Consider the following 87,716-nt stretch of genomic DNA (forward strand, 5'->3'; position numbering starts at 1 on the left):
GTGACCAGTCCTACGGCGGTGCGCCACCTTCGGGCACTCGAAGCTGCAGGCTTAGCCCAACGGGTCGGCGCTGGACGGAGCACTGCGTGGGTGGCACGTTCTGACACCTCGCTCGACGACGCGGCAGACGCGACAGGCGCTTTGGACCGGGCACAGCAGATCGGGGCGCGGTAGTTGCAGAGCGGCGATGCTGGCATGCAGAAACACGCTCTGAACAGGCCCGAAGTAAGCGTGGTCTGGTGGTGCTCCGCTCCCGGCTGACCCACCCCGACGCTGCGACAACTGTGCTGCCATTCACCACAGCACCAGCCTCGTCGCGCCGAGGCGCTGATCTGCAACGGCGCCTCGGCAGCCGATTGGCGCCGCGGGCGGCGGCTGCCGAGGATGGATGATGGAAGCCCGTTGAGCCCTTCGGAAGTCCGAACTCCCCAGCTATGTGAGCACGCTGGGCTATGTGAGCACGCTGGGCTACGTGAGCACGCAGGGCTACGTGAGCACGCAGGGCTACGTGAGCACGCAGGGCTAGATATGCACCGTAGCTAGGGTATTGAGCGTAGCTACCGTTACTAGGCGAGCTATGGAAGCTAGCTTATCTACGGAAGCTAGCAAGAGGATCGTTTGTCAGTTGTGGCGTGACGCTGCAGTTACGCAGGCTATTTCTACTTGGGCATGTCTACCGACACGCACTCTAGCTTCCCTCGCTACGCGAGCTAGCCACGGTAGCCTAGCGCCCATAGCTCTGCTAGCAACCGTGAATGTCGCCAGAATGGAGAACTCAACGATGCAGCCGCGAAAGATTGCCATCGCGAATCAGAAAGGGGGAGTCGGAAAGACAGCCACCGTGCTTGGACTTGCATCGGCGGTCAGCGCCAGTGGTGGGCACGTGCTCGTCGTTGACATGGACCCCCAGGGGAACGCGACCACAGGACTCGATATCACGGTCGATGATGACACCGCCACATCGTTTGATCTGATGTCTCACAGTCAAGAGGGACTGCCGGCGACGCGGTGATCGCGACGCCGTGGGAGCGCGTCGACCTGATACCGGCGAGTGTGGCCCTGGCTAACATCGAAGCTGACGGCGCAAATGACCTGATTTTTCGCCTTGATCTGGCATTCGAAGGCGTCGATCTCTCCCCATATTCGGTCGTTCTGTTCGATTGCCCACCAAGCCTCGGGAAGCTCCTATTTGCAGTACTTTGCGCCGCCGACGGGGTAGTGGCAGTTACTGAGCCGACGATCGACAGTGTGCGTGGCGTGGGGAATCTCGAAGAGACCATCCGTAACGTCACCCGACGGCCCAATCCCACGTTGACCTTCGACAAGATAATCCTCAGCCGACGCCGCAACACCGGTGAGCACAATTACCGTGAGCAAGAATTGCGAGAGGTGTATGGCGAGCTGGTCGCGAAGACATCAGTACCTGAGCTTGCCGCTCGCCAGGACGCGCACAGCGCGCACACGCCGATCCACAGCTTCCGGGGTGGTCGGGCCATCGCTCTGCAGTTGGCCTACTCCGACCTCCTCGCAGAACTCGATCTGAGCGAGAAGGTCAAGGAAACAGCATGAACGTCAATCGAGCACCTGCAATCGGCCGGAATCGCCATCCCGGCGAAGACCTTCCGGATCGACCGCAGCCAACAATTCACCCGCGTGGCCGAAGATCAGCCCTCGTCGTTAGCTACAACTGCCGCAGTCGTCGACGAGGTAGCCGAGGCAGGGGAGAAGATGACCGAGCAGCACAATGTTCGTATTCGCCCGAGCGTGAAGGCGCGCGCAATCCGAGGCGTGAGCAAGCTGAGGTATGAGACTGGAGATACGAGCATCAGCTTGCAGTCGATCACGGATAGGGCACTCGATGAGTATCTCAAGAAGCACGGGTGCTAGCTAGTCTAGCTACCGTAGCTAGTACTGCCAGCCTGGCAGAATCCTAGGCGCGCCGATGGCCGAAATCTCCGTGGGCCTTGCGCCGCTGCCGTCCGAATCCGCCGTGCGCCGTGTGAGTTGCGGAGTCGCCGTTGAGATGGAGGAGCGACCTTCGCGTCGTATGGTGAGGGTGGGCCTGGGTCGATTGCCGTCTTCTCAGGTCGGTAGGTGACATTCAATCTGAATAGGGGAGTAGGGACCCATGCGCATCCGAACCACTCGTGGACGTGGCCGATCCGTCGCACTTGCTATGTCAACCGCTGCAATGATTACCGCCGCGGCATCAGCGCTCACCGGCGCCGCATCGGCTCAGCCGACAGAAGCGCCTCGACTATCAGCCTATGGCGACGACATCTGGACCTTCGGCAACCACGCCAACTGTCGCGGCACAATTCATGTGAGCGCGAAAACCGATCCCGCCAACCAGGGCGAGTGTTCGTCTCCTACCGACCAAGCGCCTTTACCGGCGACGGCCCCCAATGGAGCCGCAACCCGGTCTGCACCACACGCGCATTCGCCAACTGGACAATCCCGAACGTCTATCACTGGAGTGCACCTATCAGCGCCGGCCCACGCGGCGGAAAGCCGGTGACCCAGGTGCTGCGAACCGGCGGGGGACTGCGAGCCATCGGCTTCGCAACACCAGCAATTCCGCAAAAGCCCGTGCAGTACACCCTGATTGTTCCCTAGCCCCCGTGACGAGTGCTCAGCCCGAATCAAGGTTTGTCCGTGGCGATTTGCGATGTATCCGCCGGGACCATCGTATTAGTCCAGCCAGAGTCGGTAGATAGGTGGCCGAAACATTGATGTGGCGGGTGGCGTACGAAACTGGCAGCCGCCGAAGCGTCAACGAGCGGCGCTGGCAGATTTGACGCTCATCGTGCGGCCGCCGGGCCGACCGTCGGCCGTCCAGGTCTTTCACCGCAGACGAGGCGGGCGCCGACGAGGAATGCGCCACAGAGACTGGCGCTCAAGTCGAACACCTTCCGTGACAGGGCGATTGTAAACGAAACCTAGGAGGCGGTCAGTGGCGTCGATGCTGAAGCGTTGCGGGATCGGTCTCGGCGCACTCGTTGGCATCGGCGGCGTCTACGCCGCGCCGCCCATCATCTACTCCTGCGCGGTCACCAATGAGAACTGGGGAGACTTCTGGAGAGCCGCCGCAACACCTTACGGCGCCACGACCGCAGGACTCTTCGCACTCTCGGCCGGCGGCCTGGCTTTCTACAACGGACACCAAGAACGCAAAGTAAACCAAGCCGTCGAAGACCGCCGACACGACGCAGATACCATACGCACCCTCAGGGAGCGATACACCGCTGCGGTCGAACAACTCGCTAACGACTCGACAACGATTAGCCAGGCCGGCGTCTACGCCATAGCGGCACTTGCCGACGACTGGCTCCGCATCAATCAGATCGCCGATGCCCAAGTGTGCATCAACCTGCTCTGCGCCTACCTGCGTAGTACGCCTGACGCCAGCACCACCGAACCCCCGCCGGATCAGCCGGTGCGCGACACGATCATGCGCACGATTGCCGCCCACCTCACTGTCCCCGACTCCGACCCGACGAGTCAGGCGGAGCGGAGTCAAAAACTTGGCGAGACCTCGACTACGACTTCACTGGAGCGCACCTGCACGACGTCAACCTAGACAGAGTCGTCTTCCGCGGTGAACGCACGGACTTCGCTGACGTGCACTTTCACGGGCAGCAGGCCTCATTTAGAGAGACTGAATTTCGGTCGAGCAGAACACGTTTCGAACGCGCGGAGTTCCACAGCCGAGTCGCCTCTTTCCAGGAGGCGAAGTTCCACAGCATGCACACAGCATTCTTTGAAACAAATTTCAACGGTGTATCGACCTTCTTCACCAACGCCCAGTTCCATGGTGACGCCATCCATTTCGAGGGTGCGATCTTCATGAACCGAACGGTCACCTCGTTCGCGGGCGCACAGGTGTGGTGTCGAAAGGACATCTCGTTCGATCTCGCAGAGTTTCACTCATCGAGGACTACATTCGACTCGGCGCAGTTCCACACCCCGGTTGCCACATTCGCCGACGTACAGTTCGACAGCCGCCGCACGTCCTTCGAGAATGTTCAGTTTCACGCCGACCAAACTTCGTTCATGCGCGCGGGGTTCGACGGAAAGAACACCTCGTTCCGCGGAGCCCAGTTCCTGGGCACGAGCCTGATCTTCGACGAAGCCAAGTTCCTTGCCGACACGACGTCGTTTATCGAGGCTGCGTTCGGCAGCTCAAGCACCTCCTTCAGAGCCGCCAGCTTCAGTGGGCTTGGAGCGACCTTCCGTCAGGCTAAATTCGCGAGTGACACCACGATCTTCGCATTTGTCAACTTTGAGACGACGCACCTCTGCGAGTTCGACGACCCAGGCGCGTGGAAGAACATGGTGTTCGACTGGGACGAAGATCTGAGCAAAAAGCCCGACCGCGTTGTACCTGCTGAGTGGCCTCCGCGTGTCAGTAGGCCCAATGATGAAGCCGCAACTAGCACCTAGCGTTGTCCCATCTCCTTGTCACCCGCGAGGGTCGCCGGTGACCTCTGCCGATCCAAGTTTGGATTCCAGCCGGGATAACGGAGTTCCCGCCGATGCGCCGGGGCCCGGGGGTGACCGCGATCGCGGTGGCGATGGCGGTCGTTCCTGTTGCCCATGCGGGTCAGCCGGCGCACTCGGCGTAGATGTCGGTATTGGGGGCAAACACACGATGACGGCCGAGGTCCTCCAGGGGCCCTGAGGGCACCCAAGTCAGCCGGACCGGATCAGTCCGGGTCGAGCCGTCGGAACTGGTGGTGGTCATCATTCTGTGGTAACTCGCGCGATGCTAGCGGTCGCTTTCGATCACTTTGTTTAGCCAGAGCAGACTCCCACCAAACGCCGGCGCCGCAGCCAGTAGCGACTCAGGGACTGACCGGCACGCTGCGTAGGTTAGGGCTCCCGCAGCTACCGCAACGATCATGGCGATCATGATCAGTAGCGCAGACCGGGCGGTGAGAATGTACTCAGTTGGTTTCTTCGAACCCGCCGTCATCGCGTGCTCCATTCGTTTGTATGACCAGAGGTTGTAACCTCGTAGGTCGACGACAAGGAGACACCCCACGCTATTTCCCCAGGTAGAGCCTAGAAAATTCTTTTTGAAGAAATCCGTGGGGTGAACGGTCCGGGCGTATATACAAGGTGTCGACTGTGCTTTTCCGGTCGACTCGACGAGCTTGCGAGGAGAGCGAGTGGAAAGGCCCAGCCGAGACCTGGCAAGGGATCGGCGATAGGAACGGTGCCCGAACGGAGGTGAGTGCGGGGTGGCTGGGAGTTCGGGTCCAGACGATGATCTACAACCCGCACATGGGTATAGCGCCAGCTGTGTTTGCGAAGAAGACGACCCTGGCTCCTGTGGGTGGTGTCTTGCTAACCCCGGCGATGCGCTCACGCTCTCGACCGCCGAGCTCGCGGATGGTGAAGCTACGCCGGACCAGCAGGACGAGATCTCGGAGCGAGAAGAGCGACTCCTACGACTTGCCGCGGACCGAGAGACCTTCGAACGTCTCCTCGCCGGAGGTTTCGCGGGCCGAGATTGGGACCGCTACGCCGAAGCATTGGCCGGCTACGGCATGGCGGTCATGAACGCCTGGCTATTCACTGGATACATTTTTGCGTTGACCGCAGCTAAGAATCGGCGCGTGCAACCGACCGACGAGGACCGCGACGCGCTACGCACGACACCCACGTTGCGCGAGGAGATCTCCGACGCAGTTGTGGTGCAAGCACTCATCCTGTTCCGGACGAAAGCGCTTGCTGGCAGTGGCTGGAACCCAGAAGGTGGCGCCTCGATCACCACGTACTTCATGGGCGCCTGTGTGCTGAGTTTCGCCAACGAGTTCAATCGCCACCAGCGCGCCGAGAACCGGTGGAGGAGCATCAATCGGATGGACGCCCTTCCAGACGACGCGGGCTTCATGTGGTCAACAAGCACCAGCGATCCAGCCGGGATAGCAGCGGAGAACGACTTTGTTACGCGGTTGATGGACAGCCTGTCGACCCGCGAAAAGGAAATGTTGAAACTCCACCTCGAAGGCTATGACTTCGCTGAGATCGCCGAGATCACAGGTGATAAATCCGCGAGAAAGGTGGAGGGCGTGCTCTACCGGATGCGCAAGAAACTCAAGGGCAACAATCAACAGCCAGAGGCGGAGGAGGTGACCCGCGATGAGTGAGCAACACGAGGACATAGAAGCCCTGATCGAGCGGTCATCACTAGGTACTGCGGGCGCGCGAGCTCTTCGGAAACGCACCCCGTCAGACGTCACCCGCGAGATTCGTCGACAAGCATCGATCATCGACACAACTGCACACGATGCGCCGTCCTCGCCGCCAAAAGAGACTAGCGGTACAAGTGACGATTCTACGTGGATGGCCGAACTCATCACTACAGCGGTGGCAGCTGTGGACGATAGTGATTCACGCCGATCGGGACCGGTTCAGACGGAGCAGATGTTGGCGCGGCGACAGCCATCTAATCGGTATCCGGTGAGGCTGGCGGGTGTTGAGCTGGACGAGGCGGTTCGCGCTGCAGGGCAGGGCGATCGTGTCGCGCTCACGTCAGTTCTCGAGAGTGTGAAGGGTCCGATCTTGCGCTATTGCCGAGGGCGAATTGGAGTCGGAGAGCGGCATTTGTTCTCCGCCGACCATATCGCGCAGGAGGTGTTGCTGGCGGTGTTGACAGCATTGCCCCGGTATCAGGACCAGGGCAGGCCGTTCATGGCCTTCGTATACGGGATCGCCGCCCACAAGGTCGCTGACGCCAAGCGCATCGCCGGCCGGGTCAGGGTCGAGACCGTAGTCGCGGTTCCCGAGGCGGTGTCGGCCACCGACGGACCCGACCGGATGACTTCCAACTCCGACACCGACCGCATGCTGGCGCTCCTCCGGACATTGCCGGACAAACAGCGGGATGTGCTGTTGCTGCGGCTGGTTGACGGTTTGTCGCTGGAAGAGACGGCCGACGCGGTTGGCGCTACCCCGGGTCAGGTCCGTGCCGCACAGCACCGCGCGTTGGCGACGCTCAAAGAGGAACTCAAAAAGGCGCCGGAGCAATTGTCGACAGTGCGTGAGCGCCGCGAACTGTGATGGCAGGGCACTGAGCTACTCGCTAACGACACGGGGATGATAGTACCCGCGTTTCTGGACACCGCCCGGAGTGAGAGCACGTGACAGACCCAACGGTGCCACACCGACCGCGCACCGGCCAGGGCTGGGAAAAACTCGTGGGTTCAGGCAGCATCCAACCCCTGGACAGGGAGGTTGACTGATGTGGGGATGGCTCGCGCTGATCGTGGTGCCGCTGCTGGTGTGGCAGATCGTCGGCCCGAAAGGGCTGGGGCGGAACGTATCAGTGACTCCCTTCCTGTGGGTCGAGCGCTTCGGCGATGGAGTCCAGTGTGCGCGGGCTGCTGGCCTGCCATGCAGACTTGAGGCGCGAGGCTTCCGACGGGGTGAGCGCCCGACCCAGGAGGCCTCCGAAAATGAGGGACACCGCCACGATCCCGTCCAGGGACACCTCGTCGCCAGTCGGGGGAGTGGCAAGGTATCCGCAGTCAGCCAGCGCAGCATCCAACACGACCCGGTAGGACGTGGCGGTCACCTGGGCAACCGCAACCAGGTTGTCGTGGGTCGGTAGGGCGCGAATCTCCTTGCGCCACAGGTTTAGATTCATTCGGCTCATGCCGATCTTTGTTGCGATCGCCCCATCCGACAGTCCGGAGCGGCGCTTGTAGTCGTCGACGATGCCGGCGAGGGAGTGTCCCATTTGCGGTGTCACAGTCTCACCTTCGCTGCCACTACGACGACTGTCAAGTAACGCTAGCCTAGCGGTGTAAACTGTTACTTTACATAACGTACGTTATCGGCTCTAAAAGGAGACGAGTCGAAACAGATGAGAGAACTCGGCCCTCGGCATCTTGAGTAACTGTGCCGGTCGGGTCAGCGTGCCGGTTGTCGTTGACGCTCAGCGTCTTAGTCCTCGCACGTCACCGTTGGTTTCTCCAAACAGATGAGAGATTCTCGCGTCAGTCTGCAGCCGCCAGAGCCGAGTTGGAGTGCGTAACGGGCCTAAGGTGGGTCTCGTGACAGTCGACGAGTGCGAGTCAGGAGGGCTCTCAGTGAGAACTCTCCTGCGGTCAACAGAAACGGTATGAGGGACGAGTATGACGGTACTTACGTGTGAGGGATGCGAGGAGCCGATCGAAGATGAGAGCTCCCATCTCGACTTCAACGGGGAGGACTGGCACGAGGCCTGTTTCGAGGTCAGCGGGTCCCCGTCGTATTGCTGCGGAGCGATCTACGAATCCGGTGAAGTCGTCTGTGCGAGCTGCGGTGATCCGCTGTAGCGGCTGGAAACATCTGGCATTCGCGAGGACAGCACGGCGGCTAAAGCTCCATTTCGTCCTCAGCCTCGCACCAATGATCGCCATCGTGTCCGGTCTCTAGACGACAAAACAGACCCCCAACTTCCTTCCGTCCGTACGGGAGGTACAGCGGTTTGAGACGAGAGACCGATGGAACTTTCGGACAGGTGGTGCAACGCTCTCGCCGGACGGTGACGGCGAGCAGGCGGTGCGGTGGCAGGAGGTCGCGGCAGCTTTCGGCGCGGTCTACCACCCCGCGATGGAATGGCACGCGATATCGACCGATCTCAACGCCGGCGGGAACATGTGGGGCGAGGCGCGCAGCAAACATCTGGCAAGCTGATGCGGACAACACTGCATTCATCGAGGAGAGCTCGCTCATGGCCACAGTGCGGCGCATCGTTCCGGTCATCGTGGCCGCGGCAGTCCTCGGAGCTGCTGGTTGTTCCTCAGACGACACGGCCGAAACTTCAGATCAGTCAACGTCGATGCACGCGTCAGTCGGGGCGGACGCGACCCCCACCGTCGATGCAGCAAATCCAGGTTCGACCGAGCTGGACGCGGCGGCCGTGTGCGAGAAGATCGTCGAGTTAAAGGTCGGGGCGAATTGCACAGAGTCCGAGCCCACGGGGCTCGGCATCGGCGCCACCGAGAAGTACGAGTTCGAGTTGCCGTCGGTCCCCGGCGAATCCGGCCAGGTCCTCGTGTTCTCGGACAGGGCGATCTACGACAAGACCGTCGACGCTTACGACGAGGCAGCATCGCTCGCTGGCCCGCATCGATACGGATCACCGAACGCCTTGGTATTCGTCCAGATCAATGAGGGCCTCCCGGCGGACGAGGGGCAGAAGGTCGAACAGTTGGTCGCGGGTCTCTAGAGCACAAGTCGCACTCGCGGGTCGCTCCATCTGGTTCGGCGCTATGTGACCCACAGCTGTAGTCGGACGTGTGCTGGCACAGTGAGTCCATGAGCATTACGATCCCGACCGTCCTGCAAACTGACGATCCCACCGCTGCGGCAGCGGTCCTTCGGTGCTATTTCGGTGACCCTTACCCGGGGACCGCATACACTGGCGCCACCTTCGACAATTGGGACTCCACCGGCACCAGAGCCGCGGACGCCAACATCTTCACTGCCGACGACTTCATCGCCATCGGATTCTTATCCGTCAATGCCGGCCCTGCGGCGGCACGAGAGATTCTGCGTGACCAGCGTGACGAGTTCGTCGAATATTTGACCGCTGTCGGAGTGGACCGCGACCTCGCCGACGAACCCGGCCCCATCGACCTCACCTGGCCGGCCTGGCTGCTTGACACCCGGCTCCGATCCGTGCGAGGTATCGGCACCACCATTGCGTCGAAACTGATCGCCCGCAAACGTCCCCGGCTCTACCCCATTTGGGACGAGGTTGTCGTCGACGTCCTCGGTACCCGCGGAGGGCCACACCTCGCCCCTATCCACCAGGCACTGCGCACCGATGCTGATCTTCGCCGGCGCATCCGCGGTGCCCGCACGGAAGCCAGGCTCCCCGACCACATCAGCGAACTCCGTATCCTCGACACCCTTGCCTGGATGCAGGGAGAGTCGAACAGAGGCCGATAGGCGTTCACTGTCCGTTGGAATCGGGTCGCTAGGGCCAATGATCGATCAAGTGAGTAAGTGGCGCTTCGCGTCAGCGAATTCAGCGTCAGACAGTGCCCCGGAAGCGTGGAGTTCGGCCAGCCTCGTCAACTGTGCTGTCAGATCATCAGATGCCGCGGCAGGCGGTGGGGTGCCCCTGTTCTGGCATGCGTCGGCGGCGGCTTTGAGCGCTCTGACGGACGTCAGCAGTGCACCCGATGGGTTTCTGGTTGTGTAGGTTCGAGAACCGGTGTCCACTCCTGTCACCGTCACGTAGAGGACACCGCGGTTGTTTGAAGCGAGCAGCGAGTAGCCGCCAGACGCAAATGTTGCGGCAGCACGGCCGGTCACCGACTTGCGACGCATGGAATCCGCATCATAGGAAAACCCGATCAGCTGGTCTCGGTGACTCGAACTGGATCGACCGGTCGTGAAAGTGCCATCTCGAAAGATGGTCAAATGGTCGCCACGTCCGATGGCACCTTCGGCCAGAATCCGATCGTGACGGCCTGACTGGCGGGCACCTATCCGAGGACTGGGCTGCTGCGGAGCAACCGAGCCCTCGTGGTCAGCCGCCGTTGCTTCGCTTGCGACTGGATTCTTTGCCGACACGGCTGGCTGCTCGACGGGAAGGCCTGCGGCCGCACGCACCTCATCGGCGAACTCGGCTGCGGGATTCCCCGGCTTCTCGATGAAGCCGTTGAAGTCGTTGGCGACCAACTTCTTGTACCCGTCGCGGTCATGGCGAATTATCCGAAACGATCCGCCCCGAGGTTGCTGTGCTTATACTCGACAGCTTCGATGTCGTCAAAAGCGATCACTCGCGGCGAGGCCTTCTTCTTCGCGCCTAGCGTCAATGCACCCGAGTGTTCCATCGTCACTGTGCGCAGCACAGTATCGAGCACAACCGAGCAGTGATGGCCTTCGAATCGCGTGATTGCCATGTCTGCACGCTCCTAATTCAGAAGTGTGTCCCTTTGACCAAACTCCGACCGAGTGTAGTCACACACTAGGTGTCCAATAAAAGTCGGAACTACAACCTGACGCACTTTACTGTCGGATGAAGCCACCTATTGTTACGTCATGAGAGGTGACGAGGCGCGTGTGGTTGAGGGGTTTGTGGGGTGGCTGTCCACGCAGGGGTGGACAGTGCGCACTGAGGTGGACTTCGTCGACGTCGTTGCCGAGAAGGAAGGACACACGCTCTACGCTGAAGCCAAGGGTGCGACCACCGCACCGGGACTGGACGTCAATACGGCCATCGGACAACTAGTGAGCCGAATGCCAACCGAGTTCGATGAGTGTGCGTCGTTTGCGTTGGTCGTGCGTGACGAGCGTCGATCAGTCAATGCGGCCATACGAGCGCCTCAGCGGATTCTTGATCTGCTGAGGATCTCGTTGTACGCCGTGGATGAGAACGGTGGAGTACGACAGCTTGTAGGCCGTCGTACATAGATCGGCTCGCTGGCGCCGGGCGTCACCACTCCCGACGACGTGGTGCGCAACGATAACGGTTACAGCGTGTGTATCGTCCACGCCGGTAGCTACCTCACCGCCCCCCGCAACGCGCTAGGAACCTGGCTTGATGCCATCTGAAGTGGTCTTGACTACAAACATTTCTCGCCTACTGCACTAGCTGTAAGAATGGCGCCCGAGTTCGCGCACCGGACCGTCTGCCTGGGATGCAATGACAGGCTCACACGACAGCGCTCTACGCGCCGCGCTCACGTTTGGTCATTGATCGCTGCATCTGCGGCGTTGCGTTTCACCGAATCAATACCGTTTTGGGCGGCCGACTTTGACTCATATGCCTCACTGGAGGCGATGATCTCGCCGTTCGCCGCCTTCAGCCGAAACCGGAATTTGTCGGCCCTGTCCTTGTACAGTTCAAACTTGCCCGCCACGATATGTGTTCTCCCATCAGCGTCTAATGGAGGTATGGCAGCGAGGATAAGCCCGCTCGTGTGAGCATGTCTGTGAAATGGGTAACTCGCTGAGCGGCATTGCCTATTTCAAGACTGATACCAAGGTTATCCAGTGCGTCTTGGGCGCGTGTATCTGCTCCTAAAGACCTTCAGGGATTGTCGTGTACTTGATTCCGTGTCTCTTGTACAGCTCTTTGATCGAGTCGCTGTCTGCCGGAGATCCGTAGACCGCCGCTCGGATCGCCGGACTCTTTAGGTTGAGTCCGATCAGTTCGCGATCACTCTCGACACCGATCGCGATGATCCGGTCGAAGGCATCGCCATGCTCGTCGGCGTACTGCGCCAGTGCCTTGAGCTTAGGAGCAGCGTCTCCGTAATGTGCGCCGTGCGGGTCGATGATCGACGGCTGCAGGACATCGTCAGCCAGGTGCACGAATACGAAGTCCGGCTGTACTGACTTCCACACGTCACCGGATTTGTGTGCGATCCTCAGCGAGTACTTGCCTGCGGCCGACGGATTGCGGTACCACCCCTCGAGAGAACCACTGGCAAGCTCGTGGGCGATCGTCGCTCGCTCCCAGCGGTTCTTCGTCATCTTCAGGTCCAGCGGGTAGTCGCCGCCGGACGTGGAGAGCACGTGCCGGCGCACCGTTGGGAGTGGTTTGCCGTCTGGGTCCTGAGTACCGACTCGCTCGTCATCCTTGACCTGGATGGCTACGCGCTCAGGTTCGCGACCCATGTCCTCGATGGTTTCGTAGACGCGGGCGCGCACATCGTTCAAAGCCTTGATTTCGGCTGCTTTCGTCGTCAGCCATAGGCGGGTCAGTGAGTCCGCCGCATCCTCGGTCGGGCCCTGGACGTCAGCGTCGATGAAGGCCAACGCCGCCACGCGTGCCCGGACCGAAGTGATGTCAATGTCTGGATCGCCGGCCTCGTACGCCTCGTGAATTGCCGCCTGCATGTTTCGTTGGAGGTACTTGTTCACCACTGAGGTCGTCAGCATCCGACGCAGGTGCCGCAGCGCATCGTCGACCGTCGTTGCGTCAGCGGAACGGACCTCGATCATGTTTGAGGCCTCATTGTCTCCGTGTTTGGCTGTGATGCGTCGAATATCCGCGGTCATGATCTGGTCGGTCTGTTCGTCGACGGCTTCCTGATTTGCCACAGTGACTCCGTCAAGCACTTCGAACATCGCTGCGTGCGCGGCCTTGTCCGCATCGCTCACCAGTTCGTCACGGGACAGCTCGACCGCGGCTTTGAGCATCCGCTTGATCGGCTTGGGCGCCGCGGCGGGCTTTGCATACGACGGGAGTCCGGCGATCAGCTCGACAACCCTGGCATCGACCTCTGGATTGCGAACCAATGTCGCAGGGGCGAACAATACGTTCGGCACCGGGACGTTCGACCCGCCTGCGCGCGGCGGGATGATCCCCATGATCTCCTCGGCTACCGTCTTCGCCGTCGCCTTGTCGAAGTAGGGCAGGTAGCACGCCGCGCTGTTCAGGCGATCGACGCTCGTCGACTGCGCCAGCGGAGTGCGCACCATGCGGCCGAGGAGCTGAGTGACGTAAGTGTCGTCCCTGGCCGGCCGCAATGACACCAGCACTTCGGCGCGGGGACAGTCCCACCCAGTCGAGACCGCGTCCTTGGCGACCAGCACACGAATGCGGTGATCGCTCTCGATATCCTGCGGTGCCACCCTCGGGATCTCATAACCGCCGACCTCGATTATCGCCCGATCGCCGAGAACGTGAGCCACGCAGTCGCCGGCCATGGCGGGCCAGTTCTTCCGGACCGTCTCCAGAACTATGCGAATGAGGTCGTTCTCCTCGGCGAGGCCCTTCTCCGAGTCTTTCTCACCTGCGGTCTTGTTCGGGATCTGCACCACCAGCAGCGGCAGTACCGGCTCAATACCTTCTTGCTCGCAGTAGCTGTCCCACCGCTCGCACACCTCGACAAAGTCGATTGTTGCGTCGCGCACCATTGTCGTCGAGAAGTCGCCGGCCTCGTCGGGGATGTCGAGCGTCAGAGAGTTCTTCAGCAGTCCCGACGCCTGCACATCTTTCGGCTCGATCTCGACGTTGCTGCGCTTGGTGAAGACTGAAGCCTTCTCCATAGCAGAGTCGAAGCGTTGCACTGTCGCCGAGATTCCAAGCACGATCGGGACCGCTCGGTTCACCCCGTTGCCGTTGATGATCTTCTGGACGATCGTTTGGTCGTTGCTCGACGAAGCCTTCATACCCTCATGCGCCTCGTCAAGCACCACGTAAAGCGTCTTGTCCTCGTCGGCAATCGTGTTGTCCAGAATCTCCCAGAATGTGTAGTGGCGTGAGTCAGTGTGCTTGACGAAATCGGCCGTTTTGCTGAGCTTGTCGGGATTGATGAAGTAGATCTTGCCGGTCTTCAGCGAATCGCCGGCGAAGGTCTTGTCCAGCAGTACCAGGTCGCCGGGTGGGATTCTGTCAGCGCACTCGATGAATCGCCCTCTGGTCTGTTCGTTGAGCGAGGGGTCCTTGGAGACCCACAGCACAACTGCGGTCTGATCAGCCTCGACGTCGAACTCATCGCTGCCGTGCAGCAGCGCCTCGATCACCGTTGCGGCGATCACGGTTTTTCCGGACCCGGTCGTCGACGACAGCGCGAACGTCGTCCGTTCATCGCGGCCGCGCCAGTCTTCCCTGGCGTAGCCGAGTCTTGTCAGGATTTTGTCGACGGCATCGACCTGATAGTCCTTTAGCGTGAACTTCATGGCTCAGGCTCTCCCAGTGTTGATTTGGAATGTGCGCAGGTACGACTCGTAAAGCCTGACCGGCTCCACGCCGTCGGGCAGCTGCCCCACGATCGCCTGGTATTGCGGCTCATCGTCAGTGACGATGTAGACCACCCTCAGCCCTTTAGTTCTATCGACCACCGACAGGAACGCACTTGCGGCGTCGACACTGAACAACACCGCGTACTTCTCAGCCACATCAAAAGTGTCGCAGCGTATGTCGATGACCCTGCCCTCGGCGCCAGCCCGCAACCACAGCAGAGGTGAGATCCTCTCGAATGCCAGATCCAGCTCGACTAGCGCGGCGTTCTCGTAGGTCAGTGTGAAGAATTCGACGTTCTCCTCGAACCCGTCGGCCATTGGATACTCGTCGCTGAACGCATAGTCGCCGTCGATCGTGATGCCTTCGGGGGTGCAGCCGGTCACGGCTGCAGTGATCCGAGGCTTGGTGACGCGCTCGCAGATGCCGCGCGAATCCCAGTCGGAGTCGCCGGGACGCAATCCACGCTTCAGCAGTGAGACCTCCTCGTCGTTGACCTCGTTATTGGTGACCAGGATCGACCGGCGGCGACCGTCATCCTCCCTGTTAAGCCTCATCACCGCATGTGCGGTCGTCCCTGAGCCGGCGAAAAAATCGAGGATGAGTGCCTCCGGCTTGTCCTTGACGAAGAACCTCAGCGAATCCTCCACCGCGTATAGGGATTTGGGAAACGGAAACGATCGCCCAGGGATCAGCTTCCGCAGGAGGCTCGACCCGTGGTCGGCGGCAGAGTGAGCTGTCAGATTCCACTGCGTCGTCGGGATGGCACGGTTTCCCTGAGCTGACTCGCTCTCTACGACGACATGGCCGTTCTTTCCGATCTCATAGGCCCCGAACACGCCCTGTGCCAGCTTGGTCTGCTCGCCGGACTTCAAGTATGAGATCGCCGTGCGTTCGCCGTTGAAGCGGCCCGATCGAATGAACCCGTTAGCCAATAGCCTCTTCGCGGTAGCGACATTGGTCTGCCACCGGCCTTCGCTGCCGTCTTTGCGGATGGGCCAGATCGCCACCTCGCTGGGGTCGGCGCACTCGTAATCCTCCCGACGGGCGTCAGGAGGGATTGGCTGGTCGAACCGGAGAAGTTCGCCCGCTTCAGACAGGATGACTGGGTAGAATTTTAGTGGGCTCTCCTGTCGCTGCGCACCAGTGCCGCTGCGTAGAAAGCCATCCCAACGAATCTTGGCCGTCGACGTGGATTTCCCGCCGCGCCATTCAGGCCCAAGGACCAGAGGCGTCGGCTCAGCCCGGCCAAACGAGACGACGAACAGATACTCATCAGAGCGCCTGAATGCACCGTCTCGCTTCTGGCCGGAGGGGTTGATCGCAACACTGACCATCTGGATCCGCGCTTCCGGGAACGTTTGCTCCAGCAACAACCCGAGCCGCAGGTATTCCTTCTCGTCGATGGTAACGATCAGTACGGAGTCCCCAGGGTTCAGCAGCTCCCGTGCGACCCTCAGCCGCCGTTCAATGAAGGCGAGCCACTTTGAGTGCGCATAGGAATCGTTAGGATCGACGTAGTCGTTGTTGTACTTCCAGTCATTTGCCCGGGTGTTGTACGGCGGGTCGATGTAGATGACGTCGACCTTGCCCCGGTTTGTGAACAGTAGAGCCTCGAGCGCATGAAAGTTCTCGCTGTTGATCACCGTCTGAAACGGTTTGTCGCCGCCGCGCCCGATCCGTCCGGTCGACACCAGTCCCGGATAGATTGGATCGCGGAAGTCTGCCACGAACACTAGATCTTCGATCGACCGCGAAGACTCTTCCTTGGTTCGCGGATCGATCAGCTGTGCGACTTTGGCCTTCTTCGGCCCAGTTAGCTTCGTGACAACCCAGACCGCGTCCGACTCGTCGGCCAACTCTCCCCGCACTGGGAGGAACCGGACCTTGTCGCCGACCGAGATCGGTCGCCCGGTCAATGCGACCGACTCAGGGGTGTGCCGCTCGAAGTTCAGTCCGAACTGACGCCGCGACTGCAAGGAGTCAATATGTCGGCGCAGCTCTTTCGCCGTCTCAGGATCGGTGCTCGCCACCCGATCGAGAAGCGCATGGAGTTCGTTGCTCACAGCGGTCAACACTACTTCGCGGGCCGCAACGGTCTGCGAATAAGGATGGTGTTGGGTGCGCGTAGCCCACGCCTTCGTCCCCAGGCAAATAGTTGGTGTTCGACGTGCTCGTCACCTTCAGTCGGGTGCGGGTTCTGCATCGGAGGGGAGTTCTCTGTATCCTGCTCGAATGCTGGGCAGGAAGCGGTCGTGGACCGAGCGCCTCCAGGATTGGGAGCGTTCGTCCGAAGATGCCCAAGAGCGCATGGAGGCGACACGCGAGCGCATCAAGGCGACGCAGGAGCGGCGGAGCATCATCAGTGGTACCTGCACAGGGTGCGACGGCGTTCTGGTCATGGATATGGACCGCAAATGCTGGTCCTGCGGACACAGAGCGGGACTCATTCAATCGGCCAGTGGTGTCCAGACGTTCACCTTGAGCGGCGCGATCAAGGTGTTGACCCGGCACCAAGCTGCAGTAGAGAAGCGCATCAAACAAGATATGGATGAACTGGTCGAGCAGCATCCAAGCGGCGAGATCGAAACAATCTATGCTGCAGCAGGATTACTGCACGGCATGACTTGGCAGCAGGCCGAGCGCTATGTGTGTGGGTGGATGCAAAACACATCGCACTACGAAGATGCCCAACTGACGTCTCCGGGCGCTGACGACGGTATTGACATCGTATGTGACGAGGCGATTGCACAGGTCAAGCATCATCAAACGGCCGTCGGGATCGCCGAGGTGCAGCGCATGCTGGGGATCGCGGCCGCATTGAACAAGCAGGCATTATTCTTCTCCGCTTCGGGGTATACCCCGAAGGCAACCATTTTCGCCGCTAGGTACCGCATCGCGTGCTACACCTACCCCCCGGTACGTGAAGTCAATTAGCCCAGCCCATAGAGATACCTCAATCGTTCAGGCGCTCGGCCAATGAGCCTCGAGACGGCGCAGCCTGCTGTTATGGAGTGGAGTTCGTCCGGTCCCCGGGGGTTTATCCGTGTCTCGGGCATGGCGTGTGTTTGTCGTTAGTATGATTAACACGGCTGGGGCTCTGGTGTGTACCAGACTGGCCACTGTATGCCTGTGCCACAGGCGCCGGTCAGGTCCGCGCCGTTGAAGGTCGCGCCGATCAGGGTCGCATGGGTCAGGTCGGCGTCGGTCAGGTCCGCGAGGGGCAGGATCGCGCCGGTCAGGTCCGCGCCGGTCAGGTCCGCGCCGGTCAGGTCCGCGCCGGCCAGGGTCGCGCCAGCCAGGGTCGCGAGGGCAGGGTCGCGCCGGTCAGGTCCGCATGGCTCAGGTCCGCGCCGGTCAGGTCCGCGCCGGCCAGGGTCGCGCCGGTCAGGTCCGCATGGCTCAGGTCCGCGTCGGACAGGTTCGCGTCGGTCAGGTTCGCGTCGGTCAGGTTCGCACGAGTCATTACAAGTCCTGCCAGATTCATCGTATCCAAACTCAGCTCTGCAAAAGGTCGCTCCTGCAAGGGATCATTGTTAGATCGTTCTCGTACAAATCGCACGTTCTCGAGTCGTTCTGCCCGCGCAGCGGCGGCAGCTGCGATCTCTCGATCGCGATCCGCTCTGGCATCATCAAGTCTTGCACCAGCCCACAAGACCACCCCCGCGATCAGTAGTGCGACCACACCGTCACGCACCCACCGGGGCGGGTCTGGCAACCACTCTTTCGCGTTCGCCCACCGGCTAGGTGCGGTCTGCCACCATGCCTGGATGCGTTGCCAGAGGAGTGTTAGCGGCCCAGGCCGCGAAGGCGGATTAGTCGTCACATCAGGATTCTGCCCGTCCTGGCCCAGAGTGCGCGACACGAATGCCTGGTCGTCGCACGGATGATGCACTTGATGTGCCGCCGCCGCAGTGAAACCCAATTGTCGGTCTGCTCACGACAAGCGCAATCGATTTCGCGGGGGCCATCGTTGGCGGAACGTTTTCTTCAACCGCGATTAGGGCATCGTGCGTGAATCCGCCGGAAGGCGCATCGCCTCCGGCGGCACCCACAACGTGACCGTCGCCCGCGACACCCCATTCACACTTTGGATCGGCAACTCACACAACGCGCGCCACTGCCCATCACACAACTGCAACCACGCCACCAGGCGGGCCGGCATCTCACGCTCCACCCGAACACCGAATGCCCTCACCCGCAACGACACCTGCGACGGCGCGAACCCAACAGGCCGGCCAGCAGTCGGGTCCAGCACCGACATGTCCACCACCACCGCACGCGGCGGCTCACACAACCGCAACGTCCGCCGATCCGGCCACAAATCCCACTCGAACATACGTACGAAGTCTAGTAGAGTCCCCACCGTGGTGGGTACGGGCACGGAGGGAAGGTCCGCGCCCTACCCACCACATCAGCCACGTCACCGGCACCACGGGGTCACGACAACAACGGTTGTGCCACCGACCAAAAGACGAGTACGAAAAACCAGGCCACACCCGCGAGGCAGCCGTAATCCCCCCACCGCTTCGTGCAGATAGCAATCACGGTGAGGGTAATCGCCACCAGAATCGCAACCATCAGCATCAACTGGTAGGTCTGATGCGCCGACTGAGAGAGAGCGGTTATCAACATGCGGCGCAGCCTACGACCCGCGTTTTCGAAACCTCCCAGCTCCGAAACCCAGCAGCACGCACCGTCACCGGTTACCCCGCTCACCTAGGCACAGAAGACCGACGCGCTACCGCGACACCAAGCCCTCCCGCACCTGCACCGCTCCCGCACAATCACCTTTACGTTGGAGTACGTCCGGGGCGGTCGCCTCGGACGTTCGTCCGCGGTTCGGGGCGTGGCTCGACAATCACCTGTTGTCGCTGGTGGCTTGGCGTGGAAGGTCACCCCGGACCGTGACGGGTCGTTTCGGCCGCTGATTGAGATGTGTTCGCGAACTTGTCGCTGTGTAAAGGTGTGCCGGCGAAACCACCCTGACGAGCCAACCGCACACGGAAGGACAGTATGGACGAAAAGATCTGGGTAGGAATCGATGTCGGTCGGCATGCGCATCACGCCGCCGCGGTCGACGAGGCGGGAACAGTGCTGTGGTCTCGGCGGCTTCCCAACGATCAGCATGCTATCGAAGCGCTGGTGGACCGGGTCGCTGGTGTCGAGACGGTGGTGTGGGCGATCGATATGACCGCGCCGGAGTCGGCATTGTTGCGGGGTGTGCTGGCTGCACGGCGGCAGCAGATCCGCTATGTGCCCGGTCGCGTCGTGCACAGTATGACCGGTGCGTTTGCGGGTGAGGGCAAGACCGATGCTCGCGACGCGGTCGTGATCGCTCAGACAGCCCGCCTACGTGGCGATCTCGCGACGATCACCGTGCCCGACGACCTCGCGATCGAACTCGACCTGCTGACCGGACATCGCAACGACCTCGTCGCTGAACGTACGCGAGGCATCAACCGCCTGCGCGGCCTGCTGACCCGCATCTTCCCTGCACTAGAACGGTGTTTCGACTACTCGACACTGACCGGTCTAACGTTCCTCACCCGCTTCGCCACGCCATCTGCGATCGCTGCGGTCTCTGACGACGAGATCTACGACCACCTGCGCAGTCACGGCGTCCGCCGACCCACGATCCCGAAGATGATCGACAAAGCCCGTGCCGCGGCGGCCGCGCAGACCGTCACCCTGCCTGGCGAGGCGACCACAGCCCTACTGGTGCAACACGCGGCTACCTCGTTGGTCATGCTGACCCGTCAGATCGCCGACCTGGATAAGCAGATCACCGAGGTGTTCCGCCGCCACCGTCACGCACGGATTCTCGAATCCGTGCCAGGCATCGGCACCCGAAGCGGCGCTGAGCTCGTCGCGATCACCGGCGGCGACCTCACTTCGTTCGGCTCGCCCGCCAGACTCGCCGCCTACGCCGGTCTTGCTCCGGTACCGCACGACTCCGGTAACCGCCGGGGAGCCTTGCGTAGACCCCAGCGTTACCACAGAGGACTTCGCAAGGTGTTCTACATGGCCGCACTCAACAGCTCGCAACGCGACGGCCCGTCCCGCGAGTTCTACCAGCGCAAACGACGCGAGAAGCGTTCCCACGTCCACGCTCTCATCGCTCTCGCTAGACGTCTGGTTGACGTGGTCTGGGCACTGATCCGCGACGGTAGGGTGTGGTTGCCGCGGCCGACCGTCGAGCGGGTGTCAGTCGATGAGGTGGGCGCGATGGCTGGATGACTGGCGGGGCCGGTCAGATCTCGGCACGTGCGTGCGTACTAGCGGGACACTGGATGCGTGTCGGTTCGGGTACTCGGCCACCAGCTTGCTCTGCCGACAAGTGTGGCGATGGTCGGCACAACGATGGTGCGGACGATGAAGGTGTCGAGCAGCAGGCCGATGCCGATGATGAGTCCGACCTGGGTCATGATCGAGATGGATCCGGCCATGAGTCCGAACATGCTGGCAGCGAAGATGAGGCCGGCCGAGGTGATGACTGATCCGGTGTTGGTGACGGTTCTCAGGACGCCGATGCGGATGTTGTTTTGGGATTCTTCGCGTAGGCGAGAGATAAGAAGCATGTTGTAGTCGGCGCCGACCGCGACGAGGACTATGAAGGCCAGTAGTGGTACGGGCCAGGCGATATCGGTTTTGAGGATGTGTTGAAAGATCAGGACACCGATACCCAGTGCCGCGGTGTAGTTGAGTATGACGGTGCCCAGAAGGTATAGCGGCGCGATGAGTGCTCGGAGTAGGAGTATCAGGATCAGGCCGACGATGGTGAGGGTGGCCAACGCTAGGAGTCGGAAGTCTTCGGTGAGTAGACGTTGCAGATCGGCGTTGATGGCGGGGAACCCGGCTATCGCGATGTTGGAGTCCTGCAGGGTTGTGTTCGGTCTGGCGGCGAGTGCGACATCGGTGATTGTGTCGGCCAGTTGCATGGCCTCGGTGCTGTAGGGGTCGAAGCTGGTTTGTATTGCGTAGCGCACGGTATGGCCGTCGGGCGAGACGAACTGGCGAGCGACGTCGACGAAACGGCGGTCTGCGTTGGCCTGAGGTGGGAGGTAGAAGCCGGTTGCTGAGTTTGTTCCGGCGGTCTCGCGGGCGGAGGTTTGTAGTTGTGTGGCTAGCGCGGCCATCCCGGCGAGTTGTTGAAGGTTGCTGTCGATCAGCGCGGATACACCGGCGGCGAGTTGGCGTGATCCCGCCGCGAGTTGACTGATACCTGTTTGCAGTTGGGTGAGCTTGCCGGGAAGGTCTTGGCTGCTGATGCTTCCCAGCGTGGAGCCCAGTGAGTTGACGGTGGAAGTGAGTTGGTCGGTGACTGTTGAGATCGGTGTATCCAGCTGCGCGAGTTGTGTTGACAGCGTGGCGATCTGGTCGAGGGTCCCGTTGCTCAGTAGGGCGTCGAGATTGCGGGTCTGCGCGCGCAGAGCTGCGCACTGCGGGACTTGGGTGCACCAGGGCGCATTATCGAGGATGGGCAGGATCGAGGTCACTGTTGCCAGGGCTGCAGATGTTTGGCGGGTGAGCGCGGCCAGCTGTGGGGCATTCTGAGAAGCGCGATCGAGCGCTGGTGCAGATGCGGCGAGTTGGCGGAGTATCGGCTGGTACTGCTGAATTTGCTGCCCTGCTGTGCTTGCCTGATCGAGGATGCCGGCCAGGGGGGCCAAGTTGGTGCGTACCTGGGTGTCGAGCTGAGTAAGCCCGTCGGCGAGTTGGAATGCGCCGGTACGGAGCTGTTCGAGGTCACCTCGGCGGTTCTGGCCATCGTCGACCGCACCCGCCAGCCGGTCCCCGATCTGACCGTTCTGCCAGGACAGCTTGGCTTGCTCGAGCTTGTCCCCGGTGGGACGGGTAACACCGATGACTCGAGTCACTCCGGGGATCTGGGATACACGTGAGGCCATTTGCTCAAGATCGGCCAGCCCGCTGGCAGTACGGAGATCGATCGGTGCATCTACAACGAGGAACTCAGTGATAGTGACGTCTTGAGGGAAATGACGGTCGAGCAACGCGTAGCCTTCGTTGCTGTCGGTTGTCGCGGGCTGCCCCTCACGATCGTCGAAGGTGATCTGGATGCCCATCGCGAAGACGCTAAGCACGATTAGCCCGACCAGGGTTAGTGCCAGCAGAGGCACAGGACGCCGCACGACGAGCACGGCGACGCGATTCCAGTACTTTCGGGTCAGATCTCGTCTGGGTGCGCCCCAGCCGAATCGCGCCGCCCACAGCAACACCGGTGGTAGCAGGGTGACCGTGGCGAGGAATCCGATGAGGATGGCGATCGCGCATGCCGGACCCAAGGTGGAGAACACGCTCAGCTGACCAAACACCATCGCCAAAAAGGCCAGCGCCACCGTGGCAGCTGAAGCCAGGATGACCCGTCCGATAGTTGCTGTCGCGTCCACGAGCGCAACCTCAGTGGTAGCGTCCTGGCGTAGCCGTTCGTGATAGCGACTGATGAAAAAGACTGAGTAGTCGACCCCGGCTCCGAGCAGGATGACGGTCATGAACGCGACGGTGAACTGCGATACCGGCATACCGAGTTCGCCGAGTGCGGACAAGACCCCGCGGCCCACGCCGAGGCTGACACCGATCACCAACAACGGCACCAGCGCGGTGAACAGCGATCGGTAAACGATCAACAGAATGATCGCGATAAGCGCCACCGTCGCCACAGTGATCACGACTAAATCGCTTTCAGCACTGACGATCTGGTCACTGAAAGTGGCCGTCGGCCCGGTGACATGGACAGTGGTGTCCGTACCGTCAAACACGCGCTGCGCGGTTTGGCGCACGGTCTCCACAGCATGCGTGGCCGTTGGCCCTCCCAAAGTTCCGGTGACCCCGACAGGCAAGTACCAGGCTTGCCCGTCCTCACTCAAGGCCTGGCCGGCCGTCGTCGGATCGGAGAGCAAATCCCGCACTGACTGCACATCGTCGAAATTTTCGCGCAACTGCAGAACGAGCATGTCGTAGCGTTCCCGCGCCACGTCGGTGAACCCGTTCGGGTTCTCCATGGTCACGAAAACAGTGGTCTTGGCGCCCTTCTCACCGAACGCACCACCCATCTGATCGAGTGCTTGAAACGATGGAACCCCAGCAGGGATCGGATCAACAGACTGCTGCCGCACCACCGTCTCCAGCTGGGGAAACAGTATCGCCAAGACGATACCCACAGCCACCCACGCCCCGATGACGAGGAATCTGTGCGCCAAGGTGAACCGTGCCAACCGCCCCAATGTCGTGCTGTACTCGCTGCGTTCCGCCAACCGGCGCGCCGCCAAGCGCCCACCACTTGGACGTTGGACCACCATACGCAGCACCTCACCCTCGACCCAGCCCGTCTACGAAACCGACGGTATCGTTACGGTACTAGCAGTACCGTAGATGGGGAAGGAGGTCAGGAGGTTTGGTGTCGCCGGTGGGCCATGAGGAAATCGTCGACAAGCTGTTCGAGATCGCCAACGGTCATCGACCGAATGCCCGTGAGCTTGGCAAAGACAAGGGGGCCCGCCAGTTGAGTGACTGCCATGGTCAAATCGAGGTCGCCGAGCTCCGCCGTGGCCACGTCACTCGTCAAAACTCGATCGAATGGTTCTCGATACTGCTCGACGACTCGACGACGCAGTGGCGCGAGCGCGTTCTGATCCCCGTCGGATTGCCCGGATTGCCGGGGCTGCTCGGGAAGCATTGCCAACCATGCCAGCGTCGTCAACTGCAGCGGTGCCTGCTCAATAAGCTCAGCCTGCCGCTGCATCAGCTTCAGCAGGTCATCACGGATCGACGTCGTCGTCTCGGGGTCTCGGCCTGAGGCAACAATCGCTCGAAGGCAGCCGCCACCAGATCTGTGGAGCTCTCGAAGTGACGATACAAGGTGGTGCGAGCAACACGAGACAGTCGAGTGACCGCCTCCACGGTAACGGCTTCGACCCCGCCACTGTTCAGCAAGGTCACCGCAGCATCCAACAAACGCTGACGCGACCGAACCCGCCTCGGGTCAACATCGTCGGAATCGATGGTTTCCACCTGGCCACTCCCTATATAGCCAAAATCACGAACCCCTGACTGCACAACAATACCGTCGGTAACAGAGCGAAACTGCCAGTGGCGGTACCGATTGAAGGCTCAGAAAGGTCACTTATGAGGGGCGACAAACCACTACCAGCACACGCACCATGGTGCATGGGATGCGGCGAAGACAACCCCAATGGCCTGCACCTCGAGGTACACCTGCACGGCGACCACGTCTACGCCGACCTGCAATTCGACGAGCGCCACTCAGGAGCCCCGGGACTCGCCCACGGCGGAGCCATCTCAGCGGCATGCGATGACATCATGGGTTTCACCCTGTGGATCGCCGAGACACCCGCAGTCACCCGAACCCTCACCGTGGAGTATCGACGCCCGGTCCCACTGCACACCCCCGTGCACATCACCGCCTCCCTCGTCGACGAAACCGACCGCGCGCTCTTCATCGAAGCCAACGGTACTGTCGGCGACACAACCTATTTCGCCGCAGAAGCGGTCTTCGTAAAGGTCGACTTGAGTCATTTTCTTCGTCACGGAGACTGGGGCGCCACAGCAGACCTCATCACCAGATTCTTTCAGGCCGACTAGCGACCGCCAGGCACGCCACCAAGCAGAAGAGTCGCCCCGCATCCACCAGCTGGCCCATCCTTGCGCACCCGCATTGAGATCCCCGCCGGCCACCCACGATCGAGGTGGCCCAGCCCCTGCACGCCCGATCGGTAGTGCAGCTGGTGGCGGTGGGTGCCGGCGGGCGCCGGCATCTGAATAGACGCGGCTGCGCCGCGCCGTGCTTATCAGGCGATGGGGTTTGTGTGCCCCCATCCATTCTCTGCCCTCTGGTCGGAACCATCAAGGCGCACAAAACTTTCCGCCGACCACGGTCGCTGCGCTCCCTACGGAAACTTTTCCGCTTGCCTCCTTGACAGTTCCTCCCGCCGGGAAGAGATGGCTGGTGTCAAACAAACCCGACCACCGCACAGGAGGACAACATGGCACCGACCACAGACACCGGATGGTACGACCAGCACACCGGCGAACCCTGCGCCGACCCGTTCGGCGACCAGCCGAGCGCGATCCTCGACGGCCCGACCATCGCAACGGTCAACCTGCTAGCCCACCTGCGCGGAATCACCTACGGCCAGGCACTGATCGAGTCGGTACAGCAGTGGAAAACCGCACTCGCCGACTCCATCGAGCGTGAAGCATTCAACGCCCGCTACTGGCTCGACCCACTCACCCGCGACGTCACCGCACTCGACGCCGAGGACGCATGCCTCACCGAGGCCCAGGCGTCGATGAACCGGATTGCCACCCTGCGCGGTCGCATCGCCCACGCCGATCACCTCCTGGCCGGCGCCGAAGACCAGCACTACCGCTAAAGCCCCGGTGGGGTCACCGCGCCACACACCGGTGACCCCACCGGACACCAACCCCACACCCCCCACAAGGAGACACCCGACATGACCAGCAACCGCGCCGCACTGGCCACCACCACCGTCGAACTGTCCGACGGACGTATCGGCCACATCGTCGGCCACATCGACGCGTTCCCGGCCCACCCCGCGCGCGGCACCATCGCCGACCCGATCGCCGGCCACGACGAACCCGTCACCGGAGACACCGACGTATACGCCCTGGTATCGGTGCACTGGGCCACCAAAATCATCACGATCGAACATCCCCACACCGGCCTCAGCACCGTCGACTACGTGCCCGGCCTACTCGGCACCCCACGCGGCACCAGCTGGTACCTCGCCCCCGTCGAAGCAACCCCCCACGGCTACGCCATCCTCGGCGGCCGCGCCAACAGCGGCCACACCGCCCACGTGCCCGCCATCCCCGAGGTCACCGAGCCCCGCACCGTCAACGTGCACGACTTCGTCCTCTAACCACACCGACCGACGCGACCACCTCGAGGGAAGGACACCACATCATGAGCCGCCACTACACCCCCGCCCAGATCCCCACCGACTACGCACAATCCGCCGCCGGTGTCCTCTGGACCGCCGCCAACCTCGCCGCCACCACCGACACCCGCGACCCCATCGCCGACGCCGTCCGCCAGCTCGACGCCCCCACGCACTCGCATCGGTGCGCCGAAACCGCCGCCATCAGCCAAGCCCACCGCACCGCCGGCCCCACCGTCCAGCTCGACCCGCTCGCACCCCCGCACCGCTGGGCCACCTGGCACGAAGCGCTCACCGACCCCTGGCAGGTCCTCGCCGACGCCGCCACCAGCCACAGCGACCCCGGCGACGAACGCGAAGGACTCATCCCCGGCCACTGGACCCCAGCGGCCTAACCACCCACACCCCCACCACCGGAAGGAATCATGGCCACCATCACCATCACCCACACCCCCACCGACGGCACCCTCGTCGACGGCACCAGCCGAGGAGACGGCACCAACACGATCCTGAAATCCGTTGGCTTCCGCTGGTTCCGAACCCTCGGAATGTGGGGAGTCCCCAACAGCCGCGACCACCAACCCAACCGCTACAAGATCGAACAAGCCCGCCGAGCCCTGGCCGACGCCGGCCACGACGTCACCGTCGAGCTCGACACCAGTTTCCGCGACACCGCCACCGTCGAGGCCGACAAAGCAGCCCGCCAACAAGACCGCGCCGACGCCCTCGACGCCAAAGCCGACCGGCACCGCCGCCGCGCCGACGACGCCTGGGACGCCGACCGCCGCGCCACCGCCGCCCTGCCCCCAGGAGGCGAACCGATCAAAATCGGCCACCACAACGAACGCCGCCACCGCCGCGCCATCGACAACGCCCACGCCAAACTCGGCCAAGCCATCGCCGCCGAGAACCAAGCCACCGACACCGCACGCCGCGCCGACATCGCCGCCGATGCCGGCGCACGCCGCCACAACCCGCGCACCGTCGCCAACCGCATCGACACACTCGAAGCCGACCAACGCCGCGACGAACGCGCACGAGACGGACACACCCGCACCCTCTACACCACCAGCAGCGGACAGAAAGTGTGCGACGAGACCCCGCCGGCCACCGGCAGCTACCGCGAGCAGCTCGACGCCCGCATCGCCCAACGCGCCGACCAGATCGCCCACTGGAAACAGGTTCGCGCCGACCAGATCGCCAGCGGCGAAGCCGGGAACTACAGCCCCGCCACCATCGCCAAAGGCGACCAAGTCCGCAGCCGCTTCGACGACTGGTGCACCGTGCTGCGGGTCAACAAGAAAAGTGTCAGCGTCGAAACACCCGCCCCCTTCGGCGGCCGCATGATCCGCGGAACCCTGCCGTATCAAAGCATCACCGGACACCGACCCACCACAACCCATCTCGACGAGACCGGATAACCACACCCACCACCAGCACCGGACCCCACCCACCGCGGCGGGGTCCGGTCCGCCGGGCATCGAACCCGGCGGACCAGATCGCTTCGCGGCCCCACTCACCTCCACATCCCGGCCGCCGGACGTCCTCGCCGTTTCCTGCACCCGCCGATTCTCATGACGTGGTCGCACATTCTGTCAATCCGTTCCACCCGAAAAAGCGGCACGCGCTACGCGTCGCGATGCTCCGCTCCACTTATTTCGCACCGCTTTTTCCGATTCCACTAAATGGACAGAATGTGCGACCACGAATGGGCGGCTAATAACAGGAAATGGCACACACACAGGCACGATAGGACAGAGAAACCGTTGCACGGCAACACTATTCGCGATAGAATAAGAAGACAGAGTAAACCCTCGCGACGCACACAGAATGGATACGAACAATGAGCGACAACACCACAATCACCGTTTACACCAAGCCGGCCTGCGTGCAGTGCCACGCCACCTACAAGGCGTTCGAAAAGGCCGGCCTGGACTACACGGTGATCGACATCAGCACCGACGACGACGCCCGCGATTACGTGATGGGACTGGGCTACCTGCAAGCCCCCGTCGTCGTGGCCGGCGACGACCACTGGTCAGGCTTTCGACCCGACCGCATCAAGAACCTCGCCAGCACCGCAGCCTGAGACGAAAGGACAGACCCGTGAGCATCAACTACACCGAACGCGCCACCCGCTACTGGGCACAGTCCGATCAGGCATACGCCGACGGAGATCCCCGCCACGGCGACGAACTCGCCGAGCTGGCCGCCCAATGCGACACATGGGCACACGAAGACTCGGGCCGACAACGGCCCCACGATGAGCAGGCAGGAGTAGCGAGGTGACTGTCATGGCCGAATACCCCCGCACCCGCGACGACAGCGACGCCGCAAACATCACGCCCTCGGCCGCCTCGGCGATCGAACCGCTCCCCGAACTCGAAACTGTCACCGATGCCGACGACCTCACGCTGTACGGTGTCCTCGACCCAGCCGACGACATCGAGGCCGCACTCGAACTCGAACTGACATTCCTCGCTGCACTACTGTTCGCGCCGGCCGCGATCGCCCGCCAGGTCATCACCGCCGTCATCGGTACCCGCGACGAATCGGCACCCGACCTGACAGTGTTGCCCGTCGACACCACCCTGTTCCTCGGTCCCGCCAACCGACTCATCTTCGACGCCGCAGTCACCCTGATCGACGAAGGCACTCCCGCAACGCCGCAACTTGTTCAAGCCCGACTTACTGACCAAAACCTGCACCGCCACACCAAAAACGCCATGCTCGACATCATCAGCCCCGCCACACCACGAGCCACCGTGGTCGGCGGCGCCGACCTCCCCCACCTGGCGGCCGCGCTCGTCGACGCCTGGTACCGCCGCGGCTATCGCGCACTGGTCACACGCATGCACCAGATGATTGCCACCCGCCCCGTGGACGAACTCGGTGGTCACTGGACCGCTCTCACCGCTCACCAGCAGACCGCCGAACGCCGACGCCTGACCGTGCGCGACAACCTGGCCCGCATCTGACCGAGGAGACCCGTCATGTCCGACACTCTCGACGACCACCAAGCCGAAGACCTCGCGGCCGATCTACGCGACCACGGCCACACCTGGGCCGCCATCGCCGCCGCGGTCAACCTCACCCCCTACGCCGCGCAACAAGCCGCGAATCGCGCCGACACCCGCGCCGCCGAACGAGCCGCCCGTAACCAGATCACCCTGTTCTAACGCCCGCCGTATACTCGAACTCGCCCAAGGAGATCCGATCGAGATGACCACCATGACCCAGCACCCACGCACCCGCGACGAGATCGACGCCGCACTCGCGACACGGTCGGTCGAGCAGATCATCGCCGCCGTCGACGCCGGGCACACCATGGCCGGGATGCCACTGACCGACCGTGACAAAGACGCGATCCGCCGTATCGATAGCGGCGAGACCACCATCGAGCAAGAGCGCCAGCGCATCCTCGACGAGATCGCCGCCGACCGGGACAGCGAGACACCCACCGAGCAGTGACCCACCCCAACTCCCGCATCAAGGCCGGCCCCGTTCACCCGAACCTGGCCGGCCTTGATGATGTCGACGAGCTCGAACGCTACGAACGGCGCATGGCCGGCATCCGCAGCCGCCAACTCGAGCGAGATCCCCACCTAGCCGCCGGTGCCTTCGACCTCGCCCACCTGCAAACGATCCACCACCATCTGCTGCAAGACGTCTACGGCTGGGCCGGACAGCTACGCACCCCCGGACAACACACCGAGGCGATGGGCATCACCCACTGCCCACCCGAGCAGCTGGCCGCCGTACTCGACGACGTGTTCGCCGACATCCGTGACCGCCGGCCCTCGCCCACCGACACCGACCACGCACTGAACCTCACCGCGGACCACTGGTCAGCACTGACCTGGGCGCATCCCATGCTCGACGGCAACAGCCGCAGCCAGCGCGTGTTCTTCACCCAATACCTGCACGACAGCGACTGGGACATCGACTGGCGCGCCGTCGATGCCGACGCCGTCCACGCCGCCCGCCACGTCAGCTTCGTCACCGAAGACCCCACCTGGCTCGCCGAACAACTGCGACCCGGTCTCATCCGACCCGGCGACCACGTCACCACGTCGCTATCGGCCACCGACGGTATCCGCGACGAGCTCCGCCCCGTCGCGATCTACTACGCCATGATGCAAGACGCCGAGAACGGCGTCACGGGTGAACAGTTCCACCACCACCAACACACGCTCGAACACCGCACCCGCATCGACGACCTCACCCGAGAACTCAAACCCGCTACCGCGGCCGACCGCGCATCACCTCCGGATCACAGCGACCACCTTGAGCATCTCGCCGAGCTCGAGCGCCAACGCCAAGCCCAGCACCACGCGAGGGCACAGTCCACACCCCGCCACGAGACGGAGCCCTCACACGTGTCACGCGATCCCCACCGTCGCCTGTAACGACGCCGCGGGGCCGACTGCGTTTATCCGCGGATCGGTGCCGCCCAAGACCACACGGGCACCCGCCAGGCCGCCCGTGCCACACGGCTTCGCCACACTCCATGTTTCAGCGCGAAGAGCCAGTGCCCGAACATCCATAGCCCGACACCGGCGACAGCTTCGATTGCGTACCGAGGATTGTCGAAACTGCCGGCATGAATGACCACACCGCCCAGTCCGTCGATCACCAACAGGATGCCGGCGAAGCGCGCCAACCCGGAGCCGAACAGCCATACCAAGATCGACACCGCCGCCCCAGCCGCGGCGATCATCACGAAACCTTCCATCCCGCCCGCCTCCTTCGCGGTGGTGCCACATCTGAGCAACAAGTGCCCCGTGAGGGCAGTGTCGCCCATGCCACCGACAGATACGCGCACTGCACCGTCATGGTGATGACTGCCGGCGGGCCAACCGTTGTTCGACTCTGCGTCGGCGGTGGTCGGGCTCGTCGTAGATCCCCAGCTTGTCCGGCCGTCCGCTGTAGCCGTGCGCGATCACAGCCAGAAATGCATCGCTGATCTCTGCGCCCCCAACATCGGCCATGAAGTGGTCGGCGCGTCGTTCCTGCCACCGTCGCCACGGCACAAAGACGGCGCACCACACCAGAAACAGCACGAGCGCCACACCGCCGGCGATTAGCTCGATGCTGCTCCCGTCGACGAACCAACTCAGCACCCAGCCACCGATGCCAACGGCCGCAGCAAGTGCCCATCCCCAATGCACCACGAGCTCGGCGCCACGGTGATGGCGGTGACCCAGTTCGTGCAGAAGACATCCGGCCACCGCGTCGATGATGCGCGGATCATCGACGTCGACCTGGCCCGGCAAGCCGAACAGATTTTCCAGGTCGACGACCACAGTGTCGTCCCCGCAGTGATACGCCATCCCCCCGGACGTCGGTGTCCCATCGACTGACGGCACCAATCCCCGCGCCCGCGACTCATCGAACGACAGACGGGGAAGCCGCGACTGTCCGCTCATACGCACACACTCGGCGAGCTGCTCGACAACCAACGCCCGCTCCGCTGACCACACGTCATCGCCAGGCCTGTGTCCATCGGAGTGTGGCGTCGGTGAGTTCACTGAGGTGTTCCGATCGGTGGCCACGTGAAAAGTGAGTCCTGTCCGGGCATCGAGATACCTAACGCTTCTCGGACCCGTTCACTGTTCCAGCCGTCGAGCACTGCAGCACGCAGCGCGTGCGCCCGTGCCCGCCGCGCTTCTCGATCAAGCCCGGTGCTGCCGCGGCCGAGACCGCTTCCCCCGCCACGGTGTTTGCCGGCCATGTGAGCCAGGTTGTCGGCTTGGGTGCCGGCCACGACGTGGCCGCGCCCGACCGCCACGCAGAGCGGGTTATCGCACTCGTGCATCGCAACAACCCGCTCCGCGATCTCGCCGTGCACCGCGGCGTAGGCAAATCGTTGTGCTCGCACCACGGCCGGACCCGGCCGGCGGCCGAGCCAAAAACGGCCGTAGCCGTCGTCGCCGATAGCCCCGACGTAGATCGTGCATGCTCCTGGCGGACCTGCGACGCAGAATCGTGTGAAGCGGGTGATCTCCTGCGCATCGCGGTCGAGGTCAACGCAGAGCCGCTGTGCTGTGGCCACGGCTCACAGTCAACTCGCGGCCACCGACAATTCCGACGCTGCGGCGCCGCCCCGGTCGTCTCCGGCACCTAACGCTTCCGAGTCCTCCGACGCTGGTGGCGGCGCGGCTGACTGCGCCGCCACCTCGGCCGCCGGTGCGGTGTCGCCGGTTCGGTCCTTGTGTGCCTTGACGTGTCGTCGGACGTCGCTCTCGGTGAGATCGGTCAGCTCGGCGAGATCACCGACGCTCTGGCCACGCCCGCGCATGTCGGACAGTCGATGGCCGATGGCCGCCTCAGAATCGGCGACCGCCTCGGCGTAGTCAGCGTGCGCCTTCTCGACTGCCTTGTCGTAGTGAGCCTTCGCCTGCGCCATTGCATCCGAACGTTTGGCGGCCGCACCGTCTTGGCTCTCGAGAGATTTCAGGATTTCGGCCAGGTCGGCTTCGTCGGCTTTCTGCCGACGAGCTTGTTCCTCGCGCTGCGCCGCAATCTTCTGGCGCGCCTTTGTACGTGCAGTGACCTTTTTCGCGGTCGTCGAACTAGACATGTTTAATCCACCTACCTGTGTCGTGGCACCGAATGGATCGGCAGAGCATTCGGATATCCGCTTCTCACCCTACTGCCGGCCAGGCGCGAGGTCACGCTTCCACGCACCCGTAACTGCCACCGCCCCTGCGGGAGCGACTGATCACGTCGCTGGTCGAGCACCGACCACTTCTGTCCGGCCTACCCGCTGGTCACGTCCACTCTCCCCAACCGGGAACCACCTCAGGGCTTCACTTTCGACAAGCAAGCAATTCTCACACCCGAGAACCCCGAGGCTCACCTAGGACAACCCGGTCGAGAACAGGACACGACGGATGAGAATCCGAGCCACCCTCAGCACTCCGCCTCGACCGGCAGACGCCACGACGATATGTACACACCTCTTGCATTAAGGTCACAAGAAAGTAACGCCTGCTACGATCACTGCATGGCCGCGGCCACGCCCTCACCGATCCGGCGAGCACTCAGGTGCCCGCCGACACCGGGGTGTGAGCGCCGATGATGAGCCTGCACAAGCTCACTGCTGGCGACGGCTATGAGTACCTGACCAAACAGGTTGCCGCCCACGACAACACAGAACTGGGCAAGGACTCGTTGGAGTCCTACTACTCGGCCAAGGGTGAAGCACCAGGCCGCTGGCTCGGTTCTGGGCTCGTCGCGTTCGACGACATCAACGCCGGCGACGTGGTTACCAGCGAGCAGATGAAAGCCCTGTGGGGCGAAGGCCGCCACCCCAACGCCACCGCCATCGAAGCCGCCATGTCCGCCGACGGACACGGCGCGGGAGTGGCGTTGGCCGCGACCCGGTTGGGCACACCGTTCAAGGTGTACGACGGCGCCAACGACTTTGTCACCGCCGTCGCCGAAGCCTTCAGCGAACACAACACCAGCCGCGGTGAGAAGGCCCGCGCCGAGATTCCCGCCGACGTGCGCGCACAGATCCGCACCCGCGTCGCCACCGACATGTTCACCACCGAGTTCGGCCGCTCCCCCGCCGATAGCCGTGAACTGTCCGGGTGGATCGCCCGCAAAACCCGGCAGAAGACCACCGCTGTCGCCGGATACGACCTCACCTTCTCCCCCGTGAAATCGGTGTCGACCCTATGGGCAGTCGCGCCGCGCGAGGTCGCACAACGCATCGAAGCCGCCCACCAGCGCGCCGTCGAAAAGACGCTCGCCTCGATCGAACGCGACGTCGCCTACACCCGCATCGGCACCAACGGTGTCGCCCGCGTAGAGGCCGACGGACTCATCGCGGCTGCCTTCACCCACCGCGACTCCCGCTGCGGCGACCCCGATCTGCACACCCACGTGCCCATCTCGAACAAGGTCCGCTACACCGGTGTCGACGGCATCCAACGATGGGGAGCTCTCGACGGAAAACCGTTGCACCGCCTGGCCGTGCAAGCCAGCGAAGAGTACAACTCCCGACTCGAAGCCGAGATCATCGCGGAGTTCCCCGGCATACATTTCGCTGACCGTGACCCCGAACTTCGGGGCAAACGACCCGTCCGCGAGATCGTCGGCGTCTCCCCGGAACTGTCGGCCCGGTGGTCAGCACGCACCCGCTCGATCCAGGACAAGACCGACGAACTCATCGCCCGTTTCCAAGCCGAGCACGGACGTGAACCCACTGCCGTCGAACACATCGCGCTACGCCAGCAGGCCAACCTGGCCACCCGCGAAGCCAAACACGAGCCCCGTTCCCTGGCCGAACAACGCACCCAGTGGCGCGCCGAAGCGATCGACACCCTCGGCTCCGACGCCGCGCTCGCCGACCTCGTCTCCACCAGTCTCGGGGTCAGCGTGCACCCCGAGCTGGCAGCTGAGATGCGCCGACTGGAAGGCATGTTCACGCTGGGGCGGGCACACCCGCATCATCCGCCGGCCCCGACCGGTGACCGTCTGTGGGAGTTGGCCGCGGCGAACTTGGCCGACCACGGCCCGCGCCGACCCGAGGACCTGACCGACGCGCAGGTGCGCGACTACGCCCACACCGCCGTGACCCGCGTGGCCACCACCCGCTCAGTGTGGCAACCCCACCACGTGCGCGCCGAAGCGCTACGCCAGGCCCGCATTCTCGGCGTGGCACCCGAGCACATCACCGCCGTGGCCGACCGGATCGCGGCGACCGCGCTGAGCGAACACTGCGTGCACATCACCCGTGCCCGCCGCGATGGCGACCGCGGCGAACCGGCGATGCTGCGCGGCAGCGACGGTGAATCGGTGTTCGTCGACCGCAGTCTGGACCACTTCACCAGCCCCGAAGTGCTCGCCGCCGAGCGCCGTATCGTCGCGGCCGCGCAGCTCTCGGATGGGCATCGCAGCGACCCGATGCATGTTGACCTCGCCCTCCTGGAACACGAAGCGAACAAGTACCCACTCAACGCTGGTCAGCAAGCCCTGGTACGCGAGTTCGCCACCACCGGTGCCCGATTCCACCTGGCACTCGCTCCCGCCGGAACCGGCAAAACCTCGGCGATGGCCGCGTTCACGACCGCGTGGACCAACGGTGGCGGCACCCTGATCGGCCTCGCCCCGACCGCGAATGCCGCGCAGGTCCTGGCCAAAGACATCGGTAGCCACGCCGACACCCTGGACAAGTACGCCTGGACGCTGCACGCGCTGCGCGCGGCCGGAGACGACCCCGACGCACGCGCCGCCGTCCTCGAGAAAGCGCCCGACTGGTTCGAGAAAATCGGGCCCGGCACGGTCGTGCTCATCGACGAAATCGGCATGAGTTCCACCGCCTCCCTCGACCCGGTGATCGCCGATGCCCTGGCCCGTGGAGCCGACGTCAAAGGTGTGGGCGACGACCAACAGTTGGCCTCCGTTGCCGCCGGCGGCGTGCTACGCGACGTTGCCGACGTCGGCAACACCCTCACCCTCACCGAAGTCATGCGGTTCACCGACACCGCCGAAGGTGCCGCCTCCCTGGCCATCCGGGAGGGCCGCGAGGAGGCCATCGGCTACTACATCGATCACCAGCGCGTGCACGTCACGGCCGACACCCTCGCCGCCGACATCGCCTACCAGGCATGGCGACGCGACACCCAGGCCGGGCACGCCTCAGTCATGCTCGCCCCCACTCTCGACACAGTCCGCGAACTCAACGAACGCGCCCGCAACGACCGCCTCGCCGACTACCCGGCACTGGCCGGCGGCCGCGAAGTCACCCTGGCCGACGGGCTGACCGCCAGCCTCGGCGACACCATCCGCACCCGCCGCAACGACCGCCGACTCCGCCTGTCCGGGACCGACTTCGTCCGCAACGGCTACCGCTGGACCATCACTGACGTCGGCGCCGACAACACCCTGACCGTGCGCCACGAAACCTCCGGCGCCAGCCTGACCCTGCCAGCCGACTACGTACGTTCGGACTGCGAACTCGGCTACGCCTCCACCATCCACGGCGCCCAGGGCATGACCGTCGGATCACGCGGAAAACAGTTGGGCACCTGCCACATTGTTGGCTCGGACCAACTCGACAAACAACTGCTCTACGTCGCGATGACCCGCGGTACCGACGGCAACCACCTCTACCTCGGAACTTCAGAGTCCGACCCGCACAAAATCATCTTCGACCGCGCACAACGGCCACCGACCGCGGTCGATCTCATGCGCAGCATCCTGACCCGCGACGGTGCGCAAACCTCAGCGACCACCGCCGTCCGCGACGCCGACTCCCCCGCCGCACGCCTTGCCGCCGCCGCCGACAACTACACCTTTGCCGTCGGCGCGATCTCTGAACACCACCTCGGACCCGAGGTCATGGCCGCCATCGACCACGGTGCCGACCACCACCTACCCGGGCTCACCGACGCCGCCGCCTGGCCGGTGCTGCGCCACCATCTGGCCACGCTTGCCGTCGACCGACCCAACCCGGACACCGCGGCCGCCGACTACACACTCGAGCGACTCGCCGCGGCGATCGCGGTCCGCGAACTCGGTACTGCCGCCGATCCCGCCGCCGTCCTCGACTGGCGCCTTGACCATTCCGGAGAGCACTCCGCCGCGCGGCGCGGGCCGCTGCCGTGGCTGCCGGCGATCCCCGCCGCCCTGGCCGCCCACGACGACTACGGCCCGTACCTCGCCCGCCGCGAACAACTCGCCACAGACATGGCCGGCCATGTGCGCGCCAACGCCGAGACATGGACCGCGGCCAGCGCTCCGCGTTGGGCACGCCCACTGGTCGTCGCCGACGGCGACCACGGTCGTCTACTCGCCGACATCGCCGTGTTCCGCGCCGCCCACACCATCGACGACCGCGACAAGCGGCCACTGGGCCCCGACCAGTACGCCCTGAGCCGCCGCCGCCATCAAGACCGGCTCGCCGAGCGGTTCGCCGACGCCATCCACACCGACGGCGCCGACACCCGCCGATGGGATCAACTGGCACACTCGATCGACACCCATCTCACCGCGGATCCGTTCTGGCCCGATCTGGCCGAACGGCTCTCCGTCGCTGCGCGTGCCGGTGTCGACGTGCACACCCTGCTCACCGACGCGGCCGCCGACACAACGCTGCCCACCGAACTACCCGCCGCGGCCTTGTGGTGGCGGGTCGCCGGCGACCTCGAACCGGCCGTCCTCGACGCTACCGACTCCGCGATCCGAGTGCCCTGGACATCTGAGCTGGCCCACATCGTCGGCGACCAAGCCGCCGAAGCGATCTACACCGATCCCGCATGGCCCAGCCTGGTCGCCGCCGTCACCGCCGCCGACCCGCAGCAGTGGACACCGGCCGAGATCCTGGCCACCGCCGACCAACTGCTCCACGCCGGCGGCGACGGCGAGCACGTGCGCCTCGACGAATATGCCCGCGCACTGGCCTGGCGCGTCGACCTACTCGCCACCCACAGCGCCCACGCCGAGGACATCCCGCTTCCCGACGAGCCGCTGAGCACCGCCGAGGAGGAGACCGCCCCCGCCGACCCCACCATCGAGCACACGTCCGAACCAGCCGATCTCCACGACCAGGGCCACGGCGACCTGCCCGAAACCGCCACCGACGCCGACGACGACTATCTCGCCGCGCTCACCGCCGACCCTGCACCCTCCGGAGACGAGGAGGAGTACGGCCCGCAGGTCGACGACCTCGGGGATCTCGATTTCGATGACCTCACCGCCGATCGTCCTGCCATCGTCGTCGAGCTGCCTGAGGACACCGACCTCGACGAGCTGCGCCGTGCCGCCGCCGCCGCCCACGCCGACACCAACCGACTGCACGCGCTCATCCTCGACCCCACCCAGCAGGGCCCGGCCGTGGCTGCCGCCCGCGGCCGACTCGACGAGCTCCAACACCGCGCCGACGCGCACCGTCCGGCCCTGGCCGAAATGACCCGCGCACACCACGACTGGGTCGAAGCCGACCTGGCCGCCGAAGCCGCGGCCGCGGTCCGAGACCGCCTCACCCCCACTACAGGTGACGACGACCCACGGCTTGCGGCCGAACGCGAACTTGCCGCCGTGCACGCCGAAGACGCCCGTGCCCGCGCCGACGAAGCGCTGGTCCGAGTCAGTGCCGCCAACTCCACCCTGACCAAACTCGCACCGAACGGTGTTGTCACTGCCGGCGACGTGCACCGGGCACGCATGGCCGCCGAGCGGGTCGACCTCGACGCCCTGACCCGGCTACGTGGCGCCGCACACCGCCTCGACGACCGAGTGTTCCGGGCTGAACGGTCCGCAGCCCGCCGACGCGCCGCCAGCCTCACCCTGCCGCCACCGATGCCAACCGCGCCGGCGCGCACCACACGCACCGATGTGCGCCGACACTCGCCAGTCGAGCTCGCTGCGTCGGTGGGGACCGTCGCGCTGGCCGACGCGCCGCTCGACGAGCTGGCCATCGCCTATCACACGGCGACCGCCGACCTCGCTGAACATCGCATCCGCGCTGCCGCGCAAGTATTCGGACCCACCGCGGCTGACGCGCTAGCACGCGACCCACGGCGCGTGGCGCTGGCCGACGCACTGGCCGCAGCGCACCGCCACGGCATCGCCCCCGACGACGCGTTGCGCTCGGCCGCCCGATCAGTCGACCTCACCCCCGACGCCGCGGGCCTGGCCACACACGTGCACCAGCTCGCCACCACCACCGCCGACACCCACTACCGGCACTGGAAGACCGACCACAGCGAGCAGCTCGAACGCGCATTCCCCGCCGCCGACACCACCAGCAGCGACTGGGACACATTCTGCCGCAGACTCTTCCACCAACACCAGACCACCGGCGCCGACATCCGCACCCTGTACGGACAAATCACGCAGCACGCCCCCGCTCTCGCCGACGCCGTCACCCTCGACACGGCAGCAGCCCACGCCTTCACGACCCCTGTTACCACACCCGATTGGGCGCCCGCACCGGTCGCGATCCCCGGCGACAACGCCGCCGCACTCGACGTCGCACAACAAGCACACCGCGACTACACCTCAGCACTGTCAGCGCGCACCGCCGGCCCCACCATCGACACCGCAAACGCCGCCAGCCGGTGGGAACCGATTCTCGGAACACGACCCACCGACCCCCGCCTCGCCGACACCTGGGATAGCGCGCACACCCATCTCGACGCCTATCACGCCCAGTACGGCAGCGCATCAACCACATTCGACCCAGTACCCGAATCTGCGCCACACCACCAACGCACCGCGCACGCCTCGGTCACCAACCACATCGACGACCTCACCTCACAACAGCGCGAACAGCACCTCCAACGCCTCGCCGACCTCGACCAGCAGCGCAACAGCGCCCGGCTCGGCACCGACAACGACGCCGCGGCCCATCGCAGCGCACCACAGGAGATCGAACACACCCGACGCCGCCTGTAGTAGGCCGATCCTCAGAACGGGACCGACAGTCTTGTGTGGCGCATCCGAAAGAGACAGCGCGACATCAGATCTTCCTGCTTTGTTCTCGAACAGGACTGATCCGGCGAGGGCACCTCCCAAAGACGTTCAATCGTTCGACGTCGGTACAGGTCCAACGCTGAGGCCCGTTCGCCGCGCCGTCAGGGGTTTAGGTTCTCCGTGCGGTTAAGTTAACCGTGAGCGTGTTGAGCCAGAAGGTGCCCACGTCCTTACGTTTCGGCTGCACAACATCCCATGTGCTTGTACCGATCCGGTAGCAGGACTCGAAATTCTCGTAAGGGTTGACGTACATCCGAATCCGACCGTCCTCATCGCCCCACCACGTTCCGTCGGTGGCCTCGGCGTAGTAGTAGACGTATCGATTCATCGTCCAAATCACGGTTCTCGAGTTACCGGGATCGAACTTCCACCATCCCTCTGTTGACCAATTTCCGTACTCACCACCGCAGCTGTCCGGGTCGTACTCCATGACCGCGACCCGCACCCTCTTGCTGTAGTTGTTCTTGAAGGCCAACCACATCGCCTTACCCCTTCTGTTCGTCGTCAAGCGAGTGTTCGGTGACACGCATATCTGCCCCGGCGCCATCGCGCAGTGAAGGCTTCGTCGACTTGGCGGCCTGGTCATCTTCGGAAGTGTGGGTGCCGTGCTCGCCTGCGTACACGAACTCTGTCAGGTCTTCTTGGTCCGCGCGCTTAGCCATCATGTCTACCCCGGCTTTCTTCTGATCTGGACTCCTTGTGGCCTACAGTGGCCGCCGCGATTCAAGCACTAGACCCATTGCCTTGGCGGACCGTCGCCACTATTAATTCGACCAGACGAGGAGTCGACAGTTGGGCACTTCCGTGATCCGCGCACTGGGCAGTCATTCAATCAGCGGAACCAGTGGTTTGGTACTCACGGTCGCTGCGGCTCAGGTGCCCATGTAAGGGTGCGGCAGGAGAAGGTTCGATCCGTCTGTTCCGGGCGGGGAACAACAGCAGATCTGACCTTCTCCTGCCGCGGTGGGCGGCGGGCACCTCGGCGTGGTGCGCGGGCCGGGTTACCTACCGCCGGTCTAGGAGGCACGCACGAGTTCGGCGCGCCCGTCGGTCAGTTCGGTTGGTCGGGCGACGAATCGTCGACAGGTTCTATCTGGGCCACAAACACTTTACGTTTGGCGTCCAGCAGCCACAGAGCATCGTTATGGCGGTAGCCGCTGTCGGGGTCAGTGAGATCGACAGGTTCGGCGTGGCTTTCGCGGACGAGCTCAGCCATCCGGGCTGGTGAGATGGTCGCCGGGGTGGTGGCCGAGCGCGGTTTCCGCGCTTGGACGTCGCGGTCGACCCAGTCAGCGATGTCGTGGAAGGTGTGTACGTCGCGTGGCTGGGCGGTGCAGTCGCGGGTGGTGCAGCCCTGAACGCCGAAATCGTTGAGGTGAGCCAGGAATGGACGTAGGTACTGGGTGTGCCAGGCCGCCATGCCCGCCCAATATTCGATATCCCCATCTGCGGTGTTGGCGATGTCGTAGGCGGCGCGGTGCGCTGTCATCAGTGCGGTCAGTTCCTCGACCATGCGTGAGTGGCGATACCAGCAGCCGGGGATCTCGCTGGGCAGTTCGTAGCGTATCCGCAGCCAGCCCACCCAGTCGACGAGCTCGGTCCACAACTGTTGCGCGGCCTCGCGATCGAGGGTGTCCCAGCAGAAACGAGACGGCTTGAACGTGGGCTCACTGCGGTTGGTGCGGGTGTCGGTCGTCGTTGTCATTGGCCCGCCTTGGTGGGCATGTCGGCGAGCCGGGTGGTGACGTCGCCGGTGGCGCGGATGCGGTTGAACAGGTCAGCGGAGGCTTCGGCTGCGTGGGCTAGGTCGGGGCGATCCCAGACTTGCGGCAGGGTCAGCATGATCGGTTTGGTCCCGCGGTAGATCATCAACGCTTGGTCCTCTTCCATTTCCCGGATCTCGTCGACACTGAGAACTGCCTTTTCCCGAATGTCGTGCGGGTCGGGGCTCATACGTTCGTAGCGGGTGCCGAACAGCCGTGATAGTGAGTCCAGTTCCTGCTGGTCGCCGAGGCCGGGCAGGATGATCCGGTTGGGCGCGTTGATGGTGAACTCCTGGCCGGCGGTCTGCCCCCACCGCTTGATGTTCTGTAACCGGTTGTGGGCGAACGCCCAGATGGATATTCCGCGCCCACCACTGTCGGTCATCTTGTCGGGCAGGTGCGGGATGGGGGCGATGTTGTTCACCTCGTCGAGGACGAGGCGGGCGGGAACCGCTAGGCGGTTGTTGGGTTCGCGCTGGGATTGGCGGTCGAGGATGCGGTACACCTCAGCGGTCAGCGCCGACACGATCGGAGCAACCTTCTTCTGCTCTGACTTGCACGCCAGGTAGAGAGTGTTGGCCCCGCCGAGCACGAACGATTCGAGGTCGATCGACTCGTGACGGGGAACATCGACCATCCGGGCGATCGACGGATCAGCGAGCGGGTCGAGCAGCATGGAGGCGGTCCCGAACACGTCGTCGGTGGATTCGGATTGGTTGTTGGCCACCGACTTGAGGTCGTTGGCCCAGTCGGCGTACACGCCATGCAGGATCTCGTAGGCCGGTTTCCACTGTTTGAGGTTGACCCACGACCGCACCGTCATCAGCCCCTGGTTGTCGAGGGCTGCGGCCATCATGAAGCATCGGATGACCGTCGCCGCGCGAACCTCCCAGAAACTGCTGTTACGCACCCCTTCCATCGGCGAGGCCTGGACGAGCGCCGCCGCGCGCTCGATCGCGGTTTCGGGCTCTTCACATCCGGCCAGCATCGCCCACCGCAACGGCTTGGGCCATCCGGTCAGCCCGGTCGGATCGAACACCTCGACGTCGCCGACCTCTTTGCGTTCGCCGATGGTCGCGGCGATCATGTCCACTTTGGTTGTGGTGGCCGCCAGGAAACCGGGTGCATCCCAACAGCGTTGCACCGCGATACGCCAGGTCTTACCGGCCCCGGTGGGGCCCTCACAAATGGTGCAGTCGCGGTGCTGCACATAGACCGGTTCGCGACGGCCGCGCAGCTCGCCGACGTAGATCGCCGCTTCGGCCGGATCAATGTCGCGGGTCTTGACCCCGTCGTAGGTGACATTGCCGCGCCGCGCCCGCATCACGGCCGCCGCTTCGGTCAAGTTGGCCGCGGCGAGGTCAGTGGCGGTGGCCAGGCCACGCTCTTTGGCTTCGGCGCGGGCACGGCGAGTGTCGATGAACGCCCACACCTTCCACGCCAGCACACCGACCGCGGCGACCAGCACTGCAAAGCACACCCAGAACAGCCACCCCGACCCGGCGGCGGTGTCACCCGGCCAGGCCGCTGCGGGGTTCGATGGACTGGTGATCGTGGCCTTGAGACCGGCGAACAGCGCCGGATCATCGCCACTGGGCCACGCCCATCCGTGCCCAGCCAGCAGCCCGGAAAGTGCGCCGGCCACTGACACCACGCATCCGAGGGTGGCGATCGCGACGACACCGCCGATGATCAGGGTGGCCGCGGTTGAGTCGGTACCGTCCTGGGTGGCTGAGCGTGTACCGCGATATCCGCTAGTTGCCATGGTGTGTCGGGCCTTTCGGTTGGTGCCGAGCGGGTAGCTCGGGCATCTCCAGATCGGTGTTCCATTCCCACGCGCTCATCCCCGCCAGCTCCGCCGTCAGCAGCTCACGCCCACTGATGTCACCGCTGTCGGCGCCATCATCGGCGGCGGGGTCAGCGCCGGCGGGTTCCTCGTCGAGGATGAACGCTGCGGTCGGGGCCTCGGTGTCGGAGAACACCAGCGCGGCCGAGTGGTCGGCCGCTGACAGGTTGTAGCGCAGACACACTCGAAACCGCCGCGATTGCTCGACCGCGGCACCGATCAGCAGCCTGGACGCCGATGACTCCAGCGGGAGCCAGTTCCGGTCGGTGAGCATAAACGCGATCTCCTGGACCACTGCCATGCCGGCGGTATTGACCAGAAAGGTGGCGATCACCATCAGATGCGCCGTGTCGTCGCCGGCCCAGCCGTCGAGGTCGGCACGAAACCGCTTCTGCAGTCGACGATGCACGTCGGCGTCGAGAAGAAAGGACGTGTCGGGCAGATGTTTGATGACCAGCTTGTGGAAGAACCGGGTCTCCTCGATCGCCTTGACCTCACCGATCACCACCATGAGTGGGGTCGGCTTGCCGGGCTTGGCCTGCGCTGCCTTCCACGCCGCGTGACGGCGCGAACTCAGCTGCGCCTTGTGGTCTGGGTCGAAGGGCTCTGGGATGAATAGTTTGCGGCCCAGCGGTTGGCGTTTGGCCTGCTTGTTGTGCCCAGCCTGACGCAGATGCCAACTGACTACCCGCCAGTTGCGGCGGCCAGCCATGCGTGGTGACCAGGTCGTCAAAGCTGCTTCGTCCCATAGGTAATGCAACAGGGCACGCAGCGTGAGCTTGTGCCCGTCGGCGACGACCGTGTCGGCCTCGGCCTCGCCGGTGACCTCCGGTGCCGTGCGCCCGACGCCTTTGGACAGAGAGAATCCGAACCGCAAGGTCGTGGTGCCGTCCTCGGGGTTATCGGTGATCGCATCACCGATCACCTGGCCTAGCCCCGACAACGCTGCGGGCGGTTGCCACGACCCGCAACCTGCGTCATGGGCGGCCCCGGAGTTGGGCATGCGTTTGACGATGAACCCACTGCCCGTCGCGGCGACGTACATCGGCACACCTGGTGTGCGACATCCACACAGCGGGCGCGCGTGGCGGGTATGTGCGTCAGCCAAGGTCTGTTGGGTGGTGGTGTCACTCATGGCGCCCAGTGGTGTGCCGTCGAGCGTGAGGTTACTCATTCGGGTCGTCCTCTCCCGAGGTGTCCTAGTAGCGGGCTGGGTCGGTGGTTGAGAGTCGGGTGTAGCCGGTGGTGATAACGCCGATGACGGCGATGACCACGGCGACCAGGAACGCGGGGCCCAGGGTGGCTTGCCAGGGGCCGGAGGCGTAGGTGATCACGAAGCCGATGGCCGCGACGAGGGCGGCGATGGCGGTGAAGAACATGCTGGTGCGGTTGGTGATCTTCAAGAGCAGCCACATGATTCCGGCGGCGACGATGGCGGCGGCGGCCGAGAGCCATGCAGCGGTCGACGCGGTGAGCGCGGGGCGGGACAAGGCGTGTTCGATCCAGTAGGCGGCCGGCACCCACCGCGTGGTGACGATATTGATCAGCAGCACACCCAGGTAGCCGACGAGTGCTGCGGTGATGGCGGTGAACGCGGCGCTGCCGACGTAACGGGTCAGGTCGACGCCCGGGTCAAAGCTGCGGTGCTTGCGCTCGGTGGGGATCTCGGAGCGCTGGGTGTGGCCACCTGTTGGTGGTGCGGAGCCGGTGCCAGTGGGGTCGGTGTCGGGATAGTAGTTCAGCGGTGAGGGCTCAGAATAGGCAGCTGTGGCCGGCCGCTGGCCGTCGCCCTGTTGCGAGTAGGCCCAGCTGCGTTCGGGAGGGTCCCCAGGTAGGTGGGCGGTGGGATCGTGGGTGTTCATGATGGGTTGATCTCCTCTCTGTGGTTTAGGTGGTGCCTTCGAGGACGTTGTCGGTGTTGGTGAGGTCGGCCTCGATACGCGAACGCACATGCTGCATGAGGATCGGGTCGCGGCCCTTCATCCACACAAGGCATTGGCCCCGGTGGAGTTGGGTAAGAACGTCTTTGGTCTCTGGCGGCAGGTGATACATCTGGCACACCTCGCGGGCGTCGTCGTCACGGCCCTGCCGGTAGAGCAGGGCGATGTCGGATTCCTGCATCAATGCCCGCGAGGGTGAATCGCGAGCATGGTCGGAGAGGTGGTGAAACGCTGACCAGGTCGAAAGGCCGAGACCGCGAGAGAGTTTCATGTTGCCGCGCGCCACGACACCGGTTGATCCCTCACCGAGGAACCACCCTTCCTCGAAGATCGCGATGGTCTGCTTGCGGTCGGCTGCGCGTGCAGCCAGCCGATTGGCCAGCCAGGTTTGCGCGGTGGTCATGACCACTCGCAGACCGGGGCCTTGTTCGGGCAGCGCGGACAGGTCGAAGTGGACGAACGGATGGTTGAGCGCTTCGTGCACTTCGGGGCTGGTGGGTTGGTCGACGAGGCCGCGCAGAGCCCCGTCGACGAGTTCGAGGATGGCCAGACCGGGGGCGACTCCCCACTCGAGAGAGCGATGGGCCCAGCGTTTGCCGAAGTAGGTGAAGTCGCCCAGGTCGGCGCGCACGGATTCGGGGAGATCCTCGCCTCGACGAACGTAGTCCAAGGCCTGTTCGGACTTTCCGGAGACACCGTCGAGGAGTTGACCGGCGACGTCGACGAGGAGCGGCTCGGTTCCCGCCGCCGCCGCGCGGGCGTTGACGGTGGACAGAGCTAGACGCACCGCAGCCTTTTCCGGCTGGCTCAGTGGCCGCTCCATCGCGTCGCGCAGCACTGCCAGGAGCAGGAGTTCTTGCCCGGCGGGCACCACCCCGGGCACGCCTCCGGTGTGGCGGCCGTCGGTGGAGATGGCGGGGTCGAGCAGGTTCAGCGATGCCCCGCCGCCGCCGGCTCGGAAGGTCACTGATGGGACGCCGAGTTCGTCGGCGATGACGCCGTATTCGCCGCGGCCGCCCTGGCGTTTCTTGTCGAAAGCGACGATCTGGCGGTTGAGTATCAGCTGCCGGTACAGCCCAGACGTTTTGAGGATCGATGATTTCGACGAGCCGATGTCACCGATGGCGCACACGTTGACGCCGTCGATGACGCGTTCGCGGTAGAGCTCGAACGGGTCCAGCCGTACAGCGGCCTGGCCCATCAGGTTGCGCCCGGCCAGTAGGCCGCCATGTTGCACTGGTTGGCGGGTGGTGGCCAGGTTGAGTGCTTCGGCTTGTCGGGTGGTCGACCACGCCCCGGCTGGGCGATCCTCGTACCATCCCCATTTGTCAAGCCACCGTAGGCGTTCGGGAGGTTCGCGGCGAAGCGCAACTGCCCCAGAGCTGCTCGGGAGTTCGGCATAGCCGTCGTCGTCGGTGAGGTCGCGCGTGGGTGGCTCCCACGTGCTCTCCGCCGGTGCGGATTCTTCGCGGCCAAGTACCCATCGCCACCAGTGCTGCAGTTGTTGACTGCGGCTTGGGGGCCGTTCTTGATGTCCGCGAGGACTTCGTCTGGTCCGCGAACGATGGTCATCGCCGGTGGTCCTCTCGTTTGCTAGCTGAGCTAGTCGAGCTATTGGGGTTGGGCATGTCAGCGGGTGTAGCGGGTGGTGGCCAGGCCGCGACCCATCGGGAGGGTCCAGAACATGGCGATGTCGTGGTCGCCTTTGCGCCAGCGCAATTCGGTGATGGCGGACTCGTCGGCGGCGGCGGCCACGCGGGCGCACGCGCGGTCACAGTCGTCGGGATCGCGGCCGGTGACCGACACTGACATCGACCAGATCACGCCGTGATAGCCCGATCCTTCCTTGAGGTCCTGGGCGCGGCGGGCGGATGCATCGGCCATCACTTCGGAGGTGCCGTCGCTGATGCGGCCCCGCTGCTCGGCTTCCAGCGCGGCGGCGGCATCACTGGTGCGGTGTTTCTTGGCGACTTGGCGGGCGCGGTCGGCGGGCACGAAGTCCATGCGCACGGCCAGAGTGCGGATGGTGGGACTCGGCGGCACACCTTCGGTGGGGTCCCCCTCGTCGGGTTCGACACCGGTGAGCATCGGTGCGAGCCACGCCGGTCCCAGCGGCACCGGTGCGACTTTGCCCGGTGGCACGGTCGCCACCCGGGTGTGCCAGGCCACCGCCTCGGGATCGTCGGGGTCGGCGCGAACGACGATCGCCTCAGGGGTGCCCACATAGGACGGGAAACAGGTCTCCCACCGAACACCTTCGTGCTGATCGAGCGGGTAGGTCGGGTTGATGAATGATCGAAACACCGAGCACGCTCGCTGTTCGCCGAGCACATCGACGCGACCGTAGCCGCTGGCCTGTAGGGCGCGCTGAATGTTGGCGACTTCGTCACGGATCACCAGAGCCACACCGCCTTCCACTGCGGCGCCTTTGCTGCCGGCCAGGCGGGCGGCCTGTTTCATCAGGGCCGGTGTCTCGCCGATGCAGACGGCGATATAGCAGCGGTGATCTTCGGCGTAGGGCCGGATGTCATCGATGAGCTCGCCGTAGGAGATGATCGGGCCGCGTAGCCGTTCGGCCAGCGCGGGGTCGAGCGCGGCGACCCGCTCGGTGATCCATGCTTCGTGCGGGTTGAGATCCGAGGGCACGCTACGCGAGACCATTTGCAGGCTTTTGACATGTGAGGTGCGGCGCGCGCACACGTTGTACACCGATTCGCTCAGTGCCTGTTGGTTCTGTGCCCACGTGTTGTCCGAGCGCAGCCCTTCGGCCAGCCCCTGTACCGAGAGGACCAGCGAAAAGTAGTTCGCCTCACCGGGATTGTGGTGCCAGAGGATGAACATGTCATCGAGTCCGGTGCCGGTGAGATCCAGCGGTTCGACTTTGCCCAGCGGCACTGGACGCAGCCAGCCTGGGTCGATGTCGGGGTTGCCGTAGTCGGGGTCGTCGACACCGATGAACAGGTGCTCACCGCGGCGACGACGTCGGCGCTCGTGCCGGTGATGCAATCGGCGACCGGCGATCGACCCGCCGCCGAAGTCGATCACCGCCGCGATGGTGCCGGGGATGAGCACCACGGCCACTATCAACCCGATCAGGCCGAGAGTGACCATCGCCACCAGAGTGAGCAGCAACGAGGTGACCAGAGCCAGTTTCGCGGGGAACGACACCCCGCCGACATAACGGCTGGCCACCTCGCCGCCCAGGATCGCGGTGCGCACACTGTCGCGTTGTGCGTCGGCAATATCGATCGTCATCAGTGACTCCCCTGGTTATGAGTTATTTGCGGTCGGAGCGGAATTCGCGGCGACACCATGGGCGCGTTGTGAGGCGTTGATTGCCCCCGCGCGGGTTCCTGCCGCCGCGCCGGCTTTGGCCATTCCGCCGGCGATGTGGCCGCCCTTGCCCGCCGCTGAGGCCAGCCGCGCCGCGGTTGCAGTGACCGGGCCACCGGCGGTCGCGGCACCTTTGAGGGCGGTGCCGCCGGCATGCATCACCGCGCTCCCGCCCGCGGCGTGCGCGCCGCCCGGGGAGCCGGAGCCGTGATGTGAGGTTGCGGCTGCGTGATGAGCCCCCTGTCCCCCGCCGCCGACTCCGGCAGCCGAGCCGCCACCGGAGTCGCGGCCGGCCCCGGAGTGACTGGCCCGCACGGCGCCACCCATGCCGGCGCCGACGGTCTGTCCGGCTCCGCCGCCGCTGTCGCCCATGCGGTCGGCGTCCTCACCGTTGGGTAGCAGCGGTGACCACTTGAGTAGCGAGAAGGGGGCTATGCCGACGACGAAGAACGCCAGAGAGCACAGCGCCAGGGAACCCCAGGCAGCGATCTTGCCGTCACCCGTGGTGGATTCGGCGGCCGACCAATTGATGACCTGGATGATGACTGCCAGCGCTATGAACAGCAGCGGCGTGGACAGGATCAGCGACACCAGCATCATCGGCACCCGCAAGGCTTTGCGCCGCCAGGTCGGGTGCACGAACATGCCGTAGCCGATTGCACACGCCACGCACGCCAACGGGACACCGATCTGATGCATGAGTAGCCCGAGGAACAGCGCGAACGCGCCGAAGGCCAGTATGCCGAACCCGATGATGGCGCCGACCGCACCGCCGACCAGGGTTTCGTTGGTCAGTCCACCGAGCATCGTGGATACGTTGTTGACGACCTCGTCCATCGAGGTGCCCATCATCTGCGCGATCAGCACCGTCACCGCCTTGGCCAGACTTTGCAGCATCCACGCGATCATGGGGGTGTACATCATCGCGGCGATCGCGGTGGGCAGATAGCCCAGGGTGTCTTTGGCCAGGGCGTTGGCGCCGCCGGATCGGGCTGCGCGCACCGTGGCAAGGATGAACATCACCGCCAGCACGGCCAACCCCAAACCAATGCTCATCGCATACCACTTGAGGAACCAGGGTTGGCGCAGGTCGAAATCACCGACGGTGGCCAGTCCGGGGAGCACGGTGGTGGTCATGTCGATCGCGGCCTGCTTGAAGTTGTTGGCCCACTCCTCGGGAAGCCCGTCGGCGTTTTCGAAGAACTCTTTGATCTTGCCGCCGGTCTGGCCCCACAACATCGACCATCCTGACGAGAACGCTGTCCCGGCCAGCAGGGCTGGGTTGGACCACATCGTGGCGAGGGTGGCCACGCGCAACGCGGGCCTGGCGGCCGCGCTGGCGCGGTCGCCGAAGCTCTTGTTTTGGTCGATCCAGTTCTGGGTGCCCCGGAAAAGCCGCCCGACACCGGAGTTCCACTGTGTGCATCGGGCGATGTCGCTCTGATTGGTGGTCTTGGTGCAGTCCAGGAAGAACGCATGCATGCAGTACCAGATGCCGTCGGCCTCGTCGTTCTTGCACGGCTCACGGATTGCCTTCTCTACGTCGCCGTTACCGGCTGCCATGGCTTTGATCGATCCTTCATCGGGTTTGTCGGCGAACTCGAAACCCCACGCGCTGATCGACTTGGTCGACCACCGTGCCAGATCGTCGGCGCACACGGGTTCGGTGGAGGGATAGTCCTCGGTCTTATCGGTTGGGTAGCTCGGGTCGAGCCATCCGTTGTCGCGGCTGGGGCGAAAACCGTTGCGCATCTGACGTTTCGCATCATCTGCGGACCGAATTGCTGGACTCAGCTCGTCGTTGTCCTTGTAGCGGTCGGCGAGCTGTTTGGCCCGATCATCCTCCCCTCGACTCCAAAAGAGCAGTTCGGGCTCGGCGGGGAACGTCGCTGCCAGATATGCGGCGAAGTCCCCACCTCGATTGGCGCACGCACCTTTGAACCACGATGCACTCTTGAACTCGTCGGTACCGGCCACGAGTTGTTTGAGTGGTGCGGGAAAACCAGCGGGCAGAAACTTGCCGTTGGTCTGTATCTGGCCGGACTGTCCGCTGGTCTGAACGTCGTCGTCGGCGGCAGCCGAGCCCAACCCGGCTCCGCTGGCCAGGATGGCAAGCACCAGTGCGACGATCAGTGCGGCCCGGATCGAGATTCGCGTGCGCCCCACGATTGGCCCTCCTGCCCTGTGTTAGTTGACGAAGAAGCTGTAGTAGCCGCTCATTGCCGTTTTCGACAGCGCCGCATCAGCTTCGGGGAAGGTCGCTTCTTCCGGATTCGGGCCGGCCTGAAACTGCCAGTCGATGGCCTTCCAGTCGTTGTCAAACCACCCCAACGTGACCGTGGTCGTGGTCCACAGCGTCAGCACGCCGACCTTGCCGGCGTCATTGACCGGGGCCTGCGAGGCGCCCACTGACCACACCGCGACGGTGGCTCGGTCGTCGGTGTAGTTCGGGACGGTCACCATGGCCGGGGCGGAGTTGAACACCGAGCGGTCCTCAGCCCGGCCCGACGCCACCGCAAGCACCTGAGTCAAGGCCTCGCTCGGTTCCGGACCGACGGCGATGTCTTTGAGCTTGTCGCCGCTGACCTTGCCGTCGCGGGCCTGATCGACCGACTGGGCGAAGTTGACCGCCGCTGTGGCCGCACCCGGTTTGTCGTGGGTGTACTTGGCCGGAATGCCGGCCACGATCGAGGCCGGTCCGTGGGCCGAACCGATACCGGAACTGGTGACGTCAGTGGCACTCTCGTCATCGCCGGAACCGCCGCACGCCGCCGCGACGCCAAAGATCAGCAGAATGATCACCAACAGTGCTGCGGCACCGATCAGCACACGCTTGGTACCGAACACTGATCCCGGTGAGCGCCACGCTCCATCCGGCGGGGGTGGCCCTCCCTGCTGTGTCGACGGGGACGCGGAGACCGCGCTGTAGTTGGGGGTACTGGACTTCCTGGGGCTCATGAGGATTGCCTTTCGTTCGTTGCTTAGAGGGCCAGGCTGATCAGCAAAATGATCACGGTCACGAGGAACAAGAGCCCGAAGATCAGGAGGGTGCGGACGCGGCGGCGGGCGTGCTGGTTGGCGACCGAGCTGGTCGGACGACCGCGCGCGGGACGTGGCGACGATGACGATGCGGACATGTGATGCTCCTTCAGTTGTGGATGACGACGGGGTGGTGGGGTCGGGCTAGACGCCGACGGCGAACAGGACGCCGGCGATGATGACGGAGGCTGCGGCGCAGGCGGCCAGGCCGACGCAGGCATCGACGAACGATGATTTGGCCTCGACCTGCTGGCCGGCGAAGCCGCGGCGGTTGGCCGAGGACCACTTCGCGCCGGCCAGAACGACCCAGATGGTGCACGCGGCCAAGCACGCTGCCCAGAAGGCGCCCATCACCCGGCGCCAGGTTTGCCCGACGGTCGGACCGAACAGCGAGAAGTCCGGGGTGATGCCGCCGAGAGGGTTCCACGCCTCGGCGAGGTCGTGGGTTGTGGCCGCACTGGCAGGTCCGGCCAGCCATATCGCGGCGGTTGCGACCGCAATGCTGGTCACCGCGAGCGTTGCCGCCCGGGTGCGCCGCCGCCGTGAGGGTGGCAGCGATGGCAGGTGATGTGTAGTCATGGTGTCCTCCTTTGCTGGTGGTGATGGGTTAGCGCCGCGCCCGTTTCGGGGTGGGGGCGGATTCCTGGGGCCACCGAATCTGTGCGCCGGGCACGATCTTCTGCAGTTCGGTGGTGGCCTTGCGGGTGATGTCGTGCGCGGTCTTTTGCACCTGTTGGGCGGCGCCGCCGAGCGCCTTGTACGGTGCCTGGGCTTGCTGCGCGGACCAGGCTGCGGTGACCGGTCGTCCGCCAACGTTGGCGGAGGCGTTGACGTCGCCGCGCATGTTGACCTGGTAATGCACCTCGGGCAGGCCAGCTTTGGCGGCCTGTTGGGCCGGCAGATGCAGTTCGAACTGGTTGCCGCCAGGGTTGGGCTGCGGCGCGGGAGCCGGGCGTGGTTGTGGGCGAGGTGTGGGCGGCTGGTCGGGCTGTCCGGGCAGCGCGGGCTGGCGCGGAGTGGCGCCGGGATCACCGGCACCGAGTGTGTGAGCGATGAGTCCACCGATCACCGCGCCGCCCACGCCACCGGCGACCGCGCCGGCGAGCCCGAGTCCAACGGCACCGACCCCGGCGCCGATGCCGGCGCCTACGGCGATGGCACCCGGTGTCTGCGGACCCGGCGACGGAAGCGATCCGACGACGGCCCCTGCCCCGGCACCGATCACCGCTCCCCGATACCACCGACCACCGCCGCCGGGATTCCCACCGCGGCAGCACCGGTTGTGCCGCCGAGCACGACACCGATGATGGTGGCCGCTGCTTGCCGGGACGCCTCGTCCTCCGGGACGCCGACACTGATCAATCCCTGCGCGATCTTGGACTCGCCGTAGGCGGCCCAATCATTGATGCTGTTGCGCTGCCGATCGCTGAGCCACGGTGCGTCTCGCTTGAGTTGCTCCTCTTTCACCACGACATTGCCAACTCGCAATGTCTTGGGCGGCGGAGCGATTGGTCGCACCGGTGCTGTGGGCCGCGGCAGCGTGTAGGGCCGTGACGGCGTCGGGGTGTAGGTGGTGTCGTAGTTCGGCTGGCTGTAGTTCGGCTCGCTGTAGTAGGTCGGCGGCTCATACGGCTGATAGGGGGCTTCCTGCGGAGGGGCCGGGATCACACCCGGGCCCGGGCCTGGGGTGTAGCTCGGCGCCTCCGGCTGCGGTTGCGGCGCTGGTGCGGGAGCTGACGGTGCCTGCGGCCCCTCAGGGTCCACGCCACCCTGCATGGGTCCGCTCTGGGAAGGACCGTCAGGATCGGCTCCGCCCTGCTCGATTGCCCCGGCAGGCGCAGCTACCAGCGTGGCACCGGTCAGCGTGCCCCCGACCAGCAGCGCGGCCAGCAGCTTGCGTACAGCTGGCGGTGAAGTGGGACCGTGGTGCACCGAATGCGGCACCACCGCGTCGGTGCAGACGGTTGGCGGCCGGTCGATGAGGGTGTTGATCATGGGAATTCTCCTTCTGGGTGAAGAATCAATCGAGGATGTTGTGTTGTTGGACTGGTCTTCTCGGAATCGGATTGGACGGTTGTCGAGGACTGGCTACTCTTTGGATTTGATTGCTGCGATCCAGTACTTCCCGCCGATCTCGGTGACGGTGACGTCTTGGCGGATCAGCTGGCGATCTCCGCCGCCGGAAGGAATCAGGGTTTGTTCGACGTCGTAGACGTTGTTGCCCTGATCGGTGATGGCCAGGCAGTACCGCAGTTTCGGGTCAAGGACATCGATCCACTGCTGCAATGCGATCGCGGTGCCGACCTTGCCGTTTGCGGATACCACCGCGCGTGCCGCGGTGCCTGAACGCCATTGGTAGTAGCCCCAGTTGAACGCCTTGATGGCATTGGGCCCCGATGTCTGGTTGCCCGGATCTCGACCAGTCGTGCGGGCACCGTCCTGGCGTGACGGGCATTCGACCTGATCCGAGGTCGGATCGGGAGCAGTCAGAGCGGCGGCGGGATCAGTCGGTGCCCCGTCTCCGCCATTGCCCCCGACCAGTACGCCCAGGACCACCGCGGCCAGGACCGCGACCACCGCTGCGCCGGCCAGCAGCACCATGAGTGGTTTCTTGTGCCGTGCGGCGACAGCGACGACGTGACGCGGTACTCGCGACCACGTCCGACCCGCCTTGTCGGTCTCGGCGGTCGCCTGCCCGGGGTCCTGCGGATCGCGTGCGATCGCGTACAACGTGTCATCGATCTCCACGTCTGGCCCGGGCAGAGGGTCGTCGATGTCGCTCCACGGAATGTGCTCGTCATAGGTGGGGCCAGCGGCGAGGACCGTGCCGCTCGCCGCGCTGCGCTCGTGCCGGCGGCGTCGCTGGCGTTCGGTGCGTCGACGGCGCCGGGCCTCGGCTGACATCGCGGGCCGCTGGCGTGTTGGGCGACTGGCATCGTCGGCGTCTTCGTCCCGGCCGCCTGAATCGGCCGGTGTCACGGGGTCCGACGTGGTGTGGTCGGTGGAGCTGGTGGAGGGGAAGTCGCCAGTGCCTATCGATTCCGACTCCGGTGTGTCGACCGATGGGCGTCGGCGCAGGACTTGGCTGCGCAAGGTGACCGGTGGTTCGGCGTCGTATCCGCGGCCGCGGCGAAGAATCTCCGGTGGTGGCCCGCCCGCGGAGTTGTGGGGGTCTCCTGTCATGGCCTGTCCTCCTTCGAGTGGTGGGGGGTAATGCGGTGGGTTGTGGTCGGCGGTGTCTGGTGTCTGTTGGTCATGGCTGCTCTTGGAGCTGACTCACCTCCCACCCGTTGGCGCCTTTGGTGGTGATCACCCACACCTGACGGGAGACCGACGAGCCGACCTGTGAGCGGTCGGGTCCATAGCCGGTCTGGCTGACGGTGAAGATGAAGTAGCGCCGGGTCGGTGTGTCGGGGGCACCCTGGTTGGTTCCCGCCGTCACGGTCGGCATGACCTCGGCATTGCCTGCGGCCCAGATCAACCACTGGCCACTGGGAGTTAGCGCACGGCTTGAGAGCACGCTTGAGCGGAACTGTTCACTCAGGAGCGGAGCAGAACGCGCGACGGCATCCGATGGGCTGGTGTCGGTGGCGGTGTCCCAGGTGAACCACACTCGTGTCACGGTGCTTGCCACCGCGGCGGCGTCGGTGCGGTCGACCTGCGCAGCGTCGGCGGGCAGTGTCGTGGCCGCGGTCGGTGGGGCAACGCTGGGTTCTGTGGTGGTGGTTTCGGTGGTGTCGGCGGGTTCGTCACCCGGGTTCCACTGCTGGGCCGGCGCCTGCTGCGTTGTGGGTACGGGGTCACCGCTGGTGCCGCAGGCGACGAGTCCGGCCCCCAGCGCGGCGGCAAGGACGGCCGTCACGGCGGCGCGGGCCAGGGTGCGTGTGCTGTTCATGCTGCGAATCTCCTTGCGCTGATCCCGTTTCCGAGGTTCTTGAGCGGTGACACCTTGACCACGTCCCCTGATTGCGGTGCTTCGACCATGCGGCCGTCGCCGACATAGATCGCGACGTGTTGGGGCTGGAACCGGGTGGAAAGACGATGTCGCCGGGTTGGAGCTGATCGAGTGGCACGGGTTTGCCGCGTGGGTCGTTGAGTTGGGTCACCGTGTAGTGCCCGAGTTCGATGCGGCCGCCGGTGGCTTGATACACCGCGTAGAGCACGAGTCCGGAGCAGTCGAAACCGACCTTGTTGAAATCGCCGTGCGAGTCGGCCACTCCCCCATCGGTGATGCCCTTGGATGGTCCGCGTGGTGTGCCGCCACCCCATGCGTAGGAGGTGCCCAGCCATCTCATCGCCGCGGCGACGGTGCGTTGACCGACCGGCCCCGCCGGTATCCCGGTGACCACGCCGATGGACGTGAACTTTGTGCGGGCCCGCTCGGGGATTTTCTTGATGTAGGCCTGGGTTTCGGCGTTCTGGCACGGCCCCTTAGCGGCCAGGGTGCCGCCGGGGCCGCAGTTGTAGGCCGACAGTGTCAGTTCGAGCAGATCGCCCTGAACCCGGCCCTGCTTGAGTGCATCACGCATGATGCCGGCGAGTTCACAGTCATAGGCCGCTTGGCTCATCACTGCATCCGGGATCGAGCGCGGGTCTTTGCGGCCGTCGCCGTCGCCGTCGACGGCTTTGGCCGCCCACGTGCCGGGCATGAACTGGCTCGGCCCTTCGGCGCCACTCGGTGAGACGAGGTCGGTGCGGAACCCGGCTTCGTTCTCGAGCTGGGCGGCAACGATGGGGGCGGTTACTTCCGGGCAGGTCTTGCCGGCCTTGATGATCCACGGTTCAAACGCGGGTGGCACCGATCCGGCTTTGAGCTGACTGCCGCCGACTGCGACGTCACCGCAGCCCTGTCCGGGAGTCACCGCCGCAACGTTGCGGATATTCGCGCTCGACCCCGAGGGTTGAGCGGCGCCACGCAGCCACGGCATCGGATCGACCGCGTGCCCACCGCCGAGGCGGGTACCGCCTTCCCACAGTTCGAAATGCAGGTGCGGTCCGGTGGACTCACCCTCGCTGCCGACCGCGGCGATCTGCTGACCGGCCTTGACCTGGTCGCTGGCTGCGACCTTGATGTCGGCACCCCGCATGTGCCCGTACACATTCGACTTGCGGCCGCCATCGAAGTCGATGATGATCCAGTTCCCGAAACCGTCCGCGGGTCCGGCCTTGGCGACGGTGCCGCCGACCGCGGCATAGATCGGGGTGCCCAGTGGGGCCGACAAGTCTTGGCCCTGATGTTGCCTGCCCCCACGCGGCCCAAATCGGGACTCAAGCTGATAGTTCCCCTCGCGCAGCGGCATCGTCTTGTCCCCGGACTCCTGCGACGGTGCCGATGTCGAGGGGGGCGGAGCACGCGTAGCCGCTGCGCCCTTGACCGGCTGATCGCGCACCTCGAAGACCTGAGTGGCGAACCGCTTGATGATCGCGTTGCCGGCGGCCTGGTCACTGCCCCGTGATGTGGTCAGGATCGACACCGCAAGCCACCGTTGCCCAGCGAAGAACCAACCGACATCGTGCGATGTGCCGGCAAGCTCACCGGTCTTGTGCGCGATCTGATCGTGGGGGGCGACCGCACCGAACTTGGTGTTGACCTGCTGGTTGCGCATCGCGGCGACAATCGGATTGGCCGAGGCTTTCGAGATCTTGCGGCCCGCGCCGACGTTGTGGGCGCTGTCGTAGATGATCTGCAGCAGCTTGGACACGCCGCCGATCGACACCATGTTTGGGTCCGCACCGGAGACAGGGACGCCCAGCTCGCGGCCAAGTGTGGCCTCCGGGGCGGGGACCCCCAGCTCGCGCACCGCGGAGTTGACGACGTCGCGGCCGCCGAGCAGAGTGACGAGCCGATTGGTGGCGTCGTTGTCTGAGACTGAAATCATCGGATCGAGCAGTGGTTTGACCTGCTCCATCCGTAGCGCACCCGCATCGACTCGTGCACCCGCAGCCAGCGCGACGGCCAGCTTGATCACCGACGCACTCGGCATGGCCCCCGCTGCCCCGGCGATCAAGCTATCCGCCGGGTTGGCGCTGTCGGAGATCGCTACCGCGACATCAATACCCTGCGAGCGACCCGCCGCGACCGCCTCGTCGGCCGCCGCGCCCATCGCCCCGGAAGGTGTCGATGCCGCCGCCGGGGCGGCCGCCACATTCGGCAGGCACGAGGTGTCCGGCGGGTCTTCTGACCCCATCACGGCCACGCCGATGCCGATCATCACACTCAGGCCGACGAGTGTGATGAGAGCCAGCTTGGTCAGCGTGCCGCTGCCCGAGCTGGATGCAGAACCACCCATAGCGCCTTCCTTAGTGTGTTACGTCGATTCGTCGCTTTCCACGCGCCCCGCCCGGACAAATGGAAAAGTGCTCTCTGCCAACCCCTATCGGTGATCAGTGGTGGTGTCGGTCGCGGGTCAGCCCCCCAGCGCTTTGCGGAAGAACTGGTAGAGCCAGTCGATGGCGGTCTTGCCCTCGACGAGTTTCTTGCTGGCGTAGGAGGTGTGCGACCCGCTCGCGAGGAACGACGCCGCATCGAGGCCTTCTCCGATAAGTTCGGTCAGATCCGTCGCGCCCTGCGACGTCGCCATCGAAGACACCGATCCCAGCACTGCCCCGATGTCTTGGCCTTGCATAGACGTCGCCAGCTGGGCTTGTTGATCGGTAGCGCCCGCACCCAGCAGGTCCGGCGACATCTTCTGTCCCGGCTTGAGCACTCCGAGAGCGACTGACGCCAAATCCAGTCCGATCGGCAACAATTGGGTCAGCGCCAGCAGGTTGCCCGTCTCGAGGACTTTCCAGCCGACCTCCTGAATCTGGCCGACATCGCGAGCGAGACGAACGATGTCGACATTGCCCACGAGGTTCAACACCAACGCCACGATCTGGGCGTAGCCCTGTGGATCGGGGATCATCGCCGCGATCTGCGAGGCCGTCTGGAAATCGATCTGCGAGGCCATCTTCACCCACGGTGCGAACTGGTTGTTCAGCACACCAGCGGTCCGGTGCGCACCACGAACATCGCCGGCAAACAGCTGCGCAGGCAGCCGCTGGAGGTTACCGATGATTCCTGCATAGTCGGTGTCGGTTACCGCCGAAACGACGTTCAGTCCCTGCGACACAATGGTGTCGATCTTGATTACACCCAGCACGCCCGACGCCGTCTGCAGCGCAGCTTTGTCGGTGCTGTTCAGCGGTGCCACCTCAGTGGCCAGCTGCAACGCCGACGACGCCAATCCCGTGAGATCTGGTGTTGACCCTCCATCCACGCCGGAAGCGGCCAGTGGCAGACCTGTCGGTGCTGCCGACACTGTCCCCGGGCTACTGCTGTCATCAGTGCTCGCCGTGCCGGGAGACGCCGGAACCTGCACGCCCGGCACCGACGTCGGCGCAGTAGTGGTCGCCTGTTCCGTTGTCGGGGTGTCCGATCCCAGATCAGTTGACGTCGAAGATGGGGTGTCTGTTTGTGTGGTCGTTGCCGCAGCGGGGGCTGGTGAGGCTGTGCGCGCCGCCGAAGTAGGTGTCGAACGCTGGCCACCGACCGCCGAAGCAACCGTGTTCGCGATTGCTGATGCTGAACGCACAATCCCGGGGATGTCCATGCGGCCGAGCGTGTCCAGGACCACGTTCGCCTGCGCCTGCGGAGATCCCTTGGGTGCGTTCGTCAGACTCTGCTGAGCGCCTGGGGTCTCCTTCATCCAGGCCTGCGTGTCGGCAATCGGTGTGAAGGTGGCGACCAGTTGACTTGCCAAGGTCCCCAACTGCGCCAGCTCACCGGCATCCCCGGAGGATTGTGGGGCCGCCAGGTCCTGCGATTTGTCTTTGAGAAGAGATGCCGTCGACGTCGTACCCGCCAGATCGACGTTCGAGTAGTCAGACGTCAGATAGTCGAGATCTGACGTGGAGGTGGTGTTGCCCGTGTCCGGGGCCCCCAACACCTGGCCGAGAGAACGCAGGACCGGGTTCTTCGACGTCACATTGCAGTACAGGTCCGACGGGTCGCACAGCCACTTCATCCGGTCCGACAAGCACCCGTACCCTCCCGGGCGACTGCCCGAGATCCCGGTTCCCTTTACCTGAGGGCCGACCACCGCGGCGTTGCCGCGCTTGGGATCGGCCAGCAGACCAACCGCATCCACTGAACTGCACTCGACCGGTCCGCGTCCATGGCCGATCAGATGAGCCACGTCGCCGGCAACATCAGCGCCCTGGGAATAGCCGGCAAGGATGGTTCGCGAGTTCGGGCACTGCTTCATCAACTGCTGCGTCCGTGCGACCCCCGCACCTTCAGACGCCGAGTACGTCTCACCTTTGTCGAACGCGCTGGCTGGATAGTTCGGGTACAACACCGTGATCGACTGTCCATAGTCGCGTTTGAGTCGCTCCCCCACCTTCGCCAACATCCCGCGAGGTTCAGCAGGATTCGCACCCGAGCTCGTCTCCGTAGTACCTGGCACCAGGTAGGCCATCAGCGGAGTGCATCCCCCGGATGTAGGTGTTGCCGCGGCTGTACCGCCGGCCGCACCGATCGTTACGCCCAGCACGACCAACAACGACGCAAGTGCGCAGGAAATCCGCCTCAGCTGCACACCATCCGCACTCGCCGGGACGGCCGCATACTGCTGGCTAGCCGAGCCGGGTCGGCAGACGTTGTTTCGAAGCATTCTCACGCGGCTCCTCCGCTAAGACCTCGAAACGGTGGAGCGACTCCCTGGTCAGGCGTTCTCCCAGCTGGCGACCGCGATAGACTGGGAGACGCCCAATTCGATGTCGCACCTACCGCATCGAGCTGGGTATTCACAGGGCTCGCGGACCGGGCGAGGTTGGATCGGCAAATCTGGGCCTTACCTCGGTCTGCGAGTTCCTCAAGGCGCTGGTGTCGGACGCCGCATGACGTCAGCCGTCCGACCCCAGCTTGTCGTTTCTAGTGAGAGTTATTCCTTCCGCTTCGGTGTGGCCGGTTCATGTGGTCATTCTAAATCACAATCTATGATGTTGTCTTGTATTGCGACTATGTGTGTTGAGGCAAACTGTTGAGGTATGACGACCCTGGACGCCGGAGGATGTCGGTGAGTCGGCGGGTAATGAGGGGGTTTGACTCGGCTCGGTTGGCGGCGCTCCGTGAAGAGCGGGGATTCTCGCAGGCTGACCTCGCGAGACTCTCGGGAGTGGGCCGTAGCACCCTCACTCATTGGGAGAGTGGCAAGAGCTCGCCGCAGGTCGACTTGCTCGCGAAGGCTGCGCGTATTCTGGACGTGCGGATGGAGGACCTTGTCGTCGTCCCGGTCGAAGATCGATATCCCGGCGATTATCGGATTCTTTGCGGCCTGACGCAGCCGCAGCTCGGCCTGGCGGCTGGCGTTCCCACTGCTCTTATCGGCGCTCTTGAACGCGGAGAAGTTGAGCTCGGCCCGGATGTTGCACGCAAAGTGGCTGCCGCACTTGGCCTTGAGGTTGAGGTTCTCAGTGCAGCTCACGAGCGAGCGCGGCGCCGGCCACCGGGCACTCCGGTCTGATGCACTCCCGACCGGCGTGTCAGCCTCGCCCTTCAACGGGGTCATTAAGCGTCCTACGCGCATCCTCGCCCACCTTCGCCAAATCTTCTGCATTGCATCGTAACAATATCGTCATGTGATGCGTTAGATTTAGGATCGTAGAAGGATCTCTTTCGATAACTTGCCGCCAGCTGGGCAGGCGCTGGGCAACTCTATTAGGAGTCGTGCCCGCCTCAATGTCGGCAAACGGATAGGTTTGGACTGTGGTGGCGGATCGCAACCTAGAACGCTTTGGCCGAATCCTGGAGGCTCGGCGCACAGAGCTGGGTTTGAGTCAGCGGGGAGTTCGAGAAGCCGGCGGTCCGGCGGACCTGACACTTCGCAACCTCGAGAGAGCAGCAACCGGTAGACCGGACTCTGACACTCTCAGAAAACTGGACACGGCGCTGCAATGGAAACCAGGGAGCGCAGGTCATGCCCTGGCGGGAGGCGACCCGACTGCGCTGAACGATGACAAGCCAGCGCACCTCCACACCATTCGGCCTACTAAGCCGATCCTTGGAATCGACCACGGCGTCATCATTCGAACCGATGCCCTCGCGGATTTGACCCGGAGGGGAAAGATCCTAGATGCATTAGGGGACCTCGACCCCGACACAACACAGTCTGTCGCCGCGCTCCGCCACTCGATCGACCGCCTAACTCGCGCCTGGATTATTCGCCAGGCTGAAGTTGCCCGCCGCGCCGAGAAGATGAGCGATCTCATTCTTGTTCTTGATGATCACCTCCGCACTGAGCCCGTGGCTGATGACCCGGACGACTTCGATGACCTGCTTTATCTTCGATGGATCGCAGGTTATGTCACTGTCGATAATGACGATCGGCTCAGGTTCGAACAAAGGTTCAATCACTCCGAGGAGTAAAGAAGATGCTGACTCCCCCACTCCACGAGCGACTTGCCCGGCTCATCCATTTTGGGCACGCCCGTCACGAGACACCGTTGTCGAGTGCCGATCTCAGTGACCGGATCTCGCAACGAGTCACAATGGCAGTCTCAGAGCAGGCTGTTGAAGCATGGTTGAGCGGAGATCGAACCGATATCCCGGTAGAAACACGACGAGCTATAACTGAGATCTTTGGACTGGTGGATGACACCTACCTCAGCGATCCGCAGACGGCCGCAGGCGCCGACGCGATCATCGTCATGCACGAGCGTCTCCTCATGTACAGCGAGGCCAGAGATCTTGGTGTACAACACATCGCGACCCGCGACACCGAGCGCGATCCAGCTCTGATATCCAAAGTTCGTGCAGAGCTTCGTGCTATGACGAAGCAGCAAGAGCAGTGGGGCGAGCGTCAGTGACGCTCATCCAGGCCGCTGCGACTGCGTCGACAGCGCCGTCGTCGGTCGCCCAGGTCGGTAGCTGCACTGTGTCGCCGCCAGGGTGTGGCTGCGTATTCTTGGCCGAGTAGCGGGTACAAGCAAGATGTAGCATGCGTGCGCGGTCGGCAGGATCAGCTGGCCACTGGGCATTCACCGGTAGGTACCGCGCCATTGCAAAAACAATGTCCTCCAGCTCAATCCGCATCCGATGCTCACGCTCGGTTGCACTGGGGAGTCCGGAGTCAGACAACTCGGCGAGTCTGTATTGTGGGGCAACGGTGGTGAGATCGTTCCACATAGGACTCAATGCTTGTATCCGGCCCTCAGCGCTGCTCGCAAACCCGAGCCGCATTCTGATGTCTTGTATCACCAGCGGTGCCCCTACTGGGACGAGCCAAATTACTGATGGGTAGAACAATAAGTCATTCAGGACTGCGCTACGAGGTTCACTGAACCAGTTCACTTCTCCCGCAGCAAGCATCCAACCTGACACGATTCGAGTCGCGAGGTCTATTGCGCTCACCAGAATGGCCGCCAGAAGAAGGAGCACCAACGTGCGACGCTTCCAGTCTGTCGCCGCCCGTGCCATCCCAATCAATATCGCTGCGATGATCCCTTCCGCTGGAAGGAATGCAACGCAGTAGAGGGTCAGGTACACACCGGTTCTCCAACTATGCAACTCCTCTACTGCTAAGCCTCGCGCTGGGCTGGCCAGCACGAACAGAGCTACTCCTATGCCGACCACTATGGTGCACGCCACGATGGATAGGCGGAGCGAAGCCAACCCCGTTCGTGATCGCCATCGAACGGCCAACAGAAACAAGGACATCGCGGAAGCAGCAAATGCCGCGTAGCCAATGTTCCGAACGTCTGACATCGAGAGCATCGACAGATATCTCGAGTCACCGATCCACTTGTGTAGTGCGTGCTCACGCGTGAGGGCGTACACCGCAATCCAGAAGGCGTACCAGTTCGCGGCCGTCGAAGTAGGCCGGCGATCGCGAATCACGAGGATTCTGTACAGAACCAGGAAGGCGCCCAATGCCAGCAACGGTGCTTTAACGATGTCTGGAAGCGTAGATACAGTCTGATCTTCCAGGATCGAGCTGGCCACGGTCTACTGCTTCGTCGGCTCGAAAAACGCGGAGGCGATCCGATCGAAGCGGCCGTCCCCGCCACGCACTCGCCGACTCATCACTGCGAGCCGCGTACCCAGCAGCTCCGCCATCCGCTCCTCGTCAGTCTCGAACACGCCACGGTGCAAGACGGTTTGAATCATCTTTGGATCGATACCCGCTGCAATCACGGACGTGGAAACTGGCATCGAGGTAGCGAACCTCTCACCACCGTGCTCACACAAGATATGGCCAAACTCGTGAAAAATCTGCTGCCGTTGATGTCGTTCGCTGTTCAACTCCCCGTACTTGACGACAAAGGCATCCGCAGTGACCAACGTCAGCCCACATGCTCCTGGTTCGCCGACGTTCGGAGCAGCGGTCTGCCACGGCGACAAGACGATGTCGCGGCCGAAACGGTCCTCCATCCACGCTGCGAACTCGTCGACAGTCCACGGCGGCACCAACGGGATCTCGCGCAGGACGCTGTCGATCTGGCCTTTCGCAGCATTAGCGCCCACATCGCCCGCGTTTCGCGATCTGGACCTCGGCACCTTGCGTCAACCTCCGACTCAGGATTCTCCCTATACGTACGATAGCTCAGAAGCTGGGAACATTCGGTGCCGATGCGGGGGGCATCGTTCAAGGCTCGGCAGGAAGGCGAAGACTGACTGTGGCTCTCACAAGCTTCACATCCGATTCCCTCATTTTTGAGGTGATAGATATTGGTCCGTCCGATGGTGAACCCGTCGTCCTGCTCCATGGGTTCCCCCAAGATGCATCGTGCTGGAGTGAGATTCAGGGAGGCCTAGTTGCCGCCGGCCACAGGGTCCTGGCTCCCACTCAGCGTGGATATTCACCAGGGGCCCAGCCTGCTGACCGCAGCGCATACGCTGCGGAAACGCTGATTCGCGATGTCGTTGCGCTGCTTGATGCGGCCGAGCTTCCAACCGCACATATTGTCGGTCACGACTGGGGTGGTGCTCTGGTTTGGATCATGCGAAAGAGGTACGCGCACAGGTTGAGATCGGCCACTGTCGTGTCAACACCGCATCACGCAGCTCTCTCGTGGGCCATGACGCACACCACCCAGCCGCTTCGCAGCTGGTACATGGCTGCGGTCGCTCTTCCCAGAGTCCCCGAGGTATTCCTCCGTCGTCATCTGGCTACTTACATATCGAAGACGGGGCTCCCCGAAGATCGTGCCAATCACTACCAGTCAGTCATGCAAACGGGTGCTACGGCCACAGGAGCTCTGAACTGGTATCGGCAAGCTTTTGCGGAACAGATACGGAGCACGAAGCCGGCGAACTCCTCCATCCCGGCTACCGCTCCCCCACCAACCACTTATGTCTGGGGAAACCAGGACGCGTTCTTCGGACGAGCGGTAGCTGAACGCACTCAACACATTGCCTCCGAAGTCGACTTCTACGAAATCAGTGGGGGTCACTGGCTTCCAGAGACTAAGCCAGATGAACTCACAGAGATCATCGTCGACCGAGTGAAAACGGCCCACACCGCCCAGCGGTAACACCGAAACGTGCCGAGCATTTGACGATGCTCGCCGCAAAATTGGCGCATGGTCGGCTACTCTGTGCGTGTCGCTGCACGTTTCCGGATAAAAGATGCAGAAAAATGGGGTCATGGCCACGGCATCACCCTCACCACGCAGGCGCGGGCGTCCGTCCAAAGGTGAACGAGTCGCGTTCACCGCGCGGACACCCGACGAACTCGGCTCACTCGTTGAAGCGGCAGCTAAGGACTGGCCGTGTCTCAACGACTTCTTGACCTGGGCCCTTGCTAATGCCGTGGATCGTCCGGATCTCGCTCCCCCTAGGCAGGAGGTACTAGCGCTGTCTGACATCGCCTAGTTAATAGACGATCGCCCCCGGCTGGAACCGAGGGCGATCGTGAAGCTTAAGGGGACGAGTTGGCGCTCGCTCCCAATTCCCCGAAGGGACAGTCTCTTGCCGGACTGGTCTCAGGATAGCGCGCACCCTTTTGGCGACGCTACTTCTGATGGATGCGTGTCGGATCACGACTCGATTGCGGTCGAGTCTCGCTGGTCCGAGCTTTACCGAATCTTGCTGGCGCCGGGCACGGTGGCCTACGCCTTGGCGCCAACAGCGCGTTCCAACAAGCCCATCAAGATCGACGCCGGCGATGCCGGGGTGCTCATGGCTGAGGCTGAGCGGGCTGGGGCCGGCCGAGCGGCCTGGGCGATCGTGGCCCCGCTTCGGCAGGAGCTGCTGGTCCTCGATATCGACGAGTGCGCGCACGTCGTCTGGCCGACAATCCGCGACGCGGCCGCCGATGTAGGTGCAGGCATTGCACATTGCGCCACCTCAGGCCGGCCCGATTGTCTTCATGTCGCGCTCGTGTGCCCGACGGACAGGGCGCGCGCTCATCTCATTGAGCTAATTGACCGGCTCCGAAACCATCACCGCGCAGCTCTCCCGGCATCCGCCGACATCGACATCCGTGGTCGCAAACCGATAAGGCTGCCTGGAAGCATCTCCCTCAAGGGCCATGCCCCTGCACGACAGTCGATGAAGACACCTTGTTGCCCATCACTGCCCTCGCCGCAGCCCGGCGCGCCAGCGAAGCGACGAAGGACCTTCAGTTCCAGCTTGTCGCACTCCCCCACTCCTCCGACTGGGAAGCCGCTCGGCCTGTCTACGATCTCAGTTCGGCGCGCAGCTCCACAGCCGAATTGCAATGGGAGGCCCCACGCGCCTGGCGGCAACGCACACCGCTGACCGCTGACGACTGGCGTGTTCTGAATGAGTCTGCGGTGTACCCGCAGCGCTCGTTGGCCGCGACCAACGGTGCGTGGCGTCTATGGCGCCACGGCGTCCGGTCGTACGCCGCAGCTCGGTGGTGGTACGAACGCATGCCCTGTTTTGCCAAGTTCCGGGAGCGCGACCTCGAGGCCCACCGCAAACGGGGTGCCCACGGCCCCATCCACTGGGAGGCGTGCAACCGTCACTGGCGGTCGATCGTGGGGCGGGCCCGCGCACACACTCCAAACATCCCTGCTGAAGATCAGCGCGTGATTGACGCAGTCCTCGACGAAGTCGCGTGGTGGCCAGAAGCAGATCTCGCCGCGACGGCTGCCGCTTTGGTGCGGCACCGCTTTGCGGACGGCCATGGCATTCACGCACGTCCAGTCGCCCGCAGAGACCTCAACACCTTGATGCACTTCTCCGACGGCACAGCGAGCCGCACCCTTCGCGAACTTGTGTCCCGCGGTCTTCTCCAGCTCGTCGAGCGTTGGCCAGCCGGTAATCCACGCCACGCCAATCTGTACACGCTTACGGTGCCCGCTGGCATATACCGGGGGAAAGTGGCCCATGACGTCACAAGTCCCCCCTCCCAACTCTCACCCATCCGGTCTGGGGCACCCTTGGTCACCCCTCCCGACGCACCTGGTCCGTCCTGGCCCACTCCTCCACCCCCCTGTCCAGCACCACAGTTGCGCGTCAATGCGGCATACCCGCCGGTGACCAGTCCTACGGCGCGGTGCGCCACCTTCGGGCACTCGAAGCTGCAGGCTTAGCCCAACGGGTCGGCGCTGGACGGAGCACTGCGTGGGTGGCACGTTCTGACACCTCGCTCGACGACGCGGCAGACGCGACAGGCGCTTTGGACCGGGCACAGCAGATCGGGGCGCGGGTAGTTGCAGAGCGGCGATGCTGGCATGCAGAAACACGCTCTGAACAGGCCCGAAGTAAGCGTGGTCTGGTGGTGCTCCGCTCCCGGCTGACCCACCCCGACGCTGCGACAACTGTGCTGCCATTCACCACAGCACCAGCCTCGTCGCGCCGAGGCGCTGATCTGCAACGGCGCCTCGGCAGCCGATTGGCGCCGCGGGCGGCGGCTGCCGAGGATGGATGATGGAAGCCCGTTGAGCCCTTCGGAAGTCCGAACTCCCCAGCTATGTGAGCACGCTGGGCTATGTGAGCACGCTGGGCTACGTGAGCACGCAGGGCTACGTGAGCACGCAGGGCTACGTGAGCACGCAGGGCTACGTCAGATATGCACCGTAGCTAGGGTATTGAGCGTAGCTACCGTTACTAGGCGAGCTATGGAAGCTAGCTTATCTACGGAAGCTAGCAAGAGGATCGTTTGTCAGTTGTGGCGTGACGCTGCAGTTACGCAGGCTATTTCTACTTGGGCATGTCTACCGCGACACGCACTCTAGCTTCCCTCGCTACGCGAGCTAGCCACGGTAGCCTAGCGCCCATAGCTCTGCTAGCAACCGTGAATGTCGCCAGAATGGAGAACTCAACGATGCAGCCGCGAAAGATTGCCATCGCGAATCAGAAAGGGGGAGTCGGAAAGACAGCCACCGTGCTTGGACTTGCATCGGCGGTCAGCGCCAGTGGTGGGCACGTGCTCGTCGTTGACATGGACCCCCAGGGGAACGCGACCACAGGACTCGATATCACGGTCGATGATGACACCGCCACATCGTTTGATCTGATGTCTCACAGTCAAGAGGGGACTGCCGGCGACGCGGTGATCGCGACGCCGTGGGAGCGCGTCGACCTGATACCGGCGAGTGTGGCCCTGGCTAACATCGAAGCTGACGGCGCAAATGACCTGATTTTTCGCCTTGATCTGGCATTCGAAGGCGTCGATCTCTCCCCATATTCGGTCGTTCTGTTCGATTGCCCACCAAGCCTCGGGAAGCTCCTATTTGCAGTACTTTGCGCCGCCGACGGGGTAGTGGCAGTTACTGAGCCGACGATCGACAGTGTGCGTGGCGTGGGGAATCTCGAAGAGACCATCCGTAACGTCACCCGACGGCCCAATCCCACGTTGACCTTCGACAAGATAATCCTCAGCCGACGCCGCAACACCGGTGAGCACAATTACCGTGAGCAAGAATTGCGAGAGGTGTATGGCGAGCTGGTCGCGAAGACATCAGTACCTGAGCTTGCCGCTCGCCAGGACGCGCACAGCGCGCACACGCCGATCCACAGCTTCCGGGGTGGTCGGGCCATCGCTCTGCAGTTGGCCTACTCCGACCTCCTCGCAGAACTCGATCTGAGCGAGAAGGTCAAGGAAACAGCATGAACGTCAATCGAGCACCTGCAATCGGCCGGAATCGCCATCCCGGCGAAGACCTTCCGGATCGACCGCAGCCCAACAATTCACCCCGCGTGGCCGAAGATCAGCCCTCGTCGTTAGCTACAACTGCCGCAGTCGTCGACGAGGTAGCCGAGGCAGGGGAGAAGATGACCGAGCAGCACAATGTTCGTATTCGCCCGAGCGTGAAGGCGCGCGCAATCCGAGGCGTGAGCAAGCTGAGGTATGAGACTGGAGATACGAGCATCAGCTTGCAGTCGATCACGGATAGGGCACTCGATGAGTATCTCAAGAAGCACGGGTGCTAGCTAGTCTAGCTACCGTAGCTAGTACTGCCAGCCTGGCAGAATCCTAGGCGCGCCGATGGCCGAAATCTCCGTGGGCCTTGCGCCGCTGCCGTCCGAATCCGCCGTGCGCCGTGTGAGTTGCGGAGTCGCCGTTGAGATGGAGGAGCGACCTTCGCGTCGTATGGTGAGGGTGGGCCTGGGTCGATTGCCGTCTTCTCAGGTCGGTAGGTGACATTCAATCTGAATAGGGGAGTAGGGACCCATGCGCATCCGAACCACTCGTGGACGTGGCCGATCCGTCGCACTTGCTATGTCAACCGCTGCAATGATTACCGCCGCGGCATCAGCGCTCACCGGCGCCGCATCGGCTCAGCCGACAGAAGCGCCTCGACTATCAGCCTATGGCGACGACATCTGGACCTTCGGCAACCACGCCAACTGTCGCGGCACAATTCATGTGAGCGCGAAAACCGATCCCCGCCAACCAGGGCGAGTGTTCGTCTCCTACCGACCAAGCGCCTTTACCGGCGACGGCCCCCAATGGAGCCGCAACCCGGTCTGCACCACACGCGCATTCGCCAACTGGACAATCCCGAACGTCTATCACTGGAGTGCACCTATCAGCGCCGGCCCACGCGGCGGAAAGCCGGTGACCCAGGTGCTGCGAACCGGCGGGGGACTGCGAGCCATCGGCTTCGCAACACCAGCAATTCCGCAAAAGCCCGTGCAGTACACCCTGATTGTTCCCTAGCCCCCGTGACGAGTGCTCAGCCCGAATCAAGGTTTGTCCGTGGCGATTTGCGATGTATCCGCCGGGACCATCGTATTAGTCCAGCCAGAGTCGGTAGATAGGTGGCCGAAACATTGATGTGGCGGGTGGCGTACGAAACTGGCAGCCGCCGAAGCGTCAACGAGCGGCGCTGGCAGATTTGACGCTCATCGTGCGGCCGCCGGGCCGACCGTCGGCCGTCCAGGTCTTTCACCGCAGACGAGGCGGGCGCCGACGAGGAATGCGCCACAGAGACTGGCGCTCAAGTCGAACACCTTCCGTGACAGGGCGATTGTAAACGAAACCTAGGAGGCGGTCAGTGGCGTCGATGCTGAAGCGTTGCGGGATCGGTCTCGGCGCACTCGTTGGCATCGGCGGCGTCTACGCCGCGCCGCCCATCATCTACTCCTGCGCGGTCACCAATGAGAACTGGGGAGACTTCTGGAGAGCCGCCGCAACACCTTACGGCGCCACGACCGCAGGACTCTTCGCACTCTCGGCCGGCGGCCTGGCTTTCTACAACGGACACCAAGAACGCAAAGTAAACCAAGCCGTCGAAGACCGCCGACACGACGCAGATACCATACGCACCCTCAGGGAGCGATACACCGCTGCGGTCGAACAACTCGCTAACGACTCGACAACGATTAGCCAGGCCGGCGTCTACGCCATAGCGGCACTTGCCGACGACTGGCTCCGCATCAATCAGATCGCCGATGCCCAAGTGTGCATCAACCTGCTCTGCGCCTACCTGCGTAGTACGCCTGACGCCAGCACCACCGAACCCCCGCCGGATCAGCCGGTGCGCGACACGATCATGCGCACGATTGCCGCCCACCTCACTGTCCCCGACTCCGACCCCGACGAGTCAGGCGGAGCGGAGTCAAAAACTTGGCGAGACCTCGACTACGACTTCACTGGAGCGCACCTGCACGACGTCAACCTAGACAGAGTCGTCTTCCGCGGTGAACGCACGGACTTCGCTGACGTGCACTTTCACGGGCAGCAGGCCTCATTTAGAGAGACTGAATTTCGGTCGAGCAGAACACGTTTCGAACGCGCGGAGTTCCACAGCCGAGTCGCCTCTTTCCAGGAGGCGAAGTTCCACAGCATGCACACAGCATTCTTTGAAACAAATTTCAACGGTGTATCGACCTTCTTCACCAACGCCCAGTTCCATGGTGACGCCATCCATTTCGAGGGTGCGATCTTCATGAACCGAACGGTCACCTCGTTCGCGGGCGCACAGGTGTGGTGTCGAAAGGACATCTCGTTCGATCTCGCAGAGTTTCACTCATCGAGGACTACATTCGACTCGGCGCAGTTCCACACCCCGGTTGCCACATTCGCCGACGTACAGTTCGACAGCCGCCGCACGTCCTTCGAGAATGTTCAGTTTCACGCCGACCAAACTTCGTTCATGCGCGCGGGGTTCGACGGAAAGAACACCTCGTTCCGCGGAGCCCAGTTCCTGGGCACGAGCCTGATCTTCGACGAAGCCAAGTTCCTTGCCGACACGACGTCGTTTATCGAGGCTGCGTTCGGCAGCTCAAGCACCTCCTTCAGAGCCGCCAGCTTCAGTGGGCTTGGAGCGACCTTCCGTCAGGCTAAATTCGCGAGTGACACCACGATCTTCGCATTTGTCAACTTTGAGACGACGCACCTCTGCGAGTTCGACGACCCAGGCGCGTGGAAGAACATGGTGTTCGACTGGGACGAAGATCTGAGCAAAAAGCCCGACCGCGTTGTACCTGCTGAGTGGCCTCCGCGTGTCAGTAGGCCCAATGATGAAGCCGCAACTAGCACCTAGCGTTGTCCCATCTCCTTGTCACCCGCGAGGGTCGCCGGTGACCTCTGCCGATCCAAGTTTGGATTCCAGCCGGGATAACGGAGTTCCCGCCGATGCGCCGGGGCCCGGGGGTGACCGCGATCGCGGTGGCGATGGCGGTCGTTCCTGTTGCCCATGCGGGTCAGCCGGCGCACTCGGCGTAGATGTCGGTATTGGGGGCAAACACACGATGACGGCCGAGGTCCTCCAGGGGCCCTGAGGGCACCCAAGTCAGCCGGACCGGATCAGTCCGGGTCGAGCCGTCGGAACTGGTGGTGGTCATCATTCTGTGGTAACTCGCGCGATGCTAGCGGTCGCTTTCGATCACTTTGTTTAGCCAGAGCAGACTCCCACCAAACGCCGGCGCCGCAGCCAGTAGCGACTCAGGGACTGACCGGCACGCTGCGTAGGTTAGGGCTCCCGCAGCTACCGCAACGATCATGGCGATCATGATCAGTAGCGCAGACCGGGCGGTGAGAATGTACTCAGTTGGTTTCTTCGAACCCGCCGTCATCGCGTGCTCCATTCGTTTGTATGACCAGAGGTTGTAACCTCGTAGGTCGACGACAAGGAGACACCCCACGCTATTTCCCCAGGTAGAGCCTAGAAAATTCTTTTTGAAGAAATCCGTGGGGTGAACGGTCCGGGCGTATATACAAGGTGTCGACTGTGCTTTTCCGGTCGACTCGACGAGCTTGCGAGGAGAGCGAGTGGAAAGGCCCAGCCGAGACCTGGCAAGGGATCGGCGATAGGAACGGTGCCCGAACGGAGGTGAGTGCGGGGTGGCTGGGAGTTCGGGTCCAGACGATGATCTACAACCCGCACATGGGTATAGCGCCAGCTGTGTTTGCGAAGAAGACGACCCTGGCTCCTGTGGGTGGTGTCTTGCTAACCCCGGCGATGCGCTCACGCTCTCGACCGCCGAGCTCGCGGATGGTGAAGCTACGCCGGACCAGCAGGACGAGATCTCGGAGCGAGAAGAGCGACTCCTACGACTTGCCGCGGACCGAGAGACCTTCGAACGTCTCCTCGCCGGAGGTTTCGCGGGCCGAGATTGGGACCGCTACGCCGAAGCATTGGCCGGCTACGGCATGGCGGTCATGAACGCCTGGCTATTCACTGGATACATTTTTGCGTTGACCGCAGCTAAGAATCGGCGCGTGCAACCGACCGACGAGGACCGCGACGCGCTACGCACGACACCCACGTTGCGCGAGGAGATCTCCGACGCAGTTGTGGTGCAAGCACTCATCCTGTTCCGGACGAAAGCGCTTGCTGGCAGTGGCTGGAACCCAGAAGGTGGCGCCTCGATCACCACGTACTTCATGGGCGCCTGTGTGCTGAGTTTCGCCAACGAGTTCAATCGCCACCAGCGCGCCGAGAACCGGTGGAGGAGCATCAATCGGATGGACGCCCTTCCAGACGACGCGGGCTTCATGTGGTCAACAAGCACCAGCGATCCAGCCGGGATAGCAGCGGAGAACGACTTTGTTACGCGGTTGATGGACAGCCTGTCGACCCGCGAAAAGGAAATGTTGAAACTCCACCTCGAAGGCTATGACTTCGCTGAGATCGCCGAGATCACAGGTGATAAATCCGCGAGAAAGGTGGAGGGCGTGCTCTACCGGATGCGCAAGAAACTCAAGGGCAACAATCAACAGCCAGAGGCGGAGGAGGTGACCCGCGATGAGTGAGCAACACGAGGACATAGAAGCCCTGATCGAGCGGTCATCACTAGGTACTGCGGGCGCGCGAGCTCTTCGGAAACGCACCCCGTCAGACGTCACCCGCGAGATTCGTCGACAAGCATCGATCATCGACACAACTGCACACGATGCGCCGTCCTCGCCGCCAAAAGAGACTAGCGGTACAAGTGACGATTCTACGTGGATGGCCGAACTCATCACTACAGCGGTGGCAGCTGTGGACGATAGTGATTCACGCCGATCGGGACCGGTTCAGACGGAGCAGATGTTGGCGCGGCGACAGCCATCTAATCGGTATCCGGTGAGGCTGGCGGGTGTTGAGCTGGACGAGGCGGTTCGCGCTGCAGGGCAGGGCGATCGTGTCGCGCTCACGTCAGTTCTCGAGAGTGTGAAGGGTCCGATCTTGCGCTATTGCCGAGGGCGAATTGGAGTCGGAGAGCGGCATTTGTTCTCCGCCGACCATATCGCGCAGGAGGTGTTGCTGGCGGTGTTGACAGCATTGCCCCGGTATCAGGACCAGGGCAGGCCGTTCATGGCCTTCGTATACGGGATCGCCGCCCACAAGGTCGCTGACGCCAAGCGCATCGCCGGCCGGGTCAGGGTCGAGACCGTAGTCGCGGTTCCCGAGGCGGTGTCGGCCACCGACGGACCCGACCGGATGACTTCCAACTCCGACACCGACCGCATGCTGGCGCTCCTCCGGACATTGCCGGACAAACAGCGGGATGTGCTGTTGCTGCGGCTGGTTGACGGTTTGTCGCTGGAAGAGACGGCCGACGCGGTTGGCGCTACCCCGGGTCAGGTCCGTGCCGCACAGCACCGCGCGTTGGCGACGCTCAAAGAGGAACTCAAAAAGGCGCCGGAGCAATTGTCGACAGTGCGTGAGCGCCGCGAACTGTGATGGCAGGGCACTGAGCTACTCGCTAACGACACGGGGATGATAGTACCCGCGTTTCTGGACACCGCCCGGAGTGAGAGCACGTGACAGACCCAACGGTGCCACACCGACCGCGCACCGGCCAGGGCTGGGAAAAACTCGTGGGTTCAGGCAGCATCCAACCCCTGGACAGGGAGGTTGACTGATGTGGGGATGGCTCGCGCTGATCGTGGTGCCGCTGCTGGTGTGGCAGATCGTCGGCCCGAAAGGGCTGGGGCGGAACGTATCAGTGACTCCCTTCCTGTGGGTCGAGCGCTTCGGCGATGGAGTCCAGTGTGCGCGGGCTGCTGGCCTGCCATGCAGACTTGAGGCGCGAGGCTTCCGACGGGGTGAGCGCCCGACCCAGGAGGCCTCCGAAAATGAGGGACACCGCCACGATCCCGTCCAGGGACACCTCGTCGCCAGTCGGGGGAGTGGCAAGGTATCCGCAGTCAGCCAGCGCAGCATCCAACACGACCCGGTAGGACGTGGCGGTCACCTGGGCAACCGCAACCAGGTTGTCGTGGGTCGGTAGGGCGCGAATCTCCTTGCGCCACAGGTTTAGATTCATTCGGCTCATGCCGATCTTTGTTGCGATCGCCCCATCCGACAGTCCGGAGCGGCGCTTGTAGTCGTCGACGATGCCGGCGAGGGAGTGTCCCATTTGCGGTGTCACAGTCTCACCTTCGCTGCCACTACGACGACTGTCAAGTAACGCTAGCCTAGCGGTGTAAACTGTTACTTTACATAACGTACGTTATCGGCTCTAAAAGGAGACGAGTCGAAACAGATGAGAGAACTCGGCCCTCGGCATCTTGAGTAACTGTGCCGGTCGGGTCAGCGTGCCGGTTGTCGTTGACGCTCAGCGTCTTAGTCCTCGCACGTCACCGTTGGTTTCTCCAAACAGATGAGAGATTCTCGCGTCAGTCTGCAGCCGCCAGAGCCGAGTTGGAGTGCGTAACGGGCCTAAGGTGGGTCTCGTGACAGTCGACGAGTGCGAGTCAGGAGGGCTCTCAGTGAGAACTCTCCTGCGGTCAACAGAAACGGTATGAGGGACGAGTATGACGGTACTTACGTGTGAGGGATGCGAGGAGCCGATCGAAGATGAGAGCTCCCATCTCGACTTCAACGGGGAGGACTGGCACGAGGCCTGTTTCGAGGTCAGCGGGTCCCCGTCGTATTGCTGCGGAGCGATCTACGAATCCGGTGAAGTCGTCTGTGCGAGCTGCGGTGATCCGCTGTAGCGGCTGGAAACATCTGGCATTCGCGAGGACAGCACGGCGGCTAAAGCTCCATTTCGTCCTCAGCCTCGCACCAATGATCGCCATCGTGTCCGGTCTCTAGACGACAAAACAGACCCCCAACTTCCTTCCGTCCGTACGGGAGGTACAGCGGTTTGAGACGAGAGACCGATGGAACTTTCGGACAGGTGGTGCAACGCTCTCGCCGGACGGTGACGGCGAGCAGGCGGTGCGGTGGCAGGAGGTCGCGGCAGCTTTCGGCGCGGTCTACCACCCCGCGATGGAATGGCACGCGATATCGACCGATCTCAACGCCGGCGGGAACATGTGGGGCGAGGCGCGCAGCAAACATCTGGCAAGCTGATGCGGACAACACTGCATTCATCGAGGAGAGCTCGCTCATGGCCACAGTGCGGCGCATCGTTCCGGTCATCGTGGCCGCGGCAGTCCTCGGAGCTGCTGGTTGTTCCTCAGACGACACGGCCGAAACTTCAGATCAGTCAACGTCGATGCACGCGTCAGTCGGGGCGGACGCGACCCCCACCGTCGATGCAGCAAATCCAGGTTCGACCGAGCTGGACGCGGCGGCCGTGTGCGAGAAGATCGTCGAGTTAAAGGTCGGGGCGAATTGCACAGAGTCCGAGCCCACGGGGCTCGGCATCGGCGCCACCGAGAAGTACGAGTTCGAGTTGCCGTCGGTCCCCGGCGAATCCGGCCAGGTCCTCGTGTTCTCGGACAGGGCGATCTACGACAAGACCGTCGACGCTTACGACGAGGCAGCATCGCTCGCTGGCCCGCATCGATACGGATCACCGAACGCCTTGGTATTCGTCCAGATCAATGAGGGCCTCCCGGCGGACGAGGGGCAGAAGGTCGAACAGTTGGTCGCGGGTCTCTAGAGCACAAGTCGCACTCGCGGGTCGCTCCATCTGGTTCGGCGCTATGTGACCCACAGCTGTAGTCGGACGTGTGCTGGCACAGTGAGTCCATGAGCATTACGATCCCGACCGTCCTGCAAACTGACGATCCCACCGCTGCGGCAGCGGTCCTTCGGTGCTATTTCGGTGACCCTTACCCGGGGACCGCATACACTGGCGCCACCTTCGACAATTGGGACTCCACCGGCACCAGAGCCGCGGACGCCAACATCTTCACTGCCGACGACTTCATCGCCATCGGATTCTTATCCGTCAATGCCGGCCCTGCGGCGGCACGAGAGATTCTGCGTGACCAGCGTGACGAGTTCGTCGAATATTTGACCGCTGTCGGAGTGGACCGCGACCTCGCCGACGAACCCGGCCCCATCGACCTCACCTGGCCGGCCTGGCTGCTTGACACCCGGCTCCGATCCGTGCGAGGTATCGGCACCACCATTGCGTCGAAACTGATCGCCCGCAAACGTCCCCGGCTCTACCCCATTTGGGACGAGGTTGTCGTCGACGTCCTCGGTACCCGCGGAGGGCCACACCTCGCCCCTATCCACCAGGCACTGCGCACCGATGCTGATCTTCGCCGGCGCATCCGCGGTGCCCGCACGGAAGCCAGGCTCCCCGACCACATCAGCGAACTCCGTATCCTCGACACCCTTGCCTGGATGCAGGGAGAGTCGAACAGAGGCCGATAGGCGTTCACTGTCCGTTGGAATCGGGTCGCTAGGGCCAATGATCGATCAAGTGAGTAAGTGGCGCTTCGCGTCAGCGAATTCAGCGTCAGACAGTGCCCCGGAAGCGTGGAGTTCGGCCAGCCTCGTCAACTGTGCTGTCAGATCATCAGATGCCGCGGCAGGCGGTGGGTGCCCTGTTCTGGCATGCGTCGGCGGCGGCTTTGAGCGCTCTGACGGACGTCAGCAGTGCACCCGATGGGTTTCTGGTTGTGTAGGTTCGAGAACCGGTGTCCACTCCTGTCACCGTCACGTAGAGGACACCGCGGTTGTTTGAAGCGAGCAGCGAGTAGCCGCCAGACGCAAATGTTGCGGCAGCACGGCCGGTCACCGACTTGCGACGCATGGAATCCGCATCATAGGAAAACCCGATCAGCTGGTCTCGGTGACTCGAACTGGATCGACCGGTCGTGAAAGTGCCATCTCGAAAGATGGTCAAATGGTCGCCACGTCCGATGGCACCTTCGGCCAGAATCCGATCGTGACGGCCTGACTGGCGGGCACCTATCCGAGGACTGGGCTGCTGCGGAGCAACCGAGCCCTCGTGGTCAGCCGCCGTTGCTTCGCTTGCGACTGGATTCTTTGCCGACACGGCTGGCTGCTCGACGGGAAGGCCTGCGGCCGCACGCACCTCATCGGCGAACTCGGCTGCGGATTCCCCGGCTTCTCGATGAAGCCGTTGAAGTCGTTGGCGACCAACTTCTTGTACCCGTCGCGGTCATGGCGAATTATCCGAAACGATCCGCCCCGAGGTTGCTGTGCTTATACTCGACAGCTTCGATGTCGTCAAAAGCGATCACTCGCGGCGAGGCCTTCTTCTTCGCGCCTAGCGTCAATGCACCCGAGTGTTCCATCGTCACTGTGCGCAGCACAGTATCGAGCACAACCGAGCAGTGATGGCCTTCGAATCGCGTGATTGCCATGTCTGCACGCTCCTAATTCAGAAGTGTGTCCCTTTGACCAAACTCCGACCGAGTGTAGTCACACACTAGGTGTCCAATAAAAGTCGGAACTACAACCTGACGCACTTTACTGTCGGATGAAGCCACCTATTGTTACGTCATGAGAGGTGACGAGGCGCGTGTGGTTGAGGGGTTTGTGGGGTGGCTGTCCACGCAGGGGTGGACAGTGCGCACTGAGGTGGACTTCGTCGACGTCGTTGCCGAGAAGGAAGGACACACGCTCTACGCTGAAGCCAAGGGTGCGACCACCGCACCGGGACTGGACGTCAATACGGCCATCGGACAACTAGTGAGCCGAATGCCAACCGAGTTCGATGAGTGTGCGTCGTTTGCGTTGGTCGTGCGTGACGAGCGTCGATCAGTCAATGCGGCCATACGAGCGCCTCAGCGGATTCTTGATCTGCTGAGGATCTCGTTGTACGCCGTGGATGAGAACGGTGGAGTACGACAGCTTGTAGGCCGTCGTACATAGATCGGCTCGCTGGCGCCGGGCGTCACCACTCCCGACGACGTGGTGCGCAACGATAACGGTTACAGCGTGTGTATCGTCCACGCCGGTAGCTACCTCACCGCCCCCCGCAACGCGCTAGAACCTGGCTTGATGCCATCTGAAGTGGTCTTGACTACAAACATTTCTCGCCTACTGCACTAGCTGTAAGAATGGCGCCGAGTTCGCGCACCGGACCGTCTGCCTGGGATGCAATGACAGGCTCACACGACAGCGCTCTACGCGCCGCGCTCACGTTTGGTCATTGATCGCTGCATCTGCGGCGTTGCGTTTCACCGAATCAATACCGTTTTGGGCGGCCGACTTTGACTCATATGCCTCACTGGAGGCGATGATCTCGCCGTTCGCCGCCTTCAGCCGAAACCGGAATTTGTCGGCCCTGTCCTTGTACAGTTCAAACTTGCCCGCCACGATATGTGTTCTCCCATCAGCGTCTAATGGAGGTATGGCAGCGAGGATAAGCCCGCTCGTGTGAGCATGTCTGTGAAATGGGTAACTCGCTGAGCGGCATTGCCTATTTCAAGACTGATACCAAGGTTATCCAGTGCGTCTTGGGCGCGTGTATCTGCTCCTAAAGACCTTCAGGGATTGTCGTGTACTTGATTCCGTGTCTCTTGTACAGCTCTTTGATCGAAGTCGCTGTCTGCCGGAGATCCGTAGACCGCCGCTCGGATCGCCGGACTCTTTAGGTTGAGTCCGATCAGTTCGCGATCACTCTCGACACCGATCGCGATGATCCGGTCGAAGGCATCGCCATGCTCGTCGCGTTACTGCGCCAGTGCCTTGAGCTTAGGAGCAGCGTCTCCGTAATGTGCGCCGTGCGGGTCGATGATCGACGGCTGCAGGACATCGTCAGCCAGGTGCACGAATACGAAGTCCGGCTGTACTGACTTCCACACGTCACCGGATTTGTGTGCGATCCTCAGCGAGTACTTGCCTGCGGCCGACGGATTGCGGTACCACCCCTCGAGAGAACCACTGGCAAGCTCGTGGCGATCGTCGCTCGCTCCCAGCGGTTCTTCGTCATCTTCAGGTCCAGCGGGTAGTCGCCGCCGGACGTGGAGAGCACGTGCCGGCGCACCGTTGGGAGTGGTTTGCCGTCTGGGTCCTGAGTACCGACTCGCTCGTCATCCTTGACCTGGATGGCTACGCGCTCAGGTTCGCGACCCATGTCCTCGATGGTTTCGTAGACGCGGGCGCGCACATCGTTCAAAGCCTTGATTTCGGCTGCTTTCGTCGTCAGCCATAGGCGGGTCAGTGAGTCCGCCGCATCCTCGGTCGGGCCCTGGACGTCAGCGTCGATGAAGGCCAACGCCGCCACGCGTGCCCGGACCGAAGTGATGTCAATGTCTGGATCGCCGGCCTCGTACGCCTCGTGAATTGCCGCCTGCATGTTTCGTTGGAGGTACTTGTTCACCACTGAGGTCGTCAGCATCCGACGCAGGTGCCGCAGCGCATCGTCGACCGTCGTTGCGTCAGCGGAACGGACCTCGATCATGTTTGAGGCCTCATTGTCTCCGTGTTTGGCTGTGATGCGTCGAATATCCGCGGTCCATGATCTGGTCGTCTGTTCGTCGACGGCTTCCTGATTTGCCACAGTGACTCCGTCAAGCACTTCGAACATCGCTGCGTGCGCGGCCTTGTCCGCATCGCTCACCAGTTCGTCACGGGACAGCTCGACCGCGGCTTTGAGCATCCGCTTGATCGGCTTGGGCGCCGCGGCGGGCTTTGCATACGACGGGAGTCCGGCGATCAGCTCGACAACCCTGGCATCGACCTCTGGATTGCGAACCAATGTCGCAGGGGCGAACAATACGTTCGGCACCGGGACGTTCGACCCGCCTGCGCGCGGCGGGATGATCCCCATGATCTCCTCGGCTACCGTCTTCGCCGTCGCCTTGTCGAAGTAGGGCAGGTTAGCACGCCGCGCTGTTCAGGCGATCGACGCTCGTCGACTGCGCCAGCGGAGTGCGCACCATGCGGCCGAGGAGCTGAGTGACGTAAGTGTCGTCCCTGGCCGGCCGCAATGACACCAGCACTTCGGCGCGGGACAGTCCCACCCAGTCGAGACCGCGTTCCTTGGCGACCAGCACACGAATGCGGGTGATCGCTCTCGATATCCTGCGGTGCCACCCTCGGGATCTCATAACCGCCGACCTCGATTATCGCCCGATCGCCGAGAACGTGAGCCACGCAGTCGCCGGCCATGGCGGGCCAGTTCTTCCGGACCGTCTCCAGAACTATGCGAATGAGGTCGTTCTCCTCGGCGAGGCCCTTCTCCGAGTCTTTCTCACCTGCGGTCTTGTTCGGGATCTGCACCACCAGCAGCGGCAGTACCGGCTCAATACCTTCTTGCTCGCAGTAGCTGTCCCACCGCTCGCACACCTCGACAAAGTCGATTGTTGCGTCGCGCACCATTGTCGTCGAGAAGTCGCCGGCCTCGTCGGGATGTCGAGCGTCAGAGAGTTCTTCAGCAGTCCCGACGCCTGCACATCTTTCGGCTCGATCTCGACGTTGCTGCGCTTGGTGAAGACTGAAGCCTTCTCCATAGCAGAGTCGAAGCGTTGCACTGTCGCCGAGATTCCAAGCACGATCGGGACCGCTCGGTTCACCCCGTTGCCGTTGATGATCTTCTGGACGATCGTTTGGTCGTTGCTCGACGAAGCCTTCATACCCTCATGCGCCTCGTCAAGCACCACGTAAAGCGTCTTGTCCTCGTCGGCAATCGTGTTGTCCAGAATCTCCCAGAATGTGTAGTGGCGTGAGTCAGTGTGCTTGACGAAATCGGCCGTTTTGCTGAGCTTGTCGGGATTGATGAAGTAGATCTTGCCGGTCTTCAGCGAATCGCCGGCGAAGGTCTTGTCCAGCAGTACCAGGTCGCCGGGTGGGATTCTGTCAGCGCACTCGATGAATCGCCCTCTGGTCTGTTCGTTGAGCGAGGGGTCCTTGGAGACCCACAGCACAACTGCGGTCTGATCAGCCTCGACGTCGAACTCATCGCTGCCGTGCAGCAGCGCCTCGATCACCGTTGCGGCGATCACGGTTTTTCCGGACCCGGTCGTCGACGACAGCGCGAACGTCGTCCGTTCATCGCGGCCGCGCCAGTCTTCCCTGGCGTAGCCGAGTCTTGTCAGGATTTTGTCGACGGCATCGACCTGATAGTCCTTTAGCGTGAACTTCATGGCTCAGGCTCTCCCAGTGTTGATTTGGAATGTGCGCAGGTACGACTCGTAAAGCCTGACCGGCTCCACGCCGTCGGGCAGCTGCCCCACGATCGCCTGGTATTGCGGCTCATCGTCAGTGACGATGTAGACCACCCTCAGCCCTTTAGTTCTATCGACCACCGACAGGAACGCACTTGCGGCGTCGACACTGAACAACACCGCGTACTTCTCAGCCACATCAAAAGTGTCGCAGCGTATGTCGATGACCCTGCCCTCGGCGCCAGCCCGCAACCACAGCAGAGGTGAGATCCTCTCGAATGCCAGATCCAGCTCGACTAGCGCGGCGTTCTCGTAGGTCAGTGTGAAGAATTCGACGTTCTCCTCGAACCCGTCGGCCATTGGATACTCGTCGCTGAACGCATAGTCGCCGTCGATCGTGATGCCTTCGGGGGTGCAGCCGGTCACGGCTGCAGTGATCCGAGGCTTGGTGACGCGCTCGCAGATGCCGCGCGAATCCCAGTCGGAGTCGCCGGGACGCAATCCACGCTTCAGCAGTGAGACCTCCTCGTCGTTGACCTCGTTATTGGTGACCAGGATCGACCGGCGGCGACCGTCATCCTCCCTGTTAAGCCTCATCACCGCATGTGCGGTCGTCCCTGAGCCGGCGAAAAAATCGAGGATGAGTGCCTCCGGCTTGTCCTTGACGAAGAACCTCAGCGAATCCTCCACCGCGTATAGGGATTTGGGAAACGGAAAACGATCGCCCAGGGATCAGCTTCCGCAGGAGGCTCGACCCGTGGTCGGCGGCAGAGTGAGCTGTCAGATTCCACTGCGTCGTCGGGATGGCACGGTTTCCCTGAGCTGACTCGCTCTCTACGACGACATGGCCGTTCTTTCCGATCTCATAGGCCCCGAACACGCCCTGTGCCAGCTTGGTCTGCTCGCCGGACTTCAAGTATGAGATCGCCGTGCGTTCGCCGTTGAAGCGGCCCGATCGAATGAACCCGTTAGCCAATAGCCTCTTCGCGGTAGCGACATTGGTCTGCCACCGGCCTTCGCTGCCGTCTTTGCGGATGGGCCAGATCGCCACCTCGCTGGGGTCGGCGCACTCGTAATCCTCCCGACGGGCGTCAGGAGGGATTGGCTGGTCGAACCGGAGAAGTTCGCCCGCTTCAGACAGGATGACTGGGTAGAATTTTAGTGGGCTCTCCTGTCGCTGCGCACCAGTGCCGCTGCGTAGAAAGCCATCCCAACGAATCTTGGCCGTCGACGTGGATTTCCCGCCGCGCCATTCAGGCCAAGACCAGAGGCGTCGGCTCAGCCCGGCCAAACGAGACGACGAACAGATACTCATCAGAGCGCCTGAATGCACCGTCTCGCTTCTGGCCGGAGGGTTGATCGCAACACTGACCATCTGGATCCGCGCTTCCGGGAACGTTTGCTCCAGCAACAACCCGAGCCGCAGGTATTCCTTCTCGTCGATGGTAACGATCAGTACGGAGTCCCCAGGGTTCAGCAGCTCCCGTGCGACCTCAGCCGCCGTTCAATGAAGGCGAGCCACTTTGAGTGCGCATAGGAATCGTTAGGATCGACGTAGTCGTTGTTGTACTTCCAGTCATTTGCCCGGGTGTTGTACGGCGGGTCGATGTAGATGACGTCGACCTTGCCCCGGTTTGTGAACAGTAGAGCCTCGAGCGCATGAAAGTTCTCGCTGTTGATCACCGTCTGAAACGGTTTGTCGCCGCCGCGCCCGATCCGTCCGGTCGACACCAGTCCCGGATAGATTGGATCGCGGAAGTCTGCACGAACACTAGATCTTCGATCGACCGCGAAGACTCTTCCTTGGTTCGCGGATCGATCAGCTGTGCGACTTTGGCCTTCTTCGGCCCAGTTAGCTTCGTGACAACCCAGACCGCGTCCGACTCGTCGGCCAACTCTCCCCGCACTGGAGGAACCGGACCTTGTCGCCGACCGAGATCGGTCGCCCGGTCATGCGACCGACTCAGGGTGTGCCGCTCGAAGTTCAGTCCGAACTGACGCCGCGACTGCAAGAGTCAATATGTCGGCGCAGCTCTTTCGCCGTCTCAGGATCGGTGCTCGCCACCCGATCGAGAAGCGCATGGAGTTCGTTGCTCACAGCGGTCAACACTACTTCGCGGCCGCAACGGTCTGCGAATAAGGATGGTGTTGGGTGCGCGTAGCCCACGCCTTCGTCCCCAGGCAAATAGTTGGTGTTCGACGTGCTCGTCACCTTCAGTCGGGTGCGGGTTCTGCATCGGAGGGAGTTCTCTGTATCCTGCTCGAATGCTGGGCAGGAAGCGGTCGTGGACCGAGCGCCTCCAGGATTGGGAGCGTTCGTCCGAAGATGCCCAAGAGCGCATGGAGGCGACACGCGAGCGCATCAAGGCGACGCAGGAGCGGCGGAGCATCATCAGTGGTACCTGCACAGGGTGCGACGGCGTTCTGGTCATGGATATGGACCGCAAATGCTGGTCCTGCGGACACAGAGCGGGACTCATTCAATCGGCCAGTGGTGTCCAGACGTTCACCTTGAGCGGCGCGATCAAGTGTTGACCCGGCACCAAGCTGCAGTAGAGAAGCGCATCAAAACAAGATATGGATGAACTGGTCGAGCAGCATCCAAGCGGCGAGATCGAAAACAATCTATGCTGCAGCAGGATTACTGCACGGCATGACTTGGCAGCAGGCCGAGCGCTATGTGTGTGGGTGGATGCAAAACACATCGCACTACGAAGATGCCCAACTGACGTCTCCGGGCGCTGACGACGGTATTGACATCGTATGTGACGAGGCGATTGCACAGGTCAAGCATCATCAAACGGCCGTCGGGATCGCCGAGGTGCAGCGCATGCTGGGGATCGCGGCCGCATTGAACAAGCAGGCATTATTCTTCTCCGCTTCGGGGTATACCCGAAGGCAACCATTTTCGCCGCTAGGTACCGCATCGCGTGCTACACCTACCCCCGGTACGTGAAGTCAATTAGCCCAGCCCATAGAGATACCTCAATCGTTCAGGCGCTCGGCCAATGAGCCTCGAGACGCGCAGCCTGCTGTTATGGAGTGGAGTTCGTCCGGTCCCGGGGTTTATCCGTGTCTCGGGCATGGCGTGTGTTTGTCGTTAGTATGATTAACACGGCTGGGCTCTGGTGTGTACCAGACTGGCCACTGTATGCCTGTGCCACAGGCGCCGGTCAGGTCCGCGCCGTTGAAGGTCGCGCCGATCAGGGTCGCATGGGTCAGGTCGGCGTCGGTCAGGTCCGCGAGGGCAGGATCGCGCCGGTCAGGTCCGCGCCGGTCAGGTCCGCGCCGGTCAGGTCCGCGCCGGCCAGGGTCGCGCCAGCCAGGGTCGCGAGGGCAGGGTCGCGCCGGTCAGGTCCGCATGGCTCAGGTCCGCGCCGGTCAGGTCCGCGCCGGCCAGGGTCGCGCCGGTCAGGTCCGCATGGCTCAGGTCCGCGTCGGACAGGTTCGCGTCGGTCAGGTTCGCGTCGGTCAGGTTCGCACGAGTCATTACAAGTCCTGCCAGATTCATCGTATCCAAACTCAGCTCTGCAAAAGGTCGCTCCTGCAAGGGATCATTGTTAGATCGTTCTCGTACAAATCGCACGTTCTCGAGTCGTTCTGCCCGCGCAGCGGCGGCAGCTGCGATCTCTCGATCGCGATCCGCTCTGGCATCATCAAGTCTTGCACCAGCCCACAAGACCACCCCCGCGATCAGTAGTGCGACCACACCGTCACGCACCCACCGGGCGGGTCTGGCAACCACTCTTTCGCGTTCGCCCACCGGCTAGGTGCGGTCTGCCACCATGCCTGGATGCGTTGCCAGAGGAGTGTTAGCGGCCCAGGCCGCGAAGGCGGATTAGTCGTCACATCAGGATTCTGCCCGTCCTGGCCCAGAGTGCGCGACACGAATGCCTGGTCGTCGCACGGATGATGCACTTGATGTGCCGCCGCCGCAGTGAAACCCAATTGTCGGTCTGCTCACGACAAGCGCAATCGATTTCGCGGGGGCCATCGTTGGCGGAACGTTTTCTTCAACCGCGATTAGGGCATCGTGCGTGAATCCGCCGGAAGGCGCATCGCCTCCGGCGGCACCCACAACGTGACCGTCGCCCGCGACACCCCATTCACACTTTGGATCGGCAACTCACACAACGCGCGCCACTGCCCATCACACAACTGCAACCACGCCACCAGGCGGGCCGGCATCTCACGCTCCACCCGAACACCGAATGCCCTCACCCGCAACGACACCTGCGACGGCGCGAACCCAACAGGCCGGCCAGCAGTCGGGTCCAGCACCGACATGTCCACCACCACCGCACGCGGCGGCTCACACAACCGCAACGTCCGCCGATCCGGCCACAAATCCACTCGAACATACGTACGAAGTCTAGTAGAGTCCCCACCGTGGTGGGTACGGGCACGGAGGGAAGGTCCGCGCCCTACCCACCACATCAGCCACGTCACCGGCACCACGGGGTCACGACAACAACGGTTGTGCCACCGACCAAAAGACGAGTACGAAAAACCAGGCCACACCCGCGAGGCAGCCGTAATCCCCCCACCGCTTCGTGCAGATAGCAATCACGGTGAGGGTAATCGCCACCAGAATCGCAACCATCAGCATCAACTGGTAGGTCTGATGCGCCGACTGAGAGAGAGCGGTTATCAACATGCGGCGCAGCCTACGACCCGCGTTTTCGAAACCTCCCAGCTCCGAAACCCAGCAGCACGCACCGTCACCGGTTACCCCGCTCACCTAGGCACAGAAGACCGACGCGCTACCGCGACACCAAGCCCTCCCGCACCTGCACCGCTCCCGCACAATCACCTTTACGTTGGAGTACGTCCGGGGCGGTCGCCTCGGACGTTCGTCCGCGGTTCGGGGCGTGGCTCGACAATCACCTGTTGTCGCTGGTGGCTTGGCGTGGAAGGTCACCCCGGACCGTGACGGGTCGTTTCGGCCGCTGATTGAGATGTGTTCGCGAACTTGTCGCTGTGTAAAGGTGTGCCGGCGAAACCACCCTGACGAGCCAACCGCACACGGAAGACAGTATGGACGAAAAGATCTGGGTAGGAATCGATGTCGGTCGGCATGCGCATCACGCCGCCGCGGTCGACGAGGCGGAACAGTGCTGTGTCTCGGCGGCTTCCCAACGATCAGCATGCTATCGAAGCGCTGGTGGACCGGTCGCTGGTGTCGAGACGTGGTGTGGTGGGCGATCGATATGACCGCGCGGAGTCGGCATTGTTGCGGGGTGTGCTGGCTGCACGGCGGCAGCAGATCCGCTATGTGCCCGGTCGCGTCGTGCACAGTATGACCGGTGCGTTTGCGGGTGAGGGCAAGACCGATGCTCGCGACGCGGTCGTGATCGCTCAGACAGCCCGCCTACGTGGCGATCTCGCGACGATCACCGTGCCCGACGACCTCGCGATCGAACTCGACCTGCTGACCGGACATCGCAACGACCTCGTCGCTGAACGTACGCGAGGCATCAACCGCCTGCGCGCCTGCTGACCCGCA

The 87,716-nt window shown here is 63.3% G+C and carries 84 protein-coding genes and 4 pseudogenes; 39 read left to right on the forward strand and 49 right to left on the reverse strand.

Annotation, left to right across the window (positions count from 1 at the left end; genetic code table 11):
• Positions 1 to 781: 781 nt before the first annotated feature.
• The 6 genes and pseudogenes from GTV32_RS22680 to shbA (GTV32_RS22700) all read left to right on the forward strand — a co-directional run bounded on the left by GTV32_RS22680 (position 782) and on the right by shbA (GTV32_RS22700) (position 7,068).
• Positions 782 to 1,569 (forward strand): annotated as a pseudogene (locus GTV32_RS22680) (AAA family ATPase).
• Between the two features lie 1,159 nt (positions 1,570 to 2,728).
• A pseudogene (locus GTV32_RS24210) lies at positions 2,729 to 2,918 on the forward strand (hypothetical protein).
• Positions 2,919 to 2,953: 35 nt separating this feature from the next.
• Positions 2,954 to 3,580 (forward strand): hypothetical protein, encoded by a 627-nt coding sequence (locus tag GTV32_RS22685; protein ID WP_161062713.1) that lies wholly within the window; start codon positions 2,954 to 2,956, stop codon positions 3,578 to 3,580.
• 164 nt (positions 3,581 to 3,744) lie between these two features.
• Positions 3,745 to 4,443 carry a hypothetical protein gene (locus tag GTV32_RS22690; RefSeq protein WP_161062714.1) on the forward strand — a complete coding sequence of 233 codons (699 nt, stop codon included), beginning with the start codon at positions 3,745 to 3,747 and terminating at the stop codon, positions 4,441 to 4,443.
• Between the two features lie 800 nt (positions 4,444 to 5,243).
• On the forward strand, positions 5,244 to 6,155 hold the full coding sequence (locus GTV32_RS24215) for a sigma-70 family RNA polymerase sigma factor (RefSeq protein ID WP_161062715.1): 912 nt from the start codon (positions 5,244 to 5,246) through the stop codon (positions 6,153 to 6,155).
• Between the two features lie 313 nt (positions 6,156 to 6,468).
• Positions 6,469 to 7,068 (forward strand): RNA polymerase sigma factor ShbA, encoded by a 600-nt coding sequence (gene shbA / locus GTV32_RS22700; protein WP_161062769.1) that lies wholly within the window; start codon positions 6,469 to 6,471, stop codon positions 7,066 to 7,068.
• Between the two features lie 262 nt (positions 7,069 to 7,330).
• Here shbA (GTV32_RS22700) and GTV32_RS22705 read toward each other — a convergent pair whose 3' ends face one another.
• Complete coding sequence (locus GTV32_RS22705) at positions 7,331 to 7,759, reverse strand: hypothetical protein (RefSeq protein WP_161062716.1); 429 nt, start codon at positions 7,757 to 7,759, stop codon at positions 7,331 to 7,333.
• Positions 7,760 to 8,553: 794 nt separating this feature from the next.
• On the opposite strand from GTV32_RS22705, the gene GTV32_RS23955 reads away from it, so the two are divergent.
• From GTV32_RS23955 to GTV32_RS22720, 3 genes are all read left to right on the forward strand, one after another.
• Entirely contained in the window at positions 8,554 to 8,688 is a 135-nt protein-coding gene (locus tag GTV32_RS23955) for a hypothetical protein (RefSeq protein ID WP_272918301.1), read from the forward strand.
• Between the two features lie 145 nt (positions 8,689 to 8,833).
• Positions 8,834 to 9,223 (forward strand): hypothetical protein, encoded by a 390-nt coding sequence (locus GTV32_RS22715; protein ID WP_161062718.1) that lies wholly within the window; start codon positions 8,834 to 8,836, stop codon positions 9,221 to 9,223.
• An 89-nt stretch (positions 9,224 to 9,312) separates the two neighbouring features.
• On the forward strand, positions 9,313 to 9,948 hold the full coding sequence (locus GTV32_RS22720) for a DUF6308 family protein (RefSeq protein ID WP_161062719.1): 636 nt from the start codon (positions 9,313 to 9,315) through the stop codon (positions 9,946 to 9,948).
• A gap of 45 nt (positions 9,949 to 9,993) precedes the next feature.
• On the opposite strand, the gene GTV32_RS23720 is transcribed toward GTV32_RS22720, so the two are convergent.
• Positions 9,994 to 10,686: an SHOCT domain-containing protein gene (locus tag GTV32_RS23720; RefSeq protein ID WP_237422003.1), complete on the reverse strand. Its 693-nt coding sequence runs from the start codon at positions 10,684 to 10,686 to the stop codon at positions 9,994 to 9,996.
• 29 nt (positions 10,687 to 10,715) lie between these two features.
• Entirely contained in the window at positions 10,716 to 10,910 is a 195-nt protein-coding gene (locus GTV32_RS22730; RefSeq protein ID WP_161062720.1) for a hypothetical protein, read from the reverse strand.
• A 139-nt stretch (positions 10,911 to 11,049) separates the two neighbouring features.
• Here GTV32_RS22730 and GTV32_RS22735 point away from each other — a divergent pair, with 139 nt between their 5' ends.
• A complete protein-coding gene (locus GTV32_RS22735) occupies positions 11,050 to 11,421 on the forward strand; it encodes a hypothetical protein (RefSeq protein ID WP_161062721.1) in 372 nt (123 codons plus the stop codon).
• Between the two features lie 269 nt (positions 11,422 to 11,690).
• Here GTV32_RS22735 and GTV32_RS22740 read toward each other — a convergent pair whose 3' ends face one another.
• From GTV32_RS22740 to GTV32_RS22750, 3 genes are all read right to left on the reverse strand, one after another.
• Positions 11,691 to 11,870, reverse strand: coding sequence for a DUF1508 domain-containing protein (locus GTV32_RS22740; protein ID WP_161062722.1), 180 nt, complete (start codon positions 11,868 to 11,870; stop codon positions 11,691 to 11,693).
• A gap of 160 nt (positions 11,871 to 12,030) precedes the next feature.
• Positions 12,031 to 14,640 carry a DEAD/DEAH box helicase family protein gene (locus tag GTV32_RS22745; RefSeq protein ID WP_161062723.1) on the reverse strand — a complete coding sequence of 870 codons (2,610 nt, stop codon included), beginning with the start codon at positions 14,638 to 14,640 and terminating at the stop codon, positions 12,031 to 12,033.
• 3 nt (positions 14,641 to 14,643) lie between these two features.
• Positions 14,644 to 16,767 carry a DNA methyltransferase gene (locus GTV32_RS22750; protein ID WP_161062724.1) on the reverse strand — a complete coding sequence of 708 codons (2,124 nt, stop codon included), beginning with the start codon at positions 16,765 to 16,767 and terminating at the stop codon, positions 14,644 to 14,646.
• A gap of 169 nt (positions 16,768 to 16,936) precedes the next feature.
• On the opposite strand from GTV32_RS22750, the gene GTV32_RS22755 reads away from it, so the two are divergent.
• Positions 16,937 to 17,638, forward strand: a complete 702-nt coding sequence (locus GTV32_RS22755) for a restriction endonuclease (RefSeq protein WP_161062725.1) — start codon at positions 16,937 to 16,939, stop codon at positions 17,636 to 17,638.
• A gap of 146 nt (positions 17,639 to 17,784) precedes the next feature.
• Here GTV32_RS22755 and GTV32_RS24220 read toward each other — a convergent pair whose 3' ends face one another.
• From GTV32_RS24220 to GTV32_RS22770, 4 genes are all read right to left on the reverse strand, one after another.
• Positions 17,785 to 18,003, reverse strand: coding sequence for a pentapeptide repeat-containing protein (locus tag GTV32_RS24220; RefSeq protein WP_202422924.1), 219 nt, complete (start codon positions 18,001 to 18,003; stop codon positions 17,785 to 17,787).
• Positions 17,970 to 18,167, reverse strand: a complete 198-nt coding sequence (locus tag GTV32_RS23245) for a pentapeptide repeat-containing protein (protein ID WP_237422004.1) — start codon at positions 18,165 to 18,167, stop codon at positions 17,970 to 17,972. Before GTV32_RS23245 ends, GTV32_RS24220 begins: the two co-directional genes overlap by 34 nt.
• A gap of 534 nt (positions 18,168 to 18,701) precedes the next feature.
• Entirely contained in the window at positions 18,702 to 19,040 is a 339-nt protein-coding gene (locus GTV32_RS22765; protein ID WP_161062726.1) for a hypothetical protein, read from the reverse strand.
• 101 nt (positions 19,041 to 19,141) lie between these two features.
• Positions 19,142 to 19,336 carry a hypothetical protein gene (locus tag GTV32_RS22770; RefSeq protein ID WP_161062727.1) on the reverse strand — a complete coding sequence of 65 codons (195 nt, stop codon included), beginning with the start codon at positions 19,334 to 19,336 and terminating at the stop codon, positions 19,142 to 19,144.
• A 381-nt stretch (positions 19,337 to 19,717) separates the two neighbouring features.
• Here GTV32_RS22770 and GTV32_RS22775 point away from each other — a divergent pair, with 381 nt between their 5' ends.
• Positions 19,718 to 20,941: an IS110 family transposase gene (locus GTV32_RS22775; protein ID WP_161062728.1), complete on the forward strand. Its 1,224-nt coding sequence runs from the start codon at positions 19,718 to 19,720 to the stop codon at positions 20,939 to 20,941.
• Between the two features lie 38 nt (positions 20,942 to 20,979).
• Here the strand turns inward: GTV32_RS22775 and GTV32_RS22780 are convergent, their stop codons facing one another.
• Positions 20,980 to 24,021 carry an MMPL family transporter gene (locus GTV32_RS22780; protein ID WP_161062729.1) on the reverse strand — a complete coding sequence of 1,014 codons (3,042 nt, stop codon included), beginning with the start codon at positions 24,019 to 24,021 and terminating at the stop codon, positions 20,980 to 20,982.
• 86 nt (positions 24,022 to 24,107) lie between these two features.
• A pseudogene (locus tag GTV32_RS22785) lies at positions 24,108 to 24,733 on the reverse strand (TetR/AcrR family transcriptional regulator).
• A 114-nt stretch (positions 24,734 to 24,847) separates the two neighbouring features.
• Between GTV32_RS22785 and GTV32_RS22790 the strand changes: the two are divergent.
• From GTV32_RS22790 to GTV32_RS22840, 11 genes are all read left to right on the forward strand, one after another.
• Positions 24,848 to 25,324: a PaaI family thioesterase gene (locus GTV32_RS22790; protein ID WP_006896186.1), complete on the forward strand. Its 477-nt coding sequence runs from the start codon at positions 24,848 to 24,850 to the stop codon at positions 25,322 to 25,324.
• A 401-nt stretch (positions 25,325 to 25,725) separates the two neighbouring features.
• Positions 25,726 to 26,115, forward strand: coding sequence for a hypothetical protein (locus GTV32_RS22795; RefSeq protein ID WP_161062730.1), 390 nt, complete (start codon positions 25,726 to 25,728; stop codon positions 26,113 to 26,115).
• An 81-nt stretch (positions 26,116 to 26,196) separates the two neighbouring features.
• Positions 26,197 to 26,625: a hypothetical protein gene (locus GTV32_RS22800; RefSeq protein WP_161062731.1), complete on the forward strand. Its 429-nt coding sequence runs from the start codon at positions 26,197 to 26,199 to the stop codon at positions 26,623 to 26,625.
• Positions 26,626 to 26,669: 44 nt separating this feature from the next.
• On the forward strand, positions 26,670 to 27,038 hold the full coding sequence (locus GTV32_RS22805; RefSeq protein ID WP_161062732.1) for a hypothetical protein: 369 nt from the start codon (positions 26,670 to 26,672) through the stop codon (positions 27,036 to 27,038).
• A gap of 30 nt (positions 27,039 to 27,068) precedes the next feature.
• Positions 27,069 to 28,064 (forward strand): DUF3560 domain-containing protein, encoded by a 996-nt coding sequence (locus GTV32_RS22810; protein WP_161062733.1) that lies wholly within the window; start codon positions 27,069 to 27,071, stop codon positions 28,062 to 28,064.
• 422 nt (positions 28,065 to 28,486) lie between these two features.
• The gene (nrdH, locus tag GTV32_RS22815) at positions 28,487 to 28,732 is read left to right on the forward strand and encodes a glutaredoxin-like protein NrdH (RefSeq protein WP_161062734.1); all 246 of its coding nucleotides are present in this window, start codon (positions 28,487 to 28,489) and stop codon (positions 28,730 to 28,732) included.
• A 17-nt stretch (positions 28,733 to 28,749) separates the two neighbouring features.
• Positions 28,750 to 28,932, forward strand: coding sequence for a hypothetical protein (locus GTV32_RS22820; RefSeq protein ID WP_161062735.1), 183 nt, complete (start codon positions 28,750 to 28,752; stop codon positions 28,930 to 28,932).
• A 5-nt stretch (positions 28,933 to 28,937) separates the two neighbouring features.
• Complete coding sequence (locus tag GTV32_RS22825) at positions 28,938 to 29,621, forward strand: hypothetical protein (protein WP_161062736.1); 684 nt, start codon at positions 28,938 to 28,940, stop codon at positions 29,619 to 29,621.
• A 15-nt stretch (positions 29,622 to 29,636) separates the two neighbouring features.
• Entirely contained in the window at positions 29,637 to 29,822 is a 186-nt protein-coding gene (locus GTV32_RS22830; RefSeq protein WP_161062737.1) for a hypothetical protein, read from the forward strand.
• A gap of 43 nt (positions 29,823 to 29,865) precedes the next feature.
• Positions 29,866 to 30,114, forward strand: a complete 249-nt coding sequence (locus GTV32_RS22835) for a hypothetical protein (protein ID WP_237422005.1) — start codon at positions 29,866 to 29,868, stop codon at positions 30,112 to 30,114.
• Complete coding sequence (locus GTV32_RS22840; protein ID WP_161062738.1) at positions 30,111 to 31,052, forward strand: Fic family protein; 942 nt, start codon at positions 30,111 to 30,113, stop codon at positions 31,050 to 31,052. Before GTV32_RS22835 ends, GTV32_RS22840 begins: the two co-directional genes overlap by 4 nt.
• A gap of 23 nt (positions 31,053 to 31,075) precedes the next feature.
• Here GTV32_RS22840 and GTV32_RS22845 read toward each other — a convergent pair whose 3' ends face one another.
• From GTV32_RS22845 to GTV32_RS22860, 4 genes are all read right to left on the reverse strand, one after another.
• Positions 31,076 to 31,447 (reverse strand): hypothetical protein, encoded by a 372-nt coding sequence (locus GTV32_RS22845; protein ID WP_161062739.1) that lies wholly within the window; start codon positions 31,445 to 31,447, stop codon positions 31,076 to 31,078.
• A 28-nt stretch (positions 31,448 to 31,475) separates the two neighbouring features.
• The gene (locus tag GTV32_RS22850; RefSeq protein ID WP_161062740.1) at positions 31,476 to 32,072 is read right to left on the reverse strand and encodes a hypothetical protein; all 597 of its coding nucleotides are present in this window, start codon (positions 32,070 to 32,072) and stop codon (positions 31,476 to 31,478) included.
• A 98-nt stretch (positions 32,073 to 32,170) separates the two neighbouring features.
• Positions 32,171 to 32,698 carry a hypothetical protein gene (locus GTV32_RS22855; RefSeq protein ID WP_161062741.1) on the reverse strand — a complete coding sequence of 176 codons (528 nt, stop codon included), beginning with the start codon at positions 32,696 to 32,698 and terminating at the stop codon, positions 32,171 to 32,173.
• Between the two features lie 9 nt (positions 32,699 to 32,707).
• The gene (locus tag GTV32_RS22860) at positions 32,708 to 33,226 is read right to left on the reverse strand and encodes a hypothetical protein (protein WP_161062742.1); all 519 of its coding nucleotides are present in this window, start codon (positions 33,224 to 33,226) and stop codon (positions 32,708 to 32,710) included.
• A gap of 497 nt (positions 33,227 to 33,723) precedes the next feature.
• Here GTV32_RS22860 and mobF point away from each other — a divergent pair, with 497 nt between their 5' ends.
• On the forward strand, positions 33,724 to 40,053 hold the full coding sequence (gene mobF / locus GTV32_RS22865) for a MobF family relaxase (RefSeq protein ID WP_161062743.1): 6,330 nt from the start codon (positions 33,724 to 33,726) through the stop codon (positions 40,051 to 40,053).
• Between the two features lie 187 nt (positions 40,054 to 40,240).
• Here mobF and GTV32_RS22870 read toward each other — a convergent pair whose 3' ends face one another.
• From GTV32_RS22870 to GTV32_RS22950, 17 genes are all read right to left on the reverse strand, one after another.
• Positions 40,241 to 40,612 (reverse strand): DUF1036 domain-containing protein, encoded by a 372-nt coding sequence (locus GTV32_RS22870; RefSeq protein ID WP_161062772.1) that lies wholly within the window; start codon positions 40,610 to 40,612, stop codon positions 40,241 to 40,243.
• Positions 40,613 to 41,182: 570 nt separating this feature from the next.
• Positions 41,183 to 41,836 (reverse strand): hypothetical protein, encoded by a 654-nt coding sequence (locus GTV32_RS22875; protein ID WP_161062744.1) that lies wholly within the window; start codon positions 41,834 to 41,836, stop codon positions 41,183 to 41,185.
• A complete protein-coding gene (locus GTV32_RS22880; RefSeq protein WP_161062745.1) occupies positions 41,833 to 43,659 on the reverse strand; it encodes a TraM recognition domain-containing protein in 1,827 nt (608 codons plus the stop codon). Before GTV32_RS22880 ends, GTV32_RS22875 begins: the two co-directional genes overlap by 4 nt.
• Positions 43,649 to 44,914, reverse strand: coding sequence for a DUF1173 family protein (locus tag GTV32_RS22885; RefSeq protein WP_202422920.1), 1,266 nt, complete (start codon positions 44,912 to 44,914; stop codon positions 43,649 to 43,651). The genes GTV32_RS22880 and GTV32_RS22885 overlap by 11 nt, the downstream gene beginning before the upstream one ends.
• Before the next feature lie 25 nt (positions 44,915 to 44,939).
• Positions 44,940 to 45,602 (reverse strand): hypothetical protein, encoded by a 663-nt coding sequence (locus GTV32_RS22890; RefSeq protein ID WP_161062746.1) that lies wholly within the window; start codon positions 45,600 to 45,602, stop codon positions 44,940 to 44,942.
• A 25-nt stretch (positions 45,603 to 45,627) separates the two neighbouring features.
• The gene (locus GTV32_RS22895; RefSeq protein WP_161062747.1) at positions 45,628 to 46,917 is read right to left on the reverse strand and encodes an ATP/GTP-binding protein; all 1,290 of its coding nucleotides are present in this window, start codon (positions 46,915 to 46,917) and stop codon (positions 45,628 to 45,630) included.
• Positions 46,918 to 47,309: 392 nt separating this feature from the next.
• The gene (locus tag GTV32_RS22900) at positions 47,310 to 48,935 is read right to left on the reverse strand and encodes an SCO6880 family protein (protein WP_161062748.1); all 1,626 of its coding nucleotides are present in this window, start codon (positions 48,933 to 48,935) and stop codon (positions 47,310 to 47,312) included.
• 15 nt (positions 48,936 to 48,950) lie between these two features.
• On the reverse strand, positions 48,951 to 51,179 hold the full coding sequence (locus tag GTV32_RS22905) for a hypothetical protein (RefSeq protein ID WP_161062749.1): 2,229 nt from the start codon (positions 51,177 to 51,179) through the stop codon (positions 48,951 to 48,953).
• 21 nt (positions 51,180 to 51,200) lie between these two features.
• A complete protein-coding gene (locus GTV32_RS22910) occupies positions 51,201 to 51,842 on the reverse strand; it encodes a hypothetical protein (RefSeq protein ID WP_161062750.1) in 642 nt (213 codons plus the stop codon).
• A gap of 152 nt (positions 51,843 to 51,994) precedes the next feature.
• A complete protein-coding gene (locus tag GTV32_RS22915) occupies positions 51,995 to 52,150 on the reverse strand; it encodes a hypothetical protein (RefSeq protein ID WP_161062751.1) in 156 nt (51 codons plus the stop codon).
• A gap of 46 nt (positions 52,151 to 52,196) precedes the next feature.
• A complete protein-coding gene (locus tag GTV32_RS22920; RefSeq protein ID WP_161062752.1) occupies positions 52,197 to 52,631 on the reverse strand; it encodes a hypothetical protein in 435 nt (144 codons plus the stop codon).
• 28 nt (positions 52,632 to 52,659) lie between these two features.
• Positions 52,660 to 53,277 (reverse strand): hypothetical protein, encoded by a 618-nt coding sequence (locus GTV32_RS23960; RefSeq protein ID WP_272918303.1) that lies wholly within the window; start codon positions 53,275 to 53,277, stop codon positions 52,660 to 52,662.
• Positions 53,274 to 54,047, reverse strand: coding sequence for a hypothetical protein (locus GTV32_RS23735; RefSeq protein WP_237422006.1), 774 nt, complete (start codon positions 54,045 to 54,047; stop codon positions 53,274 to 53,276). Before GTV32_RS23735 ends, GTV32_RS23960 begins: the two co-directional genes overlap by 4 nt.
• Positions 54,048 to 54,140: 93 nt before the next feature.
• Entirely contained in the window at positions 54,141 to 55,235 is a 1,095-nt protein-coding gene (locus GTV32_RS22930; protein ID WP_161062753.1) for a hypothetical protein, read from the reverse strand.
• Positions 55,236 to 55,305: 70 nt separating this feature from the next.
• Entirely contained in the window at positions 55,306 to 55,947 is a 642-nt protein-coding gene (locus GTV32_RS22935) for a hypothetical protein (RefSeq protein ID WP_161062754.1), read from the reverse strand.
• Positions 55,853 to 58,342, reverse strand: a complete 2,490-nt coding sequence (locus GTV32_RS24225) for a peptidoglycan DD-metalloendopeptidase family protein (RefSeq protein ID WP_343287471.1) — start codon at positions 58,340 to 58,342, stop codon at positions 55,853 to 55,855. The genes GTV32_RS22935 and GTV32_RS24225 overlap by 95 nt, the downstream gene beginning before the upstream one ends.
• Before the next feature lie 117 nt (positions 58,343 to 58,459).
• Complete coding sequence (locus tag GTV32_RS22950; RefSeq protein WP_161062755.1) at positions 58,460 to 60,445, reverse strand: cutinase family protein; 1,986 nt, start codon at positions 60,443 to 60,445, stop codon at positions 58,460 to 58,462.
• 681 nt (positions 60,446 to 61,126) lie between these two features.
• Between GTV32_RS22950 and GTV32_RS22955 the strand changes: the two genes are divergently transcribed.
• Positions 61,127 to 61,558 carry a helix-turn-helix transcriptional regulator gene (locus tag GTV32_RS22955; RefSeq protein ID WP_161062756.1) on the forward strand — a complete coding sequence of 144 codons (432 nt, stop codon included), beginning with the start codon at positions 61,127 to 61,129 and terminating at the stop codon, positions 61,556 to 61,558.
• Positions 61,559 to 62,235: 677 nt separating this feature from the next.
• Here GTV32_RS22955 and GTV32_RS22960 read toward each other — a convergent pair.
• Entirely contained in the window at positions 62,236 to 62,448 is a 213-nt protein-coding gene (locus tag GTV32_RS22960; protein ID WP_161062757.1) for a hypothetical protein, read from the reverse strand.
• Between the two features lie 134 nt (positions 62,449 to 62,582).
• Here GTV32_RS22960 and GTV32_RS22965 point away from each other — a divergent pair, with 134 nt between their 5' ends.
• Positions 62,583 to 62,900, forward strand: coding sequence for a hypothetical protein (locus tag GTV32_RS22965; protein WP_161062758.1), 318 nt, complete (start codon positions 62,583 to 62,585; stop codon positions 62,898 to 62,900).
• Here GTV32_RS22965 and GTV32_RS22970 read toward each other — a convergent pair.
• The gene (locus GTV32_RS22970) at positions 62,860 to 64,035 is read right to left on the reverse strand and encodes a DUF6545 domain-containing protein (protein WP_161062759.1); all 1,176 of its coding nucleotides are present in this window, start codon (positions 64,033 to 64,035) and stop codon (positions 62,860 to 62,862) included. The genes GTV32_RS22965 and GTV32_RS22970 overlap by 41 nt on opposite strands.
• 3 nt (positions 64,036 to 64,038) lie before the next feature.
• Entirely contained in the window at positions 64,039 to 64,557 is a 519-nt protein-coding gene (locus tag GTV32_RS22975; RefSeq protein ID WP_161062760.1) for a hypothetical protein, read from the reverse strand.
• Between the two features lie 194 nt (positions 64,558 to 64,751).
• Between GTV32_RS22975 and GTV32_RS22980 the strand changes: the two genes are divergently transcribed.
• From GTV32_RS22980 to shbA (GTV32_RS23005), 7 genes and pseudogenes are all read left to right on the forward strand, one after another.
• The gene (locus tag GTV32_RS22980; RefSeq protein ID WP_343287475.1) at positions 64,752 to 65,567 is read left to right on the forward strand and encodes an alpha/beta fold hydrolase; all 816 of its coding nucleotides are present in this window, start codon (positions 64,752 to 64,754) and stop codon (positions 65,565 to 65,567) included.
• 2,762 nt (positions 65,568 to 68,329) lie between these two features.
• Entirely contained in the window at positions 68,330 to 69,118 is a 789-nt protein-coding gene (locus GTV32_RS22985) for an AAA family ATPase (protein ID WP_161062774.1), read from the forward strand.
• A 624-nt stretch (positions 69,119 to 69,742) separates the two neighbouring features.
• Positions 69,743 to 70,168 carry a hypothetical protein gene (locus tag GTV32_RS22990; RefSeq protein WP_161062762.1) on the forward strand — a complete coding sequence of 142 codons (426 nt, stop codon included), beginning with the start codon at positions 69,743 to 69,745 and terminating at the stop codon, positions 70,166 to 70,168.
• A gap of 112 nt (positions 70,169 to 70,280) precedes the next feature.
• Positions 70,281 to 70,470: pseudogene (locus GTV32_RS24230) on the forward strand (hypothetical protein).
• Between the two features lie 35 nt (positions 70,471 to 70,505).
• Complete coding sequence (locus tag GTV32_RS22995) at positions 70,506 to 71,996, forward strand: hypothetical protein (RefSeq protein WP_161062763.1); 1,491 nt, start codon at positions 70,506 to 70,508, stop codon at positions 71,994 to 71,996.
• Between the two features lie 800 nt (positions 71,997 to 72,796).
• Positions 72,797 to 73,708: a sigma-70 family RNA polymerase sigma factor gene (locus tag GTV32_RS24235; protein WP_161062715.1), complete on the forward strand. Its 912-nt coding sequence runs from the start codon at positions 72,797 to 72,799 to the stop codon at positions 73,706 to 73,708.
• Between the two features lie 313 nt (positions 73,709 to 74,021).
• Positions 74,022 to 74,621, forward strand: a complete 600-nt coding sequence (shbA, locus tag GTV32_RS23005) for an RNA polymerase sigma factor ShbA (RefSeq protein ID WP_161062769.1) — start codon at positions 74,022 to 74,024, stop codon at positions 74,619 to 74,621.
• A 262-nt stretch (positions 74,622 to 74,883) separates the two neighbouring features.
• Here shbA (GTV32_RS23005) and GTV32_RS23010 read toward each other — a convergent pair whose 3' ends face one another.
• Positions 74,884 to 75,312 (reverse strand): hypothetical protein, encoded by a 429-nt coding sequence (locus GTV32_RS23010; protein ID WP_161062716.1) that lies wholly within the window; start codon positions 75,310 to 75,312, stop codon positions 74,884 to 74,886.
• Between the two features lie 794 nt (positions 75,313 to 76,106).
• Here GTV32_RS23010 and GTV32_RS23965 point away from each other — a divergent pair.
• The 3 genes from GTV32_RS23965 to GTV32_RS23025 all read left to right on the forward strand — a co-directional run bounded on the left by GTV32_RS23965 (position 76,107) and on the right by GTV32_RS23025 (position 77,501).
• Positions 76,107 to 76,241: a hypothetical protein gene (locus tag GTV32_RS23965; protein ID WP_272918301.1), complete on the forward strand. Its 135-nt coding sequence runs from the start codon at positions 76,107 to 76,109 to the stop codon at positions 76,239 to 76,241.
• Between the two features lie 145 nt (positions 76,242 to 76,386).
• Entirely contained in the window at positions 76,387 to 76,776 is a 390-nt protein-coding gene (locus GTV32_RS23020) for a hypothetical protein (protein WP_161062718.1), read from the forward strand.
• An 89-nt stretch (positions 76,777 to 76,865) separates the two neighbouring features.
• The gene (locus GTV32_RS23025; protein WP_161062719.1) at positions 76,866 to 77,501 is read left to right on the forward strand and encodes a DUF6308 family protein; all 636 of its coding nucleotides are present in this window, start codon (positions 76,866 to 76,868) and stop codon (positions 77,499 to 77,501) included.
• A gap of 45 nt (positions 77,502 to 77,546) precedes the next feature.
• Here the strand turns inward: GTV32_RS23025 and GTV32_RS23030 are convergent, their stop codons facing one another.
• A complete protein-coding gene (locus GTV32_RS23030; RefSeq protein ID WP_237422012.1) occupies positions 77,547 to 77,630 on the reverse strand; it encodes an SHOCT domain-containing protein in 84 nt (27 codons plus the stop codon).
• 635 nt (positions 77,631 to 78,265) lie between these two features.
• Positions 78,266 to 78,460, reverse strand: coding sequence for a hypothetical protein (locus tag GTV32_RS23035; protein ID WP_161062720.1), 195 nt, complete (start codon positions 78,458 to 78,460; stop codon positions 78,266 to 78,268).
• 139 nt (positions 78,461 to 78,599) lie between these two features.
• Here GTV32_RS23035 and GTV32_RS23040 point away from each other — a divergent pair, with 139 nt between their 5' ends.
• On the forward strand, positions 78,600 to 78,971 hold the full coding sequence (locus GTV32_RS23040) for a hypothetical protein (protein ID WP_161062721.1): 372 nt from the start codon (positions 78,600 to 78,602) through the stop codon (positions 78,969 to 78,971).
• A gap of 267 nt (positions 78,972 to 79,238) precedes the next feature.
• Here GTV32_RS23040 and GTV32_RS23045 read toward each other — a convergent pair whose 3' ends face one another.
• From GTV32_RS23045 to GTV32_RS23255, 6 genes are all read right to left on the reverse strand, one after another.
• Positions 79,239 to 79,418 carry a DUF1508 domain-containing protein gene (locus tag GTV32_RS23045; RefSeq protein ID WP_161062722.1) on the reverse strand — a complete coding sequence of 60 codons (180 nt, stop codon included), beginning with the start codon at positions 79,416 to 79,418 and terminating at the stop codon, positions 79,239 to 79,241.
• A gap of 511 nt (positions 79,419 to 79,929) precedes the next feature.
• Positions 79,930 to 80,874, reverse strand: coding sequence for a hypothetical protein (locus GTV32_RS23050; RefSeq protein ID WP_161062764.1), 945 nt, complete (start codon positions 80,872 to 80,874; stop codon positions 79,930 to 79,932).
• A 49-nt stretch (positions 80,875 to 80,923) separates the two neighbouring features.
• A complete protein-coding gene (locus tag GTV32_RS23055) occupies positions 80,924 to 81,154 on the reverse strand; it encodes a hypothetical protein (RefSeq protein WP_161062765.1) in 231 nt (76 codons plus the stop codon).
• A 93-nt stretch (positions 81,155 to 81,247) separates the two neighbouring features.
• On the reverse strand, positions 81,248 to 82,189 hold the full coding sequence (locus tag GTV32_RS23060) for a DEAD/DEAH box helicase family protein (protein ID WP_161062766.1): 942 nt from the start codon (positions 82,187 to 82,189) through the stop codon (positions 81,248 to 81,250).
• Positions 82,190 to 82,192: 3 nt separating this feature from the next.
• A complete protein-coding gene (locus GTV32_RS23250; RefSeq protein ID WP_343287472.1) occupies positions 82,193 to 82,900 on the reverse strand; it encodes a DNA methyltransferase in 708 nt (235 codons plus the stop codon).
• Positions 82,901 to 83,683: 783 nt separating this feature from the next.
• Positions 83,684 to 83,941, reverse strand: a complete 258-nt coding sequence (locus tag GTV32_RS23255; RefSeq protein WP_202422921.1) for a hypothetical protein — start codon at positions 83,939 to 83,941, stop codon at positions 83,684 to 83,686.
• An 850-nt stretch (positions 83,942 to 84,791) separates the two neighbouring features.
• Between GTV32_RS23255 and GTV32_RS23070 the strand changes: the two genes are divergently transcribed.
• The gene (locus GTV32_RS23070) at positions 84,792 to 85,166 is read left to right on the forward strand and encodes a restriction endonuclease (protein ID WP_161062767.1); all 375 of its coding nucleotides are present in this window, start codon (positions 84,792 to 84,794) and stop codon (positions 85,164 to 85,166) included.
• Positions 85,167 to 85,276: 110 nt separating this feature from the next.
• Here GTV32_RS23070 and GTV32_RS24240 read toward each other — a convergent pair whose 3' ends face one another.
• The 4 genes from GTV32_RS24240 to GTV32_RS23085 all read right to left on the reverse strand — a co-directional run bounded on the left by GTV32_RS24240 (position 85,277) and on the right by GTV32_RS23085 (position 86,867).
• The gene (locus tag GTV32_RS24240) at positions 85,277 to 85,447 is read right to left on the reverse strand and encodes a pentapeptide repeat-containing protein (protein WP_202422928.1); all 171 of its coding nucleotides are present in this window, start codon (positions 85,445 to 85,447) and stop codon (positions 85,277 to 85,279) included.
• Positions 85,444 to 85,536 carry a pentapeptide repeat-containing protein gene (locus tag GTV32_RS24245; protein ID WP_202422929.1) on the reverse strand — a complete coding sequence of 31 codons (93 nt, stop codon included), beginning with the start codon at positions 85,534 to 85,536 and terminating at the stop codon, positions 85,444 to 85,446. Before GTV32_RS24245 ends, GTV32_RS24240 begins: the two co-directional genes overlap by 4 nt.
• Positions 85,503 to 85,973, reverse strand: coding sequence for a pentapeptide repeat-containing protein (locus tag GTV32_RS24250; protein ID WP_343287473.1), 471 nt, complete (start codon positions 85,971 to 85,973; stop codon positions 85,503 to 85,505). Before GTV32_RS24250 ends, GTV32_RS24245 begins: the two co-directional genes overlap by 34 nt.
• A 699-nt stretch (positions 85,974 to 86,672) precedes the next feature.
• Positions 86,673 to 86,867, reverse strand: coding sequence for a hypothetical protein (locus tag GTV32_RS23085; protein ID WP_161062727.1), 195 nt, complete (start codon positions 86,865 to 86,867; stop codon positions 86,673 to 86,675).
• 507 nt (positions 86,868 to 87,374) lie between these two features.
• Between GTV32_RS23085 and GTV32_RS23090 the strand changes: the two genes are divergently transcribed.
• On the forward strand, positions 87,375 to 87,710 hold the full coding sequence (locus GTV32_RS23090) for a transposase (RefSeq protein ID WP_343287474.1): 336 nt from the start codon (positions 87,375 to 87,377) through the stop codon (positions 87,708 to 87,710).
• The last annotated feature ends 6 nt before the right edge of the window (positions 87,711 to 87,716 follow it).

Origin of the sequence: Gordonia sp. SID5947, assembly GCF_009862785.1 — a bacterium.
Classification (GTDB): Bacteria; Actinomycetota; Actinomycetes; order Mycobacteriales; family Mycobacteriaceae; genus Gordonia.

Bases quoted from the DNA above. Each gene is read 5' to 3' on its own strand.
- GTV32_RS22965 (WP_161062758.1), top strand. From the start codon at position 62,583: ATGGCAGTCTCAGAGCAGGCTGTTGAAGCATGGTTGAGCGGAGATCGA.
- GTV32_RS22825 (WP_161062736.1), top strand. From the start codon at position 28,938: ATGGCCGAATACCCCCGCACCCGCGACGACAGCGACGCCGCAAACATC.
- GTV32_RS22830 (WP_161062737.1), top strand. From the start codon at position 29,637: ATGTCCGACACTCTCGACGACCACCAAGCCGAAGACCTCGCGGCCGAT.
- GTV32_RS22930 (WP_161062753.1), bottom strand. From the start codon at position 55,235: ATGACAGGAGACCCCCACAACTCCGCGGGCGGGCCACCACCGGAGATT.
- GTV32_RS22955 (WP_161062756.1), top strand. From the start codon at position 61,127: ATGAGGGGGTTTGACTCGGCTCGGTTGGCGGCGCTCCGTGAAGAGCGG.
- GTV32_RS22810 (WP_161062733.1), top strand. From the start codon at position 27,069: ATGGCCACCATCACCATCACCCACACCCCCACCGACGGCACCCTCGTC.
- GTV32_RS23050 (WP_161062764.1), bottom strand. From the start codon at position 80,874: ATGGGGATCATCCCGCCGCGCGCAGGCGGGTCGAACGTCCCGGTGCCG.
- GTV32_RS24225 (WP_343287471.1), bottom strand. From the start codon at position 58,342: ATGGGTGGTTCTGCATCCAGCTCGGGCAGCGGCACGCTGACCAAGCTG.
- GTV32_RS22870 (WP_161062772.1), bottom strand. From the start codon at position 40,612: ATGTGGTTGGCCTTCAAGAACAACTACAGCAAGAGGGTGCGGGTCGCG.
- GTV32_RS23245 (WP_237422004.1), bottom strand. From the start codon at position 18,167: ATGACTCGTGCGAACCTGACCGACGCGAACCTGACCGACGCGAACCTG.
- GTV32_RS22770 (WP_161062727.1), bottom strand. From the start codon at position 19,336: ATGTTGATAACCGCTCTCTCTCAGTCGGCGCATCAGACCTACCAGTTG.
- GTV32_RS23085 (WP_161062727.1), bottom strand. From the start codon at position 86,867: ATGTTGATAACCGCTCTCTCTCAGTCGGCGCATCAGACCTACCAGTTG.
- GTV32_RS23735 (WP_237422006.1), bottom strand. From the start codon at position 54,047: ATGATCAACACCCTCATCGACCGGCCGCCAACCGTCTGCACCGACGCG.
- GTV32_RS22990 (WP_161062762.1), top strand. From the start codon at position 69,743: ATGATTACCGCCGCGGCATCAGCGCTCACCGGCGCCGCATCGGCTCAG.
- GTV32_RS22950 (WP_161062755.1), bottom strand. From the start codon at position 60,445: ATGTTGGCGAAGGTGGGGGAGCGACTCAAACGCGACTATGGACAGTCG.
- GTV32_RS22755 (WP_161062725.1), top strand. From the start codon at position 16,937: ATGCTGGGCAGGAAGCGGTCGTGGACCGAGCGCCTCCAGGATTGGGAG.
- GTV32_RS22985 (WP_161062774.1), top strand. From the start codon at position 68,330: ATGCAGCCGCGAAAGATTGCCATCGCGAATCAGAAAGGGGGAGTCGGA.
- GTV32_RS22835 (WP_237422005.1), top strand. From the start codon at position 29,866: ATGACCACCATGACCCAGCACCCACGCACCCGCGACGAGATCGACGCC.
- GTV32_RS23025 (WP_161062719.1), top strand. From the start codon at position 76,866: ATGAGCATTACGATCCCGACCGTCCTGCAAACTGACGATCCCACCGCT.
- GTV32_RS22795 (WP_161062730.1), top strand. From the start codon at position 25,726: ATGGCACCGACCACAGACACCGGATGGTACGACCAGCACACCGGCGAA.
- GTV32_RS22875 (WP_161062744.1), bottom strand. From the start codon at position 41,836: ATGACAACGACGACCGACACCCGCACCAACCGCAGTGAGCCCACGTTC.
- GTV32_RS22775 (WP_161062728.1), top strand. From the start codon at position 19,718: ATGGACGAAAAGATCTGGGTAGGAATCGATGTCGGTCGGCATGCGCAT.
- GTV32_RS23055 (WP_161062765.1), bottom strand. From the start codon at position 81,154: ATGAGATCCCGAGGGTGGCACCGCAGGATATCGAGAGCGATCACCCGC.
- nrdH (WP_161062734.1), top strand. From the start codon at position 28,487: ATGAGCGACAACACCACAATCACCGTTTACACCAAGCCGGCCTGCGTG.
- mobF (WP_161062743.1), top strand. From the start codon at position 33,724: ATGATGAGCCTGCACAAGCTCACTGCTGGCGACGGCTATGAGTACCTG.
- GTV32_RS22900 (WP_161062748.1), bottom strand. From the start codon at position 48,935: ATGACGATCGATATTGCCGACGCACAACGCGACAGTGTGCGCACCGCG.
- GTV32_RS22935 (WP_161062754.1), bottom strand. From the start codon at position 55,947: ATGAACAGCACACGCACCCTGGCCCGCGCCGCCGTGACGGCCGTCCTT.
- GTV32_RS22845 (WP_161062739.1), bottom strand. From the start codon at position 31,447: ATGGGCGACACTGCCCTCACGGGGCACTTGTTGCTCAGATGTGGCACC.
- GTV32_RS22715 (WP_161062718.1), top strand. From the start codon at position 8,834: ATGCACGCGTCAGTCGGGGCGGACGCGACCCCCACCGTCGATGCAGCA.
- GTV32_RS22780 (WP_161062729.1), bottom strand. From the start codon at position 24,021: ATGGTGGTCCAACGTCCAAGTGGTGGGCGCTTGGCGGCGCGCCGGTTG.
- GTV32_RS22805 (WP_161062732.1), top strand. From the start codon at position 26,670: ATGAGCCGCCACTACACCCCCGCCCAGATCCCCACCGACTACGCACAA.
- GTV32_RS23035 (WP_161062720.1), bottom strand. From the start codon at position 78,460: ATGGCAATCACGCGATTCGAAGGCCATCACTGCTCGGTTGTGCTCGAT.
- GTV32_RS22860 (WP_161062742.1), bottom strand. From the start codon at position 33,226: ATGTCTAGTTCGACGACCGCGAAAAAGGTCACTGCACGTACAAAGGCG.
- GTV32_RS22890 (WP_161062746.1), bottom strand. From the start codon at position 45,602: ATGAACACCCACGATCCCACCGCCCACCTACCTGGGGACCCTCCCGAA.
- GTV32_RS22920 (WP_161062752.1), bottom strand. From the start codon at position 52,631: ATGACTACACATCACCTGCCATCGCTGCCACCCTCACGGCGGCGGCGC.
- GTV32_RS22850 (WP_161062740.1), bottom strand. From the start codon at position 32,072: ATGAGCGGACAGTCGCGGCTTCCCCGTCTGTCGTTCGATGAGTCGCGG.
- GTV32_RS22735 (WP_161062721.1), top strand. From the start codon at position 11,050: ATGAGAGGTGACGAGGCGCGTGTGGTTGAGGGGTTTGTGGGGTGGCTG.
- GTV32_RS23040 (WP_161062721.1), top strand. From the start codon at position 78,600: ATGAGAGGTGACGAGGCGCGTGTGGTTGAGGGGTTTGTGGGGTGGCTG.
- GTV32_RS22690 (WP_161062714.1), top strand. From the start codon at position 3,745: ATGCACACAGCATTCTTTGAAACAAATTTCAACGGTGTATCGACCTTC.
- GTV32_RS22730 (WP_161062720.1), bottom strand. From the start codon at position 10,910: ATGGCAATCACGCGATTCGAAGGCCATCACTGCTCGGTTGTGCTCGAT.
- GTV32_RS23070 (WP_161062767.1), top strand. From the start codon at position 84,792: ATGAACTGGTCGAGCAGCATCCAAGCGGCGAGATCGAAAACAATCTAT.
- GTV32_RS22880 (WP_161062745.1), bottom strand. From the start codon at position 43,659: ATGGCAACTAGCGGATATCGCGGTACACGCTCAGCCACCCAGGACGGT.
- GTV32_RS22800 (WP_161062731.1), top strand. From the start codon at position 26,197: ATGACCAGCAACCGCGCCGCACTGGCCACCACCACCGTCGAACTGTCC.
- GTV32_RS22720 (WP_161062719.1), top strand. From the start codon at position 9,313: ATGAGCATTACGATCCCGACCGTCCTGCAAACTGACGATCCCACCGCT.
- GTV32_RS23020 (WP_161062718.1), top strand. From the start codon at position 76,387: ATGCACGCGTCAGTCGGGGCGGACGCGACCCCCACCGTCGATGCAGCA.
- GTV32_RS22915 (WP_161062751.1), bottom strand. From the start codon at position 52,150: ATGTCCGCATCGTCATCGTCGCCACGTCCCGCGCGCGGTCGTCCGACC.
- GTV32_RS22790 (WP_006896186.1), top strand. From the start codon at position 24,848: ATGAGGGGCGACAAACCACTACCAGCACACGCACCATGGTGCATGGGA.
- GTV32_RS23060 (WP_161062766.1), bottom strand. From the start codon at position 82,189: ATGAAGTTCACGCTAAAGGACTATCAGGTCGATGCCGTCGACAAAATC.
- GTV32_RS22885 (WP_202422920.1), bottom strand. From the start codon at position 44,914: ATGAGTAACCTCACGCTCGACGGCACACCACTGGGCGCCATGAGTGAC.
- GTV32_RS22765 (WP_161062726.1), bottom strand. From the start codon at position 19,040: ATGTTCGAGTGGGATTTGTGGCCGGATCGGCGGACGTTGCGGTTGTGT.
- GTV32_RS22745 (WP_161062723.1), bottom strand. From the start codon at position 14,640: ATGAAGTTCACGCTAAAGGACTATCAGGTCGATGCCGTCGACAAAATC.